At 59.9% G+C, this 113271-nt stretch carries 115 protein-coding genes (2 of these 115 running past the window's edge); 55 read left to right on the forward strand and 60 right to left on the reverse strand.

From position 1 onward, the window contains the following. The 8 genes from SJY10_RS14295 to SJY10_RS14330 all read right to left on the reverse strand — a co-directional run. Positions 1 to 671, reverse strand: the 5' portion of a protein-coding gene (locus SJY10_RS14295) for an imelysin family protein (RefSeq protein WP_386683795.1). It extends 313 nt beyond the left edge of the window; 671 of the gene's 984 nt are visible here — the first part of the coding sequence; the start codon lies at positions 669 to 671; the stop codon falls past the left edge of the window. Beyond that, positions 668 to 2266: a di-heme oxidoredictase family protein gene (locus tag SJY10_RS14300; RefSeq protein WP_386683797.1), complete on the reverse strand. Its 1599-nt coding sequence runs from the start codon at positions 2264 to 2266 to the stop codon at positions 668 to 670. Before SJY10_RS14300 ends, SJY10_RS14295 begins: the two co-directional genes overlap by 4 nt. Before the next feature lie 106 nt (positions 2267 to 2372). Then, complete coding sequence (locus SJY10_RS14305) at positions 2373 to 3635, reverse strand: imelysin family protein (RefSeq protein ID WP_386683799.1); 1263 nt, start codon at positions 3633 to 3635, stop codon at positions 2373 to 2375. Between the two features lie 13 nt (positions 3636 to 3648). Then, entirely contained in the window at positions 3649 to 4161 is a 513-nt protein-coding gene (locus SJY10_RS14310) for a hypothetical protein (RefSeq protein ID WP_386683801.1), read from the reverse strand. Beyond that, positions 4158 to 4304 (reverse strand): hemin uptake protein HemP, encoded by a 147-nt coding sequence (gene hemP / locus SJY10_RS14315; protein ID WP_386683803.1) that lies wholly within the window; start codon positions 4302 to 4304, stop codon positions 4158 to 4160. Before hemP ends, SJY10_RS14310 begins: the two co-directional genes overlap by 4 nt. A gap of 694 nt (positions 4305 to 4998) precedes the next feature. Next, positions 4999 to 5457, reverse strand: a complete 459-nt coding sequence (locus SJY10_RS14320; RefSeq protein ID WP_386683806.1) for a hypothetical protein — start codon at positions 5455 to 5457, stop codon at positions 4999 to 5001. Positions 5458 to 5677: 220 nt separating this feature from the next. Further along, positions 5678 to 6766 carry an NAD(P)/FAD-dependent oxidoreductase gene (locus tag SJY10_RS14325; RefSeq protein WP_386683808.1) on the reverse strand — a complete coding sequence of 363 codons (1089 nt, stop codon included), beginning with the start codon at positions 6764 to 6766 and terminating at the stop codon, positions 5678 to 5680. Positions 6767 to 6802: 36 nt separating this feature from the next. Beyond that, positions 6803 to 7483: a pirin family protein gene (locus SJY10_RS14330; RefSeq protein WP_386683811.1), complete on the reverse strand. Its 681-nt coding sequence runs from the start codon at positions 7481 to 7483 to the stop codon at positions 6803 to 6805. Between the two features lie 317 nt (positions 7484 to 7800). On the opposite strand from SJY10_RS14330, the gene SJY10_RS14335 reads away from it, so the two are divergent. Further along, a complete protein-coding gene (locus tag SJY10_RS14335) occupies positions 7801 to 8694 on the forward strand; it encodes a LysR family transcriptional regulator (RefSeq protein ID WP_386683814.1) in 894 nt (297 codons plus the stop codon). Positions 8695 to 9123: 429 nt separating this feature from the next. On the opposite strand, the gene SJY10_RS14340 is transcribed toward SJY10_RS14335, so the two are convergent. Continuing rightward, the gene (locus SJY10_RS14340; protein WP_386683817.1) at positions 9124 to 11391 is read right to left on the reverse strand and encodes an adenosylcobalamin-dependent ribonucleoside-diphosphate reductase; all 2268 of its coding nucleotides are present in this window, start codon (positions 11389 to 11391) and stop codon (positions 9124 to 9126) included. Between the two features lie 149 nt (positions 11392 to 11540). On the opposite strand from SJY10_RS14340, the gene SJY10_RS14345 reads away from it, so the two are divergent. Next, complete coding sequence (locus tag SJY10_RS14345; protein WP_386683820.1) at positions 11541 to 11972, forward strand: DUF1489 family protein; 432 nt, start codon at positions 11541 to 11543, stop codon at positions 11970 to 11972. 111 nt (positions 11973 to 12083) lie between these two features. Then, positions 12084 to 13643, forward strand: coding sequence for an AMP-binding protein (locus SJY10_RS14350; protein ID WP_386683823.1), 1560 nt, complete (start codon positions 12084 to 12086; stop codon positions 13641 to 13643). Positions 13644 to 13751: 108 nt separating this feature from the next. Here SJY10_RS14350 and SJY10_RS14355 read toward each other — a convergent pair whose 3' ends face one another. The 4 genes from SJY10_RS14355 to hisS all read right to left on the reverse strand — a co-directional run bounded on the left by SJY10_RS14355 (position 13752) and on the right by hisS (position 17915). Then, complete coding sequence (locus tag SJY10_RS14355; protein ID WP_386683826.1) at positions 13752 to 14525, reverse strand: GH25 family lysozyme; 774 nt, start codon at positions 14523 to 14525, stop codon at positions 13752 to 13754. 131 nt (positions 14526 to 14656) lie between these two features. Continuing rightward, a complete protein-coding gene (gene hisG / locus SJY10_RS14360; RefSeq protein ID WP_386683829.1) occupies positions 14657 to 15346 on the reverse strand; it encodes an ATP phosphoribosyltransferase in 690 nt (229 codons plus the stop codon). Continuing rightward, positions 15346 to 16431: an ATP phosphoribosyltransferase regulatory subunit gene (locus SJY10_RS14365; protein ID WP_386684702.1), complete on the reverse strand. Its 1086-nt coding sequence runs from the start codon at positions 16429 to 16431 to the stop codon at positions 15346 to 15348. The genes hisG and SJY10_RS14365 overlap by 1 nt, the downstream gene beginning before the upstream one ends. After that, positions 16425 to 17915, reverse strand: coding sequence for a histidine--tRNA ligase (gene hisS, locus SJY10_RS14370; protein ID WP_386684705.1), 1491 nt, complete (start codon positions 17913 to 17915; stop codon positions 16425 to 16427). The genes SJY10_RS14365 and hisS overlap by 7 nt, the downstream gene beginning before the upstream one ends. 218 nt (positions 17916 to 18133) lie before the next feature. Between hisS and SJY10_RS14375 the strand changes: the two genes are divergently transcribed. Beyond that, positions 18134 to 18337 carry a SlyX family protein gene (locus tag SJY10_RS14375; RefSeq protein ID WP_386683832.1) on the forward strand — a complete coding sequence of 68 codons (204 nt, stop codon included), beginning with the start codon at positions 18134 to 18136 and terminating at the stop codon, positions 18335 to 18337. A gap of 105 nt (positions 18338 to 18442) precedes the next feature. On the opposite strand, the gene SJY10_RS14380 is transcribed toward SJY10_RS14375, so the two are convergent. Then, positions 18443 to 19012 (reverse strand): hypothetical protein, encoded by a 570-nt coding sequence (locus SJY10_RS14380; RefSeq protein ID WP_386683835.1) that lies wholly within the window; start codon positions 19010 to 19012, stop codon positions 18443 to 18445. A 79-nt stretch (positions 19013 to 19091) separates the two neighbouring features. Beyond that, positions 19092 to 22592 carry a DNA polymerase III subunit alpha gene (gene dnaE / locus SJY10_RS14385; protein ID WP_386683837.1) on the reverse strand — a complete coding sequence of 1167 codons (3501 nt, stop codon included), beginning with the start codon at positions 22590 to 22592 and terminating at the stop codon, positions 19092 to 19094. 102 nt (positions 22593 to 22694) lie between these two features. Between dnaE and SJY10_RS14390 the strand changes: the two genes are divergently transcribed. The 9 genes from SJY10_RS14390 (at position 22695) to SJY10_RS14430 (ending at position 32999) form a co-directional block, all read left to right on the forward strand. Then, positions 22695 to 23039 carry an ArsR/SmtB family transcription factor gene (locus SJY10_RS14390; protein ID WP_386683839.1) on the forward strand — a complete coding sequence of 115 codons (345 nt, stop codon included), beginning with the start codon at positions 22695 to 22697 and terminating at the stop codon, positions 23037 to 23039. Next, complete coding sequence (locus SJY10_RS14395) at positions 23036 to 23515, forward strand: SRPBCC domain-containing protein (protein ID WP_386683842.1); 480 nt, start codon at positions 23036 to 23038, stop codon at positions 23513 to 23515. The genes SJY10_RS14390 and SJY10_RS14395 overlap by 4 nt, the downstream gene beginning before the upstream one ends. A gap of 212 nt (positions 23516 to 23727) precedes the next feature. After that, complete coding sequence (locus SJY10_RS14400; RefSeq protein WP_386683844.1) at positions 23728 to 25080, forward strand: xanthine dehydrogenase small subunit; 1353 nt, start codon at positions 23728 to 23730, stop codon at positions 25078 to 25080. Beyond that, complete coding sequence (xdhB, locus tag SJY10_RS14405) at positions 25077 to 27515, forward strand: xanthine dehydrogenase molybdopterin binding subunit (RefSeq protein ID WP_386683846.1); 2439 nt, start codon at positions 25077 to 25079, stop codon at positions 27513 to 27515. Before SJY10_RS14400 ends, xdhB begins: the two co-directional genes overlap by 4 nt. Then, positions 27512 to 28252 carry a xanthine dehydrogenase accessory protein XdhC gene (xdhC, locus tag SJY10_RS14410; protein WP_386683848.1) on the forward strand — a complete coding sequence of 247 codons (741 nt, stop codon included), beginning with the start codon at positions 27512 to 27514 and terminating at the stop codon, positions 28250 to 28252. The genes xdhB and xdhC overlap by 4 nt, the downstream gene beginning before the upstream one ends. Beyond that, positions 28249 to 29775, forward strand: coding sequence for an ABC transporter ATP-binding protein (locus tag SJY10_RS14415; protein WP_386683850.1), 1527 nt, complete (start codon positions 28249 to 28251; stop codon positions 29773 to 29775). Before xdhC ends, SJY10_RS14415 begins: the two co-directional genes overlap by 4 nt. A gap of 120 nt (positions 29776 to 29895) precedes the next feature. Further along, complete coding sequence (locus SJY10_RS14420; protein WP_386683852.1) at positions 29896 to 30978, forward strand: ABC transporter permease; 1083 nt, start codon at positions 29896 to 29898, stop codon at positions 30976 to 30978. After that, positions 30978 to 31892, forward strand: a complete 915-nt coding sequence (locus SJY10_RS14425) for an ABC transporter permease (protein WP_386683854.1) — start codon at positions 30978 to 30980, stop codon at positions 31890 to 31892. Before SJY10_RS14420 ends, SJY10_RS14425 begins: the two co-directional genes overlap by 1 nt. 24 nt (positions 31893 to 31916) lie before the next feature. After that, positions 31917 to 32999 (forward strand): BMP family ABC transporter substrate-binding protein, encoded by a 1083-nt coding sequence (locus SJY10_RS14430; RefSeq protein WP_386683856.1) that lies wholly within the window; start codon positions 31917 to 31919, stop codon positions 32997 to 32999. 66 nt (positions 33000 to 33065) lie between these two features. Here the strand turns inward: SJY10_RS14430 and SJY10_RS14435 are convergent, their stop codons facing one another. From SJY10_RS14435 to SJY10_RS14445, 3 genes are all read right to left on the reverse strand, one after another. After that, the gene (locus SJY10_RS14435) at positions 33066 to 33374 is read right to left on the reverse strand and encodes a hypothetical protein (RefSeq protein WP_386683858.1); all 309 of its coding nucleotides are present in this window, start codon (positions 33372 to 33374) and stop codon (positions 33066 to 33068) included. A 107-nt stretch (positions 33375 to 33481) separates the two neighbouring features. Continuing rightward, positions 33482 to 33799, reverse strand: a complete 318-nt coding sequence (locus SJY10_RS14440; RefSeq protein WP_386683860.1) for a hypothetical protein — start codon at positions 33797 to 33799, stop codon at positions 33482 to 33484. Positions 33800 to 33883: 84 nt separating this feature from the next. Beyond that, on the reverse strand, positions 33884 to 34201 hold the full coding sequence (locus SJY10_RS14445) for a hypothetical protein (RefSeq protein WP_386683862.1): 318 nt from the start codon (positions 34199 to 34201) through the stop codon (positions 33884 to 33886). A gap of 230 nt (positions 34202 to 34431) precedes the next feature. On the opposite strand from SJY10_RS14445, the gene SJY10_RS14450 reads away from it, so the two are divergent. After that, positions 34432 to 35364 (forward strand): aldo/keto reductase, encoded by a 933-nt coding sequence (locus tag SJY10_RS14450; RefSeq protein ID WP_386684708.1) that lies wholly within the window; start codon positions 34432 to 34434, stop codon positions 35362 to 35364. Positions 35365 to 35548: 184 nt separating this feature from the next. Beyond that, positions 35549 to 35878, forward strand: coding sequence for a hypothetical protein (locus SJY10_RS14455; protein WP_386683864.1), 330 nt, complete (start codon positions 35549 to 35551; stop codon positions 35876 to 35878). A 60-nt stretch (positions 35879 to 35938) separates the two neighbouring features. Here the strand turns inward: SJY10_RS14455 and SJY10_RS14460 are convergent, their stop codons facing one another. After that, the gene (locus SJY10_RS14460) at positions 35939 to 38437 is read right to left on the reverse strand and encodes an FAD-dependent oxidoreductase (protein WP_386683865.1); all 2499 of its coding nucleotides are present in this window, start codon (positions 38435 to 38437) and stop codon (positions 35939 to 35941) included. 203 nt (positions 38438 to 38640) lie between these two features. On the opposite strand from SJY10_RS14460, the gene panC reads away from it, so the two are divergent. From panC to SJY10_RS14475, 3 genes are all read left to right on the forward strand, one after another. Further along, complete coding sequence (gene panC, locus SJY10_RS14465) at positions 38641 to 39483, forward strand: pantoate--beta-alanine ligase (RefSeq protein WP_386683867.1); 843 nt, start codon at positions 38641 to 38643, stop codon at positions 39481 to 39483. Next, positions 39480 to 40292 carry a 3-methyl-2-oxobutanoate hydroxymethyltransferase gene (panB, locus tag SJY10_RS14470; protein WP_386683869.1) on the forward strand — a complete coding sequence of 271 codons (813 nt, stop codon included), beginning with the start codon at positions 39480 to 39482 and terminating at the stop codon, positions 40290 to 40292. Before panC ends, panB begins: the two co-directional genes overlap by 4 nt. Positions 40293 to 40489: 197 nt before the next feature. Then, positions 40490 to 40636: a hypothetical protein gene (locus SJY10_RS14475; RefSeq protein WP_386683872.1), complete on the forward strand. Its 147-nt coding sequence runs from the start codon at positions 40490 to 40492 to the stop codon at positions 40634 to 40636. Positions 40637 to 40730: 94 nt separating this feature from the next. Here the strand turns inward: SJY10_RS14475 and SJY10_RS14480 are convergent, their stop codons facing one another. Next, a complete protein-coding gene (locus SJY10_RS14480; protein WP_386683874.1) occupies positions 40731 to 41054 on the reverse strand; it encodes a hypothetical protein in 324 nt (107 codons plus the stop codon). Positions 41055 to 41120: 66 nt separating this feature from the next. After that, the gene (locus SJY10_RS14485; protein ID WP_386683877.1) at positions 41121 to 42107 is read right to left on the reverse strand and encodes a 2-hydroxyacid dehydrogenase; all 987 of its coding nucleotides are present in this window, start codon (positions 42105 to 42107) and stop codon (positions 41121 to 41123) included. Positions 42108 to 42215: 108 nt separating this feature from the next. Between SJY10_RS14485 and SJY10_RS14490 the strand changes: the two genes are divergently transcribed. Beyond that, positions 42216 to 42761 carry an SH3 domain-containing protein gene (locus SJY10_RS14490; protein WP_386683879.1) on the forward strand — a complete coding sequence of 182 codons (546 nt, stop codon included), beginning with the start codon at positions 42216 to 42218 and terminating at the stop codon, positions 42759 to 42761. Between the two features lie 38 nt (positions 42762 to 42799). Beyond that, positions 42800 to 43711: a cation diffusion facilitator family transporter gene (locus SJY10_RS14495; RefSeq protein WP_386683881.1), complete on the forward strand. Its 912-nt coding sequence runs from the start codon at positions 42800 to 42802 to the stop codon at positions 43709 to 43711. A 32-nt stretch (positions 43712 to 43743) separates the two neighbouring features. Here the strand turns inward: SJY10_RS14495 and SJY10_RS14500 are convergent, their stop codons facing one another. From SJY10_RS14500 to SJY10_RS14530, 7 genes are all read right to left on the reverse strand, one after another. Continuing rightward, on the reverse strand, positions 43744 to 45765 hold the full coding sequence (locus SJY10_RS14500; RefSeq protein ID WP_386683885.1) for a M3 family metallopeptidase: 2022 nt from the start codon (positions 45763 to 45765) through the stop codon (positions 43744 to 43746). A gap of 134 nt (positions 45766 to 45899) precedes the next feature. After that, complete coding sequence (locus SJY10_RS14505) at positions 45900 to 46667, reverse strand: amino acid ABC transporter permease (RefSeq protein WP_386683888.1); 768 nt, start codon at positions 46665 to 46667, stop codon at positions 45900 to 45902. 6 nt (positions 46668 to 46673) lie between these two features. Further along, on the reverse strand, positions 46674 to 47453 hold the full coding sequence (locus SJY10_RS14510) for a transporter substrate-binding domain-containing protein (RefSeq protein ID WP_386683891.1): 780 nt from the start codon (positions 47451 to 47453) through the stop codon (positions 46674 to 46676). Positions 47454 to 47483: 30 nt separating this feature from the next. Beyond that, positions 47484 to 48557, reverse strand: a complete 1074-nt coding sequence (locus tag SJY10_RS14515) for a HesA/MoeB/ThiF family protein (protein ID WP_386683893.1) — start codon at positions 48555 to 48557, stop codon at positions 47484 to 47486. Beyond that, entirely contained in the window at positions 48554 to 49042 is a 489-nt protein-coding gene (gene dut, locus SJY10_RS14520; RefSeq protein ID WP_386684711.1) for a dUTP diphosphatase, read from the reverse strand. Before dut ends, SJY10_RS14515 begins: the two co-directional genes overlap by 4 nt. Positions 49043 to 49065: 23 nt before the next feature. Beyond that, positions 49066 to 50262 (reverse strand): bifunctional phosphopantothenoylcysteine decarboxylase/phosphopantothenate--cysteine ligase CoaBC, encoded by a 1197-nt coding sequence (gene coaBC / locus SJY10_RS14525; RefSeq protein WP_386683896.1) that lies wholly within the window; start codon positions 50260 to 50262, stop codon positions 49066 to 49068. Positions 50263 to 50443: 181 nt separating this feature from the next. Then, entirely contained in the window at positions 50444 to 51322 is an 879-nt protein-coding gene (locus tag SJY10_RS14530; RefSeq protein ID WP_386683899.1) for an RNA polymerase factor sigma-32, read from the reverse strand. A gap of 92 nt (positions 51323 to 51414) precedes the next feature. Between SJY10_RS14530 and cobU the strand changes: the two genes are divergently transcribed. From cobU to SJY10_RS14545, 3 genes are read left to right on the forward strand one after another with little or no spacing between them, the layout of a single operon-like run. After that, positions 51415 to 51942: a bifunctional adenosylcobinamide kinase/adenosylcobinamide-phosphate guanylyltransferase gene (cobU, locus tag SJY10_RS14535; protein ID WP_386683902.1), complete on the forward strand. Its 528-nt coding sequence runs from the start codon at positions 51415 to 51417 to the stop codon at positions 51940 to 51942. Beyond that, positions 51939 to 52517, forward strand: a complete 579-nt coding sequence (locus tag SJY10_RS14540) for a histidine phosphatase family protein (protein WP_386683904.1) — start codon at positions 51939 to 51941, stop codon at positions 52515 to 52517. The genes cobU and SJY10_RS14540 overlap by 4 nt, the downstream gene beginning before the upstream one ends. 12 nt (positions 52518 to 52529) lie before the next feature. Beyond that, the gene (locus SJY10_RS14545; RefSeq protein ID WP_386683907.1) at positions 52530 to 53411 is read left to right on the forward strand and encodes a glutathione S-transferase; all 882 of its coding nucleotides are present in this window, start codon (positions 52530 to 52532) and stop codon (positions 53409 to 53411) included. 88 nt (positions 53412 to 53499) lie between these two features. On the opposite strand, the gene SJY10_RS14550 is transcribed toward SJY10_RS14545, so the two are convergent. The 4 genes from SJY10_RS14550 to SJY10_RS14565 all read right to left on the reverse strand — a co-directional run bounded on the left by SJY10_RS14550 (position 53500) and on the right by SJY10_RS14565 (position 57011). Further along, positions 53500 to 55014: a YifB family Mg chelatase-like AAA ATPase gene (locus tag SJY10_RS14550; protein ID WP_386683909.1), complete on the reverse strand. Its 1515-nt coding sequence runs from the start codon at positions 55012 to 55014 to the stop codon at positions 53500 to 53502. A gap of 156 nt (positions 55015 to 55170) precedes the next feature. After that, a complete protein-coding gene (locus SJY10_RS14555; RefSeq protein ID WP_386683911.1) occupies positions 55171 to 56244 on the reverse strand; it encodes a 5-(carboxyamino)imidazole ribonucleotide synthase in 1074 nt (357 codons plus the stop codon). After that, positions 56237 to 56725: a 5-(carboxyamino)imidazole ribonucleotide mutase gene (purE, locus tag SJY10_RS14560; RefSeq protein WP_386683914.1), complete on the reverse strand. Its 489-nt coding sequence runs from the start codon at positions 56723 to 56725 to the stop codon at positions 56237 to 56239. The genes SJY10_RS14555 and purE overlap by 8 nt, the downstream gene beginning before the upstream one ends. Before the next feature lie 67 nt (positions 56726 to 56792). Next, a complete protein-coding gene (locus SJY10_RS14565; protein WP_386683917.1) occupies positions 56793 to 57011 on the reverse strand; it encodes a YdcH family protein in 219 nt (72 codons plus the stop codon). Between the two features lie 211 nt (positions 57012 to 57222). Between SJY10_RS14565 and SJY10_RS14570 the strand changes: the two genes are divergently transcribed. Both SJY10_RS14570 and SJY10_RS14575 read left to right on the forward strand, forming a co-directional pair. After that, the gene (locus SJY10_RS14570) at positions 57223 to 57636 is read left to right on the forward strand and encodes an Hsp20 family protein (RefSeq protein WP_386683919.1); all 414 of its coding nucleotides are present in this window, start codon (positions 57223 to 57225) and stop codon (positions 57634 to 57636) included. Between the two features lie 3 nt (positions 57637 to 57639). Next, positions 57640 to 57864: a DUF1150 family protein gene (locus SJY10_RS14575; protein ID WP_386683921.1), complete on the forward strand. Its 225-nt coding sequence runs from the start codon at positions 57640 to 57642 to the stop codon at positions 57862 to 57864. Between the two features lie 112 nt (positions 57865 to 57976). Here SJY10_RS14575 and SJY10_RS14580 read toward each other — a convergent pair whose 3' ends face one another. Together SJY10_RS14580 and trxB are read right to left on the reverse strand one after the other, a co-directional pair. After that, positions 57977 to 59680 carry a bifunctional sulfate adenylyltransferase/adenylylsulfate kinase gene (locus SJY10_RS14580; protein WP_386683923.1) on the reverse strand — a complete coding sequence of 568 codons (1704 nt, stop codon included), beginning with the start codon at positions 59678 to 59680 and terminating at the stop codon, positions 57977 to 57979. Positions 59681 to 59899: 219 nt separating this feature from the next. Further along, positions 59900 to 60904: a thioredoxin-disulfide reductase gene (trxB, locus tag SJY10_RS14585; protein ID WP_386683925.1), complete on the reverse strand. Its 1005-nt coding sequence runs from the start codon at positions 60902 to 60904 to the stop codon at positions 59900 to 59902. A gap of 154 nt (positions 60905 to 61058) precedes the next feature. On the opposite strand from trxB, the gene SJY10_RS14590 reads away from it, so the two are divergent. Continuing rightward, entirely contained in the window at positions 61059 to 61559 is a 501-nt protein-coding gene (locus SJY10_RS14590) for an Lrp/AsnC family transcriptional regulator (RefSeq protein ID WP_386683927.1), read from the forward strand. 51 nt (positions 61560 to 61610) lie between these two features. Here the strand turns inward: SJY10_RS14590 and SJY10_RS14595 are convergent, their stop codons facing one another. The 5 genes from SJY10_RS14595 to lgt all read right to left on the reverse strand — a co-directional run bounded on the left by SJY10_RS14595 (position 61611) and on the right by lgt (position 65991). Continuing rightward, on the reverse strand, positions 61611 to 62411 hold the full coding sequence (locus SJY10_RS14595; RefSeq protein WP_386683928.1) for a Hint domain-containing protein: 801 nt from the start codon (positions 62409 to 62411) through the stop codon (positions 61611 to 61613). A 444-nt stretch (positions 62412 to 62855) separates the two neighbouring features. Continuing rightward, on the reverse strand, positions 62856 to 63038 hold the full coding sequence (locus SJY10_RS14600; protein ID WP_386683929.1) for a hypothetical protein: 183 nt from the start codon (positions 63036 to 63038) through the stop codon (positions 62856 to 62858). A gap of 270 nt (positions 63039 to 63308) precedes the next feature. Next, entirely contained in the window at positions 63309 to 64064 is a 756-nt protein-coding gene (gene pgeF / locus SJY10_RS14605; RefSeq protein WP_386683931.1) for a peptidoglycan editing factor PgeF, read from the reverse strand. After that, positions 64061 to 65068: a class I SAM-dependent methyltransferase gene (locus tag SJY10_RS14610; RefSeq protein WP_386683933.1), complete on the reverse strand. Its 1008-nt coding sequence runs from the start codon at positions 65066 to 65068 to the stop codon at positions 64061 to 64063. The genes pgeF and SJY10_RS14610 overlap by 4 nt, the downstream gene beginning before the upstream one ends. 44 nt (positions 65069 to 65112) lie before the next feature. After that, on the reverse strand, positions 65113 to 65991 hold the full coding sequence (lgt, locus tag SJY10_RS14615) for a prolipoprotein diacylglyceryl transferase (RefSeq protein ID WP_386683935.1): 879 nt from the start codon (positions 65989 to 65991) through the stop codon (positions 65113 to 65115). A gap of 118 nt (positions 65992 to 66109) precedes the next feature. Between lgt and SJY10_RS14620 the strand changes: the two genes are divergently transcribed. Beyond that, complete coding sequence (locus SJY10_RS14620) at positions 66110 to 66355, forward strand: accessory factor UbiK family protein (protein WP_386684713.1); 246 nt, start codon at positions 66110 to 66112, stop codon at positions 66353 to 66355. 125 nt (positions 66356 to 66480) lie between these two features. On the opposite strand, the gene SJY10_RS14625 is transcribed toward SJY10_RS14620, so the two are convergent. Continuing rightward, a complete protein-coding gene (locus SJY10_RS14625; RefSeq protein WP_386683937.1) occupies positions 66481 to 67227 on the reverse strand; it encodes an esterase/lipase family protein in 747 nt (248 codons plus the stop codon). Positions 67228 to 67305: 78 nt separating this feature from the next. Between SJY10_RS14625 and SJY10_RS14630 the strand changes: the two genes are divergently transcribed. Next, positions 67306 to 67752: an NUDIX domain-containing protein gene (locus SJY10_RS14630; RefSeq protein WP_386683939.1), complete on the forward strand. Its 447-nt coding sequence runs from the start codon at positions 67306 to 67308 to the stop codon at positions 67750 to 67752. A gap of 4 nt (positions 67753 to 67756) precedes the next feature. Here SJY10_RS14630 and SJY10_RS14635 read toward each other — a convergent pair whose 3' ends face one another. Continuing rightward, complete coding sequence (locus SJY10_RS14635; RefSeq protein ID WP_386683941.1) at positions 67757 to 68242, reverse strand: GNAT family N-acetyltransferase; 486 nt, start codon at positions 68240 to 68242, stop codon at positions 67757 to 67759. A 121-nt stretch (positions 68243 to 68363) separates the two neighbouring features. Here SJY10_RS14635 and SJY10_RS14640 point away from each other — a divergent pair, with 121 nt between their 5' ends. Genes SJY10_RS14640 through SJY10_RS14650 form a run of 3 tightly spaced genes read left to right on the forward strand, consistent with a single transcriptional unit; the run spans position 68364 to position 69879 of the window. Then, positions 68364 to 68759: a hypothetical protein gene (locus tag SJY10_RS14640; RefSeq protein WP_386684732.1), complete on the forward strand. Its 396-nt coding sequence runs from the start codon at positions 68364 to 68366 to the stop codon at positions 68757 to 68759. After that, positions 68665 to 68889, forward strand: a complete 225-nt coding sequence (locus SJY10_RS14645) for a methanogen output domain 1-containing protein (RefSeq protein WP_386684715.1) — start codon at positions 68665 to 68667, stop codon at positions 68887 to 68889. Before SJY10_RS14640 ends, SJY10_RS14645 begins: the two co-directional genes overlap by 95 nt. Positions 68890 to 68892: 3 nt before the next feature. Further along, positions 68893 to 69879, forward strand: coding sequence for a GGDEF domain-containing protein (locus tag SJY10_RS14650; protein WP_386683943.1), 987 nt, complete (start codon positions 68893 to 68895; stop codon positions 69877 to 69879). A gap of 229 nt (positions 69880 to 70108) precedes the next feature. On the opposite strand, the gene groL is transcribed toward SJY10_RS14650, so the two are convergent. The 3 genes from groL to SJY10_RS14665 all read right to left on the reverse strand — a co-directional run bounded on the left by groL (position 70109) and on the right by SJY10_RS14665 (position 72982). Then, entirely contained in the window at positions 70109 to 71761 is a 1653-nt protein-coding gene (gene groL, locus SJY10_RS14655) for a chaperonin GroEL (RefSeq protein ID WP_386684717.1), read from the reverse strand. Between the two features lie 77 nt (positions 71762 to 71838). Then, positions 71839 to 72123, reverse strand: a complete 285-nt coding sequence (groES, locus tag SJY10_RS14660; protein ID WP_386683945.1) for a co-chaperone GroES — start codon at positions 72121 to 72123, stop codon at positions 71839 to 71841. A 202-nt stretch (positions 72124 to 72325) separates the two neighbouring features. After that, entirely contained in the window at positions 72326 to 72982 is a 657-nt protein-coding gene (locus SJY10_RS14665; RefSeq protein WP_386683947.1) for a DUF2161 domain-containing phosphodiesterase, read from the reverse strand. 81 nt (positions 72983 to 73063) lie between these two features. On the opposite strand from SJY10_RS14665, the gene SJY10_RS14670 reads away from it, so the two are divergent. The 6 genes from SJY10_RS14670 (at position 73064) to SJY10_RS14695 (ending at position 78098) form a co-directional block, all read left to right on the forward strand. Beyond that, positions 73064 to 73981, forward strand: coding sequence for a manganese-dependent inorganic pyrophosphatase (locus tag SJY10_RS14670; RefSeq protein WP_386683949.1), 918 nt, complete (start codon positions 73064 to 73066; stop codon positions 73979 to 73981). 179 nt (positions 73982 to 74160) lie between these two features. Next, positions 74161 to 75036: a TIGR01459 family HAD-type hydrolase gene (locus tag SJY10_RS14675; RefSeq protein WP_386683951.1), complete on the forward strand. Its 876-nt coding sequence runs from the start codon at positions 74161 to 74163 to the stop codon at positions 75034 to 75036. Positions 75037 to 75143: 107 nt separating this feature from the next. Next, positions 75144 to 75587, forward strand: a complete 444-nt coding sequence (locus SJY10_RS14680; protein ID WP_386683953.1) for a MaoC family dehydratase — start codon at positions 75144 to 75146, stop codon at positions 75585 to 75587. A gap of 59 nt (positions 75588 to 75646) precedes the next feature. Next, entirely contained in the window at positions 75647 to 76585 is a 939-nt protein-coding gene (locus SJY10_RS14685) for a bifunctional riboflavin kinase/FAD synthetase (protein WP_386683955.1), read from the forward strand. After that, a complete protein-coding gene (locus SJY10_RS14690) occupies positions 76578 to 77048 on the forward strand; it encodes a YcgN family cysteine cluster protein (protein WP_386683957.1) in 471 nt (156 codons plus the stop codon). The genes SJY10_RS14685 and SJY10_RS14690 overlap by 8 nt, the downstream gene beginning before the upstream one ends. Next, the gene (locus SJY10_RS14695) at positions 77049 to 78098 is read left to right on the forward strand and encodes a threonine aldolase family protein (protein WP_386683959.1); all 1050 of its coding nucleotides are present in this window, start codon (positions 77049 to 77051) and stop codon (positions 78096 to 78098) included. Here SJY10_RS14695 and SJY10_RS14700 read toward each other — a convergent pair. Together SJY10_RS14700 and SJY10_RS14705 are read right to left on the reverse strand one after the other, a co-directional pair. After that, a complete protein-coding gene (locus SJY10_RS14700; protein ID WP_386683961.1) occupies positions 78079 to 78852 on the reverse strand; it encodes an alpha/beta fold hydrolase in 774 nt (257 codons plus the stop codon). The genes SJY10_RS14695 and SJY10_RS14700 overlap by 20 nt on opposite strands. Continuing rightward, positions 78852 to 79451, reverse strand: a complete 600-nt coding sequence (locus SJY10_RS14705) for a 2-hydroxychromene-2-carboxylate isomerase (protein ID WP_386683963.1) — start codon at positions 79449 to 79451, stop codon at positions 78852 to 78854. The genes SJY10_RS14700 and SJY10_RS14705 overlap by 1 nt, the downstream gene beginning before the upstream one ends. A gap of 99 nt (positions 79452 to 79550) precedes the next feature. On the opposite strand from SJY10_RS14705, the gene SJY10_RS14710 reads away from it, so the two are divergent. Beyond that, positions 79551 to 80567 (forward strand): ribose-phosphate pyrophosphokinase, encoded by a 1017-nt coding sequence (locus SJY10_RS14710; protein ID WP_386683965.1) that lies wholly within the window; start codon positions 79551 to 79553, stop codon positions 80565 to 80567. On the opposite strand, the gene SJY10_RS14715 is transcribed toward SJY10_RS14710, so the two are convergent. The 7 genes from SJY10_RS14715 to SJY10_RS14745 form a co-directional block, all read right to left on the reverse strand. Further along, a complete protein-coding gene (locus SJY10_RS14715; protein ID WP_386683967.1) occupies positions 80564 to 80911 on the reverse strand; it encodes an H-type lectin domain-containing protein in 348 nt (115 codons plus the stop codon). The genes SJY10_RS14710 and SJY10_RS14715 overlap by 4 nt on opposite strands. 125 nt (positions 80912 to 81036) lie before the next feature. After that, positions 81037 to 81477 carry a F0F1 ATP synthase subunit epsilon gene (locus tag SJY10_RS14720; RefSeq protein WP_386683969.1) on the reverse strand — a complete coding sequence of 147 codons (441 nt, stop codon included), beginning with the start codon at positions 81475 to 81477 and terminating at the stop codon, positions 81037 to 81039. A 9-nt stretch (positions 81478 to 81486) separates the two neighbouring features. Next, entirely contained in the window at positions 81487 to 82911 is a 1425-nt protein-coding gene (gene atpD, locus SJY10_RS14725) for a F0F1 ATP synthase subunit beta (RefSeq protein ID WP_386683971.1), read from the reverse strand. Positions 82912 to 82930: 19 nt separating this feature from the next. After that, complete coding sequence (locus tag SJY10_RS14730; RefSeq protein ID WP_386683973.1) at positions 82931 to 83809, reverse strand: F0F1 ATP synthase subunit gamma; 879 nt, start codon at positions 83807 to 83809, stop codon at positions 82931 to 82933. Between the two features lie 27 nt (positions 83810 to 83836). Then, on the reverse strand, positions 83837 to 85372 hold the full coding sequence (atpA, locus tag SJY10_RS14735) for a F0F1 ATP synthase subunit alpha (RefSeq protein WP_386683976.1): 1536 nt from the start codon (positions 85370 to 85372) through the stop codon (positions 83837 to 83839). Further along, a complete protein-coding gene (locus tag SJY10_RS14740) occupies positions 85373 to 85933 on the reverse strand; it encodes a F0F1 ATP synthase subunit delta (RefSeq protein WP_386683978.1) in 561 nt (186 codons plus the stop codon). A gap of 202 nt (positions 85934 to 86135) precedes the next feature. After that, a complete protein-coding gene (locus SJY10_RS14745) occupies positions 86136 to 86891 on the reverse strand; it encodes a class I SAM-dependent methyltransferase (RefSeq protein ID WP_386683980.1) in 756 nt (251 codons plus the stop codon). A 63-nt stretch (positions 86892 to 86954) separates the two neighbouring features. Between SJY10_RS14745 and gloB the strand changes: the two genes are divergently transcribed. From gloB to SJY10_RS14760, 3 genes are all read left to right on the forward strand, one after another. Further along, positions 86955 to 87716, forward strand: a complete 762-nt coding sequence (gene gloB, locus SJY10_RS14750; RefSeq protein ID WP_386683982.1) for a hydroxyacylglutathione hydrolase — start codon at positions 86955 to 86957, stop codon at positions 87714 to 87716. Positions 87717 to 87907: 191 nt separating this feature from the next. After that, positions 87908 to 90226, forward strand: a complete 2319-nt coding sequence (gene clpA, locus SJY10_RS14755; protein WP_386683984.1) for an ATP-dependent Clp protease ATP-binding subunit ClpA — start codon at positions 87908 to 87910, stop codon at positions 90224 to 90226. After that, positions 90223 to 91188: a M23 family metallopeptidase gene (locus SJY10_RS14760; RefSeq protein WP_386683986.1), complete on the forward strand. Its 966-nt coding sequence runs from the start codon at positions 90223 to 90225 to the stop codon at positions 91186 to 91188. The genes clpA and SJY10_RS14760 overlap by 4 nt, the downstream gene beginning before the upstream one ends. Here SJY10_RS14760 and SJY10_RS14765 read toward each other — a convergent pair. From SJY10_RS14765 to SJY10_RS14775, 3 genes are all read right to left on the reverse strand, one after another. Continuing rightward, positions 91185 to 92780 carry a peptidoglycan -binding protein gene (locus tag SJY10_RS14765; protein WP_386683988.1) on the reverse strand — a complete coding sequence of 532 codons (1596 nt, stop codon included), beginning with the start codon at positions 92778 to 92780 and terminating at the stop codon, positions 91185 to 91187. The two genes, SJY10_RS14760 and SJY10_RS14765, sit on opposite strands and share 4 nt — an antisense overlap. Positions 92781 to 92783: 3 nt before the next feature. Beyond that, positions 92784 to 93884, reverse strand: a complete 1101-nt coding sequence (locus tag SJY10_RS14770) for a biopolymer transporter ExbB (RefSeq protein ID WP_386684719.1) — start codon at positions 93882 to 93884, stop codon at positions 92784 to 92786. Positions 93885 to 94014: 130 nt separating this feature from the next. After that, positions 94015 to 94545 carry a gamma-glutamylcyclotransferase gene (locus SJY10_RS14775; RefSeq protein WP_386683990.1) on the reverse strand — a complete coding sequence of 177 codons (531 nt, stop codon included), beginning with the start codon at positions 94543 to 94545 and terminating at the stop codon, positions 94015 to 94017. A 63-nt stretch (positions 94546 to 94608) separates the two neighbouring features. Between SJY10_RS14775 and SJY10_RS14780 the strand changes: the two genes are divergently transcribed. Continuing rightward, positions 94609 to 95577 carry a DUF2125 domain-containing protein gene (locus SJY10_RS14780; RefSeq protein WP_386683992.1) on the forward strand — a complete coding sequence of 323 codons (969 nt, stop codon included), beginning with the start codon at positions 94609 to 94611 and terminating at the stop codon, positions 95575 to 95577. On the opposite strand, the gene gshB is transcribed toward SJY10_RS14780, so the two are convergent. The 3 genes from gshB to rsmI all read right to left on the reverse strand — a co-directional run bounded on the left by gshB (position 95574) and on the right by rsmI (position 97867). After that, positions 95574 to 96524: a glutathione synthase gene (gshB, locus tag SJY10_RS14785; protein WP_386683994.1), complete on the reverse strand. Its 951-nt coding sequence runs from the start codon at positions 96522 to 96524 to the stop codon at positions 95574 to 95576. The two genes, SJY10_RS14780 and gshB, sit on opposite strands and share 4 nt — an antisense overlap. Positions 96525 to 96590: 66 nt before the next feature. Beyond that, on the reverse strand, positions 96591 to 96992 hold the full coding sequence (locus SJY10_RS14790) for a YraN family protein (protein ID WP_386683996.1): 402 nt from the start codon (positions 96990 to 96992) through the stop codon (positions 96591 to 96593). Positions 96993 to 97003: 11 nt separating this feature from the next. Beyond that, complete coding sequence (rsmI, locus tag SJY10_RS14795; RefSeq protein ID WP_386683998.1) at positions 97004 to 97867, reverse strand: 16S rRNA (cytidine(1402)-2'-O)-methyltransferase; 864 nt, start codon at positions 97865 to 97867, stop codon at positions 97004 to 97006. Positions 97868 to 97984: 117 nt separating this feature from the next. On the opposite strand from rsmI, the gene SJY10_RS14800 reads away from it, so the two are divergent. The 3 genes from SJY10_RS14800 to murJ are packed head-to-tail and all read left to right on the forward strand — an operon-like array spanning position 97985 to position 103584. Next, a complete protein-coding gene (locus SJY10_RS14800) occupies positions 97985 to 99184 on the forward strand; it encodes a penicillin-binding protein activator (protein WP_386684000.1) in 1200 nt (399 codons plus the stop codon). A 17-nt stretch (positions 99185 to 99201) separates the two neighbouring features. Further along, the gene (locus SJY10_RS14805; RefSeq protein WP_386684003.1) at positions 99202 to 101973 is read left to right on the forward strand and encodes a [protein-PII] uridylyltransferase; all 2772 of its coding nucleotides are present in this window, start codon (positions 99202 to 99204) and stop codon (positions 101971 to 101973) included. A 24-nt stretch (positions 101974 to 101997) separates the two neighbouring features. Then, positions 101998 to 103584 carry a murein biosynthesis integral membrane protein MurJ gene (gene murJ / locus SJY10_RS14810; protein ID WP_386684005.1) on the forward strand — a complete coding sequence of 529 codons (1587 nt, stop codon included), beginning with the start codon at positions 101998 to 102000 and terminating at the stop codon, positions 103582 to 103584. A 45-nt stretch (positions 103585 to 103629) separates the two neighbouring features. Here murJ and SJY10_RS14815 read toward each other — a convergent pair whose 3' ends face one another. After that, entirely contained in the window at positions 103630 to 104322 is a 693-nt protein-coding gene (locus SJY10_RS14815) for a rhomboid family intramembrane serine protease (protein WP_386684007.1), read from the reverse strand. A 117-nt stretch (positions 104323 to 104439) separates the two neighbouring features. Here SJY10_RS14815 and trpS point away from each other — a divergent pair, with 117 nt between their 5' ends. The 10 genes from trpS to SJY10_RS14865 all read left to right on the forward strand — a co-directional run. Then, complete coding sequence (gene trpS / locus SJY10_RS14820; RefSeq protein ID WP_386684009.1) at positions 104440 to 105453, forward strand: tryptophan--tRNA ligase; 1014 nt, start codon at positions 104440 to 104442, stop codon at positions 105451 to 105453. A 309-nt stretch (positions 105454 to 105762) separates the two neighbouring features. Beyond that, on the forward strand, positions 105763 to 106629 hold the full coding sequence (locus SJY10_RS14825; RefSeq protein WP_386684011.1) for a branched-chain amino acid aminotransferase: 867 nt from the start codon (positions 105763 to 105765) through the stop codon (positions 106627 to 106629). Positions 106630 to 106682: 53 nt separating this feature from the next. Further along, complete coding sequence (locus SJY10_RS14830; RefSeq protein ID WP_386684013.1) at positions 106683 to 107138, forward strand: universal stress protein; 456 nt, start codon at positions 106683 to 106685, stop codon at positions 107136 to 107138. Positions 107139 to 107219: 81 nt separating this feature from the next. Next, a complete protein-coding gene (locus SJY10_RS14835) occupies positions 107220 to 107783 on the forward strand; it encodes a NifU family protein (protein ID WP_386684015.1) in 564 nt (187 codons plus the stop codon). 107 nt (positions 107784 to 107890) lie between these two features. Next, the gene (gene tsaB / locus SJY10_RS14840) at positions 107891 to 108553 is read left to right on the forward strand and encodes a tRNA (adenosine(37)-N6)-threonylcarbamoyltransferase complex dimerization subunit type 1 TsaB (RefSeq protein ID WP_386684017.1); all 663 of its coding nucleotides are present in this window, start codon (positions 107891 to 107893) and stop codon (positions 108551 to 108553) included. Continuing rightward, positions 108550 to 108966: a GNAT family N-acetyltransferase gene (locus SJY10_RS14845; protein ID WP_386684019.1), complete on the forward strand. Its 417-nt coding sequence runs from the start codon at positions 108550 to 108552 to the stop codon at positions 108964 to 108966. Before tsaB ends, SJY10_RS14845 begins: the two co-directional genes overlap by 4 nt. Positions 108967 to 109119: 153 nt before the next feature. Next, positions 109120 to 110115, forward strand: a complete 996-nt coding sequence (locus SJY10_RS14850) for a BMP family protein (RefSeq protein ID WP_386684021.1) — start codon at positions 109120 to 109122, stop codon at positions 110113 to 110115. Positions 110116 to 110289: 174 nt separating this feature from the next. Continuing rightward, positions 110290 to 111879, forward strand: a complete 1590-nt coding sequence (locus SJY10_RS14855; protein WP_386684023.1) for an ABC transporter ATP-binding protein — start codon at positions 110290 to 110292, stop codon at positions 111877 to 111879. A 3-nt stretch (positions 111880 to 111882) separates the two neighbouring features. Further along, entirely contained in the window at positions 111883 to 113004 is a 1122-nt protein-coding gene (locus SJY10_RS14860; protein ID WP_386684025.1) for an ABC transporter permease, read from the forward strand. Between the two features lie 4 nt (positions 113005 to 113008). Next, positions 113009 to 113271: the start of an ABC transporter permease gene (locus SJY10_RS14865; RefSeq protein WP_386684027.1), read on the forward strand. It continues 706 nt past the right edge of the window; 263 of the gene's 969 nt are visible here — the first part of the coding sequence; its start codon is at positions 113009 to 113011; the stop codon falls past the right edge of the window.

Here is a 113271-nt window from a genome sequence, read left to right on the forward strand (position 1 = left end):
CGGGGGCGATCAAAGGTGCCGAGCGGACGCGCCAAACGCTGTTCGACATTAAAATCAAGGCCCGCCAGAAGCGCCGTAAACAGCGCCTGTGTCGCTTCCTTCTCGCTTAGGTAAATCTGGTTGCCTGGCTCGCCCGCGCTGCGCATCGTATCGGCGTAATCGCTTTGCCAGTCCTGATTGATTCGCGCAGCGATTGCTGCCAGATCTGCCGTCAATGCCTGCGTCAAGGCGCAGCCATATTGCCCCGCCTGTTCGAACTGCGGATCATACAGCAGATATTCCAAAGCATAGATGCCCCGCGCCGCAACCGAGATTTGTGCCGTCCCTTCCGCCGTTTCGATGATCGGGTCCTGATCGGCGATCAGACGGGCCAGCGCCTTTGGCGTTGCGCTGCGTTCGTCCGGCCAGAAGGCCACGATGACAGAGGCACCGTCTTGTTCAACAGGGCCGAACTTTAGATGACTGACCGCCATCCAGGCATCAAACGCAGCATTCCACGCCGGGCGCACCGCGCCGGGGCTGCAATCGGCCGCGGCGGCATCGCGCAGGTCAGCGGCGGCTGCATCGAACGCTGCATAGCCCGGCAGGATATGACCCTCTACGACGTCATTCACGTCGGCAAAGGCAGAGGATGCCGTCAAGGCCGCTGCAAGTGTTAGAACCAGTTTCATAGCGACTCCAGATATGCGATTAAATCGTCCCGGTCTTGCGGATCCATTGCCACGACGGCATCACGCTGCGCCTGCGCCTCGCCGCCATGCCACAGCACTGCCTCTAGCAGGGAACGGGCGCGGCCATCGTGCAGAAAGTATGTATGCCCTGACACGGTTTGCGTCAGACCGATGCCCCACAATGGCGGGGTGCGCCATTCCTGCCCGTTGGCGCGCCCTTCGGGGCGGTTATCGGCCAGACCGGGGCCCATGTCGTGCAACAGCATGTCGGTATAGGGCCAGATCAGTTGGAAACTCTGCTCTGGTTGGTCATCCAGCCGTTCGGTGACATATTTCGGCGTATGGCAGGCGATGCACCCGGTGTCATAGAACACCTGCTTGCCGCGCAGCACACGCGGGTCATCCACGTCACGCCTTTCCGGCACACCCAGATTGCGGGCATAAAACGTGACCAGATCAAGCCCCTCTGCGTTGATCTCGGTCAGTTCTTCCGTGCCGGTCGTGCCGTGAACCGCGTTTTGGCAATCAGCCTGCGCGTCAGTGCAATCGCCCCACGGCGCGTCAAAGATCGGGGTGGAAATCCCGATATCGCCAGCAAAGGCAGAAGCGGATTGTTCACGGATCGAAGGCGCGCCCGCCTTCAGGCCAAAGCGGCCGAGCATCGGGCGATCCGCCTCGAAGGACCAAACCACCTGCGCCCGCCCGGAAATGCCGTCACCGTCAGCGTCATCGGGATCAGCCTGCGCCAGAATATCGGCGGCGGGGATCGCCTCTAGCAGGCCAAGGCCGATCATCTGCGGGGCCACGCGGGGCGACAGCATGGCACCGGGGGCAAGCGGCCCATAGCCAAGGTTGTCGGCGGTATAGGTTGGCACGGTCAAGGTCGCGGTCTGCCCACCCGACAGATGCACCTTTTTATCTGCATAAGTGATGCCCATGCGATATTCGGCAGGATGACCCTGCACGGAGAAGTTCTGCAATTGCCCGCCATAGACCGGATCGGGCGCAGTGCGCGGCGTATCGTCCCCGCCAAGGCTTAGCAGAAAAGCGTCCAGTTCCGACATATCCGCATCGGTCGGCGCAGGGACCGAAATGCGCAGGAACATTGACACGGCCTCCTCATCACCTTCAGGCGGGCGGCCGCGCCCGTCTTTCAGATGGCAGTTCTGGCAGCTACGTGCGTTGTACAGCGGGCCAAGCCCGTCCGACACAAGCGTCGACGACGGTGACGACACCCAAAGCTTGCGAAACAGCCCGTCGCCAACCTTAAAATCTAACTCTCTTTCGAACGGCATATTGCCAGAGGGAATAGAAAAGGCATCGCCGTTATTGCGCGCCCGCACAGTGGCTGCGCCTGCGCTATTTGCCTCGAACGGTTCTGCCCTGGTGAAATCCGTGGTTGGCGCAGTTACGCCCGCGATACGAGAAGCCTCTGCCGCGGTGCGCGGCTGGATGGCCAGATGCGGTGCATTCAGGTCGTAGGTTTCAGAGGGTGCCGGATCCGCATGGGACTGCGCCAGAGCCGTCACAGCCGGACCGCCCAGCGCCAAAACGGCAGCGCAGCCAAGTAATAGGGGTCCGTGTCGCTGGATCATATCGGCATCTTGTCTTTTAAACGGGTCGATGCGGCAAGGAACCTTGCCGCATCATGTCAGTTATCTGATGGCACCGCCGGAGCAACAGTGCAACGCAACACCTGCGTTACTGGAACACCGCGTCCGGGTTATCCAGGCTGTCAGAGCCTTCCAGCGCAATCCCGTTCAGGTCCAGCGCGGCCACCGCGCGTTCGATCGAACGGGTCTGCGTGACAAGTGCATTCACAGCGTCCATCACCAGCGCCTCGCCTTCGGTATTTTCGCGGGCCAGCATTTGATCATAGGCCATTCCGGCCTCTGCCTTGTCACGGATCACGGCCAATGCCGCGACAGAAGCTTCCAACTCGTCCTTCAGCTGCGCATCGACGGCCGGATCAGCCTCGGACACCAGATCGGACAATGACGGGCCTGTCACGGTGCTGCCGTCAATGCGGGTATAGCTGCCAAGATAGACGTTTTGGATACCAAGACCGTCGTAATAGTGGCTCATATGCGTGTTGTCGGAAAAGCAGTCATGCTCTTCTTCGGGGTCGTTCATCATGACGCCCAGCTTCATACGCTGGCCGGCCAGCTCTCCATAGGACAGCGACCCCATTCCCGTCAGCATGGCCGAGATGCCAGCGGCTTCATCCGCCAGCAGCGTCGTCCGCGCGGCACCGCCATCGGCCCAGGCCGCGGCCATTTCGTCCAGATCCGTTACCAGCAGATCTGTCGCGGCCCGCAGGTAATCGGCACGGCGGTCACAGTTGCCATTGGTGCAGTCGTCCCCGGCGGCATAGTCAGTCCAGGACCGGTCCCCGGCCCCGGCATCCGTGCCGTTCAGATCCTGCCCCCACAGCAGAAATTCCACTGCGTGATAACCAGTTGCGACATTCGCCTCCACGCCGTCTGCCTCTTGCAGGGTGTCCTGCAACAGGTCCGGGGTGATCTGGGTTGCGTCCACCTCTTCGCCCGACAAGGTGAACGACGGATTTGCCACGACATTCAGCACGGCGAATTCGTTTTCGTCCGTCGCCCCGCCATAGGCCGCATCGACGTAATCAATCAGCCCCTCGTCCAGCGGCCAGGCGTTCACCCGGCCTTCCCAATCGTCGACCATCGCATTGCCAAAGCGATAGGCTTCGGTCTGCATGTAAGGCACCCGCGCAGCAATCCATGCGGTGCGGGCCGCCTGCAGCGTATCCTCTGACGGCTGGTCCAGCAGTGCGTTGACAGCCGCTTGCAATTCCTGCGCCGTGGTCAGGCTGTCAGCATATCCTGCCGCCGCGATGTTGGCATAGGTGCCCAGCACCTCTGCCCGCTCGACCGCAAAGGCGGGCAAGGCTGTCAGCGCGGTTGTTGCCGTCATGGCGAAAAGCATGGATTTCATGAGGTCGTTTTCCTTAATTCTTGTAACGAGAGTTGTGTTGAGCATGCGTTGGAACGGGTGCCGTATTCGGCATCCGCGCCAAGCGCAGAAAGACTTGCCCCAGACGTAGCGCCAGATCGACCGCACCCCATGCTGCGTGACCTTTAATCAAGGCGCTGGCAAACAAAAGCGCTTCGTCGTGGTCCTGTCCGGCCGCAGCCGCAACAAGGTTGGCAAAGGCATTTTCATCGCCGCCGATGCAACTGCACCCCAGCCCATGCCGCATGACAGGGCGCCGGGCATTTTCCAACAGCGTGGACATCAAGGCATCAAAGTTTGCGACGGCAGGCCCCGCCGCATCCCCCATGACCAGACCGAAATCCCGGGCGATCATGCCGCGATCGGCCCCGCCCGTGCACCAGGCACGCAGATAGACAACGGCGGCCAGCTCAATCGGCGCAAGCTCGTGCAGGGCGCCAACGGGCGCACCGCCGCGCGGCGTTTGCTGCGGCACATCATGGCCGGGGAAATGCGGGCGCACGGTCATTTCGTCAAAATCAGCTTGCCGGCGCGCGTCACGCGCAACAGATAAACCTGACCTGCCAGCATGATCCAAGCCTGATCACCACCGGCCATCAGATCCTTGGCGTTGTGCGTCGGCGCATCCTGCAATTGTGTCGAAGCGGACATGGCGTCACCTTTTGACATTGTGTATTCCGGGCTGCCGCAAAGGTGGCTAGGACGATGAACGTTTTCTGACTGAAATAGTCAGATACGTCAACGGGAATAGTCGACTAAAAGAGTTTAGAAGTAAGGCGAGAGCCGCATATAATTGATAATTATACGATTTCGATAAATTTCATCATAGGCAGCGCAATTTATCGAGACAAGATTGCCGCGAACAAGCCGTCGCAAACAGCCAGACCGCTGCAGATTTATCTTGGATCAGAATCGTAAAACCTTGGATATTGGTGCATCGCTTGCCATCATAAGCACCGAGGCCGCCGAAACCCGGCGACGTTGATTTGCTTGGTGATCAGCGAGCCGTGACCGAGGTGGGGATCTTTGCATACATTGATGGCTTCAAAAAATTGTGCCGCCGACATTCAACATTATGCTGGAAAGCTGCGGCTTTCACACGCACCTAAACGCCCTGCCCCACTGCCGCGTTAGGTCGATCAGTAACGTCGCAGGCGCATATTGGGTCTGGATAGAGCAGACCACGCTGACGAAAGCGCAAGGCAGGACGAGTTTCTTAGAACGCCCCACCGCGCCCCAAATATCCGTTCTTAAATGCTTCGATCCAAACATCCAGTATGCCCCCTTGCGGCGGATGCTTACAAGCAGGCAAACTTGGACCTACAGAAGCCAGTTCGCTTCCGCCTTAAGGATACTTTCCGAAAAGGACATTAATGGTGCCGTTCACAACGGCGCGCGGTGCGGGCACAACATGCGCGTTAAACACCGTCAGCGCCTCGTCGCAATACATCGCTCCTGATCCGGCACGCCAGGATTCAACGGTCGCGACAAGCTTCAGGTCGACGACCACATCATCATGTTCTGCGTGAAGCTGCCAATTCGGGTAGCGGCCTTCGCACCAGTTGTTGCCCAGCTTTACGTCGCAATGATCCTTTAACACGATGAAGTCCACACCGGGGAACGGCACCTGAAAATCGCAGTTGGTGCCGTCGGGAAGTTCGACGTTCCACATTAACATCGGCGGAAGATCAGGGTTGTCCAACATGATCAACGGGCGATCCATCAGGATCACCGCAGCCTTGGAGGCCTGACGCGTTGAATAGATCAAAGTACCACCACTCGTAATGGCGCGGGTTTCCATCATTGTGATAGCCGTCGTCGCGGTCCGTCACGACTTCCAAGGCGGCCTAGTCGTACAGGTCCGGTGCCTCAAAGTTGCCAATGACGAATTTGGGCGTCTGTGCCATGACTGACGAACCGATACCCGGTACAGACAGGAAGCCGGCACCAAGCGCGGTTGACATAAAAAAAGATCTTCGGGAAATTTCGCTGGTTTTTTCTTATGGAAAAATTGCGTAAGGTGATCAGCCTTCAGGCCGGTTCAGCAGCTTTGCGTATTTCCTCACAAACAGGTCCGCGCCCTTCATCTTGCTGGTCAGGAAGTCGCCGGCGGTTATGAAGCCAAGGAAGGAATTGCCTTGCTTGGAGCCAAGCGGCACGAGGATGGGTGCCTTGCTGCCCCATGGTTTGTAAGGCTTGATATCCTCAATGGCTTTGCCCGCTGCTAATCTGGCCAACGTCGCCTTGAGCCAAGGCAGCTGGCGGCTGATGGCCACAATCGTCATACCGTCGCCTGCATCCGCGACATCGCCGGCAGCAAACACATTGGGCAGCGCGGATGGGCGCATCCATTGATCGACCTTGATCCGGTTTGCGGTCGTTTTCTGAACACCGGCAAGCGTTTCAAGCACCTCGGATTGCGCGCGCGATCCGATAGCCGGAAAAATCAGGTCGAAGTCGTGCTGGGCCCCATCGGAAAGTTGCACGCTGCCCGCATATGGTTCGGTCATGCTTTGCAGGTTCTCGGCCCTCTGGCCGAAAATGAGCGTGACGCCAGATTTGCGCAGTTTCGCAGCCAAAGAAGTGCCCAGCTTTGACGGCATGGTCGGGAAAATGGCGTCGTCGCTTGAAATCAGCGTTATTTTCTTGTCCGGCATGGCATGGGCGATTTCGCCCGCAAGTTCGGTGCCAACAGAACCCGCCCCGACAATCCCGATGCGCCGCGCCGTTTTAAGCTGTCGATGGATGCGTTGATTATCGGCCTTGAGGCCCGCGATATCGGTGCCTTGCGGCTTGAACGGCATGGCGTTGCCGGACCCGGTGGCAACAACGATTTGATCCGCCTCGACCCGCGTGCCGTTCTCCAACGTGACGCCATTGGCGTCTATTGCTATTGCCTTGGATTCGATGACCCTGCCGTTCGATAGCAGGCGATCATAGGGAATGAGAGCGCGTTCTAGAAGCGAAGGGTCCACAACGGCGCGGATCATGGCCGGCGCATGAACGAAGTGACAGCGCGGCTCGATCAATGTGACGTCCGCTGTGGCGTCGAGAGACTTCGCGAGTTCGGCACCGACGTAACCGCCGCCGATAATAGCAATTTTCTGTGACATGATTTTCAACTCTCTTGGGGGCTTCGCGGCATTATTTTATAATTTATGGGTGGCGTGACCGGCGGGATAGGTAATCTGCCCGAATGTCCCGGCGCGATACGCGCGGAATGCTTGCGCCAGTTCGCCGTCACTGTTCATGACAAACGGGCCGCGCATGGCGATGGGATCGGTGATCGCCTGACCGCCAAACAACAGCAGATCCAACGGTTCGGCAGCCGGGTTGGTTACCTTTAACCTGCCACCCTGGGGGGCCAAACCGATAAGGGAATGCGCATCGAACCTGGCATCCCCGACCACGGCCCCTTGCGTCGGCAGGTATCCGGCGACAGGCAGATCGGCGTGCAGTGCGATTTCGACCGTTGCAAGCGGCTCTATCCTGATATGCCAGATAAATTCACCCGCATAGGTGGGGATGGGCGAGGTTTGCCCGTCATAGCCGCCAAGGAGGATTTTAACCTCTCCACGTCCGCCCGCCAGCATGGCAACGGGCAGATCTTGGGACGCAACCGGCATGTATTGCGCAGGCTCGATCTTGTTAGCCGCTGGCAAGTTCATCCAGAACTGAAAGGAATGCAGCACCCCGCCATCACGGCGCAGGGGCGTCGCAAGCATTTCGTCATGCACGACGCCGTTGCCTGCGTTCATCCATTGCACACCGCCCGCCGTAACTGTGCTGTGGTTTCCCAGACTGTCGAAATGGGTCATTGCGCCTTCCATGACATAGGTGAAAGGTCACGATCCCCGCATGGGGATGGGCAAAGCTACCATCGGGTTCTGGCAGCTCACCGGGAGAGATTTTGCGACTTGGCAGATGATCAAGAAGCAGGAACGGTCCCACCGCATCCACAGCACGGTTCGGAAGGGCACGGGCGATGCTAAACGTGCCGACCTGATCGGGCTGCGCTGGCTCTTGGAAAGTGACGTGTGTCGTTGGACTTCTCCGGTTGTTGATCCGGTGATAGAAGAAACATAACTTGATTGATATTTATACTTTTTTAGCATCAACATAAGCACACCTTAACTTCTGGTGCCTGATGAAGCTCGATCAACTCAACGTTTTGCGCGCCGTTGTTGAAACCGGCTCGGTCAAAACGGCCGCCGAACGGCTTAACCGGACGCAGCCAGCGATCAGCCAAGCGTTGAAGGCACTGGAGTTCCAGACCGGAACCGAACTGTTTGACCGGTCGGGGTATCGGCTGGAACTCACCCCGGTCGGCAAACGGGTCTATCTGCAATCCCTGCGCGTTCTGACAGAGGCGGAGGATCTGGGTCAGTTGATCCAGCATTTCGAGAAAGGGCAGGAAGAAACGATCACGATCGCGGTGGATAGCAGCACCAACCTTAATGCGCTGACCCCCATCTTATGCAAACTGCAAACGGATTTCCCCGAAACCCGCGTGGTCTTGCGCCCCGAGGTTCTGTCTGGCACCATCGAGGCCGTAAAAACAGAAACCGCGGCAATTGCGATTTCGCCAATGTCCTCGATCATGCTCGAGGAAGAGGGGTTCGACTACATCCCCCTCGGAACATCGACGGTGCGCAATGTCACATCACCATCCCTTTGGGCTCAGATGGGTAATCCCAAGCGGCTGTCGGACTTGCGGCGCTTTCATCAGGTCATTGCAAGCGACAGCGGGCAAGCCGGGGGGCTGTTCGACCGCGAAATAGGTGTGCAGAAAGGTCAGCGCCGCTGGTACGTCAGCGACCTGCACACAAAAAAGCACCTTTTGATCGCAGGCCTTGGCTGGGGTCGCCTGCCAGAACACATGATCGCGCAAGATTTGAAGCAAGGGCAGCTGCGCGAAATAGACTTGCCACACACGCATCTTGCCTTTGACGTCACCATCTATGCGTTCCGACAGTCCAAACCAATTGTCCGCGCCGTGGCCGAATTGCTTTGGAAGGAATTCAAAGCTTATGCCACCTAGGGCATTGATGGTGTAGCGGTCGGTCCTGATTGCCGATTTCACGACGGGTTTTGGCTGCGGACCCTTTAGAAAATTGGGGTCCGGCAATATTTGTGATGGCGGGAAATGCAGCATAGCAACTTCTGACAGTCGAATGACAGCAACCCGCCGAAAGCTTCTGACAAAACGAAAACCGAATATAGTCGGAGCCGCTTTCGCTAAGTGCGCCCCCCGTCCCCTCATACGACCACGCTACCCGCAATGAAGATCGACGATCCTCCTCGCCATGCCGCCCTTACAAAGCCGACCCGGCGTCGCCACACCCAGACATGCAAACGGCCCCGGGTACGCCCCGAGGCCGTTTCGTTATCACATCAGCCAAAATGACTTTGTGAGACGGCTAAGTCATGTCGCGTGGCACGCCACAACAACCGACCTATCAGTGCCCGATCAGCCGCATTTGGAATAACCGCAGCTGCCACACGTCATGCAGCCTTCGACCATGCGCAGGTCATAGCTACCGCAGCTGCCGCACGCCTTGCCACGCGGGGCGTTGCCAAGGGCGACGACGTCGGCCTGCGGATCGCTTTTCAGGCCTTCGCCCTCACCCGACAAAAAGCCCGTTGCGATCATGTGCTTTTCGATCACGCCACCAATAGCTGCCAGAATGGACGGCACGTACTTGCCCTGCATCCAGGCACCGCCGCGCGGATCGAACACGGCCTTCAGCTCTTCGACAACGAAAGTCACATCGCCGCCGCGCCGGAACACGGCACTGATCATCCGCGTCAGCGCCACGGTCCAGGCAAAATGTTCCATGTTCTTGGAGTTGATGAAGACCTCGAACGGACGGCGATGCCCGGCCACGACCAGATCATTCACGGTGATATAGATCGCGTGCTCGCTATCGTGCCACTTCAGCTTGTAGGTCGCGCCTTCCAGCTCGGTCGGGCGGTCCAGCGGTTCGGTCATATAAACGACCTCGGCAGAACCGTTGTCCTGTTCAACGGCAACGGGCTTGTCGTCGGACACGCTCAACACGGATCCGGTGACGGCATTCGGACGATAGGTTGTGCAGCCCTTACAGCCTTGATCCCAAGCGGCCATATAGACCTCTTTGAAATCGTCAAAGCTGATATCTTCGGGGCAGTTAATCGTTTTGGAAATCGACGAATCGATCCATTTCTGCGCCGCGGCCTGCATGCGCACATGCTCCAGCGGGGCCAGTGTCTGCGCGTTTACGAAATAGTCGGGCAGCGGGGTGTCACCCTTAAGCTCGCGCCACAACTGCACGGCATAGTCCACGACCTCTTCTTCTGTCCGCGACCCGTCCTTTTGCAGCACCTTGCGAGTGTAGGCATAGGCAAACACCGGCTCGATCCCCGAAGATACGTTCCCCGCATAAAGAGAGATCGTGCCGGTCGGCGCGATCGACGTCAGCAACGCGTTGCGGATGCCATGGGTGCGGATCGCGTCGCGTACGTCCTCGTCCATGTCCTGCATAGCGCCGGATGCTAAAAACGCTTCGGCATCGAACAGCGGGAACGCGCCCTTTTCCTTAGCCAGTTCGACCGAGGCTAGATAGGCGGCGCGGGCGATTGCGTGCATCCATTCATCCGTCTGACGCGCCGCTTCTTCGGACCCGTAGCGCAGGCCGACCATCAGCAGCGCATCGGCCAGACCCGTGACGCCCAAGCCGATCCGGCGCTTGGCCTTCGCTTCCTGGCGCTGCGCTTCCAGCGGGAATTGGCTGGCGTCAACGACGTTATCCATCATCCGCACGGCCGTCGCCACCAGGTCGGTCAGGGCCGCCTGATCCAGACCGGCCTTGTCGCCAAACGGATCGCTGACCAGACGCGCCATGTTAATCGAGCCAAGCAAACAAGCGCCGTAGGGCGGCAATGGCTGCTCGCCGCAGGGGTTCGTCGCGGCAATCGTCTCGCAATAGCTCAGGTTGTTGGCCTTGTTGATCCGGTCAATGAAAATCACGCCCGGCTCTGCGACCTCATAGGTCGACTTCATGATCGCGTCCCACAGATCGCGGGCCTTGACGGTGCGGTACACGGTGCCCTTGAACACCAGATCCCAATCGCCGTCCGACTTGACCGCATCCATGAACGGATCGGTGATCAGCACCGACATGTTGAACATCCGCAAACGGGCCGCGTCATGCTTGGCGGTGATGAAATCCTCAACGTCGGGGTGATCGCAACGCATTGTTGCCATCATCGCCCCACGGCGCGAACCTGCGGACATGATCGTGCGGCACATCGCGTCCCAGACATCCATGAACGACAGCGGGCCAGAGGCATCCGCCGCCACACCATGCACGATCGCGCCCTTGGGCCGGATCGTGCTGAAGTCATAGCCGATTCCCCCACCCTGCTGCATGGTCAGCGCGGCCTCTTTCAACATATCGAAAATGCCTGCCATGCTGTCGGGCACAGTGCCCATGACAAAGCAATTGAACAGCGTCACCTGACGCGCCGTACCTGCACCGGCGGTAATCCGGCCGGCGGGCAGGTATTTAAAATCCTCCAGCGCGCCGTAAAACTTGTCTTCCCAAACCTTTGGCGATTTTTCCACCGACGCCAAAGACGTTGCAATCCGCCGCCACGTATCCTCGACCGTGATATCCTTCGGCGTGCCGTCCGCTTCTTTAAAACGGTATTTCATATCCCAAATCTGCGCGGCGATGGGGGCACTGAAACGGGTCATGATGGCAATCCTTGGGATGGGGGAATCGGGAAATACAGAGGCACTCTCTTTAGGACCAAGCCTTGCAGTTGGCAACGCCCGGACTAATTGATAATCGCTGATAACCTGCGATAAGGCGTCACACATACCACAATATCTAGGTGAAAATATTGCCCGATCACATAAATCTGGTGAAACTTTCTGTCGGGACCGAGTCCATCGACGATATGCTTGGCTGGCAACAGCAACGCGCCAGCCAATCGCGTGATGGCAAATATTACCACGTCACCCGCATGTGGCCCAAGCGCGAGGCAGAGCTGCTGAACGGCGGCAGCATCTATTGGGTGATCAAAGGTGTCATCCAGTGCCGCCAGCGCATCTTGGGTCTGCGCGAAGTGATCGGCACAGATGACATCCGCCGCTGTGGCATCATACTTGCACCCGAAATCATCCGCACCGCCGCGACTCCGAAAAAGGCGTTCCAAGGCTGGCGTTATCTGTCCCCGGCCGACGCGCCCGGTGATCTGACCGGCAGCCAGCAAGCCGAAGAATCCCTACCGCCAGAGCTGCAAAAGGCCCTTGCCGCCTTGGGCGTGCGCTAGGGCGGCAAGGACCACGCCCAAGCCCCCAAAAGGTCTATATCATGACGTAGCGTCAAAACCGGTGACAGTCACCGCGCCGCGATGCATGCTCCGCGTAAGAGGAGATAAACCATGACCATTTTTCAAAGCCCCTTCGACGACGTTGCCCTGCGCGACATCTCGATTACCGAACGCGTGTTCGAAGGCCTGCGCGACCGCCCGTCAGAGGTCGTACTGACCGACGGCCCCACGGGCCGCACCATCACCGCCGCGCAGTTCATCGATCAGGTCGAATCCCTTGCCGGCGGACTTACCGCACGCGGCTTCGGCGCAGGCCATACCCTCGCGCTGATGGCACCGAACTGCCCCGAATACTGTGTAATTTTTCACGCCGTCGCCTTCGCCGGTGGCACCATCACGACAATCAATCCGACCTATACCGCCTCTGAAATCCGCCACCAGTTGCAGGACTCCCGCGCCGAATTTCTGATCACCGTGCCAATGTTCCTCGATACCGCCCGCGAAGCACTACCCGGCACCGGCGTCACCGATATTGCGACCATTGGTAAAGCCGACGACACGCTGGAACTCAGCGACCTGATGGGGGAACCACTGTCCGCCCAGGTGCTTGTCGATCTGGATCACCACACCGTTGTGCTGCCCTATTCCTCTGGCACCACCGGCCTGCCCAAGGGTGTGATGCTGTCGCACCGCAACCTGGTTGTGAACGTCGACCAGATCATCGCGGGTGCTAACTTTGAACGCGGCGAGATAGCCGCCGCCTTCCTGCCGTTCTTCCACATCTACGGCATGACCGTATTGATGAACCTGCACCTTGCAGGCGGCGGCGGCCTTGTGACCATGCCCCGCTTTGATCTGGAACTGTTCCTGCGCATCACCCAGGATAACAAATCCAAACGCATGTGGATCGTCCCGCCCGTTGCCCTCGCTCTGGCCAAACACCCGATCGTCGATCAGTTCGACCTGTCCGCGCTGCAGCAAGTCTTCACCGGTGCCGCCCCTCTGGGTGCCGACCTGTCAAACGCCGTCGGGGCCCGTCTGAACTGCGTATCTTTGCAAGGCTACGGGATGACAGAACTGTCCCCTGTCAGCCACCTGTCCCCCATAAGCAGCGCCATCCCGGGCGCCTCCGGCCTTGCCGCGCCGAACGTGCAATGCCGCATCGTCGACATTGAAACCGGACAGGACCTGGATACCGGTGCCGAAGGCGAGCTTTGGATCAAGGGCCCCAACGTCATGCAGGGCTACCTCAACAACGACAAGGCCACTACCGAAACCATCGTCGAAGGAGGCTGGCTGCGTACCGGCGATATCGCCGTCATCGACGCAGACGGCCAGATGTTCATCGTTGACCGCTTGAAAGAACTGATCAAATACAAAGGCTTTCAGGTCGCCCCGGCAGAGTTGGAAGCCACCCTTGTCGCAATGGACGGTATCACCGACGCCGCCGTCATCGGCCTGCCCGACCCAGAGGCGGGTGAAATCCCGATGGCCTTTATCGTGCGCACCGAAAACGGCCCGGACGCCGACACCATCAAGGCGCATCTTGCGAAAACCCTGTCGTCCTACAAACAGGTCCACCGCATCGATTTCATACCCGAAATCCCGAAATCCGCCTCTGGTAAAATCCTGCGCCGCTTTCTGCGCGACAAGATCAAAGCTGAAAGCTGACCGCCAAACCCGCAGCCCCCCTCCTTCTTCTGGTCAGAAATATCCCGGGGGGCCGCGCAGCGGCGGGGGCAGCGCCCCCTCTATAGTCGCGCCAACAGCTTTAGCGTGTCATTCGATCCACTTCGCCCATTGCGCCGGGCTTCCGGCAAAGGCGTTGATATCAACAGGCCGTTCAATGCCCGGCACAATGCCCGTGCCGGTGTACTGCCAGAAGGCCCAGCCTTCACCGGGATAGCGCGCAGATGGGTGTGCCGCGACGGACCGCAGCCAGAATTGCGTACGCGGCAACTGGCCAAGGGCCGTGTCCCAATAAAAATCGGGCGTGGTGTAAACCAGCGGCCGCTTTCCATAATGCCGCTCCAGCATGTCCAGAAACACCGTCGCCTCTGCCCGCACGGTCGCGCCATCCGGCTTGCGGCTACAGGTGCGGGACTGGTGGTTCCATTCCATGTCGAGCACAGGCGGCAACGCATTCGGATCGCGCGGCACATTGCGGATAAACCACGCAGCCTGTTCCTGCGGCGAGCGGCAGAAGTAATAGAAATGATAGGCCCCTTGCCGCACCCCCGCCGCTGTTGCCCCCGTCCGGTAGGTGTGGAACATCGGATCCGCCACATCGCCGCCTTCGGTTGCCTTGATAAAGGCAAAGGAAATGCCAGCCGCGCGGGCCTGACGCCAGTCGATATCCCCTTGATACCGTGACACATCGACCCCGTGGATCGGATAGTACGATGGCAATTGACCAACATTGGCATGGGGCGCGGCGTCGGCGAACAGCGGGTAAACCGGCGCGCTTGACGTCGCAACACGATCCCGCGTCCCGCGCCCGCCACAACCGGCAAGGACAAGAGCACAGGCAACAAGACAGATGAAAGACCGCATCACGGCTCCTGCAAACAAGTTCGATTTGTGGATCGGCCTGACCAGAACCGCACGGGCCGGCGTTCAAGTCAACGGCCGGGACGTCCACATCGGCAGGTCCCGGCTGTTTTCAACGCAGGCAAGGCACCATGTCAGGTGCCCAGCAACTGCTCCAGCGTCTTGAAGGTTGCGCGCTGCTGCATGGTCCAGTCGCGGCGGGATGTGCGGAACAGGGTCGCCTGCGAGGCGTGGATCATACCGTCGCTTAGGATTTTCAGCCCGTTCGCGCGCAGCGTCTCGCCGGTGGATGTAATATCCGCAATCGCCTCGGCGGTCTCGTTCTTGACCGTACCTTCCGTCGCACCCTGGCTGTCGATCAGCGCATAATCCGCAACCCCTGCCTGCTTCAGGAATTCACGCACCAGGCGGTGATATTTGGTCGCGATCCGCAGCCGGTGACCATGGACCGCCCGAAAGGCTGCTGCTGCAGCGTCCAGATCGTCAAGCGTATCGACATCGACCCAGGCCTGCGGCACGGCGATGATCAGGTCTGCCCCGCCAAAGCCCATCAGCGCAACTTCTCGCACCGACTTTTCCCAGTTCACAAGCTTTTCGCGCACAAGGTCCGATCCGGTCACACCCAGCTGGATACGCCCTGCTGCCAGCTCGCGCGGAATTTCCCCCGCGCTCAGCAGAACCAGTTCAACGCCCTCAATTCCCTCCACAGCCCCCGCATATTCGCGGTCGCTGCCTGACTTGCGCAGGGTCACACCGCGCTGTCCAAACCATTGAAAGGTTTTCTCCATCAGCCGACCCTTGGACGGCACACCTAGCTTCAGCATCAGATATCCCCCCGCAGTTGCAGCAGCAGATCAGGCCGGATCACACCGCCCACGGCAGGTACGGCCACGCCTTCGCCCAGCCGCGCCGTCAGCGCGTCATAACGCCCGCCGGTCGCAACCGGTGGCAAGGTCGGATCGTCTGCAGCGTAAAAGCCAAAGACAAAGCCATCGTAGTATTCAAGCGAGGTGCGGCCATAGCTGCCTTCAAATTCCAGTTTGGACACGTCCACGCCGTAATCTTCCAGCGCGTCCAGACGGGCGTTCAGCCGCATCACCGCCGGACCAATTGCCGGCATATCAACAGCGATATCCCGCAGCTGGCTCAGCACATGGTCAGAGGTTTCGCGCAGCCCCGTCAGCGTATCCAGCAAGGCCAGCTCTTCGCCGCTGATCGGCGCGGTGGCCGCATCGGCCCGCAGCGCCTCGATCCGACGCGCAACTTCCAGACGGCTGCGTTTACCCATATCCGGCCCGGCTGCGGCAAAGGGATCGCTGGCGGCCAGCAATGCAGCGCGGCTTGGCGGCACCGCAGTGCGTCCGCCAAACCGGTCAAGCAAATTGCGGAACCGCCGTGGCCGCCAGATGTGCCGCGCAAGCGCATCCTTGCGCGCCTGCGACGTGCGCAGGCCAGATACGGCCGCCATCAGAATCCCGATGTCCCCCGTCGCGGCCCGCAGCGGCACGTCGCCCAGCGCATCACGGATCGCGGCAAAGACTTCGGCATCGGCTAGCGCCGGATTGACACCGTCAAAAACCTCGTAGCCTACCTGCACAAATTCATTTGCCCGGTCCGGATCGTTGTCTTGCTTGCGAAACACCTTGCCCGCATAGGTATAGCGTGCGGGATCTGCATGGGACTGCATGTGCATCTGCACCACAGGCACCGTAAAGTCGGGACGCAGCACCATTTCCCCGCGGATCGGATCGGCGGTCAGGTAGGACCGGCCGCGAATATCCTCGCCATATAGATCAAGCAAGATATCTGCCGACTGCAACACATCGGTCTGCACCACGACGGCGTCACGCGCGGCAAAGAAATCGCGCAGGCGGTCAGCTTCGGTCAGTGTGGCGGCTAAGGTCACGATTGCGATTCCTGTTGTCCGGCCAGCATCTTTTGCACTTCAGCCACAAGATCAGTCCTCGCGACCTCAATCTGGCTCGGGCGGTCTTTCCACTCCTCCAGCGTTGCGTTTTCAGCAATCTGCGCGCCAAGGATCAGGTCCTTGATCTGCACGACGCCTTTCTCAAACTCATCCCCGCCCGCGATAATCGCGATCGGGCTGTTGCGCTTGTCCGCATATTTCAGCTGGTTGCCAAAATTCTTGGGGTTGCCAAGATAAACCTCTGCCCGCACGCCCACCGTGCGCAGCTCTGCCACCATGGTCTGGTAATCCGCCATCCGTGTCTTATCCATGACGGTCACAACAACAGGCCCCACGTCCACGCTATCCAGCCGCCCTGTCGCATGCAGCGCCGCCAGCAGGCGATCAACGCCGATGGACACGCCCGTCGCAGGCACCTCTTGCCCGGTAAAGCGCTTGACCAGATCGTCATAACGCCCGCCGCCCGCAACAGAGCCGAAGTTGCGCACATTGCCCTTTTCGTCCGTCACCTCAAAGGTCAGCTCGGCCTCGTAAACAGGCCCGGTATAATAGCCCAAACCGCGCACGACGGACGGGTCGATCACGATCCGGTCGGGGCCGTAGCCTTGGGCCGACAGCAGATCGGCGATGGTCTGCAATTCCTGCACCCCAGCCTCGCCCACCCTTGATCCCGCGACAAGTTGGGACAGCCGGGACACCGTCGCAGCGCCAGTTTCGCGGCCCGCATCCATAAAGCCCATGACGACATCGGCCGCGGCATCATCCAGCCCCGCACCCTTGGTGAAATCGCCGCTTTCGTCCTTGCGCCCCGCGCCCAGCAAGGCGCGCACGCCGTCCACGCCAAGGCGGTCCAGCTTGTCAATCGCCCGCAGCACGATTCCGCGCGCGGCCTCTTTGTCGTCGCCGGCCAAACCCGCGACTTCAAGCACGCCGTTCAGGACTTTGCGGTTATTCACCCGGATCACATAGTCGCCGCGCTTGATGCCGACAGCTTCCAGCGTGTCGGACAGCATCGCGCAAATCTCGGCGTCGGCCGCGACGGACGGTGCGCCGACCGTATCCGCATCGCACTGATAAAATTGCCGAAACCGGCCTGGACCCGGCTTTTCATTGCGCCACACAGGCCCCATCGCATAGCGGCGGTACGGCGATGGCAGATCATTGTGATACTGCGCCGCGACGCGCGCCAGCGGCGCCGTCAGGTCATAGCGCAGGGCCAGCCAGTCGCTGTCTTCTTCCCAAGCAAAGACACCCTCGTTCGGGCGATCGACATCGGGCAGGAACTTGCCCAGCGCCTCGACTGTTTCCACGCCAGAGGTTTCAAGCGGATCAAAGCCATAGCGATGATAAACCTCGGCAATCTGGCGCAGCATCTGGGTGCGCTGCGTCACCTGCGCGCCGAAATAGTCGCGAAAGCCTTTGGGCGTTTCCGCCTTGGGGCGCGGGGTCTTCTTTTCCTTGGCCATGGCATCCTCGCATCCGCTGGTCATCGCTGCGCGACATAACCCGCAGGGGCCAGCGTGGCAATGGCGGTGCCATTTTCATCGCAATTGCGATATGTCTCGCATGCGAAATGTACCGCACAAAACAAGACACTGTATTTTAAACCCTTTTCCACATATCCCGCACCACGCGCTGCATCCGGCAGTGGCGCGCACCCCGCCCCTCCGCTAGAAGTTGCCTCATGACCGATATCCTCCACCTAGAAGAACAAATCGCCCATCTGACCCGCGTGGTCGATGACCTTAGCGACGTCGTCGCCCGTCAGGACCGCGCCCTGGACCTGGCGCAGCGCCGGATCGAAATGCTGATGCAGCGCGAAGCCACAAGAGAGGCGGACGCCGGCGGCACAATTCCCCTTGGTGATCAGCGCCCCCCGCACTGGTAGGCGCGCTATTCATCTGGCCAGACATACTCCGGGGGAGCCGCGCCAGCGGCGGGGGCAGCGCCCCCCCCCTTTTCGATCGTTCGATAAAATCGCTACCGGCGCACCCTAGCGTTCGGTTCCGGCGTCGGCGACGACGCCTTCATGCAACAGATATTCGACCCAGTTGTCACTGTCGGAAAATGACGGATAGGCTGTCAGGAAAACAGTACGCCGCGACAGCGCGTCGATTTTCGCACCGCATGGTTGGCCAGACGGCGCCCCGCAATATTGCCCCTTGATAACCTCGTAGGCAGTATCGGTTTCCGAATAGGGCCGGATGTTTGACGCCTGATAACGGACCCCTTCGTGTGTTTGCACATCCCCCGTCAGCACAAGTGCCGCTGTGAATTGCCGCAGGCAGCCGTCAGTAAACCCGTCAACATAATGTGCCCGCATCGCGGTGCTTGTCGGCTGTGAATCATAGACCGTGTAGCCAGAGGCGCTTGCGACCGCTGTCCCAAGGCTGGCCGGCGCGACACCGCATGTCGTATCGATCTTGCCGAACGCCAAACCGGCACCTGGCGCTGCTTGCGCGATATCCACGTTGCTGTTCAGAATCGGCGTACCGGTGGTGCCGCTTCCTTCACAACCGGCAAGGGCGACGCAGGCCGCAGCACTTAAAAACACAAACTTCATAACAGGCCCCTCCTTTGACCGGGTATGGTTATCATGCCCGGACACATGGGCCGAATAGCGGTTGCGTGATCGGGCGCTCTTACGCGTCCTCTACCTCGATCACGCCGCCAAGACTGCGCAGGGCACCGCGAATCTGCGGATTGACTGGAAAGTCCTGCCCCAGATCCAGCTCGACCTCTCCCGGCAACGACGGGTCCATCAGGCAGAAATACACCGGCCCGCGGGCACCTTTAACCTTGTCCTTCATCGCCGATTCCAGAATGGACGCGACGGACGGGATCGCATCGGCGCAGTCAAGAAACACCCGCAATCCGTTGCTGGTGGCATCCACGACGGCGGTATCGATCGGGCTGACCGACCGCCCCAGCAGCTTCAGCTGATCCGCTTCCATTGTCGCCTCGACCTGAATCACGACATGAGAGCCGGTCTCCAAATGCTCGCGGGCCAGTTCCAGCGTATCGCTGAACAAAGTCACCTCGTATTGTCCCGTCGGATCGCTCAGCTGGGCAAAGGCAAACCGATTGCCCCGCGCCGATTTGCGCTCCTGCCGCCCGGACACGGTGCCTGCCATCTTAACGATGCAAGCGGCGCGACCCGCTTTGACGATGACTTCGTCCAGCGTCAGCACGTTCTTGCGCTTGAGCGCGCCCATATAGTCGTCCAGCGGGTGGCCAGAGAGGTAGAAACCGATGGCCTTGAATTCCTCGGCCAGACGTTCAGCAGGCAACCAGTCGTCGCCGCCCGCAAGGCGCGGCTCTGGCAGGTCGTCGCCGGCCTCTCCGAACAAGGATACCTGATTGCTGTTTTTCTGGTCGTGAATTGCAGCGGAATAACTGACCAGCGCATCAAGAGAAGACATGACCCGGCGGCGGTTAGGGTCCAAAATATCAAACGCGCCCGCACGGGCCAGCATTTCCATCGGACGTTTGCCGACCTTTTTCAAATCAACCCGCCGGGCCACATCGAACAGGTTGACGAAAGGCCGGTCGCCCCGTCCTTCCACGATCAGTTTCATCGCCTCGACACCGACGTTTTTCAGCGCACCCAGCGCATAGACCAATTTGCCGTCGCGCACGTCAAAAGTTGCCATCGACCGGTTCACGCAGGGGGGAATGTATTCCAGCCCCAGACCCTTTTTCACCTCTTGGAAATAAATGCCCAGCTTGTCTGTCAGATGGATATCGCAGTTCATCACGCCAGCCATAAACTCGACCGGGTGGTTCGCCTTAAGCCAGGCTGTCTGATAGCTGACGACCGCATAGGCGGCGGCGTGGGATTTGTTGAAACCGTAGTTGGCGAATTTTTCCAAAAGGTCGAAAACCTCAGAGGCTTTCTTTTTCGTAACGCCGTTTTCCATCGCCCCTTTTTCGAACTTGGGACGTTCCTTCGCCATCTCCTCGGCGATCTTCTTACCCATGGCGCGGCGCAGCAGATCGGCACCGCCAAGCGAATAGCCCGCCATGACCTGCGCGATCTGCATCACCTGTTCCTGATAAACGATGATGCCTTGGGTTTCGGCCAGCAGATAGTCGATGGATTCGTGAACGGATTCGATCTCTCGCTGGCCATTTTTGACCTCGCAATAGACCGGGATGTTTTCCATGGGGCCGGGACGATAAAGCGCCACAAGGGCGACGATATCTTCGATACAGGTCGGCTTCATGCGCTTCAGCGCATCCATCATGCCGCTGGATTCCACCTGGAACACAGCCACAGTCTTGGCACTGGCATAAAGCTTGTAGGCAGCCTCGTCGTCCAGCGGTATCGCGCCGATGTCGTATTCGAAACCGGCGGGCGGCTGATACAGCTCTCTGCCGTCGGCAGATTTGTTCAACGGCCTGCCCGACTTGCGGATCAGCTCCACCGCGTTCTGGATCACTGTCAGGGTCTTCAGACCCAGAAAGTCGAACTTTACCAGACCGGCCTGTTCAACCCATTTCATGTTGAACTGGGTGGCGGGCATATCGGACCGTGGGTCCTGATACAGCGGTACCAGCTCGTCCAGCGGCCGATCACCGATCACCACACCCGCAGCATGAGTAGAGGCGTTGCGCAGCAGCCCTTCGACCTGCTGTGCATAGGTCAAAAGCCGGTCGACGACCTCTTCGTTTTTGGCCTCTTCGCGCAGGCGCGGCTCGTCAGCCAGGGCCTTTTCGATACTGACAGGTTTGACCCCCTCGACGGGAATCATCTTGGACAGACGGTCCACCTGACCATAGGGCATCTGCAGCACGCGCCCGACGTCGCGCACCGCAGCCTTGGACAGCAACGCACCAAAGGTGATGATCTGCCCGACCTTGTCGCGGCCATACTTCTCCTGAACATAGCGAATGACTTCCTCGCGCCGGTCCATGCAAAAGTCGATGTCGAAATCGGGCATCGACACACGTTCAGGATTCAGAAAGCGTTCAAACAGCAAAGAATATCGCAGCGGATCAAGATCGGTGATCAAAAGCGCATAGGCGACAAGCGATCCCGCACCCGAACCACGGCCCGGCCCGACGGGGATACCGTTATCCTTGGCCCATTTGATAAAGTCGGCCACGATCAGGAAATAGCCAGGGAAACCCATACCCTCGATAATGCCTAGCTCGAACTCCAACCGCTTCTCATACTCCTCGACGCTGACCGCGTGGGGGATGATCGACAGGCGAAACTTCAGCCCCTCTTGCGCCTGACGCCGCAACTCCGCGACCTCGTCATCAGCGAACTTGGGCAGAATCGGCGGGCGTTTATAGACCTTAAAGGCACAGCGCCTGGCGATCTCGATTGTATTTTCCAGGGCCTCTGGCAGGTCGGCAAACAGGGTCGCCATTTCCCGTTCGGATTTGAAATAGTGCTGCGGTGTCAGGCGGCGCCGCGGTTCAGACTGGTCGACATAGGACCCTTCGGAAATGCACAGCAAGGCGTCATGCGCCTCGTACAGACCCGTTTTCGGGAAATATACGTCGTTGGTCGCGACAATTGGCAAACTCTTGGCATAGGCCATCTCGATCAAGCCGCGCTCGGTCAAAACCTCGGCCTGCGGCAAGCCGCCGCCGTCAGGATGGCGCTGCAATTCCACATAAAGCCGGTCGCCAAACAGGGCGTGCAGCGTATCAAGTACCTGCTCTGCCCGCGGCTGCTGGCCCTGCTGCAACAGACGCCCGACAGGCCCGTCCGGCCCGCCGGTCAAACAGATCAATCCGGCGTTATGATGGCTCAGATCATCGAAATCAATTTGCGGCAACTGGCCTTCGTTATCCAGATACGCGGCAGAGTTGAGCTTCATCAAATTCAGATAGCCCTGCTCGGACTGGGCCAGTAGCACGATAGGCGCGGGATCAGGCGCACGCTTGCCCGGCTCCGGCGCGGTATAGGCGAGCGACATCTGGCAACCGATGATCGGCTGGATGCCGGCCTTGGACGCATATTCGCTGAACTCAAGCGCGGCGAACATGTTATTCGTATCTGTCACAGCGACGGCGGGCATCCCTGCCGCCTCGGCCATAACAGACAGCTTTTTAACCGGAACAGCCCCTTCCAGCAGGGAATATTCGGTATGCACGCGCAGGTGAATGAATCGGGGGGATTGGGTCATGCGCTACCCTAGATCGCCCTGCGGATGGGGGAAAGCCGCTAACGCTTAGTTACCCGGCTAAGCGCGTTGACGCGGGCGCGGCCCCGGCGCAAGTTCGCGCGTATGACAGCATCCCTGAATCACTTTTTTGCAGCCCTCTCGGACCCGACACGCCGCGCGGTCATCGAACGGCTCTCTGCCGGCCCCGCATCGGTCAGTGACCTTGCGGCACCCCACCCCATGGCGCTGCCGACATTCATGAAACACCTTGGCGTGCTGCAAAAGGCAGGCTTGGTGCACACGATCAAGAAAGGCCGTGTGCGCATGTGCCATCTGGATGCAACACCGCTGGTGACAGCGCAGGGCTGGCTCGCCTGGCAACGCCGGCTTTGGGAAACACGGCTGGATCACGTCGACCAGCTGGCACTAGAATTAGAAGGCGAATCGCAACCCGAGGACACGCCATGAGCGACGATCTCAGCCTTTCCTTCACCCGCACGCTTTCAGCTACGCCGGCACAAATCTGGCGCTGTTGGACCGAACCGGAACTGATCAAACAATGGTTTGCACCAGCGCCGGTCCAAACCACAGAAGTTGAAATCGACCCCGTCCCCGGCGGCATCTTTCGCACGGTCATGGTCGTGCCTGACCACGGCACCATCGCGGGGGATGCCGGCTGCATACTGATCGCCAGTCCCGAACGGCATTTGGTCTGGACGAATGCACTTGGTCCAAACTTTCACCCCAACAAGATCGGTGATGGCCCTATGGACTTTGCTTTCACTGCCGACATCCAGCTCGTCCCCGGATCCGGCGGCTGCACTTATACCGCAACGGTCAAGCATGCCTCGGCCCAAACTGCGCTGGCCCACAAGGATATGGGGTTTTACGACGGCTGGGGCGCGGCCACGAGCCAACTTGAAACCCTTGCCCGCAGCCTTTAGCCGTCTCACCCCACTGCCCATAAAACAGGCAGACCGTCCCCTTCTTCTGGTTCTAAATATCCCGGGGGACGGCGCAGCCGGGGGGCAGCGCCCCCTCTGCCCTTGCAAAATGAAGCACAAGCGGCTTTTGTAGGCAAAACGGGGGCCGATCTCTACGCCGCATCGACGTCGTGCCGCAACCCGATTGACCTGGTAAGGCGGCAGGTTTTCACATGGATATCACGTTTCTTCTCAACGGAGAGACTGTCACCGCCCAAGCGGCGCCAACTGTCACCCTGTTGGACTGGCTACGCACACAGCGCGGGCTGAATGGCACGAAAGAGGGTTGCAACGAGGGCGACTGCGGGGCCTGCACTGTCATGGTCACCGACGCCAGCGGCGCGCGCAGCCTGAATGCCTGCATCCTTTTTATGGGGCAGCTCGCGGGCAAGGCCGTGCGCACGGTAGAAGGTATCGCCGGCCCGGATGGCGCTTTGCATCCGGTGCAGCAGGCGATGGTGGATCATCACGGCTCACAATGCGGGTTCTGCACGCCGGGGTTCGTCGTCAGCATGGCGACGGCGCATCTGAACGGACGCAGCGATTACGACGACCAGCTAGCAGGCAACCTGTGCCGCTGCACAGGCTACGCCCCGATTGTGCGCGCTGCTAAGGCGGCGGCGGATGCGCCGGTGCCGGTCTGGATGCGCGACACTGCGCCGGACGCCAAGACACCCCATGCCCCGACAAGCGCGGATACTCTGGCCGCGTGGTATCTGGACCACCCGAACGGAACATTGATTGCAGGGGCCACGGACGTCGGCCTTTGGGTGACCAAGCAGTTTCGCGATCTGGGCGATGTGGCGTTTTTGCACGCCTGCACCGATCTGCAAACGATCGTAGTCACAGACGACGCGATCCGCTTTGGTGCGGGCGTGACTATGACGCAGGTGCTGGACGCCGTGGTTGAGGACTATCCGTCCTATGCTGCGATGATCCGGCGCTATGGCTCGGTTCAGGTGCGCAATGCAGCGACAATTGGTGGCAATATCGCCAACGGCAGCCCCATCGGGGACAATCCGCCTGCGCTGATCGCGCTGGGGGCGACCCTGCATCTGCGGCGGGGGGATACCCTGCGCGATGTCGCGCTGCAGGATTATTTCCTCGCCTATGGCAAACAGGACCGCCAGCCCGGCGAATTTGTTACCGGCGTCACCATCCCGCGCGGACGGGATGCGCACCGCGTCTATAAACTGTCGAAACGGTTCGATCAGGATATCAGCGCCGTCTGCGGCGGCTTTGACGTCACGGTTTCAGACGGCAATGTCACTGCCGCCTGCATCGCCTTTGGCGGCATGGCAGGCGTGCCAAAGCGGGCAGCGGCGGTCGAGGCCGCGCTGATCGGCCAGCCTTGGAACGCACAGACGGTTGCAGGCGCCCTGCCCGCCTTTGCCGCAGATTTTGAACCGCTCAGCGATATGCGCGCCAGCGCCGCCTACCGGCTGGAGGCCGCGCAGAACATGTTGCAGCGGTATTTTGCGGACCTATCCAATGCCAGCGTCAACGTGCGGGAGGTGTCGGCATGAGCGTCGCAAGCCCCTTGCCCCACGACAGCGCCGCCCTGCATGTGACAGGCGCGGCCCGCTACATCGACGATCTACCCACGCCGGCGGGGACGCTGCACCTTGCCTTTGGCCTGAGCAAGGTTGCGTGCGGCGCCATCACTTCGGTCGATCTGGACGCAGTACGCGCCGCGCCGGGTGTCGTCCTGGTGCTGACGGCGGATGATCTGCCTTTTGCCAATGACGTGTCACCCAGCAATCATGACGAACCTTTATTGGCTATGGGCTGGGTGCATTACGCTGGCCAGCCGGTCTTTGCCGTTGTCGCTGACAGCCACCTGAACGCCCGTAACGCAGCTAGGCTTGGCCAGATCGAGATTGCGGCCGAGACCCCGATCCTGACGGTCGAAGATGCACTGGCAGCGAACAGCCGGTTCGAGGATGGACCACGCATCTGGACAAAAGGCGACGTCGATGACGCACTGTCCCGCGCCGCGCACCGGGTCGAGGGCCGGATCGACATGGGCGGGCAAGAGCATTTCTATCTGGAAGGCCAGGCCGCCCTGGCACTGCCGCAGGAAGGCGGCGATATGACCGTCCATTCCAGCACCCAGCACCCCACGGAAATCCAGCACAAAGTGGCCGAGGCACTGGGCGTGCCGATGCATGCCGTGCGGGTCGAAGTCCGGCGCATGGGCGGCGGTTTCGGCGGCAAGGAAAGCCAGGGCAATGCACTGGCTGTCGCCTGCGCAGTCGCGGCCCGCGCGACCGGGCGGCCTTGCAAGATGCGCTATGACCGGGATGACGACATGATCGTCACCGGCAAACGCCACGACTTTCGCATTGATTATGACGCCGGCTTTGATGAAAGCGGGCGGCTGGTGGGCGTAGATTTTACCCAGTATACGCGCTGCGGCTGGGCGATGGACCTGTCCCTGCCCGTCGCCGACCGCGCCATGTTGCATAGCGACAACGCCTATCTGCTGGACGCCTGCCGCATCACGTCGCATCGGCTGAAGACCCACACGCAAAGCGCCACGGCGTTCCGCGGCTTTGGCGGCCCGCAGGGTGTGCTGGGGATTGAGCGGGTGATGGATCACGCGGCCCATGTGCTGGGAATGGACCCGGTCGCGTTGCGGCGCGTGAATTACTATGCGCCGATGGACGCCGCGACTGACGGTGCAGGCGGCCACGTTGCAGGGGGGCTGTCTGCCCCCCGGCCTGCGGCCCCCCCCGAGGATATTTCCGAAACAGAGAGCGAAGCAGACCTGACGTCGCGTGGGGCGCAGACTGTGGCCGATGACCGCGTTGCCGTGCCGACAGATGCGGTAAACACCACGCCTTATGGCATGGCGGTGACGGATTTCATTCTGGATGCCATGACCGAGAGCCTGCTGGCGACGAGTGATTACCACGTGCGCAAGGCGGCGATTGCGGATTGGAATGCCGCCAATCCCCTGCTGAAGCGCGGCATTGGGTTTAGCCCGGTGAAGTTCGGGATTTCCTTTACGCTGACGCATCTTAATCAGGCCGGGGCCCTGGTGCATGTGTATCAGGACGGCTCGGTTCATCTGAACCATGGCGGGACCGAGATGGGACAGGGATTGTTCCAGAAGGTGGCGCAAGTCGCAGCGTCGCGGTTCGGGATCGATGTCGGACAGGTCAAGATTACGGCGACAGATACAGGCAAGGTGCCGAACACCTCTGCGACGGCGGCGTCGAGCGGGGCAGATTTGAACGGAATGGCTGTCGCGAACGCCTGCGATATCATCCGCGTCCGGATTGCCGGGCATTTGGCCGATACGTATCGGACCAGCGTCGCGGATGTGCAGTTCATGCAAGGCCGCGTGCATGTGGCGGGCAAGGACATGAGCTTTGCCGAGGCGGCGATGCTGGCCTATCAGGCGCGTATTTCCTTGAGCGCTGCAGGCTTTTACAAAACACCCGATCTGGCGTGGGACCGCGTCAAAGGTCAGGGGCGGCCGTTCTTTTACTTTGCCCAAGGGGCGGCGGTGACAGAGGTCGTGATCGACACGCTGACCGGGGAAAACCGGATTTTACGCTGCGATATCCTGCACGATGCGGGGTCGTCGCTGAACCCCGCGCTGGATCTGGGACAGATCGAGGGCGGTTATGTGCAGGGGGCCGGCTGGCTGACCACGGAAGAACTGGTCTGGGATGACAAGGGGCACTTGCGGACCCATGCGCCAAGCACCTACAAGATCCCCGCCTGCGGCGACCGGCCGGATGTGTTCAACGTCGCGCTGTGGGATCAGCCCAATCCAGCGGCGACGATCTATCGTTCGAAAGCCGTGGGCGAGCCGCCGTTTATGCACGGCATTTCTGCCTTTGCCGCGCTTGGCGATGCGGTGGCGGCTTGCGGGCCTGTTTGGCCAGATTTGCAGGCCCCCGCGACGCCAGAGGCGATCTTGGCTGCTGTAAAGCGCGCACGCGGATGAGCGGGATTAAGGTCACAGTCGCGCGCACCGCCGGATCGGTGCCGCGCGAGGCGGGCACGCAGATGATGGTTTGGGCGGATCGCACCGCAGGCACCATTGGTGGCGGCGCGCTGGAGTGGGAAGCCATGGCGGCAGCCCGCCGCATGATCACGGAGGGCCGCGCAGCGCAGGTTCTGACCTTGCCGCTGGGTCCGGCGCTGGGCCAATGCTGTGGCGGATCGGTGACGCTGGAACTTGTGCAAGCGGATGCGTTGGAGGTGCCGCAAGGTGCGCCGCTTTGGATTTACGGTGCGGGACATGTCGGTCGCGCTTTGGTTGACGTCATGGCCCCCCTACCGGAGTGGAATATCACATGGGTGGACACAGATGCAGACCGCTTTCCGCAGGATGCGAAGGCATCGGTGCTTGTTGCAGCCGATCCGGCGCGGGCCGCAGCGCATGCACCAACGGATGCGCACCATCTGATCCTGACCTATAGCCATGCAATCGATCTGGAACTATGTCACGCGGTCCTGTCGCGCCCTTTTGCCAGTTGCGGGTTAATCGGGTCCGCTACGAAATGGGCGCGGTTTCGCGGGCGGCTGGCGGCCCTTGGGCATAGCCCTGCAACCATTGCGCGCATTGCCTGTCCCATTGGCGACACGCGGCTTGGAAAACATCCTCAGGCCATTGCCATCGGCGTCGCCATGGCGATGCTGGGCCGGAATGCAGCAGGGCAGATTGAGGCGGCGGGATGAGCGAGACCCTTTTAACACTCGATAGGTTGACCAAGGCCTATCCGGGCGTGGTCGCCAACAAGGACGTTTCATTTTCCATCGGTCGCGGCGAAATACACGCGCTTCTGGGGGAAAACGGGGCGGGGAAATCGACGCTGGTGAAGTCGATCTACGGCCTTGTGAAGCCTGACAGCGGCACGATGACATTGAACGGCGCACCTTTTGCACCGGGCGAGCCGGGGGATGCGCGCAAGGCGGGCGTCGCGATGGTGTTCCAGCATTTTTCGCTGTTTGATGCGATGAGCGTGGCGGAAAATATCGTGCTCGGCATGGATAATCCGCCGTCCCCCCGCGCGATTGCGGGCGAGGTGCGGCGGGTATCGCATTTGTATGGCCTGCCGCTGGATCCGGACCGGATCGTCGGCGATCTGTCAGCGGGTGAACGGCAGCGTGTCGAAATTATTCGTTGCCTTTTGCAAGAGCCCAAATTGCTGATTATGGACGAGCCGACCAGCGTGTTGACGCCGCAAGAGGTCGATATCCTGTTTCTGACCCTGCGCAAGCTGGCGGCAGAGGGAACCTCGATCCTCTATATTTCTCATAAGCTGGGGGAGATTGCGGCGCTTTGCGATAATGCCACGGTGCTGCGGCTGGGACAGGTCGTGGCGACCTGCGATCCGCGCCAGACTGCCCCGCGCGAGATGGCAGAGCTGATGGTCGGCACTGTGCTGCAATCCCCCGTGCGCACCGCGCGGCCAGAGGGACCGATCCGGCTTGCGCTGAAAGGGCTAAGCGCCCCTGCCCCGCACCGGTTTGGGACGGCGCTGAAGGATGTAACGATCACGGTGCGTGCTGGCGAAGTGCTGGGCATTGGCGGCGTGGCCGGTAACGGACAGGATGAATTGATCGCCGCGCTGTCGGGCGAGATGTGTGTCGCCCCGGGCATGGTGGAACTGGACGGCGCGCCGGTTGGCGCGGATGCGGTCAATGCACGGCGGGCGGCCGGGTTGCTGTGCGCGCCAGAGGAGCGTCTGGGACATGCAGCGGCCCCTGACATGACATTGACCGAAAACGCGCTGCTAACCGGCGTGCGCCGCAAACATTTGGAAAAACGCGGATTTTTGCGCTGGCCTGCTGCCACGACTTTTGCAAAAGAGATTATCGCAGCTTTTGATGTCCGCACACCCGGGCCGGGAAATACGGCGCGGTCGCTGTCGGGCGGAAATTTGCAGAAATTCGTGATCGGCCGAGAGATTATGCAAAGTCCGAGCGTGTTGGTGGTGAACCAGCCGACCTGGGGTGTCGATGCCTCTGCCGCGGCGGCGATCCGGCAGGCACTTCTGACGCTGGCCGACGAGGGCGCGGCAGTGATTGTCATCTCTCAGGATCTGGATGAGCTGATGGAAGTATCGGACCGGTTTTGTGCACTGACCGATGGAAGGTTGTCGCCGGCACGGCCTGCGCAGGGATTGAGCGTGGACGAAATCGGCATGATGCTGGGCGGTGCGCATGATCTGGAGGTCGCACATGTTGCCGGGCAGTGATCGCCTGCCGCGGGCATATTTGCGGCGTATGCCGATACAAAACTGCAAGGTTGCGGCGGAGGACGGCCTTGGTGCCTCCGGCGGGAGTTTATTTGGCCAGATGAAGACGGGGATGCGGCGATGATCGTTCTGGACAAGAGGCAACAGCCAAGCCGGATGTGGAGTTATGGTGCGCCGGTGCTGGCAGTTGTGCTGACGATGCTGGTCGGGGGGATCTTGTTTGCGGCTTTGGGCAAGAACCCGGTCGAAGTGATCCGGACGATTTTTCTTGATCCGCTGTTTTCCCAGAATGCCTGGTTTTATCGCCCGCAATTGCTGATCAAAGGGGCACCGCTTGTGCTGATTGCGGTGGGCTTGAGTTTCGGCTTTCGCGCGGGAATCTGGAATATTGGCGCGGAAGGGCAATATGTCATCGGCGCGCTGTGCGGCGCGGCGGTGGGGCTTGCGTTTTATCCGGCGGAATTCTGGCTGGTTTTCCCGCTGATGATTATGGCGGGTGCGATTGGCGGCGCGCTTTGGGGGTTGATACCGGGCATTTTGAAGGTGCGTTTCGGCACCAACGAGATTTTGGTGTCCTTGATGCTGGTCTATGTGGCTGAGAGTTTGCTGGCCGCCATGGCGCTGGGGCCGCTTAAGAACCCGGAAGGCATGGGGTTTCCCGGTAGCCGGAACCTGGCGCAATATCCAAGCGCCGCTAATCTGGAGCTGATATCTGGGTCCGGCCTGCATTGGGGCGTGGTGGCCGCGCTGATTGCCGTGATCTTTGCCTATGTGCTGTTGGCGCGGCATATGTTCGGGTTTCAGGTGCGGCTAGCGGGGCAAGCGCCACGGGCGGCGCGGTTTGCCGGGGTCAACCCGGCCCGCATGATCCTGATCTGCATGGGCCTATCGGGCGCGCTGGCTGGTTTGGCCGGCATGTTCGAGGTCTCTGGCCCCGCGGGCCAAGTGACGATCGATTTCAACGTCGGCTATGGTTTTACGGCAATCATTGTCGCATTTCTGGGGCGTTTACATCCCGTGGGCATTTTGCTGGCGGGGGCTGTGATGGCGCTGACCTATATTGGCGGCGGCATTGCGCAAAGCAATCTGGGACTGCCTGCCGCCGCGATCAGTCTGCTGCAGGGGATGCTGCTGTTCTTTTTGCTCGCGGTGGACGTGCTGACAAACTATCGGGTGCGGTTTTCAAAAAAGGTGGCGGCGTAATGGACCTGAGTGCAATTAATCCGGTCCTGCTGCTGGCGTCCTTGATGGTTGCGGCAACGCCGATCCTGCTGGCCGCCATTGGCGAGCTGGTGGTGGAACGCGCGGGCGTGCTGAACCTGGGCGTTGAGGGGATGATGATCACCGGTGCCATCTGCGGCTTTATCATTGCGGTCGCGACAGGCAGCCCCTGGCTTGGGTTTATCGGGGCGGCAATCGGCGGTGCGATGTTATCGCTGTTGTTCGGTGTGCTGACGCAGTTCCTGCTGTCCAATCAGGTGGCGACGGGTCTGGCGCTGACGCTGTTCGGTTTGGGCCTGTCTGCCCTGATGGGGCAAGGGTATCTGGGTATCCGCGCGCCGGCGTTTCCCGATTGGCACGTTCCCTTGCTTAGCGATATTCCCGTTATTGGACCCATCGTATTTCAACACGATCCCATGGTCTATGTCGGGTTGCTGATCGTTGCTGGCGTCTGGTATTTTCTGAATCGCACGCGGGGCGGACTGATCCTGCGGGCGGTGGGTGAAAACCATGATGCGGCCCATGCACTGGGTTATCATGTGCGCCGGACACGGATACTGGCGATCATGTTTGGCGGGGCCTGCGCGGGGCTTGGCGGCGCGTACCTGAGCCTTGTGCGGGTGCCGCAATGGACCGAAGGCATGACCGCCGGCGCGGGCTGGATCGCCCTGGCCATTGTCGTCTTTGCCAGCTGGAAACCGGGGCGGCTGGTGCTAGGCGCCTATCTTTTTGGCGGCGTGACTGTCCTGCAGCTTAATTTGCAGGCAGCGGGGGTTGCGGTACCGGTCGAATATCTTTCAATGTCGCCCTACCTTGCCACCATCGCGGTTCTGGTCATCATGTCGGCCGGACGCGCGCCTGGAAGCCTAGGCCGAATCTTTCATGCCGCAAGATAAGCGGCGACCACAGGGGATATACCAATGAAAAGAAGAACACTTCTCGCATCGGGCGTTGCAGCCGCGACGCTTGCCATGGCCGGCCTGCCCGCATTGGCGCAAGACAAGACCAAAGTCGGTTTCGTCTATGTCGGCCCCGTCGGCGATGGCGGCTGGACATACGAGCATGACAAAGGCCGCCAAGCGGTCGAGGCCGAGTTCGGCGATGCCGTCGAGACTGTGTTCGTCGAATCCGTCCCCGAAGGCCCCGACGCGGTGCGCGTGATGCAGCAGATGGCGTTGGACGGCGCTGATCTGATTTTCACGACATCCTTTGGTTACATGGACCAGACACTGGAAGTCGCATCCAAGTTCCCCGATGTGAAGTTTGAACATGCGACCGGTTTCAAGACTGCTGACAACGTCGGAATCTATTCCGCACGATTTTACGAAGGCCGCGCCGTGCAGGGTCACATTGCTGGCAACCTGACGAAGTCCAACATCATCGGCTACATCGGATCCTTCCCGATCCCCGAAGTCGTGCGCGGCATCAACGCCGCCTATCTGGCCGCCAAGGCTGTGAATCCTGACGTCGAGTTCAAGATCGTCTGGGCCTACACGTGGTTCGATCCGGCAAAAGAAGCCGAAGCCGCCAACGTGCTGATCGAGCAAGGCGCTGACGTTGTGCTGCAGCACACCGATTCGACCGCGCCGCAGGCCGCAGCCCAGGCCGCTGGCAACGTTTACACATTTGGTCAGGCGTCCGACATGGCCGAATACGGCCCCATGCCGCGCGTGTCGTCGATCATCGACAACTGGGCCCCCTACTACATCGCGCGCACCAAGGCTGTCATGGATGGCACTTGGGAATCCGACAGCACCTGGGACGGGATCGGCGCTGGCATGGTCGGCATCGGTGAAATCACCGATGCGGTCCCCGCTGATGTGAAAGCCAGCGCAGAAGCGCTGCGCGACGCGATTGCCGCTGGCGAAATCCACCCATTCACCGGTCCGGTCAACAAGCAGGACGGCTCTGTCTGGCTGGCCGAAGGTGAGACCGCTGATGACGGTACGTTGCTGGGCATGAACTTTTACGTCGAAGGTATCGAAGGCGACATTCCGCAGTAAGCGGACCAACCTTTCAACTGACGAAAGGCCCGCCGTTGGCGGGCCTTTTTGTTGCGAAAGAACAGGTTATTCAACGGGACGCGGATCAAACGCGTTGCCGCTGTTAACCAGATTTTCAATCAGCCGCGCCTTGAGCGAGGGATCAGATCGATCATTCATGATCCGCTGCGCTTGAATATAAGTGTCCAGATTGAACGATTTACCGCGTGCCAGCTGTACGCCAAGCAGATCTAGGTTCAGATCAAAGGCAGCCCGCATGGCCGGGCTTGTGTCTGCAATGCGCATTTCGCGCAGGCTTTGCGCGATCGCAGGAACGGCGGTCAGGCTGGCCATGACGGCAGCGATCATTAGACCGGGTTTTGCGTGGAACGACATAATCGCAATCCTTTGCAGAGGCTCAGATCGGCCCGGCGTTAGACGACTAAAAAGGGCCCGCCTTGTCAGGCAGGCCCTTTCGGCAAGGTAAAACCGTTTGCCAGTCGTTAGTAAGTGACGGAATAGCCGGGGCCGTAGCCTGCGGATTCGCCATTCACGATCAGATCGACGCGCTTGGCTTTGGATGCGTCATTGGACTGGTCCAGAATGATTTGCTGGATCGCCGTCAGCTCGCCCGTCGTCAGGGTGTCGCCAGCGCGGTAGTTCACGCCCAGTGCGGCGATGTTCGCTTGCGTGGCGGAAACGCCGGCAGCGGACAAATCGTTGAAGCCTTTGGTGGGCTGGAAGTCAGCGGCAGAAGCAGCGGTCACGCCGAGTGCAGAAACCAGAGCGGCGACGATCAGGGAGGATTTGAAGTTGGTCATTGTCTTGTCTTTCATATTTTCAGGGCTGCGCCCTATGTGTTGTCCGCTGGGAGGAGCGGTGGGAGGAGGATCGCGGGGATGCGATTAGTAGGTGACGGAATAGCCGGGGCCGTAGCCTGCGGATTCGCCGTTCACGATCAGATCGACGCGCTTGGCTTTGGATGCGTCATTGGACTGGTCCAGAATGATTTGCTGGATCGCCGTCAGCTCGCCCGTCGTCAGGGTGTCGCCAGCGCGGTAGTTCACGCCCAGTGCAGCGATATTGGCTTGCGTGGCGGAAACGCCGGCAGCGGACAAATCGTTGAAGCCTTTGGTGGGCTGGAAGTCAGCGGCAGAAGCAGCGGTCACGCCGAATGCAGAAACCAGAGCGGCGGCGATCAGGGAGGATTTGAAGTTGGTCATTGTCTTGTCTTTCATTTGGTGAGGGACATCGTGTCCTCTTCTGCCAAACGATATAGGGAGGGTTTTTGCGAATGTGCACACCCAACTGTAAACTTTAATGTGATATCCGCATTTACGCACACAAGACAGATTTATTTTACACAGACGGAAATCGTTTCTTGATGCGTAGTGCAATTGACACCGCGGCCAAAAAGATTGCGGACCAGGCCGCGGCGTGTCACCGTCACGTCATGAAACAGCTTTATACGCGCGACGGAACACCGGTGTCGCATCTTGCATTTGGTACCATGCAATTTGGTGGCCGCGCCGATGCGCAGGCCAGTAAAGCCATGTATAGTGGGGCGCGCGACGCTGGCATCAATCATTTCGACACCGCCGTGCGTTACAACGGCGGCGCAAGCGAACGGTTGTTGGGGCCAATGATCGCGCCCGAACGAGATTCGATTTATCTGGCGACCAAGGTTGGCTTTACGGGCGGGGCTGGCGCAGAAAATATTCTGACGCAGTTTGAAATTTGTCGTCAGCAGCTGGACGTGGACAGTGTCGATTTGCTGTACCTGCACCGCTGGGACGATGAAACGCCCCTGACTGAAACATTTGAAACCCTCGCGCAGCTGCAATCTGACCGGAAGATTCGTCATATTGGGGTCAGCAACTACGCTGCATGGCAAGTCATGAAGGCGCAGGCGGTCTGCGCAAGCCTTGGCACACGGATCGACGTAATGCAGCCGATGTATAATCTGGTCAAACGACAGGCCGAGGTCGAGATTCTGCCCATGGCAGCCGATCAGGAGATCAAGGTTTGCGCCTACTCTCCGCTTGGGGGCGGATTACTGACCGGAAAATATGCGCGCGGCGGCACAGGTCGGCTGAGCGATGATAGAATGTATGCTGCCCGTTACAGCCCGGACTGGATGCATTCTGCCGGGGCAGCATTGGCGAATTTGGCAGATGATCTGGGTACGGATGCGGCGACATTGGCTGTAGCCTGGGTTGCAGCCCATGCCACCTGTCCCTCGCCCATCATTTCGGCACGGTCCATGACGCAGCTTACGCCCTCGCTGGCGGCACAGGACTTTGAGATGACAGAAACGCTTTATACGCAGATCAGCGCATTGACCCCGGCCCCCGCCCCGGCGACGGACCGGCTGGAAGAAGCATAGTTAACATTATGGCAGCCGCCGCGATGTTGCGGTAATGAACTGGCTCAAGGTATCGTTAAAAGTCCGTCTTCGGACGCCCCCCTGACCGCCGCATTTGTCAAAGAGTAGCCTTCATGCCCGAACGGGTTAAAAATTGTCGTGCGGTGCCACTTGATGATCAAGATTGCGCAGCCATGTCCTGCACATGATCAGACCCCGTATCAATCCCGAAGGCCGCCGCCTGCACCGCCAGTTTGAACGGCTGCGCCGTGACTATCCCCGCATGGGCAGCGTGCTGTTCCGCATCAGCCGCCCCGGATGGGCGCTTGTCCGCGTGCCGGTGGGTGTGACCTTTATATTGGGCGGCCTGCTGGCGATTTTGCCGGTATTCGGCTTATGGATGATACCGGTGGGTTTGCTGCTATTGGCCGTTGATGTGCCTTGGCTACGCCGCCCGGTATCAAGCGCCATGATCCGCCTGCGCCGCCGGGCTGACAGATTTCGTCAGCGGCGGCGGGAGAGGCGCGACAACTGAGGGGGCGCTGCCCCCGGGCTGCGCCCTCCCCCGGAGTTTATCGGGCCAGATGAAAACGGATCAGCCGTCTTTACGGATCGTTGCGTTTTGCGGATCGTAGGGCGAATCCTCGACAATTGTTGCGGGCCAGAGCTGGTCGAACATCTTGACCTGTAGCTGCGTGCCAACGGCGGCGTGGTCGGGGTGGACGTAGCCCATCCCGATGGATTTGCCGAAGTGGACCGAGTAGCCGCCAGAGGTCAGGCGGCCCACGCGCATATCGCCGTGATAAAGCGCCTCCCGGCCCCAGGGGTCGGCATTATCCGGACCGTCGATCAACAGAGTCACGCAGGTCGAGCGGATGCCTTTGGCCTGCATTTCAACCTTACCGTGGAAATCCTTGGTCAGATCGACAAAGCGCGGCAGGTCCGCCTCTAGCGGGGTGGCGTCGCGGCCAAGTTCGTTGCCAAAGGCGCGGTAGGATTTTTCCTGCCGCAGCCAGTTTTGCGCGCGAGCACCGACAAGTTTCATGCCATGCGCCTTGCCTGCGTTTTCCAGCAGATCGAACAGGTAGTTCTGCATCTCGATCGGGTGGTGCAATTCCCAGCCAAGCTCGCCTGTATAAGCCACACGAATGGCGCGGACGGGGCACATGCCCAGTTCGATGTCGCGCACGGACAGCCAGGGGAAGCGTTTGTTGGACAGGGCGGTCGCGGGATCGGCGTCCTTGATGATGGATTGCAGCACGTCGCGGGATTTGGGGCCGGCGATGGCAAAGACACCCCACTGGGTCGTGACCTCTTGCGCGTTGATGCGGCCGAAGTCAGGTTCCTTGTCGGCGATGGCCTTATAAAGGTAATCCTGATCGTAAGCCGTCCAGGCACCAGCAGAGATAAGGTAGTAGTCGTCATCCCCGGTGCGGGCGATGGTGTATTCGGTCCGCGTGGTGCCGGCAGCGGTCAACGCATAGGTCAGGTTTATGCGGCCGGTCTTTGGCAGCTTGTTTGTCGTAAACCAGTCAAGAAACGCAGTGGCACCCGGACCACTTATGCGGTGTTTGGTGAAGGCGCTTGCGTCGATTAGGCCGACGCCGTTGCGGATCGCCTTGGCTTCTTCGACAGCATATTGCCACCAGCCGCCGCGGCGGAAACTGCGGGCGTCGTGGTCGAAGCTTTCCGGGGCGTTCACGGGGCCAAAGTAGTTGGGGCGTTCCCATCCGTTGACCCAGCCGAATTGCGCGCCGCGCGCCTTTTGACGGTCGAACGCGGGCGTGGTGCGCAAGGGGCGGCAGGCGGGGCGTTCTTCGTCAGGGTGGTGCAGGATATAGACGTGTTCATAGGCTTCTTCGTTCTTGCGGGCAGCCCATTCGGTCGTCATCCACGACCCGTACCGTTTGGGATCAAGGGACGCCATGTCGATATCCGACTCTCCCTTTACCATCATCTGCGCAAGGTAGTAGCCGGTGCCGCCAGCGGCGGTGATGCCGAAACTGAACCCTTCGGCCAGCCACATGTTGCGCAGACCGGGGGCCGGACCGACCAGCGGGTTGCCGTCGGGGGTATAGCAGATCGGGCCGTTGAAGTCGTTCTTCAGGCCTGACTCCTCGCACGACGGGATGCGGTGGATCATGGCAAGGTATTGCTCTTCGATCCGTTCCAGATCGAGTTCGAACAGATCGGCACGAAAGCTGTCAGGAACGCCGTATTCAAAACGCGCGGGGGCATGCTTTTCATAAACGCCAAGGATCCAGCCGCCGCGTTCTTCGCGCACATAGGACTGGGCGTCGGCGTCACGCACGACGGGGTGTTCGGGGTTGGTCTTGCGGTAGTCCTGAAGCGCGGGGTCGACGTCCATCACGATGAACTGGTGTTCGACGGGAATCGCGGGGATCTTGATGCCGAGCATTTTCGCAGTGCGCTGGGCGTGGTTGCCCGAGGCGGTGACAACATGTTCGGCGGTGATGACGATCTGTTCGTCGGAGGGGACAAGGTTGCCGCCCTTTTCCACCATTTTGGTCGCAGTGACTTGCCAGTGAGTGCCGTTCCAATGAAACGCATCCGCCTGCCAGCGGCGTTCGATCATCACACCGCGCTGTCGTGCGCCCTTGGCCATCGCCATCGTCACGTCGGCAGGGTTAATGTAGCCATCGGTATTGTGATAAAGTGCGCCTTTCAGATCAGAGGTTTCGATGAGGGGCCATTTCGCCTTGATCTCGTCCGGCGTCATAAAGACGTAAGGAACGCCGCAGGTTTCTGCGGTCGAGGCGTAGAGCTGATACTCCTCCATCCTTTCATCCGTCTGGGCCATGCGCAGGTTGCCGACAACGGCGAAGCCTGCGTTCAGGCCTGTCTCTTCCTCTAGCGTTTTGTAGAACCGGATCGAATAGTCATGGATGTGGGTGGTGGCAAAGCTCATGTTGAAATAGGGCAGCAGACCGGCGGCGTGCCAGGTCGAGCCGGAGGTCAGCTCGTCCCGTTCGAGCAACATGACATCGTCCCAGCCCGCCGCGGCCAGGTGATAGGCGATCGAGGTGCCAACGGCGCCGCCGCCGATGACCAGTGCTTTGACGTTGGTTTTCATGTTCGATTCCCCGAAGCCTGCTATGTTGCTTGGCAATCTGCTGCAAACCCGCGCCCGGCGAAAGAACCAGCCGACGCAAATCGGCATGAATACGACAAGGGCGCATAAAGCGGGCTGTCCCCGACGCAACGCTGCGCGGCTGCGCGCGTGACATGGCGGTTGCCGCGCCCTAGAACGTCAGGCAAAGGAAACAGGGAGCGACAATGCTGATCTGCAAAACCGTGGCCGAGGTGAAAACCGCCGTGGCTGACCTGCGCAGGGCAGGGACTGTGGGACTGGTGACGACAATGGGGGCGCTGCATGCGGGGCATATGGCGCTGGTCGCGGCAGCAGCCCGCAATCACGCTTCGGTCGTTGCGACTATTTTCGTCAATCCGACCCAGTTTGGCGACGCCAAGGATCTGGAAAACTATCCCCGCACCGAAGCGGCGGATCTGGCGATGCTAGAGGACGCGGGCGTTGCCATGGTATTCATGCCGACCCCCGATGTGATGTATCCGCCCGGCGACGAAACTATTGTCGAGACAACGCATCTGGCAAATATCCTGCACGGCGCGGTGCGCCCGGGACATTTTCGCGGCGTTGCCACGGTTGTGACCAAGCTGCTGAATATCGTGGGGCCTGAAGCTGCCTACTTTGGCGAAAAGGATTACCAGCAGCTGGCCGTCATTCGCCGTATGGTCGCCGATCTGTTCATTCCCGTTGCCATTCACGGCGTTCCGACAGTCAGGGAAGCTGACGGGCTGGCCATGTCATCCCGCAACATCCGCCTGATCGGCGATGAACGCTATGATGCAAGAGTTCTGAACCTGTCGCTGACCGTTGCCGAAGCGATGGTCAAGGAAGGTGCAACCATAGAAGTCATCGCGGAAACCATTCGCGGCGTTATCGCTTCCAAGCGGGGTGCAAAACTGGTGGGGCTAGATATTGTCGACGCTGAAACCTTTGCCCCTGTCACCGGCGTTCCGACCCGGAAAATCGGCATCATGATCGCGGTCCAGTTCATGACCGTGCTACTTATCGACCAAAAGGAAATCACGCCATGAGCACGCAAACCCCAATCGTTCGCCGCACGACGGTGCCGCAGATCCGTAATCGCAAGGGTGGCGATCCGATCGTTTCGTTGACATCCTATCATGCCCACACCGCGGCGATCGTTGATAAATACGCCGATTTCATTCTGGTGGGCGACAGCCTTGGCATGGTGATGCATGGCATGGAAAGCACCGTCGGCGTGCCGCTGGATCTGATGATCATGCACGGCAAAGCCGTCGTGCGCGGCACACACAAAGCGCTGATCGTCGTGGACATGCCCTTTGGCACCTACGAGGAATCGCCCAATATGGCGTTTCGCAATGCAGCCAAGATCATGAAGGAAACTGGGTGCGGCGCTGTCAAGCTAGAGGGCGGCGCGCGCATGGCAGAGACGATCCACTTTCTGGTGGAACGCGGCATTCCCGTCATGGCCCACACTGGCCTGACGCCGCAATCGTCCCACGTCATGGGCGGCTTCAAGACCCAAGGCCGGGACGAGGAAAGCTGGGACGCGCATAGCGCGGACGCCCGCGCCGTGGCCGACGCCGGTGCCTTTGCCGTTGTGCTGGAAGGCATGGTAGAGCCGCTGGCCGCGCGCATCACAAAAGAAGTCGCAATTCCGACAATCGGCATTGGTGCCTCTGCTGACTGCGACGGTCAGATTCTGGTGCTAGAGGATATGCTGGGCCTTAATCCCTGGACGCCGAAGTTCGTGAAAGTTTACGGCCAGCTTGGTCCGATGATTGAGGATTCGGTCAAACGCTATGCCGAAGACGTCAAATCCCGCGCCTTCCCCACCGAAGACGAAGTTTACCGCTAAACTCTAATCGCCCGGAAATCAGCACAGATGCGCCATCTTCCGGGCGTAACCCGCCAATAATCATGATCTGTGTTTGTATTTTTGACACGGACCGCGTCGTTTTTTTGACCGTTTGATTTTAAGGGGGGATCAATTACGCCAATTTGGTGTTATGCTCTCCAGTACCGCACGTCAGATGCGGATTTGAGGAGAGCACTATGAAACGCACCACGCTTTATGCGGTGGCTGCACTCATGGTTTTGGGCGGTTGTATTTCGCCAGAACCAGAAGCAGGTCGCGCGGATACCAATATGATGCGTTTTTCGACCATGAGCTATTCGCCCAGCTTCGAACGGTCGCAGTAAAAACGCGAAAGGCGCAGACGAGCTGCGCCTTGTCACATCAGTTTGACGATAGCCAAGGCTGCCCCGTGATCGGTGCCGCCTTTTGGCCGTGGTATCAGCCGGATACGTCTTCATCCATGATCAGCGGCTCGAAGGCCGGCAAATCAGCCGGGACCGGGCCAACGACACCAATTTCAACTGGCGGCGGCGGCATTCCGGTCGTGGATGGCAGCGGCGTCGGAGAGCTGGCCGGACCGTCCAGCGGTGTCGTGCTGACAGGTGCAGGTGGATCAACCAGAACCGGCTCCGGCACGGCAGGGATGACCAGCGGCACGGCGTTGCCAACCTGCGCTTCGTTTCCGTTGAAACTGCTTGGAACAGGTGTGGCACAGGCCCCCAGCACAGCCAGAACTGAGGCTGGCATCACGAATTTTATCATCGACATCTCTCCTTTGAACATTTGGCATGACGTGGGGCGCGGCGCGTCCAGGTCAAACCTGCGGTGTTACATTTGTCCCGGCACAACCAGATCGGGAGGCCGATGGCCATCGGCAAAGGTCTTGATGTTGATCAGAACCTTTTCTCCCATCTCGATCCGGCCTTCGGTGGTGGCAGAGCCCATATGGGGCAGCAGAATGACATTGGGCAAGGATTTCAAGCGGGGATTGATCTCGGCTCCGCGTTCGAACACGTCAAGGCCCGCGCCGGCAATTTCGCCGGACCGCAGCATGCGGGTCAGTGCGTTTTCGTCGATCACTTCGCCGCGGCTTGTATTCACGATGACGGCGTCAGGCTTCATCAGCTTCAGCCGGCGGGCGTTCATCAAATGGAACGTTGATGGGGTATGCGGGCAATTGACGCTGATCACATCCATGCGGGCGACCATCTGGTCCAGGCTTTCCCAATAGGTCGCGTCCAGCGGTGCCTCTGCCTCTGGGCGCAGGCGTTTGCGGTTATGGTAATGGATCTGCATACCAAAGGCACGGGCGCGGCGCGCAACTGCCTGCCCGATCCGGCCCATGCCCAGAATACCAAGGCGGCGGCCCGCGACGCGCCCGCCCAGCATGGCCGTCGGGGCCCAGCCCGCCCAGTCGTCCGATTGCGCAACGCGCATGCCTTCGGGGATGCGCCGCAGCACGGACAGCATCAGCGCCAACGTCATGTCCGCGGTATCATCCGTCAGAACGCCCGGCGTGTTTGACACCAGAATGCCCCGCTGACGCGCCGTGGCGACGTCGATATTATCGACCCCTGCCCCGTAGTTCGCGATCAGCTTCAGCCGCTCGCCAGCCTGCGCAAGAAGCCGCGCGTCGATCTGGTCGGTGATCGTCGGCACCAACACATCCGCATCCTGCATCGCCGCGACAAGCGCCTCGCGCGTCATTGGCGCGTCATCCTCGCGCAGCGTGACGTCGAACAATTCCGTCATCCGCGTCTCGACCACCTGCGGCAACCGTCGCGTGGCGACAACACTTAGCTTCTTGCTCGGCATCGGGGCTCCTGCAGCACTTTTCAAAACGTCGTTGTCCTGTCAGGTTGCCAGTCAGGGACGCGGGGCACAAGAACCATCGCGCCCGTCAGGCGGATCGAGGCTTTATCCATGAAAATAACACAGTTGTTGTGTCTTGCTTTTGCAACCATCATCGCGGCACCTGTCCTTGCGCAGGATACCGCTGCGCAAACCGCCGCGATCGAAACTCCAGCAATTGAAACCCCGGAAATCGGGCCAGAGGTTGGCCCGGAAACCAATTTGCCCTTGCCCCGCTATGTTAGCCTGAAGGCCAAAGAGGCGAACGTGCGCCGGGGCCCCAGCCTGACGCACCGCATCGACTGGGTTTTCCAGCGCCGCGATATGCCGCTGCAGGTTGTTGCCGAATATGGTCACTGGCGCCGCGTTATCGACCGCGACGGACAGGGCGGCTGGGTCCATTACACCATGCTATCGGGTGTGCGCACCGTCATCGTCGATCAGGACCGCCTGCCCCTGCGCGTCAAACCGACCGACACCGCTGCCGAACGCGCGGAACTGGAACTGAACGTCATCGCCCGCCTTGGTGAATGCGATGAAGACTGGTGCGAGCTGACCGCTGGCGGCTATACGGGCTGGGCGCATAAATCTGTGCTTTGGGGCGTCGACGAAGACTGACGCTTTCGCGCGCAGCTTTCATACGCTAAACGGCGCGCATGAATAGTGCCGCATCCGACAACCGCCTGAACCTGTCCGCCGGCCTTTTGTCCTGTGCTGTCGCACTGGCATTGGTGGTGGCGAAACTATGGGCGTTCGGGGAAACCGGCTCTTTGGCCATTGCGGCGACGCTGGCCAATTCCGCGATGGACCTGATGATGTCGCTGGCCGCCTTGGTAGCCATCGCCTATGCCGCCAAGCCCGCAGACGACGATCACAATTTCGGCCATACCTCGGCCGAAGATTTGGCAGCCCTAGGCCAGTCCCTGATTATCCTTGCTTCCTCTGCCGTGATTGGCACCGCAGCAGTCTGGCGGCTATGGCAAGGCGATCCTGGTCTGCCGGAAAACGAAGGAGCCGGCATCGCCATCATCCTCTTTTCCATAGTCCTGACACTCGGTCTGGTATTGTGGCAACGCCGCGTCGCGGCCCGGACGAACAATTCCGTCATCAAGGCGGACAGCCTGCACTACCTTGGCGATCTGATTCCCAATGTCGGCGCAATCCTTGCGCTTTGGGCGTCATCGGCATTGGGTCTTGCGCAGGTCGATAGTGTTGTCGCCTTGGGCGCCGCCCTGCTCTTGGCCTTTGGCGCGCTGCGTATCGGCAAGGAGGCATGGGACGCCTTGATGGACCGACAGGCCGACCCCGATATGATCGCCGGGATCGCCGCCATCGTGCAGGGTTTTGATGGCGTCCACGGCTTTCACGACTTGAAAACCCGCCGCGCTGGCAGCCGGGTCTTTGTAAACCTGCATATCGAACTGGACGGCGACCAAACCTTGCACCGCGCCCACGCCATCGGCGCAGGGCTGCGCCGGGCAATTCTGCACGCATATCCCGGTGCCGATGTCCTGATCCACAAGGACCCCGTCGGGGTGCAAAAGCATCCCGACGACCCGTCACTGTGACCTAGCGATTAAAACCTTTCATTCGAAAGGGTTCAGGCCGCCAGCCCGCGCCCTTTCAAAAGCGCCTCTACCCCGGGCATCCGCCCGCGAAACTGCTGGTATAGCGCGGCCGCATCGACCGACCCGCCAGAGGACAGCACTGTCTGTTCCAGCCGCTGCGCCAGCGCCGGATCAAACGGATCGCCCGCCTCTTCAAACGCTGCAAAGGCATCCGCGTCCATCACCTCGGACCACATGTAGCTGTAATAGCCACTGGAATAGCCGTCACCCGCAAAAACATGCGCAAAATGCGGCGTTGCATGCCGCATCCCGATCGCATGCGGCAGACCCAGATCGCTTAGGATTTCCGCTTGCCGCTGCATCGGGTCAGCCGGGGGCGGGCCTGCGTGAAATTCCAGATCGACCAAGGCACTCGCGATATACTCGACCGTTTGGAAGCCCATGTCATAGGTCGCCGCGTTCAACATGCGTTCCAGCATGTCCTGCGGCATCGGGGTGCCGGTTTCAGCGTGAACCGCAAATTCGGACAGCACCTCCGGCACCTCCAGCCAGTGCTCATACAGCTGGCTGGGCAGTTCGACAAAGTCCCGCGCCACGGACGTGCCACTGATGCTTTCATAGGTCACATCCGACAACATTTGGTGCAACGCGTGGCCGAATTCGTGAAACAGCGTCCGCGCATCATCATAAGACAGCAGCGCAGGCTTGCCCGCCGCCGGCTTGGCAAAGTTGCACACATTCACAACGATTGGCTGCACATCACCCGCCAGCTTTTGCTGGCTGCGCATCGCCATGCACCACGCGCCAGACCGCTTGGACGCGCGGGCAAAGTAATCGCCAACGAAAACCGCGATATGCTTGCCGTCCCGCGTCACGTTCCACAGCCGCACATCGGGGTGGTAAACCGGCCCGTCAAACGGTTCAAACTGCAGCCCGAATAACCGCGTCGCGCAGGCAAAGGACGCCGCAATCATACGATCAAGCTGCAGGTACGGCTTCAAGGCGGCCTCATCCAGATCATGTTCGGCCTGACGCCGCTTTTCAGAATAATAGCGCCAGTCCCAAGGCTCCAGCGGCCCTGCAATACCGTCAGCATGCAATAAGGCAGTCAGCTTCACCGCATCCGCCTCGGCAGAGGCTTTCGCCGGGGCCCAAACCTGCATCAACAGATTGCGCACCGCATCCGGGGTGCCCGCCATCTCTGTCTCCAGCTTATAATCGGCAAAGCTGTCATAACCCAGCAGCTGCGCCCGCTCGCTCCGCAGCGCCAGCGTTTCTGCAGCCAGGGCGCGGTTATCGGTCGCGCCGCCATTCATGCCCCGCGCCGTCCACGCGGCATAGGCCTTCTCGCGCAGATCCCGGCGCGGCGAAAACTGCAGGAATGGCACGATCAGCGACCGCGACAGGGTCACCACCGGCCCGCCATGATCACCGGCTTCGCCCGCCGCACGGGCCGCATCAATCACGAAACCTGGCAAGCCAACAAGATCACCCTCGGCCAGCGGCATGAACCAGTCCCGTTCGTCCGCCAGCAGATTTTGCGTGAACTGCGTTCCCAGCACCGCCAGTCGCGACTTTACATCCCGCAGCCGGTCCGCAGCTGCCCCCGTCAGCTGCGCACCCTGACGCACAAATCCGCGCCGGCTCAGCATCAGGACACGAGCCTGCTCGTCACTTAGCCCCAGATCATTCCGTCGCGCCCACAGATCCTCGATGCGCGCAAACAAAGCCGCATTTGCGGTCACTTCCGATCCGAACGCACTCAGCAGCGGGGAAAAGTCGCGCTGCAGCGCCTCGCGTGCCGGATTGCTGTCCGCTCCCGCCACGCCATAAAACACTCCCAGAACCCGGCTCAAACATGCCTCCGCCAGCTCCAGTGCCGCGATGGTATTGTCAAAGGTCGGCACCTCGGGATTGTCCGCAATCGCCGCGATATTGCCGCGCGCCTCGCTCAACGCGGCCTCGACCGCCGGCGCGAAATCAGCGTCCTTGATCGTATCGAACGGCGGCAAGGCATAGGGCGTATCCCAAGAGGTCAACAGCGGATTAGTCATGGCAAATCTCCTTTGCACGCAAGGTAAGGCCGGACCCGCAAAGGCGCCACCGCCCCCCGTTCATCTGGCAAAATAAACTCAAATCCCGCCTACGGTTAAAGCGCAGCCCGCGCCGATCAGCTTGGCCCGCTTCCTCAACCGCGGCGCTGTCCCCGCTCGAACCGGCGCAGAACGATGGACAGCGTAATCGTCATGGTCAGATACACCAGCGCCACAACGTTATAGGTCTCGAAATAACGGAAATTACCAGCCGCCAGCACCTTGCCCAGCTGGGTGATGTCCGCCACGCCCAGCACCGACACCAAAGACGAATCCTTTACCATCGCCACAAAATCATTGCCCAGCGGCGGCAGGATCGTACGGAATGCCTGCGGCCAAACGACAAAGCGGAACCTATGCCAGCGAGACAAGCCCAAGGCGCGGCCTGCCTCGATCTGGCCTTGGTCGACCGATTGCAGCCCGGCCCGGAAAACCTCGGCCAGAAAGGCAGAATAGGCCAGAAACAAGGCGATAATGGCGCGCCACAGAAGGGGGAAGTCGCGGGTCCGCGCCTCTGGCAGACCCAGTGCGTTCCACCCGGCAACCAGCGCCGGTGCCAGTACAAAGGCAACATAAAGCAACAAAACCAGGATCGGGATGCCCCGCATCACCTCGACATAGAACCGAGAGATTTGCCGCAGCACGATCGACCCCGACCCCGCCATCAGCGCCAGCGCAAGCCCCAGCGCACAGGCCATCGTATAGCTGACCAGCGTGACAAACACCGTTGTCTTGACGCCCTGCATCAGCGTGACAAGTACCCCGCGTGATGCAGGATCACCCAGCACCGCCGCGAACATCGCAGCGCCGATTAAGCCGGCCGCAACCAGCCAATAGGGAAAGTCGCGGCCGCGCGGCGTCACGTTGTCTTATTCGCCCATTTTGAAATCAAGGAACCACCGGGTATTCAGCGCATCCAGCGTGCCATCCGCTTCCATATCCGCAATCGCCAGATTAATCGGCCCGACGAGGGGCGAGCCTTTCGGAAAGATGAAGCCAAAATCTTCGGTCCCCAGCTTCTCTCCTACGATCTTCAGCGCCCCGCCCGAGGCATCGACATAGCCTTGCCCGGCTGTGCCGTCTGTCAGCACCAAATCAACATCGCCGGTGCGCAGCGCCTGCACTGTGGCGCCAAAGGTTTCCATCGTCCGGATCCGCGGGTTCGCCTCGTCCCCGTCCAACACGTCATAGACGCCAACGTAAAACGGCGTCGTACCGGGCTGGGCGGCCATCAGCAGGTCGGCATCGGCGGCAAAGCCAGCGGCATCGCTAAAACGGTCCTCATCCCCGCGGACCAGCATGACCATTTCGGATGTCATATAGGGGTCTGAAAAGTCGACAACTTCAGCCCGGTCATCGCGGATCGTGATGCCCGTCATGCCGATGTCATACTGCGCTTCTGACACAGCGGGTATCATCGCATCCCAGCTGCTGTTTTCGTAAACAACGTCAAGGTTCAGACGGCGCGCGATTTCCGCCATGGCGTCATATTCCCAGCCAACCGCCTTCCCATCCTGGATAAATTGCAACGGCGGATAGGCATTTTCCGTCGCAACGGTCACGACCTGCCCGCCCAGATCCGGCAAATGGCTTTCAGCGGCAGCAGTCGTCGCCAGCATCACAGCGGCAATGGAAGTCAAGATTTTCATGGCAGGTCCAATCCCAGATAATATCCCGGCTCAGACCTTGGCGGCTTGTGCGCCGGCCTGCAAGCCCTTGCCCTTACAGACGGCACAATCAGCCCGCACCGACGCCTGCATGATCCGCGTATCGGCATAAAGCGCATCGTAAATCAGCATACGCCCCCCCAGCCCCAGCCCAGCCCCCGTAATTGCCTTCACCGCCTCCAGTGCCATCATCGCCCCCATGACGCCGGGCAGCGGGCCGATGACCCCCGCCTCGGCGCAGCTTGGGACAAGGCCGGGTGCAGGACGTTCTGGAAAGACGCAGGCAAAACAAGGCGTGCCACGGGCAGGATCATAAAAACTGATTTGCCCTTCCCATTGGGTCATCGCAGCCGCAATCAGCGGCACGCCCAGCGCGGTGCAGGTCTGGTTGACCAGATAACGCGTATCGAAATTGTCGCAGCCGTCCATCACCAGATCATAATCCGCGATCAGATCCGCCGCGATCTCGGCGGTCAGACGGCGCTGATAGGGGCGCACCGTCACGTGGTGATTGCGGCGCGTGATCTCCTGCGCGGCGATCTGCACCTTGGGCTGGCCAACGTCAGCCTCGCCATAGATCACCTGTCGCTGCAGATTGCTGTGATCGACCACATCGTCATCAATGATGCCGATCGTGCCAACGCCGCTGGCGGCCAGATACTGCAGCGCGGGCGATCCCAGCCCGCCGGCCCCGATCACCAGCACCCTAGCGCGGGCCAAAGCCGCCTGTCCGGTGCCGCCCACTTCGCGTAGCATTATGTGGCGCGCATAGCGTTGCAGTTCGTCGTCCGACAATCCCGCCCTGGTCGGTACGTCCGCAACCGGCTCCGGACGGGCGCGCGATTTCACGGCACGCAGAACAGCGGTGTAGCCCCAGACCAGCGCAGCAAATCCAAGGATCAACAGCCACAACCGCACGTCGCCGCCCGTCGCCTCGCGCAGGGAATGCCCGGCTGGCAGCGTCAGCTGCGCCGCTATGACAGCAGTAATCAACGCAGCCAGCATAATCCACCGCGCGCGGCGCGGGGCCTCCATCGCAGCGCCAATCCTCCAGATCAGCGCAGCCAAAAACCCGACAAAAATCACGATGCGCCCCTGTCACTTGCCAGGCCGGTGGACCCGAACCCGCCGCCCCCCCGCGCCGTATCATCCAGATCGCCCAGCGCAAAACCGGCTTGCACCACAGGGGCCACAACCAGTTGCGCAATCCGCATCCCATGGGTCACGGTAAACGCCTCCTGACCCAGATTGACCACCAGCACACCAAGCGGGCCGCGATAATCGCTATCGATCGTGCCCGGCGCATTCACCAGCGCAATTCCGTGCCGCATCGCCAGACCGGAACGGGCGCGGACCTGCACCTCGAACCCTTGCGGGACCGCAAGGCGCAAGCCTGTCGGAATCAGGGCCCGCGCACCGGGGATCAGCGTCACACCCTGCGCCCGATCAGCTGCATCGAAATTCGCACATACATCCGCCCCCGCCGCCCCGGCGGTCTGATAAACCGGCAGCGGCAAGGTCTCGTCCGCCCCGGGTACAAAGGCAAGTGCGACCCGCAACCTGCATTTCATCTGGCCAGATAAACTCAAATCGCTCACGCCAGCGCCTCGGCGATGCGCTGCGCAAGGCGCTGCGCCACCGCAGCCTTGGCCATGCGCGGCCAATCTTCCGCGCCCTGCGGCGTAATCAGTGTCACAGCATTTTCCGTGCCGCCCATGATGCCTGTGCCGTCGCTGACGTCGTTCGCCACGATCCAGTCGCACCCTTTGCGCGCCCGCTTTTGTGTCGCCAGTTCGGTCACGTCCTGCGTCTCTGCAGCAAAGCCCACAACAAGTGCCGGACGCATTGCTGCATCCAAAGCGCTGACAGTGGCAAGGATGTCGGGATTTTCGGCAAATTCCAACGCGGGCAGACCGCCTGCAGTTTTCTTCATCTTTTGCGCCCCGGCATTGGCGACTCGCCAGTCGGCCACAGCCGCAGCGAAAACCGCGACCTGCGCGGGCAACGCGGCCATAACAGCGTCTTTCATCTGCTGCGCCGTTTCGACCCTTACCAATGTCACACCGACCGGCGGCGGCACGCTTGCTGGGCCGGTTACAAAAGTCACCTGCGCCCCCAGCGCCACCAGCGCCTGCGCAATGGCCGTGCCCTGCGCACCGGACGACCGGTTGGCGATATAGCGCACGGGATCAATCGGTTCGTGAGTCGGACCAGAGGTGACGATGACATGCCTGCCCTGTAGGGGGCCTCCTGACAGCTGCCGCTCAATTGCCGCGAAAATGGCCGCAGGTTCGGCCAGCCGCCCCGGCCCGTGTTCCCCGCAGGCCATATCGCCCACGTCCGGGCCAACAAAGCTGACGCCATCGCCTTGCAACACGGCCAGATTGCGCTGCGTGGCGGGGTGGTTCCACATCCGCACATTCATCGCCGGGGCCATCATGACGGGCGTATCCGTCGCCAGCAAAAGCGTGGTCGCCAGATCGCCTGCCAACCCGGTTGCAGCCTTGGCCATCAGGTCGGCCGTCGCGGGCGCAACAACGATTAGATCGGCGACACGCGACAGCTGGATATGGCCCATATCAGCCTCGTCCGTCAGATCGAATAGGTCGTCATAAATCTTTTCGCCGGCCAATGCAGAAACGCTCAAGGGGGTGACAAACTCCGCGGCGGCCTTTGTCATGACCGGCGTCACCGCGGCCCCGGCGCTGCGCAGCAGCCGAATAAGCTCAAGCGACTTATAGGCCGCGATACCACCACCGATAATCAGCAAAATACGCTTGTCGTGCAGCATGATGCGCCCCTTTGTGTTGCGCCCAGATGTAGGGGCAGCATCCCGCGATGACAACATGGCGCGTGCTGACCTGCCCCCCGCACCATGCATTCAATGAAAAATGCCAGCCCGTGGCAACGGGCTGGCATCATATGCTGCAATGGCGCAGCGGGTGCTGCGCGCCATTTCGATATGGCTGCGATCAGGCGAAAAACGCAGTCACTTCGCGGCTCTGGCTTTCCAGATTCTTGCGCATCTTTCCAAAGGCCGCGGCCTCCAACTGGCGTACACGTTCCTTGCTCAGGCCCAGCTCGCCGCCGAGGCTTTCTAGCGTGCGCGGGTCGTCACGCAACTTGCGCTCGCGCACGATAAACCGCTCGCGATCGTTCAGATCGCCCAGCGCCGTCAGCAGCCACTGCCGCAGCTGCGCGTTGTCATGCGCCAGCTCGACGTTTTCTGCAGCCTGAGAGCTGTCGTCCTCCAGCGCATCAATCCACTCGCGACCTTCATCTTCTGACGACTGGGTCGCATTCAGGCTGAAATCGGAACCTGACAGGCGGCCTTCCATCATCTCGACATCATGCAGCGGCACGCCGACCTCTGTTGCGATCAGTTGTCGCATGATGTGACCTTCCAGCTTGCGACCTTCGGCAGCCGCTTCACGTTCCAGGCGCGCCTGCACGCGGCGCAGGTTAAAGAACAACGACTTCTGCGAAGATGTAGACCCGGTGCGAACCATCGACCAGTTGCGCATCACATAGTCCTGAATACTCGCCTTGATCCACCAGACGGCATAGGTCGAAAACCTCACGCCGCGATCGGGGTCAAACTTCTCGGCCGCCTTCATGAGACCCACAGAGGCCTCTTGAATGAGGTCGTTCATCGGTGCCCCGTACCGCTTGAATTTTGCCGCCATGGAAATCGCCAGACGCATATAGGCCGTGATAAGACGGTGAAGGCTTTCCTCGCACCGTTCGTCCCGCCATGCATAGGCCAGTCGCAACTCCGTATCCGCGTCCAGCAGCTCCGCTTTCATCGCAGTCCGCGACATGGTCTGATCCGAGTATCCGTCAAATGCCATCAAGGTATCCCCCAGGGTTGCGCGAACTGCTTGTGTCTTAGGGCAAGGCAGTCTCTATGTGGGTTCAAACACGTTGCCGCAGCGAAAGTTCCATGAAGAAGTTGCAGAACCTCATTTTCATACTAGGCGGCGCGTCGTCCGGAAAATCGGCTTATGCCGAAGGGCTCGTCACTTCCACAGGCAGGCCAAGAACTTACATTGCGACAGCTCAGGCTTTCGATGCCGAAATGAAGGCGAAAATCGATGCGCATATCATCCAGCGCGGCGCAGGCTGGACGACGGTGGATGCTCCGCTTGACCCGGCCGATGCGCTACGCCAGCAAGACCCCGCCGGTATCGTGCTACTGGATTGCGTGACACTTTGGCTGACTAACATTCTGCTGGCCGACCGCAACATATCGGCCGCCTGCGATGACCTACTCGCCGCCCTTGCGGCCTGCCCGTGCCCCGTTGTCGTCGTCTCGAACGAGGTCGGCATGGGCATCGTGCCGGACAACGCGCTCTCAAGACGGTTCCGCAACGCGCAAGGGCAGATTAACCGCCGACTTGCCGCGCAGGCGGAAACCGTCGTGGCCGTCATGGCCGGCCTGCCGCTCGCCTTGAAAGGCGATCTGCCGTGACCCGCCTGTGGCTTGTACGTCATGGCCCCACCCACCAGAGGGTAATGACAGGCTGGCGCGACGTACCCGTTGATCTGTCTGATAAGGCAGCCCTGACGCGGCTTGATGCCTACCTGCCCCGGAATGCGCTGCTGGTGTCGTCCGATCTGATCCGGGCCGTGCAAACCGCCGACGCCTTGACACCCAGCCGCACCCGCCTGCCCCATTGCAACGACCTAAGAGAGATCGACTTCGGTGCCTGGGATGGTCTGCACCACACGCAAGTCAGCGCGCGCGATCCCGTTCTGTCACGCCAGTTCTGGGAAAATCCCGGGGATCTGGCCGCCCCGAACGGTGAAAGCTGGAACGACGTCACAACCCGCGTGTTCCGCGCCATTCAGACACTGATTGCAGCGCACGCCCCGGCCCACCTGATCATTGTGGCACATATGGGCGCGATCATGTCCCAGATCCCGCGCGCCACGGGCCAGACGGCCTTTCAGGCTATGGGCCATTCTATTGATCCCCTTGGCGTGACCGATATAAAGATCCGCGCAAAAGACTGGCAAATAGGCCGCATCAATCATCGCCCATAGGATAGCTTTACAGTGACCCATCAGCTGATCATCGGAAATCGCCTCTACTTCAGCTGGTCGCTTGCCGCATGGCTGATGGTCGACCGTTTCGGCCTGTCAGATTATGTCAAAACGACGGTGCTCTATCCTGCAACAGAAGACGGCGTCGGCGCGCTGATGACAGATTACGCACCAGCGCGCACCCTGCCTACCATGATCACGTCCGATGGGGCCATTCTGTCAGACAGCATGGCCATCGCCGAGGAACTCGCCAGCCTCTACCCGAACGCCGGCCTCTGGCCAGCAGCGCCCCTTGCCCGCGGCACGGCTCGCGCCCTTGCCAATGAAATGCACAGCAGCTTTCGCAGACTACGCGCAGAATGGCCCGTCAACCTGCATCGCAGCTACGCGCCTGTTCAGCCATCTGAATCAATCTCGGCAGAACTGGACCGACTAGAGGCAATCTGGGCCCACGCCCGAGCTGTCACAGGGCAAGACACACCCTGGCTGTGCGGCGACTACAGCATTGCGGACGCTATTTTTGCCCCCATGGCTATACGCTTGGCCAATTACGGCTTTGACACGCACCCCGCGACGAAAGCCTATGTGGCAGCCCATCTGGCCGATCCTGCGCTGCGCCGCTGGCGTGCGATGGGTCTGGCAGCAAACCAGACGTCAAAGGTTTTCGAACACCAGGGCCCCACACGCCCCTGGCCCGGCCCCACTCCGTTGGCAGCCGCGCGCGTCGATACCGGCACGGCAGAAAATACAGCATGCCCTTATTCCGGTGACCCCGTCACTCATCTCGCTGAAATCGGCCAACGTATTTTCGGTTTCTGCAATGCCTTTTGCCGGGATAAAACTGTTGCAGATCCAGCCGCATGGCCGGCCTTCATGACCCTTTACCGGGGCTGATCCAGCTTCATCTGGCCAGACAAACTCCCGCCGGAGGCACCGAATTTTCTTTCGAAAATTCGGAACAGGTCTTGCACAAACGGTGGCTTCAAACTTCTTTCGTCAAGGTCAGCCGAAAACTGACCGCCTCGGCGACATGGTTGCGCCGCACGCTTGCCGATCCGTCCAGATCCGCGATTGTGCGCGCTACCCGCAAAACGCGGTGATAGCCGCGGGCCGACAGCCCGAACCGCTCTGCCACGCGCAACAGCAAATCGCGGCCTTCTGTGTCCGGAGTCGCGACCTGCTCCAGCACCGCGCCTTGCGCATCAGCATTTGCCATCATCCCCGCATGGCCATCATAGCGCGCCACCTGCAGCGCGCGGGCCTGCGCGACGCGCGCCGCTATATCTGCGGATGTGTCCCCTGACCGTGGCAGGTCAAGATCGGTAAAGGCAACCGGCGGCACCTCGACCCGCAGATCGAAGCGGTCCATCAGTGGCCCGCTGATCCGCCCCATATAGTCCTCTCCGCAGACTGGCGCGCGACTGCAGGCGCGGGCAGCTTCCGCAAGATAGCCGCACTTGCATGGGTTCGCTGCTGCGACCAGCATGAAACGGCAAGGATAGCGGACATGCGCATTGGCGCGGGCCACGACGACCTCGCCGGTTTCGATCGGTTGACGCAAGGTTTCCAGAACGGTGCGCGGGAATTCGGGGAATTCATCCATGAACAACACACCATTGTGGGCCAGACTGATTTCCCCCGGTTTTGCGCCACGCCCGCCACCGACGATGGCTGCCATCGACGCGGTGTGGTGCGGCTCGCGAAACGGCCGGGTCCGGGAAATGCCACCGTCGTCCAGAAGCCCGGCAAGAGAGTGGATCATCGACGTCTCCAGCGCCTCTAGCGGGGTGAGGGCCGGGAGGATGCCAGGAATACGGGCGGCAAGCATGGATTTGCCAGAGCCGGGGCTGCCGACCAAAAGCATATGATGCCGCCCGGCTGCGGCAATTTCCAACCCGCGCTTGGCGCGTTCCTGGCCTTTCACTTCTGACAGGCAGCGCGCGCCACTGGCATGGGTCACGTCGCCAGGCACGGCAGCATCAAGCACAGCACGACCTGTCAGATGAGAGATGGCCTGCGCAAGAGAGGCAGGTGCAATGACACGGACGCTGTCAACCCAGGCTGCTTCTGCCCCGCAGGCGGCGGGACACATCAGGGACCGATCGCTGTCACCCGCCGTCACGGCCGCCGGCAGCGCGCCAATGACGGGAACCAGTGTCCCGTCAAGCGACAGTTCCCCCAGCGACACAAGATCAGAAACTTCTTCGTGGGGAACGACCTCCAGCGCTGCCAGCACAGCCAGCGCGATAGGCAAGTCAAAGTGAGATCCCTCTTTGGGCATATCGGCGGGAGAAAGATTGATGCTGATCCGCTGGCTTGGGAGCGCAATGGCCATCGCTGTCAGCGCCGCGCGGACCCGCTCGCGTGCTTCTGACACGGCCTTGTCGGGCAACCCCACGATGGAAAATCCCGGCAAGCCGGGGCTAATGGCGCATTGCACCTGCACCAGACGCGCATCGATCCCGTCGAACGCGACGGTATAGGCCATCGCGACCATGCGCGCTCCTTAAATTAACTACAGTTAACAGGTAGCGGTGTGATGGTTGCTAATTAGTTAATTCTGGCGAGCAAATGTGAGGTTTTCCGCGTTGCGAAAAACCTCAGCGCGCCGCGCGGGAGTTTATTTTGCCAGATGAAGCAGGCCGACCGTGAATTATGTCGCCGGGCCGGTGACGCGGTTGACGTGGCCCATTTTACGACCGGGGCGCGCCTGCGGTTTGCCGTAAAGGTGCAGGCTGGCGGATTCCTTTGCGATGTGCGGGATGCGGTCCACGTCGTCGCCAATCAGGTTTTCCATCGTCACGTTGCTGTGCCGTGATCCATCGCCCAGCGTCCAGCCCGCCACTGCACGAATATGCTGTTCGAACTGGTCGATGGCGCAGCCATTTTGCGTCCAGTGACCAGAATTATGCACACGCGGCGCGATTTCGTTCACAATAAGGGCTTTGGGCGTCACGAAGAGCTCGACACCAAGCACGCCGACATAATCCAGTGCATTCAGGATACGCGCAGCGATCAGGATCGCGTCCGTGCGTTGGGTGGGCGTCAAGGTCGCAGGTACTGTTGTTGTGTGCAAAATGCCGCCGTGGTGCACGTTTTGTCCGGGGTCGAAGCAGGCGACAGCGCCGTCCTGCCCGCGGGCGGCGATAACGGAAACCTCGTGGGTGAAGTCCACGAATCCTTCCAGAATTGCCGGTTGACCGTTCATATCATCCAGCGCAGGCCCGGCATCACCCTGTGCCATGATCCGCGCCTGCCCCTTGCCGTCATACCCCATACGCCGGGTTTTCAGGATCGCAGGGGTGCCGATGTTGGCGATTGCAGCGTCAAGGCTGGCTGCGTCGGTAATATCGGCAAAGGGCGCGGTCGTTAGGCCAAGCCCTTGTAGAAACGTCTTTTCGGTCAGCCGGTCCTGCGATGTCGCAAGGGCCGCGCGGGGCGGATGGATCGGGCGCAGTGCCTCGATCGTATCAAGGGCAGCGGTGGGGATGTTTTCGAATTCAAAGGTGATGACGTCGCAGGATTGCGCAAAGCGCGTCAATGCGTCGGTGTCGTCGTAATCCGCCTGCATGTGAAAATTCGCGACATGGGACGCGGGACAGTCGCCGGCAGGTTCAAAAATGCAGGTTTTGAAGCCCAGGCGCGCTGCCGCGACAGAGAGCATGCGCCCGAGCTGGCCGCCGCCCAAAATGCCAATGGTTGCGCCGGGGGCAAGTGGTTCAGTCATCGGATGGTTCCTGCGCGATAGAGGCAGACAGATCGCTGCGCCATTGATCAAGGCGTTTTGCCAAAGCGGGATCATGCAGGGCAAGGATCGCGGCGGCCATCAGACCAGCATTCGCCGCGCCCGCCGTACCGATTGCCATGGTGCCCACGGGAAAGCCCCGCGGCATCTGTAAAATGGAATAGAGACTGTCGACACCCGATAGCGCACGGGTCTGGATCGGTACGCCCAGCACGGGGACGCGGGTTTTCGATGCCATCATGCCCGGCAAATGGGCCGCGCCCCCTGCCCCCGCGATAATGACATGCAAGCCTCGATCGACGGCGGTCTTGCCGTAGTCCCAAAGGCGGTCAGGGGTGCGGTGGGCGCTGACGATCTTTTTTTCGTAATGGACACCAAGCGCATCAAGGATATCGGCGGCTTCTTTCATGGTTGGCCAGTCGGATTGGCTGCCCATAATGATGCCGATCTGCACGTCTGCCATGACGCCCCCCCTTGTCATAATGTCGTTGCCTTATACCCTGCGTAAACGCAGCGGCAAGTCTGGGTCGTCAGGCGATGATGTCGGGATTGAGACGATCCTCGAGCCGGGCAATCAGATCCTTGAGCGAAAGCTTCTTTTTCTTAAGCCGCTTCAGGGTCAGCACGTCACCGGGGTGGCGTGCCTGCAAGGCAGTGATCGCAAGGTCAAGGTCCCGATGTTCGCCGCGCAGCACAGCAAGCTCAATCGTCAGGATTTCTGCCTCGCTCATGCGGGAAGAGGAATTCATAACGGTCTTTCAATAATTGCACGGATCACCGTCCATGCGGGGTTGATGCAGTCCTATCGCTTTTCGACAAAAACGCCTAGAGGTTTCAGTCCCGTCAACACAGGCGCAACCGCCGACTTGCGACAAGGCGCAAAGGTTCCCATATTAGAAGCAGCGGTTGCCGAATGCGGGGCCGCTTTGCAGATGTCGCTTCAAGACAAGGACGTGTCGCATGACAAAACTGGCTTTGGGAACGCATCCGTTCCTGCTGGGGTTTGAGCAGCTGGAACGTTTGGTGGAACGCACCGCCAAGACGGGAAACGACGGCTATCCCCCGTATAACATTGAACAGACCTCTGACCGGTCGTATCGCATCACACTGGCTGTCGCCGGCTTCGCCGAAGACGATCTGGCCATCACGGTCGAGGATTCGACGCTGGTCGTGCGCGGCCGCCAAAACGACGATGCGGGCGAACGTGTCTTTTTGCACCGCGGTATTGCAGGGCGGCAATTCCAACGCTCTTTCGTGCTGGCCGAAGGGGTCGAGGTCGGCGCAGCGACCATCGAAAACGGCTTGCTGCACATCGATTTGAACCGAAGCGAGCCTGACCGCGTTATACAAACAATCCAGATCCGGAAAGGATAAGCCATGTTTACAAAAAACGATCTGCAGTCTTTGGGTCAAAATATCGTCTATCTTAAGCCCGTGCTGACGGCTGACCTACCAGACGACGTGCGGGCGCAGGCAGGCGATTTGAAAACACTGTTTGCGGTGCACAACACGATGGGCGAACAGGTCGCGCTGGTGGCAAGCCAGGGGATTGCAACCCATCTGGCAGCCGAACACCATATGCAACTGGTCACGCTGCACTAAGGTTTTCAGCCCCTTCCCGCGCAAGGACAGGTAAGTGCAAAACCGCGAGTGATACGATATAAAAAAGGCCGGACGCGATGGTCCGGCCTTTTGTTGTTTTTCACGCCGGGTTTTAGGCGGTGATCAGGCCCATCGACTCCAGCTTCAGAATAACCTGATGAGCGCAGTGATCGACATCTGACGATTCAGTTTCGATACGCATTTCGGGGTTTTCCGGCACATCGTAGGGATCGGAAATACCGGTAAATTCCTTGATCTTGCCTTCACGGGCCAGCTTGTAAAGCCCCTTGCGATCCCGGCGCTCGCATTCCTCGATCGAGGTGGCGACGTGTATTTCAATGAAAGCACCGAAGGATTCGATATCCTCGCGCACGGCGCGGCGGGTCGTTGCATAGGGCGCGATGGGCGCACAGATCGCGATGCCACCGTTTTTGGTAATTTCCGATGCGACATAGCCGATGCGGCGGATGTTCAGGTCGCGGTGCTCTTTGGAAAAGCCCAATTCGGACGACAGGTTCTTGCGCACGATATCACCGTCAAGCAGCGTTACCGGACGGCCACCCATCTCCATCAGCTTGACCATCAGGGCGTTGGCAATGGTAGATTTGCCAGACCCGGAAAAGCCGGTAAAGAACACGGTAAAGCCCTGCTTGTTGCGGGCAGGCTTGGTCCGGCGCAGCTCTGCCACGACCTGCGGGAAAGAAAACCACTCGGGGATTTCCAGACCTTCGGCCAGACGGCGACGCAGTTCGGTGCCGGAGATATCCAGCACGGTGCCGCCTTCGGGGACTTCGTCCGCAGGATAGTATTGCGCCTTTTCCTGCACGTAGACCATGTGCTTGAAGTCGACCATTTCGAGGCCGATCTCTTCTTCATGCTTTTTGAACAGCTCCTGCGCGTCATAGGGGCCGTAGAAATCTTTACCGGCAGAGTTTTTGCCGGGGCCGGCGTGGTCGCGGCCAACGATGAAGTGGGTGCAGCCGTGGTTGGCGCGGATCAGGCCGTGCCAGACAGCTTCGCGCGGGCCAGCCATACGCATGGCCAGGTTCAGCAACGACATGGTTGTCGTGGACTGGGGGTACTGGTCCAGGACCGCCTCGTAGCAGCGCACGCGGGTAAAGTGGTCTACGTCACCCGGCTTGGTCATGCCGACAACAGGGTGGATCAGCAGGTTAGCTTGCGCTTCTTTCGCGGCGCGGAACGTCAGTTCCTGATGCGCGCGGTGCAGTGGGTTGCGGGTCTGGAAGGCGACAACCTTGCGCCAGCCCAGTTTGCGGAACAGGGCGCGCAGCTCGTTCGGCGTGTCACGCTTTGACCGGAAGTCATAGTGCACAGGCTGCTGAATGCCCGTAACCGGACCGCCCAGATAAACCGCGCCAGCGGTGTTATGCAGGTAGTTCACCGCAGGATGGGCTGAATCGTCAGCGCCAAAGACTTTTTCGGCTTCGAGCGATTTGTTCGGCACCCATTTATCAGTGACGGTCATGGTCGCAAGGATCACACCTTCCTGGTCGCGCAGCGCGATATCAGTGCCCAATTCGATCGTGTCTGCGAACTTTTGCGACACATCTAGGGTAATGGGCATCGGCCACAGCTTGCCATCGGCAAGGCGCATGTCGGACACGACGGAGTCGTAATCGGCTTCGGGCAGAAAACCCTTAAGCGGATAGAAGCCACCGTTCATCAGCAGTTCCAGATCGCAAATCTGGCGCGAGGTCAGGTCGTGGCTGATCAGCTCGCCTGCCTCTTGCTTCAGCTTTTGCGCGCTGTCGGGCGAGACATAAAGTTCAGGGATCGGCGAGAGATTTTGAGGCATGGGTGGACCTGTGAAAATGTCGTTTCAATTCAGAAGCGTCGGAAACATGGAATCATGGCAGGATCAAGACTTGCCGCAACATTCAAGCAAACTTGGGACGCAATGGATCAATTACGCCCCAAAATTCGGGATATTGTTCCAGAAAGCCTGATGGTCGCAGAACAGTGCCGAAGGCGGTGAAACTGACCCGCCGCCTTGCGGCGGGGGCCAGCCAACGGTTTATTCGGCAGGCTCTTCTGCGCCGTAGCCAAGCGGCAGCGTGACGTCTTCACGCTCTGCTTCGCCGTGTTCGGCAAGGAAGCGTTCTGCATCCAATGCGGCCATGCACCCCATCCCGGCTGACGTTACCGCTTGGCGATAAATGTGATCGGTCAGATCGCCCGCGGCAAACACGCCGGGAATAGCGGTGCGTGTCGTGCCTGGCTCTACCTTCACGTAGCCGCCGTTATGCGTTTCCAGCTGATCCTTGACCAGTTCCGATGCGGGCGCATGGCCGATGGCAATGAACAGCCCCTTAGCGGGGATTTCGGTGACCTCTCCGGTTTCGACATGCTTTACACGTACGGCCTCTACGCCAAGCGGGTCAGTCGTGCCGACGACCTCTTCCACCGCATGGTGCCACATCGGGACGATCTTGGGGTTCTTCAGTAGGCGGTCCTGCAGGATCTTTTCCGCGCGCAGCGTATCACGGCGATGAACCAATGTGACCTTGGACGCAAAATTCGTCAGGAAAAGCGCCTCTTCTACGGCAGTATTGCCGCCGCCAACCACGACGATTTCCTGACCGCGATAGAAGAAGCCATCGCAAGTAGCGCAGGCGCTGACGCCGAAGCCTTTAAACTTTTCCTCGGACGGCAGGCCGAGCCATTTGGCCCGCGCGCCGGTTGCCAAAATAACAGCATCAGCTGTCACAACCGCACCGCTGTCGCAGGTCGCCGTAAAGGGACGCTTGGACAGATCAAGCGAGGTGACAATGTCATGCACGATGTTGGTGCCCATGGCGCGGGCGTGCGCCTCCATACGGACCATTAGGTCGGGGCCCTGCACTTCAGTATCGCCAGGCCAGTTTTCAACTTCTGTCGTGGTGGTCAGCTGGCCGCCCGGTTCGATCCCCTGGATCAGCATGGGTTCCAGCATTGCCCGGCTGGCATAGACGCCAGCAGTGTAACCGGCCGGGCCAGAGCCGACGATCAAGACCTTGGTATGTGTGTTGCGATCCGTCATGGGATGCCTCCTGATGGCTTTGGTGTGGATATAGGCGCGTGGCGGCACCATGAAAACCCACTTCGGATTGTCGGTTGTTGCGCAGGATTGTTACATTATTGCGCCCATCGCAGCAGTCGCGTATGAATTGCAAAATTTTAAGAGGATTACAGGTATGCCCGGCTCGAAACTCGATGAAATTGATCGTATGATTCTTGCCGAGCTACAAGCTGACGGGCGGATGACCAATGTCGAGCTGGCCAAGCGGGTCGGCATAAGTGCCCCGCCCTGCCTGCGCCGCGTGCGCACGCTAGAGGAGCAGGGCTACATTCGCGGTTATCATGCCGATATCGACCCGCGTGAACTAGGGTTCGAGGTTCAGGTGTTCGCGATGGTCGGGCTTGTCAGTCAGGCAGAAGCCGACCTGAGCGCATTTGAAGGCCGCTGCAAAGGCTGGCCGCTTGTGCGCGAATGTCACATGCTGAACGGCGAGGTCGATTTCATCCTGAAATGCGTCGCGCCTGATTTGCGGTCTTTCCAGCGGTTCCTGACAGAAGAGCTGACCAGCGCGCCGAACGTGGCCAGCGTCAAGACATCGCTGGTTATTCGGGGCGCAAAGGATGAACCAGGCGTTCCATTCGACGTGCTTGAAGCGCGCTTAGCGAAAGAGGCCTGATCCATCCCCCTGGCCCGCACCCACTGTGCGGGCCTTGCCTACGGGTTCTAATCAAGCGGCACTGAACAGATCCAGATCGCGCAAGGCGATGCGGGGATGCAATAAGGGACCAAAGTCAGACAGCGATGTTTTGTGCGGGAACATAGCCATCAGTGTCGCCGCTGTTTCGCCCCGCAGGTTCAACTGATGCGGCAGACCGGGATGAAGGGTTTCAACCTCTATTCCGTTGACGCTGACAGCCGCATGATCGGCAAAGCCAAGCTGATAGGCGTGCACGGGCGCAATCGGTTGCAATGCAATCACACTGCAATGGTCTACAAAGTCCCGCGCGGGCACAAAGGCAACCTCGTCCCCGGTCAAACGCCGCGTCCCCGGGGCACGGTGGGCAATACGGGCCGTAGGCCCCAGCACCAGATCCTGCGCCGGACGCGACAGGCCCATTGCCTCTGACGTGATGCGGACCATCGTGCCGATTTCGGGGCGCAATTGCGTGCTGCGCGGCACAATCTGCATCTGGCCGCGCCATAGCAGGGTCTGCAAACCATGACTAACCGTCAACACGCGGTCACCCGGCCACAGATCCTCGACCGCGCGCGGGCCGGTATCGGTTTGCAAGATTGCACCGCGGCCCAGCGCACCAAAGCAGTCTTCGAACACAGCACTTGCGGGTGCAAGGCGATGGAATTCAAATGTTTCGAGGGAAGTCGTCAGGTGGGCAACCTCGTATCTGCGCATGAGAGGCATCACGCGCTGAGGTTGCCCATCTGGACTAGCGATCCGGTCTGAGGACACCGGATTTGAATAGCGATCCGCCGCGAGGCCTGCGGCGGCAGTGGGGGTCTTGGACGTCATGTGGCACCCTTGCGGTTTGTCACATCATCTGTCGGCCCCACCGACAACATCTGAGGAGAACGTTGCTGTTGGTCCAAATGTGTCAAAAAAGGGGTGGTGCTGTCAAAGTGTTTTCGCAAACACGCTTAACTGGCTACTAATAGGTAAATTATCGGGGTGATTGTCCCCGAAGGCGGATCAGTCGCGCCTTAATTCGGGCCTCCAAAGCCGGTTTGAGCCGCGAATCACTAACTGTCTATTGCCGTGAACCAATGCAAATCCTGCATGCTCTGCCGGACTTTCGCAGCTATCTTGGAAAAGTTTGACTCGTTCATATCATGACGTCAGCCAACGACCGCACGGGGCCGCGCTGGAAACATGAAAACCCGCGCCACCAGAGGCATGAACAGCGCGGGATGTCCGGTACCAGTCAGAAAATTGCTGGCAATCAAATGTGCGGCCGTCTTAGCTGGCCAACTGAATACCGACAGGCATCGGCGGCAACGTGACTTTGACTTTGCGTTCTTCTGCATCCAGCCGCCGGGAAATCATCGCTTGGCGGCGCAATCCGCGTTCCCAAGGCATCTTGGTGCTGCAGACCTCGGCTTCGGCGATCATGTTAGTCATCCAGCGCTTTTGCTGTGTCATGGGGTGGTCCTCTGAAAATTTGGGGCTGCAGGTGCAGCTGATGGGACCAGTGTCACGCGATGCTGCGGCACAAATTAGGCCATTCACGCGGTTTTCAAATAAATTGGCCGCGCCAATCCAGCCAATTGCGGCCATATTGTTGCACGCCAGGAAACCATGGGAAAACACCGCGATTGCGCGCAAAAGCAGCACCAATCTGCGTTGATCAAAACCGACTGTTTCGAAAATGAAGGCAGGATCAGGACCGCTACTTGCCCTATTTGCGCCTGATTACAGCGAAATCGCTGCAATCAAACGACCGTAATCCGGGTCCTTGGCATGCACACTGCGCCGATAGGAAAAGAATCGCGCCGGATCACCATAGGTGCAATGCCGCGTCCACTCTGCCTGCTTCACCCCGGCGCGCCCCAATCGATGAAGGCCGTAAGCGGGCAGGTCGAAATGCAAACGATCCCCCTGCCCTGCAACAAAGAAACGCTCTGCACTAGGATCTTGCGCCATGAAACGCGCCCGAAATTCCGGACCCACTTCATAAGCGCGCTGACTAATCGTCGGCCCGATGACAGCGCGGATATTGGCAGCGCTTGCGCCCAGCGCCTCCATCCCCTTGACCGTTGCGTCGATCACACCGTCCAGCGCGCCCTGCCACCCGGCATGGCAGGCCCCTATGACACGCGCGACCGGATCGGCAAACAGGATTGGCTGGCAATCCGCCGTCAGTACTGAAAGCGCCACGCCCGGCGTCGCCGTAACAAGACCGTCAGCCTTTGGCTTGTCGACCGGTGCGGCGGTCACCGCGACCACGTCGGCGGAATGGACCTGATGAACCCCCGCCAGCGCACCGGCATCAACCCCCATCGCGCCCGCGACACGCCCGCGATTGATCGCCACAATGTCCGACTGATCGCTGCTGCCAAATCCACAGTTGAGACCGGAAAACACCCCTGACGACGCACCGCCGACGCGGGTAAAGAACCCGTGCCGCAAAGGGCTTAGCAAAGGCGCGGTGATGATATCCAGTGTCATGCGGTCAATCCCGGTGGTGGGGTGGCGCCATCGGGATAGATCCCGATCACCTTAAAATGGTCGCCCATATCGGCAGGGTGGGTCAAGCGGCGATGTGCAGCGATATGCGCCTCCAGGGCGGGGCCGGATAAACCTGCGGCCAGGGCCTGTGCCCGCTGCGTGATGCCAAGGCGTTCCAGAAACACGCCTTGCGGCGTCAGACGGGAGTGGAGGGCCGGCTTGGCCGCGGCCGCCAGCGCGGCAAAGTCCACATGCGCCGTCAGATCTGCCTGACCGGGGTCCGCCAGCGGATCCGTCATCCGGTGCGCCTGCACAGCCTGAAACGTATCACCCAGCGACGTCCAGTCGCCATAATCGATAATCAGCGCCGCCCCGCCGTGTGCGGCAATTCGGCTGCTGATCGCTGCGGTAATCGGCACCAGCGCCGGACAAACCTCGACCAGATCACCATCTTTGGTATCATCTAGACGATGCGCCAATACGGCCAAGGGCGCAGGGTCGGTCACGCCAAAGGCAAGCTGACCGTCCTTCAGCCCAACCACGACTTCGCGCCACCCTGCCCCGTCACGGCGAAACTGGCGGATCGGAAGCGCATCAAAAAACTCGTTCGCGACAAACAGCAGCGGTTGCTGCGGCAGCTGGTCCACGTGATCCAACCAGATTGCCCCCGGCACCCGTTCAGCCTGCGCCGCACGCAGCGTCGCCGAGGCTTCAATCAAATGCACCTGCGCCGCATCCACAAAGCCCGGCACACCGCGCGTGGCGCGCAGAATATCCGCCATCAACGTCCCGCGCCCCGGCCCCGCCTCGGCCAAGACAAAGGGGCTTGGTGATCCTTGGTCCAGCCAGGCTTGGGCCAGACACAAGCCAATCATTTCCCCGAACATCTGACTGACCTCGGGCGAGGTGATGAAGTCACCCCCGGCACCGAACGGATCGCGGGTGGCGTAATACCCATGCGCCGGGTCCAGCAAACAGGCGGCCATGTAATCGGCCAGCGTCATGGGACCACTTTGCGCGATACGCGCACGCAATTGCGCAGCCAGGCTCACGTGCGGCGCGACAGCACGATCAGGCTGACCCCGAACACAAACATCGGCAGCGACAGGCATTGCCCCATTGTCAGCCCCCAATCGCCAAGATCAAGCGCCCAGCCAAGCGGGTTGTCCGTTCCGCGAAATTGCGCGTCGGGCTGGCGCACGAATTCCAGCATGAACCGCACAAACGCATAGCCGGCACAAAAGACGCCCGTGATCAGCCAAGGAAACTTCAGCGCACCCCTGAGATAAACCAGAAACAGCAAAAGTGCCCCCAGCACCAAACCTTCCAGCGCGGATTCGTAAAGCTGGCTTGGATGCCTTGCGCATAAACCGACAACACCCGGACAATCCTGCGCAGCTGCCGACGGAAAAACAACGCCCCACGGCAGGTCGGTTGGCCGCCCCCACAATTCGTCGTTGATGAAATTGGCGATCCGCACCAGAAAAATCGCGGGCGTCGCCGCCAGCGCCGTCACATCTGCCATCGACCCAAGGGAAACCGCATTGCGGCGGGCAAACAAAATAACGGCCAGCACAACCCCGACAAAGCCGCCGTGAAACGACATGCCCCCGGTCCAAATCGCCGGAATTTCCAGCGGATGCGTCAGATAATATCCCGGTTGGTAGAAAAAGCAGTAGCCCAGCCGCCCGCCCGCGATCACACCGATCACGATATAGGTCAGATAATCCTCAAGCCGGGCCGGCGCGACTGGCGGCTCGCCTCGCCAAAGGGCGGGCCGCTTCAGGGCCGCCGAAATCATGCGATACCCTATCGCGATCCCCACGATATAGGACACCGCATACCAGCGCAGCGCAAAGGTCGCGCCAAATAGCGTGACCGAGAAAATTTCGGGCGAAATATCGGGAAAGGGAATGGCAGCTAACATGGCGCTATTCCTGTGGTGCGGCATCGGCGAAGTCAACCGCCCGCTTGCAGCCCGGCCATCACAACACCATATAGGAAAGGACACGGGGTTTTACCCCGCAACCGGATGGAGAGACCCGATGCAACCCAAGGGCAAGATTTTCGACGACCTCAGCAGCCTGATGACCAATGCCATGGGCGTTGCCCAAGGCGCAAAGGACGAAGCTAACAACGCCATGAAATCCATGCTGGATCGCTGGCTGGCAGACCGCGACTTGGTCACGCGCGAAGAATTTGACGCTGTGCGCACAATGGCGCAAAAAGCGCGCGAGGAAAACGCCGCCCTGTCTGCGCGCATTGAAGCCCTCGAAGCAAAGCAAGGCTAAAGCAAATTTCTGCAAAAGGGCCCAGCAATCAGCGTTTGGCCCTTTGCGCAGCCCCGCAGCTCCCCCGTTCATCTGGCCGGAAAAACTCCCGCCGGAGGCATCAGGTTTTCGACGAAAACCTGACATCACTCCTCGCCAAAGATTACTCCGGTCAGGCTCAGCCCGCGATCAAAGCGGCCGCTTTGCAAGAATGCCAGCACCTGCGCCATGACCAGCGGGTTGTTCATCATAAAGGTATGCGTCACCGGCAACACGATATGGTCCTGCATACCCGCAAGCTGTGTGCTTTCTACACTGACCTTGCCGTCGTCACCGCCATCGATCACAGCCGAATATACCGGGTTCAAGCTACGCGACCCTGCGATTATACCCAGCTCGTATCCTTCTGCGTCTGGCAGCGCATTTGGAAAGCTGTCAGGCGCGGTGCCAAGCTGCAGTCCCGCCGGTCCGTTGATCCACTGGAACGGCTCCCATGTGCCAAAAACGTCAACCAGATCCGACCCTTCGTTTGGGGGGGCCAGCATGACGACCCGGCCCAGATTGTCGGGGTGGTGATTGACCAGATAGGCCCGGATCAGGATGCCGCCCATGGAATGTGTCACCACATGAACGCGCCGGTCGCCGCAGGATGCAATATCCTGGCCTACGTTTTCAGCGACCAGTTTTTGTATCGGGTCCTCTGTCGATGGATAACCGCGATTAACAACATAAAAGCCCTTACCCTCCAAGTAGATCTGCATCGGCGTCAGACTGACCTCGCTGCGCGCCAATCCATGCAGCAACACAACACATTCGCGCGACTGGGCCACGACAGGCCCGCCGCGCGAACAGGCGGCCAGCATCACAAGCAAGATCAGGGTGATATACTTCATCACCCTTAGATAGCACCCTTCCCTCAAAACCCCAGCCCAGAGCTTGCACAATTCTGCGCCGCAGCGCAGGCTGGCCGCATGTCACGCCCGCCCCGTATCGCTGTTCGCGCCATTATCCTGCACCAAGGCCGCCTGTTGCTGGTCAATGCCTACGCTGGGCGTGCCGACCTTTGGTGTGCGCCCGGCGGCGGGGTAGAGGCCCATGCCAGCCTGCACGACAACCTGATCCGCGAAGTGTTCGAAGAAACCGGCCTGACAATCGCCGTAGGCCCGCCCGCGCTCGTCAATGAATTCCACGATGTCGAGCGTGATTTCCATCAGGTCGATATTTACTTCCACGCAAGCATCCTGCGGGGGACCTTGAACCCTGACTGGACCGATCCCGAAGGGATCGTTACGGACCGTCGCTGGGTCAACAAAGAAGAGGCGCGGGACCTGCGCATCAAACCTGACGCGCTGATCCATGCGGCGTGGGGTGATCCGGGCATCATGCTTTATGACCCGCTAGAGCCGATTATTCGCTAGGACTTCACGAACCGCCGAAAGCAGCGGGATAAGCCAGCCTTTGCCGCGGGGCTTTGCCCCCTGCCCCGGCCAACAACATATGGTCAACCGGATAGGGCGATGTCAGTGCGGCAGCTGCACCGGCATCAAACCCGGCCCTGGCATAAAAGGCGGGCGCGCCCAGTACGGCGATGACAGTCTGCGTCTGGTCTGCCCATGCCGCAAGCTGCGACACAAGTCGTCGCCCGTGCCCCCGTCCTTGCCACGCAGGCGAAATTGCAACCGGCGCAAGGCACAGCCAACCGGCCGGGGCCTTGAATGCAGATAGTGCGTAATAACCGATGATTTCATCCTCCAAGGGGATCACCTGCTCCCCCCGCATGACGCCATCACGTCGCAGCGCGCGCACTAGGGCGACCTCTTTTTCGCCATCGAAAGCTGCGCGCAGCAAAGCGTCGATTGCAGGAATATCATTCTGGCTGGCGGGGCGGATAAAGCCGGGAAACTGCATGCCGCCATCATGAAGCGCTTTTTGTGCAATGCCCAGCCCGTCAAGGTCAGCTTCTCAGATTAATCTCTATTTAATGTTTGCCACCCTAAACTTTGCACAGTTGAAATATGGGATGGCCTGGATGTTCGAACAGAAAATCAATCTGGCCACGGCACGGTCGGCACAATCCCTCAATCAACCGGATTTTTTCGCGAACGTCCTTGGCGATCTTGCCGAATTACTTGAAACGATTGTCGGGCTGCAAGACGCAGAAGGATTCATCAGCACCGTCGGCGGACACATTGGTAAGGACATATCCGGCCTTTACCCCACTGACCAACCAAGCGGCAAACCGGCGCAAATGGCGCAGATCCTGTTAGACTTGAAAACGCGGATCGGCGGCAGCTTTGGACATCGTGTCGGCGGACGACAACCAGATTGTCATGCACGCCGGGCGCTGCCCCTTTGGCGACAAGGTCATAGGGCGTCCATCACTTTGCATGATGACGACAAACGTCTTTGGCCGCGTTGTCGCTGACCGCAACGGTTATGCCCATGTCAAAATCGACAAAGCCATCGCCCGTGGTGACAGCCATTGTCATGTGGTCGTGGCGCTGCAGATCGATGAAAGCACCCCGACGTCCGGGGCTGAATTCTTTCCCGACTGACTTATGAAACGTCGCCTGCTTGAAACGATGCTGTCCTTCAGCTCTGAACCGTGCATCGTTCTGGACCGGAAGCTGCAGATTGTCGCGGCAAACAATTTGGCCCGGACATCTTTGTCCGTGCAGGCCGGGGATGTGTTTCAGGATTGGGCCGCGCAGACGGCGCAGGAAACCTGCAAGTTGACTCAATGCTTTGGCAGCACTGCACAGGTCAGGTTTGCCCTGAAAACCCAAGCTGGCAAAAGCTTGACCGCCTGTGGATGGCGCCTGGGCGGCGCGTTCCAAACCTACGATCTGATCGCCGTCAAATTGGTCGAAACCCTGCGCATCAAATCAGGCTTTGCAACGATGACGGCCTCCCATCGCAGCAATCTGCAACGGGCAAAAAGGCTACACTTGCAAAAACTGCAACTTGAACAGGAAAACCAGTTGCTGGCAGTGCAGGTGGAAACAGACCCTTTGACGGGCTTGCTCAATACCCGCGGCCTGCACCGGGCCTTGCAGGATGCGATAGACCAAAAGACGAAATTTGCGCTGTTCTATATCGACATGAACAACCTGAAAGCCATCAATGACACCTTGGGGCACGAAGCGGGCGATCAGGCCATCCGGACGCTCGCACAGGCTATCAGGGACAATTCGCGCAATCATGATGTCGCCGCACGCATCGGCGGCGATGAATTTGCATTGCTGACCCTGAATGTTGATTCATTAAATATCCTGCGCAACATCGGGGAGGCGATTGCGACCACACTCGCGCAGCATAGCGTCACACTTTCAGGCGACCGCATACAGCATTTGTCAGCCGCTATGGGTATTGCGCGCCATCCCGAAAATGGTGCCACCATACAGGCGCTGGAAACCGCGGCGGACCAGGCGATGTATGCAAGCAAACGTATGGCGTTGACGACTGTCATTGCCGGCGATGCGCGCAGCAAGTCAACCGCCGATGCATTGCAAGCCGCTGCCGCGCGCCATCCCTTCAGCCCCTAGTTCTGCTATTTCAACAGCCTTGGAATTGTTTTGCAATTACAGTGCAGATTGCACGCAGGCACATAAGCCGCGCCATTTATGGAATACGGGCCCGCAGCTAGACTGCGGGCCCGTATTTTATCAGCTTTGCATTTGCAAAACGGATGGTTGGCGATGTGTGGGGCCCGTCATTCGCAAGCGCTTCAGGAACCCCACTGTCATCATTCAGGCCGACCGGCCCGAAGGATGATTACATCATGCCGCCCATGCCGCCCATTCCGCCCATGCCGCCCATGTCGCCGCCAGCGTTGCCGCCGTCTTTGGACGGACGGTCAGCGACCATGGCTTCGGTGGTGATCAGCAGACCGGCAACCGATGCTGCGTCCTGCAGAGCGGTGCGCACAACTTTCGCGGGGTCGATGACGCCGAACTTGAACATGTCGCCATATTCTTCGGTCTGAGCGTTGAAACCGAAAGTGACGTCAGTGCTTTCGCGAACCTTGCCGGCCACAACGGAACCATCAACGCCAGAGTTTTCGGCGATCTGGCGCAGCGGTGCTTCCAGTGCCTTGCGGATGATCGCAATACCAACGTTCTGGTCAGAGTTCGCACCTTCCAAACCCTGAAGCGCCTTGCCGGCCTGTACCAGAGCAACACCGCCACCAACAACGACGCCTTCTTGTACAGCAGCACGGGTTGCGTTCAGTGCGTCATCGACGCGATCCTTACGCTCTTTCACTTCAACTTCGGACATGCCGCCGACGCGGATCACAGCAACACCGCCAGCCAGTTTGGCGACGCGCTCTTGCAACTTCTCTTTGTCGTAATCGGAAGAGGTCTCTTCGATCTGACCGCGGATTTGGTTGACCCGTGCTTCGATCTCGGCCTTTTCGCCAGCACCGTCGATGATGGTGGTGGTGTCCTTCGTGATCGTCACGCGCTTGGCAGAACCCAGCATGTCGATGGTCACGTTTTCCAGCTTCATGCCCAGATCTTCAGAAATGACCTGACCACCGGTCAGGATCGCGATGTCCTGCAGCATGGCCTTGCGACGATCACCAAAGCCCGGTGCCTTGACAGCAGCAATCTTCAGGCCGCCGCGCAGCTTGTTGACGACCAGTGTTGCCAAAGCTTCGCCTTCGACGTCTTCCGAGATGATCAGCAGCGGCTTCTGCGACTGGATGACGGATTCCAGCAGGGGAACCATCGGCTGCAGTGAGGACAGCTTCTTCTCGTGCAGCAGGATGATGACGTCATCCAGCTCTGCTGTCATCTTTTCGGTGTTGGTGGTGAAGTAGGGCGACAGGTAACCGCGGTCGAACTGCATACCCTCGACAACGTCGGTCTCGGTCTCGAGGCCTTTGTTTTCTTCGACGGTGATGACACCTTCGTTGCCGACCTTCTGCATCGCGTCGGCGATCTGACGACCGATTTCAGCTTCGCCGTTGGCGGAAATGGTGCCGACCTGTGCGACTTCGTCGCTGTCGGTCACGTCACGTGCAGCGGCCTTGATGGCCTCAACGACTTTGGCTGTTGCCAGGTCGATACCGCGCTTCAGGTCCATCGGGTTCATGCCGGCGGCGACGGACTTCATGCCTTCGCGGACGATGGCCTGCGCCAGAACAGTCGCTGTTGTCGTGCCGTCACCGGCTTCGTCGTTGGTACGCGACGCGACTTCCTTGACCATCTGTGCGCCCATGTTCTCGAACTTGTCTTCCAGTTCGATTTCTTTAGCGACAGAAACACCGTCCTTGGTGATGCGCGGTGCGCCAAAGGACTTGTCCAGAACAACGTTGCGGCCTTTGGGGCCCAGTGTCACTTTGACGGCGTCTGCAAGGATGTTCACACCCTTAAGCATGCGATTGCGGGCGTCGGTGCCGAATTTGACGTCTTTAGCTGCCATTTTCATGTGCTCCTAAAAAATATGTAGTGGATTGGAAAAGCGATTGCCAAGGCGACCCTGCGCCAAGGCATCCGGCATTACATGATGCCGAGGATGTCGCTTTCCTTCATGATCAGCAGGTCTTCGCCATCAAGCTTGACCTCGGTGCCGGACCACTTGCCGAACAGGACGCGATCGCCGACCTTCACAGCCATCTCGATCAGCTCGCCGTTGTCCTTGCGGGCGCCGGTGCCGACGGAAACGATCTCGCCTTCAGCAGGCTTTTCCTTAGCGGAATCAGGGATGATCAGACCGCCCTTGGTCTTGTCTTCGCCTTCGATGCGACGGACCAGCACGCGGTCGTGCAGAGGTTTAAATGCCATCTTGTGAACCTTCCTTGAAGCGTTTCAATTTCGTTAGCACTCACCTTAGTCGAGTGCCAGCGAACGCTAGTTAGGCACCTACATCGCACCTGTCAACCGGGTTGATCGCAATCTGTTACGGCATGACGCGGCATGCTTAATTCCGCGTAGACAACACCGGCACTGCTTCACGAAAACGGCACCGCAAACCACCTTGAAAGGTTTAGCTGTCATCCCAATCCGCAAGCCCCTTGCGACCCGCAGGCGTCAGGTCATAGACGCCCCGCCGCACACGCACGAACCAGCCATAATGATCGTTTGCCATGATTCGCGTCGCATCGGGCACCTCGGCCCAATCTTTGATCCGCGCGCCTGTGGATTCGCCATGCACTGCCAGAAAGCGTGCGCAAGCCACAGCATCTTGCCGGTAGCCGGTCACCAGCCCGTGGCGCGTCGCACCGCCCGCATTAGGATCCCCCTTCAGCCGAGCGAACTTTTTCTTAATAGCCTTGGCCTTTTTCGGCGACTTGCGCGGGGTGAACGGCGCAGGCTCGGCCATTACCTCGACGAATCCGTCGCGCAGACGCACCGTCATGACACCCAAACGCAATCGCCGCGCCAGCCCGACGTTCGCCAACAGGGCCTTGCGTTGCCCGCCAGCGGGCACCGCCAGATACACCTGATCCGTCACCGCCTGCCGCGCGATACCCTGATGGAACAGCGCCAAAGAGAACCCAGTTTTCAGTTCGACCACGACGATATCATCGCCCTTCATCGCCACAACATCAGCCGCGCCGACCTCGCCCTTCACATCAAAGCCCTGACGGGTCAAATGCGCCTTGATCGCGGGATAAAGATCTGCTTCGCGTGGTTTGGTCATTGTCTTCCCGACTTGCGTGACAGCACGCGTCATCCCCCCTATAAGGCGGCAAAATCATTCATCAGCATAGGCGAAATGACAATGACCACCCTGATCTTCGGCCACAAATCCCCCGACACCGATTCCACGGGGTCCCCCCTGATCTGGGAATGGTTCTTGAAGGACGCAGGCGTCGATGCCAAGGCCGTCCTGCTGGGCCAACCCAATACAGAAGCCGCATTCGTCGCCAAGCGCTGGGGCTTCGATCTGCCAGAGATTGTGCGCGATGTGACCGACGGCCAGGCCTGCGTCATTGTCGATACCAACAATCCGGCTGAATTGCCCGAAAATATCAACGGTGCCGACGTACAGGCAATCATTGACCACCACCTGCTGGTTGGCGGCATCAAAACCAAAGGCCCGATCGACATCACGATCCGTCCGCTGGCCTGTACCGCCACCATCATGCATCAGCTGATGGGCGACAAAGCGATCAAAATGCCCGACGGCATCAAGGGCCTGATGCTGTCCTGCATCCTGTCCGACACCCTCGCCTTCCGTTCGCCGACAACGACCCCGGTTGACCAGAAACTTGCCGAAGACCTCGCCGCCGATCTGGGCATCGACATCGCATCCTATGCCGATGAAATGTTCGCCGCAAAATCCGACGTCAGCGCCTTTACCGATGCCGATCTGCTGCGCATGGACTCCAAGGAATACGAAATCGACGGCACCAAATTCCGCGTCTCCGTGCTGGAAACCACCTCGCCTGCCGCCGTGCTGGACCGCAAGGATGCGCTCGTCGCCGCCATGCCTGCCGTCGCAGCCGAAGACGGCGTCGATCAGGTCCTGCTTTTCGTCGTCGATATCATCCGTGAAGAAGCCACCATGCTGCTGCCGAACGATTTGACAAAACAGGTCGCCAAGGCATCCTTCGATGCCGACACCTCTGGCGACACCGTCGTCCTGCCCGGCGTGATGAGCCGTAAAAAGCAGATCATCCCCAACCTCAAAAAATAAGCGGCGGCCTGCAGCCTATCCGGGCTTTCTTTTAAATACTTCGGCCGAAGGCATCATCAGCTGCCTTCGGCTCTCCCAATTTGATCGGCGCGCCAGGCCGCCCTTCATCTGGCCAGAAAAACTCTCGCCGGAGGCTCCGACGCTTCCCCCGGCATCACCCTCCCCATGAAAGCCAAGCCATGACTCAGATCGTCCACAGCTTCCTCGACATAGCCAGCGAATACGACGCAGCCTTCGTTGACCTCTGGGGCTGCATGCACAACGGCGTCAGGGCCTTCCCGGATGCTGTCAAGGCGATGCAGGACTATCGAAAGGCCGGCGGCCGCGTGATCCTGGTCACCAATGCCCCCCGCCCCTGGACATCTGTTCAGAAACAGATTCAGGGCATGGGCATCCCGGACGACAGCTGGGACGCGATCGCGACATCTGGCGACAGCGCCCGGGCGGCCATGTTCCAGGGGGCTGTCGGCCAAAAGGTCTGGTTCATGGGCGAAGACCACGATCAAAGCTTTTTCAAGCCAATGGACATGCTTGCCGATCCGGTCGACATCAGCCAAGTCCCGCTGGACGAAGCTGACGGCATCGTTTGCTGTGGCCCGGCCGACCCACATGCCGATCCCTCCGTTTACCGCCCGCAATTTCTGGCGGCCAAGCAGCGCGGTTTGAAATTGCTTTGTGCAAATCCAGATATCGTGGTTGATCGCGGCGAAAGCCGGGAATGGTGCGCTGGCGCTTTGGCAAAACTTTACACCGAAATGGGCGGCGAAAGCCTGTATTTTGGCAAGCCGCATCCACCGATCTATGACCTTGCCCGTCGCCGTCTGTCCCAGCTCGATGGCGGCGCGGATCTGACGCGCATCATTTGTATCGGTGACGGCATCCACACTGATATCCTCGGCGCCCAACAAGAAGAGCTTGATTCGCTGTTCATCACCGGCGGTCTGGCCGCCGCGGAAACACAGACGACGGATATGCACCCTGCTGAGCCGGCGCTGCAATCCTATCTTGAAACCCAGCAAGTCAACCCGACCTATGCCATCGGCTTTCTGCGGTAGCCGCCCGCCATTTGACTAAGGGCGCAATTGACATTTCGCAGCCGCCGCGTAATTTAGTTACAAATGATCCGCAATAGTGGATCTTTTGTAACTTTAAGGATTGCGCCATGCTCGACAATTCGCCCCGCGGCACGATCGTGATTGAAAACCTCGAAATCGGCATGATGCGGTCCCTGCGCAAGATCGTCACCGACGAGGACATAGAGATGTTTGCGCAGGTCAGCACCGACCGCAATCCAGTCCACCTTGACGATGCCTACGCCCAAGACACCATCTTTGAAGGCCGCATCGCCCATGGCATGCTGACGGCGGGCCTTGTCTCTGCGGTGATCGGTGAACAGTTGCCGGGACATGGCACGGTGTATCTTGGTCAATCCCTGCGCTTTCTGGCACCCGTCCGCCCCGGCGACATGGTCACGGCCGAAGTTGAAGTCACCGCAATCGACTACACCAAGCGCAAGGTCACGTTGGACACACGCTGCCTTGTTGACGGCAAAAAAGTGCTGACAGGCGAAGCCATCGTGCTGGCACCGTCGGGCAAGTTCGACTGAAGCCAGCCCTTCCTTGCGCGCACCTTGCGCCGGGTGCCGCACCGCGCTACGCAACCCTCATGCGCATCATTCGTGACACACTCTATCTTGATCCTGCCGACCGCGGTGCCGCTGCTGCCATTGGCAATTTTGACGGCGTCCATCTGGGCCATCGCGCCGTGATCGACGCAGCCCGCTGTGCTGCGGCGCAACTTGGCGCGCCGCTTGGCCTAATGACATTCGAACCGCATCCGCGCCAGTTCTTTGCGCCAGACGCCCCGCCGTTTCGCCTGATGAACGCAGAGGCGCGCGCGAACGAGCTGGCCAAGCAAGGCGTCGAAAAGTTGTACGAGGTGCCGTTCAATGCCGCCCTTGTCGCGTTGACCCCGCGTGAATTTGCGCAAACCGTAATCCATGACCGCCTTGGCCTTGCCCATGTCGTGATCGGGGCCGACTTCTGCTTTGGCAAGGACCGCGCCGGCAATGCGGCTGACCTGCAGCGCTATGGCGCGGAAATGGGCTTTGGTGTCACTGTCGCACCGATGGTTGCCACTAAAGGCGGGCGCGTCAGTTCGACTGCGATCCGCACCGCCCTGACTGATGGCAAGCCGCGCGACGCCGCCGCTATGCTGGGCCACTGGCACCGCATCGTGGGCGAAGTCATTCGCGGCGATCAGCGTGGTCGGGAATTGGGCTATCCCACTGCAAATATGTCCATCACAGGTTTGCACCCGCCAAAATTCGGCGTCTATGCCGTGCGCGTCGATATCGCCAAAGGTCCCCACGCAGGCCGCTATGACGGGGCCGCCAGTATCGGGGTCCGCCCGATGTTTAATGGTGAAGTCCCCAATTGCGAGACGTTTATCTTTGATTTTAAAGGCGACCTTTACGGCCAGCACATTAGCGTGGCTCTTGTCGATTACCTGCGGCCAGAGCTGAAGTTTGACGGCCTGCCCGCCCTTATCGACCAGATGGACGCCGACTGCGTCAAAGCCCGACAGATCCTGTCCAATGTCTGACGCCATTGACCGCAGCGGATTACGCCCGAACTTTTGGAAAACCGTGCCCATGGCCAAGCTGTCGCGCCCCGAATGGGAGGCGCTATGCGATGGCTGCGGGAAATGCTGCCTGAACAAGCTCGAAGACGAAGACACCGGCGAAGTTGCCTTGACTCGTGTCGCCTGCCGCTTGTTGGATAATGAATCCTGCCTTTGCGCCCGCTATGAAGTGCGGCACAAATTCGTGCCGGAATGTATCGTGCTGACACCCAAAACCATCGCGGACAACATGTATTGGCTGCCGCAAACCTGCGCCTATCGCCTCGTGGCGGAAGGACGCGATTTGTATCCTTGGCATCCCCTGCTGTCGGGCGATCCGGACAGCCCCCATGCTGCTGGCGTCACCATGCGCGGACAAACCCTATCCGAAGTCGATGTGAACGACGACGAATGGGAAGACCACATTATCGAGGAGCCGACCTAGATGATCTTTACTTCTGACAACGCAGGCCCGGCCCACCCTTCTGTGATTCAGGCATTAATGGACGCCAATACCGGCTATGCCAGCGGTTACGGGGCCGATGCGGCAATGACCCGCGTACGCAAGATGATCCGCGACATATTCGAGGCACCAGAGGCTACAGTGCATCTGGTCGCTACGGGCACTGCTGCAAATGCGCTGACCCTCGCGACGCTGTCCAACCCGTGGGAAACCATTTTCTGCAGCCCCATGGCGCATATCCACGAAGATGAATGCAACGCGCCAGAGTTTTATACCGGTGGCACCAAGCTGACCCTGGTGCCCGCGACAGATGCCAAGATGACCCCGGACGCCCTGCGCGCGTCGATCTTGGGCGAGGAAACCCGCGGCGTGCATGGCCCGCAGCGTGGACCTGTGTCTATCACGCAGGCCACTGAAAAGGGGACGGTCTATACCGTTCCCGAAATACAGGCGCTGACCACTGTTGCGCGTGAATACGGGCTCAAGACCCACCTTGATGGCGCGCGCTTTACCAATGCGCTGGTGTCACTTGGCTGTTCACCCGCCGACATGACTTGGAAGGCGGGCATCGACGCCGTCAGCTTTGGCGGTACCAAAAATGGCCTTCTGGGTGTCGAGGCTTGCATCTTTTTCGACCCCGCAGCGTCGTGGGAATTCGAGCTGCGACGCAAGCGCGGCGCGCATCTGTTTTCCAAGCACCGCTACCTCTCTGCCCAGATGGAGGCTTATCTGACGGACGATCTATGGCTGACCATGGCATCACAGGCCAATGCCGCCTGCGCCCGCCTGATCGCGGGGCTGCAAGGCGCAAAAGACGTCACGATTCAGTATCAGTCGCAGTCGAACCTTGTGTTCTTTGACGCCCCCCGCGCGGTGCATCAGCGCATGCTGGGGGCCGGTGCCCAATACTATGTCACATCGGGTGATCCGGAAAGCGGCCCCGGGGATGAAGTCCTGACCGGGCGGCTGGTATGTGACTGGTCATGCGATCACGCGGCGATTGACTGGTTCGTTACGCTTCTGACGCAATAATTTGCGCAACCTGCGCCACGTGGGTCAGGGGGACCATGTGGCCTGCCTTTGGCACCACATGATCCCGCGCTTGTGGCACAGCCGCGCAAATTCCGGCATGGATGGCGGGAACAATCGGCACCGAAAGTTCACCGCGGATCAGGCAAACCGGCATCTGCAGTTGCGACAACCGTCCGGCGGCATCGTGAATATCATCCTGAATTGACGGCGTGCCCGCCATGATTAGGGGCATCCGCCGCGCAAATCCGGCCTGTGTATGCGGCGGCATGGCGTCCCAAGACCCGCCGCCCCAATCACTGTGAAACAGCCGCGCCGCCTCTTGCAGGTCCCCGGCGGTGTAGGCCGCATAGATCGGGGTGAACCGGGCAATGTGATCGGCCTGTGCGGCCGCATCTGTCGCAAGGGCAAAATAGACCGGCTCGATGAGGGTCAGGCGCTTGACGCGGTCCGGATGATCTAGCGCCAATCGCAGCGCGACCGTCGCCCCGAACGAATGACCAATGACATGCGTTGGTCCATCGCACAGGCCCAGCGCGGCGGCGGCATTGGCGCTTTGGTAATCCCCCTGCCCGTCCCAATCAGCCGATTTACCATGGCCTAGCAAATCCATCAGAACAGACCCACCCGGCAGCGTTTGCGCCAGCGGCACAAGCGCCTCTGACCGGGCAAGGGTGCAGTGCAGCAGCAAGTTTTCCGCAGCCCCGCCCAGGCGGAGCACATTGATATCGCGCCCGCCCCGCACTTCGATTGCCATCAAATGCGGCCAGCCAGATGGGCATCCAGATCGGCCAGACGATCCTCGCCCCAGAACCGCTCGTCGGTGTCAGTGATAAAGAACGGCGCACCGAATACGCCCAGGCGCACGGCGTCTTCGGTGTTGCTGTGATAGGCCTCTGCCCCTGCAAGCAGCCCTTTGTCCGCAAGCGCAGCGTCAAAGCCGGCTGCGGTCAGGCAGTCGCGGATCACATCATCCTCTGCGATGTTGCGATCTTCCAGCCAACAGGCCCGGGTGATGCCGGCCACCAAGGCGCCAAGGTCCCCGCCGCCAGCAGCCTGCGCCGCGATGATGGCGTAAGAGCTTGGCGCTGGATTGGTCGGAAAAAACGCCGGCTTTGCCTTCATATCAAGGCCGGTCATGGCCGACCGTCGACGCATGTCCTGCAAGCGATAAGCCTGACGGTTCGGGTGACGTTCCGCCGGCGGCTGCCCCCCAGTGCGGGAAAAGACGTTCATCAGATCGATCGGCCGATAGGTGATCGTCGCCCCATGTGCCTGCGCAATATCTGCCGGACGCGTCCCACAAAGATAGGTATAAGGGCTGATCGTTGCGAAGTAGTAATCGATATGGGCCATTTTCGTCAGCCTTTCCAGCGAGAGTGTTTTCCGAACCGTAGCGGTGTGCTAGGCGGTGTCAACGCGGGCGATTCCGCGATGTGGCGATAAGGACCCCCCATGGCGAACCTGCACGAACCCAAGCTGATCTCTGGCAATGCAAACCGTCCCTTGGCAGAGGCTGTTGCGGCCCGCATGTCGATGCACCGTGGCATGGACGTCGCTTTGGTCGATGCGCGGGTCGAACGGTTCAATGACGGAGAGATCTTTGTCGAGGTCTTCGAAAACGTGCGCGGCGAAGATATGTATATCATCCAGCCCACATCGAACCCCACGAATGACAATCTGATGGAGCTGCTGATTATCGCTGACGCGCTACGCCGGTCGTCCGCCGCCCGCATTACCGCCGTCATGCCCTATTTCGGCTATGCTCGTCAGGACCGCCGCAGCAAGGCCCGCACACCCATTACCGCCAAACTGGTTGCCAACATTCTGGTCGAAGCGGGTGTGGAACGCATCCTGACACTGGACCTGCACGCGACCCAGATTCAGGGCTTTTTCGATATCCCCGTCGACAACCTTTATGCCAGCCCCGTCTGGGCGCTGGATGTGATGCACAACTTCAAAGGCCAGATGGATGATATCATGGTCGTGTCCCCCGATGTCGGCGGCGTCGCACGCGCCCGAGATCTGGCGCAGCGCATCGGTGCCCCCTTATCCATCGTCGACAAGCGCCGCGGCAAACCCGGAGAGGTCGCGGAAATGACCGTCATCGGTGACGTCAAGGATCGCGTTTGCCTGATCGTTGACGACCTTGTCGATACCGCAGGCACCCTATGCAAGGCCGCCGAAGTCCTAATGGAAAACGGTGCTCGCGAGGTGCATTCTTATATCACGCATGGCGTGCTGTCCGGTCCCGCGATTGAACGCGTTAGCAGGTCGGTCATGAAAAACCTTGTGATTACCGACACGATCATGCCGAAGCCGGAAACTATCGCCTGCCCTAATATCCGCATTGTGAAAACCGCGCCGATCTTTGCGCAGGCCATTCTGAACACATGGAACGGCACTTCAGTGTCGTCCCTGTTCAACCACAAGACGCTTCAACCAATCTATGAAGGCGTCTACGGCCGCTAAAGGTCCCAGACCTCGTCGCTAGGAATCGCCCCGACACTGACCCACGAAACACGGACACGCGCCACGCGCGTGTCGCCCCAAGTCCGAAATACGATGTCAAAGCCATCGCGGGTGATGTTTTCAGACGAAACATCCGCCCGCGCATTGGCGCTGTTGGAAATATCCCACATCGCCAGCGACACCTGCACAACCGGCGCGGAATCATAGCGTTCCGTAAACTGCACCGCATGCCGGGTCAGGCGCGGCCCTTCGCCGGTCCACATTTCGCCATCGTCTTCGAAATCCGAAAACAGCACCAGCTCGCCCTGATCGATGCCGACTGTATGGCTTGCGAATTTACGCATCCGAAATTCACTCCAAAAAACGATTGTTTATCAATTTTGCCTCAGTCTTCGATATGAATGCCTGAATACAGCAAAAAGGCCCCGACAAGCGGGGCCTTTTTCTAGTTGTTACCGAATTGCAGCGTTTAGCCGAAGTTCGACTGCTTTGGGTCCAGTCCGATATGGGTGCCAATGGCCACCATGTCAGCAATCAGCTTTGCTGCGTCGTCGACAGGACCGGGTTCGTTTTTGAACACGTCCTTGGCCTTCGTCATCTCTGCCTGCGCATCAGCCATCAGCCCGTTATAGACTTCCTGCGTCATTTCGCTGCGCGGCAGTGCACTTTCGGCCAGAACCGACACCGACGTTGCCGTGATTTCAGCGAAACCGCCAAGCACCACAAATTCGTCGGTACCGCCGCTGCGCACGATGCGCAGAACGCCCGGACGCAGGGTGGTGATGGTAGGCGCGTGGCCTGCCATCGCCGTCAGGTCGCCGTCGGCACCGGGGATTTGCACCTCGGAGGCCTCGACCGAGGCCAGACGGCGCTCGGGCGAGACGAGATCGAATTGCAGATTATCTGCCATGATCGCTCCTTACGCCGCGTCTGCGGCCATTTTCTCGGCTTTGGCGATCACTTCGCTGATGCCACCAACCATGTAGAAGGCACCTTCCGGCAGGTGATCGTATTCACCGGCCACAACCGCCTTAAAGGACGCAATGGTGTCTTCCAGGGCAACCTGAACGCCAGGAGAACCGGTAAACACTTCTGCCACGTCGAACGGCTGGGACAGGAAACGCTCCAGCTTACGGGCGCGGGTCACGGTCATCTTGTCCTCTTCGGACAACTCGTCCATGCCAAGGATGGCGATGATGTCCTGCAGGGACTTGTAACGCTGCAGCATCTGCTGAACGTCGCTGGCGACCTTGTAGTGCTCTTCGCCCACGATGCCCGGGTCGAGCAGACGCGAGGTGGAGTCCAGCGGGTCAACAGCCGGGTAGATACCCTTTTCCGAGATCGCACGGTTCAGAACCGTGGTCGCGTCAAGGTGCGCAAAGGACGTTGCCGGTGCCGGGTCGGTCAAGTCGTCGGCGGGCACGTAGATGGCCTGCACGGAGGTGATCGAGCCGTTCTTGGTCGAGGTGATGCGTTCCTGCATCGCACCCATGTCGGTTGCCAGCGTCGGCTGGTAGCCCACAGCAGAGGGGATACGGCCCAGAAGTGCGGACACTTCGGAACCAGCCTGCGTGAAACGGAAGATGTTGTCCACGAAGAACAGAACGTCGGTGCCGGACTGGTCGCGGAATGCTTCTGCCATCGTCAGACCGGACAGCGCAACGCGCATACGGGCACCCGGCGGCTCGTTCATCTGTCCGTAGACAAGGGCCACTTTGGACTTTGTCAGGTCTTCCATGTTGATGACCTTGGACTCGATGAATTCGTAGTACAGGTCGTTACCCTCACGGGTCCGCTCACCCACACCAGCGAAAACGGAATAGCCCGAGTGCACTTTTGCGATGTTGTTGATCAGTTCCTGAATAAGAACCGTCTTGCCCACGCCGGCACCGCCGAACAGGCCGATCTTGCCGCCCTTGGCATAGGGCGCCAGCAGGTCGATGACCTTGATACCGGTGACCAGAACTTCGGACGCGGTCGACTGCGCTTCGAAGGACGGTGCATCGCCGTGGATGGAACGGCGCTCGGTCTCGCCGATGTCGCCACGCTCGTCGATGGGCGCGCCCACAACGTTCATGATGCGGCCCAGGGTCGCGTCGCCGACGGGCACGGTGATCGTGGTGTCCATGTCGGTGACTTCCTGACCGCGGACCAGACCTTCGGTCGCGTCCATTGCGATGCAGCGCACAGTGTTTTCACCAAGATGCTGGGCGACTTCCATCGTCAGCAGCTTGCCGTTGTTGTCGGTGGTCAGGGCGTTCAGAATTTCGGGCAGGTGATCCCCGAACTGGACGTCCACGACGGCACCAATCACCTGCGTGATTTTGCCTTTTGCGTTTGCCATAAGTGTTTCTCCAGTCTTCTTAGAGCGCTTCAGCGCCCGAAATGATTTCGATCAGCTCGTTCGTGATCTTCGCCTGACGCGAGCGGTTAAACTCGATTGTCAGGTCTTCGATCATGTCGCCGGCGTTGCGCGTTGCGTTGTCCATGGCGGACATCCGTGCGCCCTGCTCGGACGCTGCGTTTTCCAGCAAGGCTGCAAAGATCTGCGTCGCGACACCGCGCGGCAGCAAGTCGGCCAGAATGGCCTCTTCGCCGGGCTCGTAGTCGTAAAGCGTGCTTGCAGTTGCGGCATCCGGCGCGGCTTCGAACTTGGCCGGAATGATTTGCTGCGCTGTCGGGTGCTGCGACACAACGTTTTCGAACCGCGCAAAGAACAGCGTGGCAACGTCGAATTCGGCCGCGTCAAAGCGGTTCAGCACATCCTTTGCCACGCGCTGTGCGTCGGCATAGGACATCCGCTTGACGTCGGACATGTCGATATGACCGACAAAGTGGTCGCCCAGCTCGCGACGCAATGAATCGCGCCCCTTTTTGCCGACGGTCAAAATCTTGACCGTCTTGCCATCAGCGATCAGCTTTTTCGCGTGTACCCGGGCCAGCTTGGCGATGTTGGCGTTGAAGCCACCGCACAGGCCGCGCTCTGCGGTCATGACGACCAGCAGGTGCGTTTGGGTCGACCCTGTGCCAGCCAGCAGCTTTGGTGCAGAGGGCGAACCCTCTGCCGCTTGGCTCAGGCCTGCCATGACCGCGTTGAACCGCTCCGTATAGGGGCGCGCGGCCTCGGCTGCGTCCTGTGCCCGCCGCAGTTTTGCGGCGGCCACCATCTGCATGGCCTTGGTGATCTTGCGGGTCGATTTGACCGACGCGATCCGATTTTTAAGGTCCTTGAGACTAGGCAAAACCTAAACTCCTCTCTCGGGCAAAGGTTACGCAAAATCCTTGGCGAAGGCTTCGATGGCTGCCTTCAGCTTGGCTTCTGCATCGCCTTTGATCTTGGGATCTTCGTTCGTGATCATGTCCAGAACATCGCGGCCGTCGGTGCGCATGTGCTTGAGCAGACCAGCCTCGAAACGACCGACGTCCTTGGTATCGATCTTGTCCAGGAAGCCTTTCGTACCCGCATAGATCACGGTGACGATTTCGGCGTTGGTCAGCGGCGAATACTGCGGCTGCTTCATCAGTTCTGTCAGGCGGGCACCGCGGTTCAGCAGACGCTGGGTTGCGGCATCCAGATCGGAACCGAACTGCGCAAAGGCCGCCATTTCGCGGTACTGTGCCAGTTCCAGCTTGACCGGACCTGCGACGGATTTCATCGAGTTGGTCTGCGCGGCAGAACCCACACGAGACACCGACAGACCGGTGTTTACGGCAGGGCGGATACCCTGGAAGAACAATTCGGTTTCCAGGAAGATCTGACCGTCGGTGATCGAGATCACGTTTGTCGGAATAAACGCGGACACGTCGCCGCCCTGGGTTTCGATGATCGGCAGAGCCGTCAGCGAACCGGAACCGTTGTCTTCGTTCAGCTTTGCCGAACGCTCCAGCAGACGGGAGTGCAGATAGAACACGTCGCCGGGATATGCTTCACGGCCTGGCGGACGGCGCAGCAGCAGCGACATCTGGCGATAGGACACAGCCTGCTTGGACAGGTCATCATAGATGATCAGGGCATGCTTGCCGTTGTCACGGAAGTATTCGGCCATCGCAGTGGCAGAGTAAGGTGCCAGATACTGCATCGGTGCCGGATCGGACGCGGTTGCAGCAACAACGGTGGTGTATTCGATCGCGCCAGTCTCTTCGAGCTTTTTCACCAGCTGGGCAACAGTCGAACGCTTCTGACCGATTGCAACATAGATGCAGTACAGCTTCTGGCTGTCATCGGTGGCTGCGTCGTTATACGACTTCTGGTTCAGAATGGTGTCCAGAGCGACAGCGGTCTTACCGGTCTGACGGTCACCAATGATCAGCTCGCGCTGGCCACGGCCAATCGGGATCATGGCGTCGATGGACTTCAGGCCTGTCGGCATCGGCTCGTGAACCGATTTACGGGGGATGATGCCCGGTGCCTTAACGTCCGCAACGCGGCGTTCGGATGCAGTGATCGGACCCTTGCCGTCCAGCGGGTTGCCCAGACCGTCAACGACGCGGCCCAGCAGTTCCAGACCGGCAGGCACGTCCACGATGGACTTGGTGCGCTTGACGGTGTCGCCTTCCTTGATGTCACGGTCGGAACCGAAGATCACGACGCCGACGTTGTCGGTTTCGAGGTTCAGAGCCATACCGCGAATACCACCGGGGAATTCGACCATTTCACCGGCTTGCACGGCATCAAGGCCATAGACGCGGGCGATACCGTCACCGACGGACAGCACACGGCCGACTTCGGCGACTTCGGCATCCTGACCGAAGTTTTTGATCTGGTCCTTTAGGATCGCAGAGATTTCAGACGCTTGGATCGCCATTTATCCGACCTCTTTCATGTTGTTCTGGAGTGCGTTGAGTTTGGACGCGATCGACGTGTCGATCATGCGCGAACCGACCTTGACGATCAGGCCGCCAAGAATGGAGGCGTCCACAGTTTCCTTGATGCTGACCGACTTGCCAACCTGTTCGCTCAGGGCATTGGCAAGGTTGTCGCTTTGGGTTTTGGTCATGGCCTTGGCGCTGGTCACCTCTGCGGTGACTTCGCCGCGGTCGTCAGCCAGCAGGTCGCGCAGCGTGGCGACGATACCCGGCAGGACGAACAGGCGGCGCTTATCCGCCAGCAGGCCCAGCAGATTCGCCATCGTCTCCGACAGCGCCATCTTTTGCGCGATAGCCTTAACAGCGGACGCTTGCTCTTCGCGACCATATAGCGGCGAGGAAATCAGATCGCGGAAATCCGCGCTGTCGGACAAAGCCGCGTCAAGCGCGTCGACGTCTTGTTCCATCGCCTTGAGATTGTTGCCGTCTTTAGCGATGTCAAACACCGCCGACGCATAGCGCCCGGCGATACCCTGAGTGATCGAAGCTGGTTCGGACACGTCCACCCTTCCGATATAAGGCCCCCGTGACCCCAAAAGGGTCCGGAGGCGTTCACGTCTCCTCGAAGTAACCGAGGCATTAAAATCACGGTCGATCTAGCAGAGGAGTTTGCATCCCGCAACATGTTAAGGCGATGTTTAACATCTGACGCAGCCGCGATTTGACGTCTTTTTTCGCAAATAGGCGATCTGTCGCAGCGCGTCATCGCAGCGCGGGGCGGCATAACGCAGGAGCCGCCTCTGGAAAGGGGGCAAGGGCCGTTTCACGCCGCCGCACGCGCAAGCCGGGTCCGGTGATGGCGGGCGATTGTTTATAAGCCTCGACGATCAGAACGCCACCGCCTGCCAGCATTGGGATCGCGTGGCCAGCGCGTTCCAGAAGGCCAGCCATGCGCCGCCAGACCGGGTGGTGCGATGGGGGTTGGTACAGCGTCGCGCGCACGGTGCCGATATCGAAGCCGTGGCCGCGCAGCTGGCTTTCCAACTGGCTAGGCGAATAGGGCCGGCCAAAGCCGAATGGCGTCCGATCGGACCGCGACCAAAGCCCGGCGCGGTTGGGAACGATGAATATGACCCGCCCGCCGGGGCCCAGCACACGGTGACATTCGCTAAGCACGGCCGGCGCGTGATCCGATGTTTCCAGCCCGTGCATCACGACCAGCTTGTCCACGAAACCGGTAGGTAGCGGCCACAGCGTATCTTCGCACAGGACGGATACATTCGGCTGCCCCGCCGGCCAGGGCATCACGCCTTGCGGGCCAGGCATCAAGCCGATGACCCGCCGCGCCTGCCCCAAATAGGGCCGCAGCAAAGGCACGGCAAAACCGAACCCTGCGACAGTCTGGCCCTTTGCCTCTGGCCACATCCGCACCAGTTCATCGCGTATCACCTTCTGCGCCGCCCGGCCAAGGGCGCTGCGGTAATAGAAGTTACGCAGTTGAAGTACGTCCAGATGCATTACAATGTGCAAAGTCCCAAGGCGGTCTTATGCGTCACCCTACCAAAGAAAAGCGAATTTGCCATGCCCGTTGAACTGATCACCGTCCCGTGCCTGAATGACAACTACGCATTCCTGATCCACGACGCGGCCAGCGGGCAAACCGCACTGGTTGACGCGCCAGAGTCAGCGCCCATTCAGACCGCCCTAGATGCGCGCGGCTGGACCCTGACTGATATCCTGATTACCCACCATCACGATGACCATGTGCAAGCCCTGCCTGCCCTGCGTGGCACCGCCCGCGTCATCGGTGCAAAGGCGGATGCCCACCGCCTGCCGGATTTGGACCTGGCTGTTGCAGGCGGCGACTCTTTTACCGTCTGCGGGCTGCAAACCGACGTGATCGAAGTTTACGGCCATACCATCGGACATATCGCCTTTCACATGGCTGCCGAAAACCTGCTGTTCACCGCTGACAGCCTGATGGCCATGGGCTGCGGGCGCCTTTTCGAAGGCACACCGGCGCAGATGTGGGACAGCCTGCAGCGCCTGCGCGCCCTGCCCGCCGATACCGTTGTCTGTTCCGGTCACGAATACACGACGGTAAACGCAGCATTTGCCTTGTCACTTGAACCGGACAATTCTGCTATTATCTCTCGTGCAGCGGCGACACGGACTGCGCGGGAAAACGGCCTCGCGACTGTTCCATCGCCATTGTCGCTGGAACGTGAAACGAACCCGTTTCTGCGTGCCGACGATCCGGTTCTGGCAAAGGCCATTGATATGGCCGGCGCGCAACCTGCCGATATTTTCACCGAAATCCGCGCCCGCAGGGACCGGTTTTGAATCATTCGGGCAGATTTGCGTAAATTTGCCCCATAGACCGCCCCGTTCACGCCATGTCAGTCTTTTTGTGAACACATCAGAGAAGAAAAAACTTGAAGGTTGGGCCGAAAAGCCAAACCTTGAACATTAAGGCCACGGTCCATCACGGGTGCCAGCCCGCAGGACCTTCCGAACAGCAAGGAGCACCTGAAGTGCCATCTTTTTCAACGACGCTTGAGCAGTCCATTCACGGCGCGCTGGCCTTGGCCAACGCCCGCCGCCACGAACTTGCCACGCTGGAGCATTTGCTGCTGGCGCTGATCGACGAACCGGACGCTGCCCGCGTCATGCAGGCGTGTTCCGTCAATCTGGACGAGTTGCGTAAAGACCTTGAAGATTTTATCAGCGACGATCTGTCGACGCTGGAAACCGATGTCGACGGATCCGAAGCGGTGCCAACGGCCGCCTTTCAACGTGTGATCCAGCGTGCTGCGATCCATGTGCAGTCATCCGGCCGCACCGAAGTCACAGGCGCGAATGTGCTTGTTGCGATCTTTGCCGAACGCGAAAGCAACGCCGCCTACTTCCTGCAGGAACAGGACATGACGCGCTATGACGCCGTCAACTTTATCGCGCATGGCGTTGCCAAGGACCCGGCCTTTGGCGAAAGCCGCCCCATCAGCGGCAGCCCGCAGCCCGATGACGACGAAAGCGTCACCGACGGCGACAAAAAGGAATCCGCACTGGCGAAATATTGCGTCGATCTGAACGAAAAGGCTGGCAAGGGCGACCTTGATCCACTGATCGGCCGCGCTCACGAAGTCGAACGCTGTATTCAGGTCCTGTGCCGTCGTCGCAAAAACAACCCGCTTCTGGTGGGCGACCCCGGCGTTGGCAAAACCGCCATTGCCGAAGGTTTGGCGTACAAAATCGTGTCGAAAGAAGTGCCCGAAGTTCTGTCCAAGGCAACTATCTACAGCCTTGATATGGGTGCTCTGCTGGCCGGTACGCGCTATCGCGGTGATTTCGAAGAACGCCTGAAGGCCGTGATGACCGAAATGGAAAACCACAAGGACGCGGTTTTGTTCATCGACGAAATCCATACCATCATTGGCGCCGGTGCCACATCCGGCGGTGCGATGGATGCGTCCAATCTGCTGAAACCCGCGCTGCAAGGCGGCAAGCTGCGCTGCATGGGATCGACCACATACAAAGAATTCCGCCAGCACTTTGAAAAGGACCGCGCACTGTCGCGCAGGTTCCAGAAAATCGACGTCAACGAACCCTCGGTAGAAGATGCCGTCAAAATTCTTAAGGGACTCAAGCCCTATTTCGAAGAGCATCACAGCGTCAAATATACCGCCGACGCCATCAAGGCGGCTGTGGAACTGTCCGCGCGTTACATCAATGACCGCAAATTGCCGGACAAGGCGATCGACGTCATTGACGAGGCAGGTGCATCGCAGCAATTGCTGCCCGATTCCAAGCGTCGCAAGACCCTTGGCATCAAAGAGATCGAGGCTGTCGTCGCCAAAATTGCCCGCATCCCGCCCAAAAACGTCAGTAAGGACGATGCAGAGGTGCTGAAGGATCTTGAAGGTTCGCTCAAGCGCGTGGTGTTCGGCCAGGACAAGGCGATCGAGGCCCTGTCGTCCGCCATTAAACTGTCCCGTGCGGGTCTGCGCGAGCCGGAAAAGCCGATTGGCAACTACCTGTTCGCAGGCCCGACCGGTGTGGGCAAGACAGAAGTTGCAAAGCAACTGGCCGATACGCTGGGTGTTGAATTGATCCGCTTTGACATGTCCGAATACATGGAAAAGCACGCTGTTTCGCGGCTGATCGGTGCGCCTCCGGGCTATGTCGGCTTTGATCAGGGCGGTATGCTGACCGACGGCGTTGATCAGAACCCGCATTGTGTCTTGTTGCTGGACGAGATGGAGAAGGCGCACCCTGACGTCTATAACATCCTGCTGCAGGTGATGGACCACGGGAAACTGACCGACCATAACGGCCGGACAACCGACTTCCGCAATGTGATCCTGATCATGACCTCGAACGCTGGTGCCTCTGAAATTGGCAAGAACGCCATGGGCTTTGGCCGCGAATCCCGCGAGGGAGAGGACATGGCCGCAATCGAACGGATCTTTACGCCGGAATTCCGCAACCGACTGGATGCGATCATCAGCTTCGGTGCCCTACCGCAAGAGGTGATCATGAAAGTGGTCGAAAAGTTCGTGCTTCAGCTTGAGGCGCAATTGATCGACCGCAACGTCCACATCGAACTGACGCCCGCCGCTGCCGAATGGCTTGGCAAGAAAGGCTATGATGTCAAAATGGGTGCGCGCCCACTGGGCCGCGTCATTCAGGAACACATCAAAAAGCCGCTGGCCGAAGAGTTGTTGTTTGGCAAACTGACCAAAGGCGGTCTGGTCAAGGTCGGCGTCAAGGGCAAGGAACTGGAACTGAAATTCGAAGCACCTGAACAGGGCCGTATTTCCGGCAAGAAGCCACCACTGCTTACGGCTGAATGATTCGTCTGATCACGATGACGACCCTATCCCTCGCAACCACATCGGTTGCGGGGGATATTCTTTTGATCCCGCCGATCGACTGCGATTTGACACAGACCTGCTATATCCAGCAGACCGTGGACCACGACCCCGGCCCCGGTGCGCAGGATTTCCAGTGCGGCAGCCTGAGTTATGACGGGCATGAGGGAACCGACTTTGCGCTGCCAACTCTTGCGATGCAGGCGGCGGGCGTCGATGTCTTTGCCGCTGCCTCGGGCACAGTGCGCGGCGTTTGCGATGATATGGCTGACATATTGCAAGGCTCCCCCGGCGCGCCGGATGTGTCGTCCCGCGAATGTGGCAATGGCATTGTCGTCAGCCACGGTGACGGCTGGGAAACGCAGTATTGCCATTTGAAACAGGGCTCTGTCACGGTGCAAACCGGGCAGATCGTCACCACGGGGCAGGTGCTGGGCCAAGTCGGGCTATCAGGTGCAACCCAGTTCCCCCATGTGCATTTATCGGTGCGCAAGGATGGTGACGTCGTCGATCCCTTTGCGCCGGATGCGCCGAACGTCTGCGGTGAAACGTCGGAAAAGGCGCTTTGGACGGCAGACGTCCCCTTCCCCGCTGGCGGATTAATTGTGGCGGGTTTCAGCGATGCCGTTCCAAATTATGCGTCGATTAAGGCAGGAACAGCCGGCCAGACCGGGATGGCCAAAACAGCTCCCGCGCTTGTCGTCTGGGGGCTAGCCTTTGGCGGGCGGTCAGGCGACCGAATGACACTAACCATCCGCGGCCCGAAGGGAGTAGTGTTTCAGGATACCCAAATCCTGGAACGCACACAGGCCCAACTGTTCCGCGCTGGCGGAAAGCGCACGCCGCCCGGCGGATGGCCCGCTGGCGATTATACCGGTACAATCGAATTGCGCCGGGGCGATGATCTGCTGGATGTGCTAGGCACGCAGGTTACATTGAATTAACGCTCTGTCAGCTTCAGCTCGATCCGCCGGTTCTGCGCCCGTGCCGCGGCAGTATTGGCGGGGTTCAGCGGCTGGAATTCTGCGAAACCGTTCGCAGACATCCGGTTCGGCGCAATTCCCAGCGTTTCCATATAACGCACGACCGACAAGGCACGCGCCTGCGACAATTCCCAGTTATCCGCAAAGATCCCGTTGCCCGACAGCGGCACATTATCCGTGTGCCCGTCCACGCGAATGATCCAGTCAATCGTGTCCGGAATATTGTCCGCGATCTGCCGCAGCAATCCGGCGACCTTTCCAATTTCCTCGCGCCCACGGTCCGACAATGTCGCATCACCGGTGCCGAACAGCACCTCGGAAGAGAATACAAATCGGTCGCCTGCAATCTGGACGCCGTCCAACCCTTCGACTAGCCCGCGCAGCTGCCCAAAGAAATCGGAACGGAATCGCTCTAAGTCCTGATTTGCGGCCTCAAGCCGCTGGCGTTCGCTTTCCTCCAGCGCGCGGCGGCGGCGTTCCTCTGCGGCCACACGCGCCAACGCGGTATTCAACTGCGCCCCTAGCTGTTCGATCTGCACCTGCGCATCCGATTCGTCACTTGCGCTGATGTCCAATAGCGACTGTAGCGTGCCAACCTGCTGACGCAGGGCTGCAACCTGTTCATTCAGCAAGGCAGTCTGACGCTGCGCCTCAAGGCTTTGGGCCTGCTCTGCCGTCAGTGCTGCTTGCGCTGCGGCAAGCAAGGCGGCCTGACGCTCTGCCTCGCTTAACGCCGCAGTCCGTCCCCCATCAACCGCATCCAGATCGGCCTGCAAAGCATCACGAGCGGCGTTGGCAGCGGCCAGCAATGTCAGCGTTTCCTCAGCTTCGCGACGCTGCGATTCCAGCGACAGTGTCAGAGCCGTCAATTCTGTATCTGCCCCTTCAAGCCGCTTGCGCAGGGCATCCACTGCTGCGGCATCGGCGAGTTGCGCCGCCTCCAGATCGCTGATTTGGCGGGTCTGATCGGCGGTCTGCGCCTCTAATGCGCCTGTCTGCGCCTGCAGGTCCGCCACCATCGCCTGCAAGGCTTCACGCCGCGCGGCTGCCAATCGTGCGGCTTCCGCCTGCGCATCAACCTCAGAGCGGGCAGCGGCCAGGGCCAATTCCTGCTGCTGCTGTTGCGTCATCAATTCCGTGTTCGTCGCCTCTAGTCCGGCGACCTGCGCCGACAGATCGGCACGTTGCGCCAGCAGGCCAGCGACCTGCGCCTCGAAACCGGTCACGCGGTTTTGCGCAGCCTGCAAGTCCGCGGCGACCTGATCCCGTTCTTCCAGCAGCAAGGCGATGCGGCTGGATTGCGCATCATTGTCCGCCGCCAGCGCGGTATTGGCCGTTTCCGCAATGCCAAGTGCACTGGTCAGGCTGGCCACCTGCCCTGCCAGATCGTCCAACTGACTTGCCTGACCGCTGATCGTTTCACGCAGAACAAACTGAATGACCATGAAAATCGTCAACACGAACATCAGCACCAGCAAAAGTCCGGTCATCGCATCCACGAAACCCGGCCATATGTTTGCGTTCATCCGCTGATTGCGCCGTGACAAGGCCATAGCTTAAAGGTCCCGCCGTGACTGTTTCACCGCGCGGGTCAGTGCAGCCAAATCGCTACGCAAATCAGCCAGCGTTTCCTGCCGTCCGGCTGCAACGTCTTCGGCCAGGCGCAACATTTGCGTGTCAATTGATCGCAGACGCATCCGGCTTTCAGCGTCCAGACCATCCACGCCGCCATCCTGCATCTGGGCAATTAACCGCTCTTGCCCCTCGGCGATCCGCGTCAGCAGGGCGACATCGGTGCCATTGCCGCGCTGCGTATCTACCAGTCGTTCAATCGTGCGGGTCAGCTGTGTCAGGTGATCATCCGCTTGGCCCCGCGTCCGCTCTGCCTGCTCGAACATACCGCGCATCGTATCCAGCTGTGCGCCCATATGCTCGGCAAAGGCCTGCATCATCGCACTATCCTCGCCGCCCGCCCCGTCGTCACCGCTGGCAAAGCCAAGCCGCGTGATCGTAGAGAGCCACTCTTCCAACTCGCGGTAAAAACGGTTCTGCCCATGTCCGGCGAACAGTTCCAGCAAGCCGACGATCAGCGATCCAGCCAGACCCAGCAAGGATGAAGAGAACGCCGTACCCATGCCGCCCAATTGGCTTTCCAACCCCTGCTGCAACCGGCCAAAGATATCGGCACCGCTTTCGCCATCAGCGGGATTCAGCGACCGGATTGTATCGACCAGCGCAGGCACGGTGGTCGCCAAACCATAAAATGTCCCTAAAAGACCAAGGAAAATTAACGTACTGCCCAAATAACGGGTCATCTCTCGATCTTCGTCGATGCGCTGCGCGACGGAGTCCTGGATCGACGTTGCGGCTGTCGACGAAATCTGCATTCGCGTGCCGCGCGATCGCAGCAACGTGGCAAGCGGTGCCAACAGGGACGGCGCAATCGTCATTCGGTGCCCGACGCGATTGGTGGCGAACCCCTCGATCCACTCAACCGATTTCATCAACTGCCAAACCTGCGCAAAGGTCGAAGCAACCCCAAGGACGAAAACAACCAGTATAAGGCCGTTCAGATAAGGGTTGGACAGAAAGATCAGCCGCATTTCGGCAAAGCCCAGATACAGCCCCGCCCCCACCAGGCCCAAGGCGATCAGCATCGATGTAATCTGGCGCACGGGCTGCGAAAATTGCGGTGGCACGTCCGGTCTGTTGGAATCCGTCACGTCAGGCTGTCCTGTCTTGTCAATTGACCGCAGCCTAAGGGGCCTGCGGACCAAACGTAAATGGTTAATCCGCGCCGCCCAGCGCCTGCACCCGCGCCGTCAACCAACGCATGTCAGGGTCGATAATCCCCATATCATCCAGATGCGCCGACGTCCGAAACAGATACTCTGGGTTGGGGCCACGTCCGCCCGTACTGCGCGCGATCATCTGCGCCTGCGTTTCCAGATCCAGCTGCACATATTGTTCATGATCCGGATCAATCACATAGGCCACGGCATCAAGCGGTCCGTCTTCGGTCTGCAGGGTCACCATGCGTTCCACGTAAGCGGAAGATACCAATTCGCGTTCACGCAGCATTTGCAGGACGTCGTCAGCCTCTGCCTCATCTGCCTGCAATACCATTCCGGTGCACTGCCCGCCCGGCACCGCATCCAGCGCCAAGACCAGCCCCGGCAATTCTGGCGTGCCGCGATGGTGAATCGACAACATGCAAAAGCTGCGGTGATAGTCATGCAATACTGCACGCCGCGCCGCAGCCGGTGTGAAACCGGGGTTCCACAGCAGCGATCCATACCCGAAAACCCACAAGCTCATGTGACTGGTCCTTTTCCTTGCGCACCTATAAACGCAGGGCCAGCCGAATACGAGGGGTCTGTCATGAAGCAGCTGTTGTTCATCGTCCTGGCGCTCTCTGCGATTTACGCGGGCGTCTGGTTCTTCGCTGCGCGCGGCCTGGACCGCGGATTGCAAGCCGGATTGGACGCAGCAACGACGCAAGGCTGGGCGATTAAAACGGAAAGTCTGAAAACCGGCGGCTTTCCCTCTCGGTTCGACGTGACCGCCCGAAACCTTTCGGTGACATCCCCTGACGGCGGTCTGACCTGGCAAACCCCTTGGGTGCAGACAGCCGCCCTGTCCTACCGGCCGAACAAGGTCATTGCGACATTTGCACCGCAGCACACCCTGCAAATTGGCCGTCAGAGCCTTGCGGTAACTGCGGACAGTTTGCGGGCCAATGTCGATGTTGCTGCCAATACGGCCCTGAGCTTTGACAGCATGACGGCTGAAGGTCAGAATCTGACGTTAACCTCTGACACTGGCTGGTCCGTGCAAACGGCACGCACTTTGGTCGCACTTCGCAACCTTGCGCCCCAGGCAAACACCTACGAGACTTATATCAATCTGACAGACGCGGCCATACAGCCAGCCCTGCAGATCTATCCCAAGGGTTCGGCGCAGGTAGTGATGGATGCGACGCTGACCCTTGACCGCCCGATTGACCGCTTGGCGTTCATGCCAGCCCGCCCCCTGATCACCAACGCGATGCTTAATAGCATAGAGGCAACGTGGGGCGATATCCGCTTGACCGGCAGCGGATCAGTCACTGTTGACACCGCCGGCCACCCCACCGGCCGAATTGATCTAAAAGCGCAGGGCTGGCTGACCGCCGTGGATCTGCTTGCCAATCTTGGCGTGATCGCGCCGGGATCGGTTCAAACGGTCAAGACATTCGTTGGCATGCTTGCCACCGACGGAACAGTCACCTTGCCGCTAACCTTTGCAAACGGGGCAATGGCGCTTGGGCCGGTCCCGCTGGGACCAGCCCCGATATTGCGCCTTCCCTAAAGCGCAGCCGCACGGCGGGCTTCGATCGCAAGCCAAATCTTTTCTGCGATATTGGTCCCGTCAAACCGCTCCAGCTCTTGAATACCGGTCGGAGAAGTGACGTTGATTTCTGTCAGCCAGTCACCAATGACATCAATACCCACGAAAACCTGACCTTTTTCACGCAGCAGTGGCCCGATCCGGGCGCAGATTTCGCGGTCACGATCTGTCAACGCGACCTTTTCGGGCCGCCCGCCAACGTGCATGTTTGATCTGGTTTCCCCCGCCGCCGGCACACGGTTGATTGCACCGACAGGCTCCCCATCAACAAGTATGACCCGCTTGTCGCCCTTGGACACAGCGGGCAAAAACTTTTGCATAATCAACGGCTCGCGATTAATCCCTGCAAATAGTTCATGCAGCGACGCAAGATTGCCGTCACCCTGCGCCAGCTTGAAAACACCGGCCCCGCCATTGCCATACAATGGTTTTAGTATGACATCACCATGCGTTGCACGAAAGCTGCGCAACGTGTCGAGATCACGCGCAACCATAGTGGGCGGCGTTAAATCAGGAAACTGCAATACCAACAGCTTTTCCGGGTAATTTCGCACCCAGAAAGGGTCATTCACCACCAGCGTTGTCTTGCGGATCATGTCCAGCAAGTGCGTCGTCGTAATATAACCCATGTCAAAAGGTGGATCCTGACGCAGCCAGACGACGTCAAATGTTGCCAAATCAACTTCGACCTCTTGCGCCAGGGTGTAGTGATTACCCTTTTCGCGGCGTACCGTTAGGGGCCAGCCACGCGCGGTAATCCGGCCTTCATTGAACGCCAATTTGTCGGGCGTGTAGTAAAACAGGTCATGGCCCCGGGCCTGCGCCTCTTCGGCGATGCGAAATGTGCTGTCTGCATCAATATTGATTGGACCAATCGGGTCCATCTGGATCGCAACTTTCAATGTCATGGCTTGGCCCTTTGGATCAGATTTCCACCCGATATGGCGCCGCATTACCTGTTGCGCAATGGCGGGTCACCATCCGCCAAAAGCATTTGCAATGACCTGAACCTGTCCAGATTGATCAACGGTCGCAACGTCGAAACGCATGGGCGTCAGTGATCCGCGTGGTTCACGCCCGACAAACTCCGATGCTGCCATGCAGATACGATCCATCTGGCGCCGGGTTACACGCTCTGCCGCCCGTCCATGCGTCCGACTTTTCTTAACTTCGATGAACACGACCGAATCGCCGTCACGCATGATCAAATCGATTTCGCCACCTTGCCCACGCCAGCGACGCGCCGCCTCTGCGCATCCGCGCTGTACGTAACTACGCGCGACCACATCCTCTGCAGCCAAACCCGCCAAGTAATTGGCCCGGCTGCGGTGCTGCATGCCATTGCTTGCCCGCTTGTCTAGATCTGTGCATGTCATGGTTTACATCCCTAACTATCCTTATTCTCAAGCCCCAGCGCCGTTTGGTAAACCTGCCGCCGCGGCAGCCCCAACGCGCCGGCGACAGCAGTGGCCGCGTCCTTTACTCGCATCGACTTCATGGCGTCCCGCAATGCCGTTTCCACATCCACCTCTTCAATCGTTTCAGCACCGGCACGGCCAATCAGGACGACAATCTCTCCTTTCACGGTGCGGCCTTCATATGCGCGCGCAAGCGATCCCAAGGTTCCCTTTGATACTTCCTCGAACTTTTTGGTCAGTTCCCGGCACACTACCGCAGACCGACCTTCTCCCAATATCTCGCAGGCTTGAGCTAACATTCCATGAACGCGTTTGGGCGATTCATAAAATACAAGTGTGAATGGCAAATCCCGCAGTTCCGCAAGCTGGGTGGCCCGTTGCGCCTGCGCGGCCGATAAAAAGCCGACAAAGGCAAACCGGTCCGTCGGCAATCCGGCGACCGCCAGCGCCGTCAGCACGGCAGAGGCGCCGGGCGCAGCGGTCACAGGCAAACCCGCCGCTTGCACGGCAAGCGCCAGTTCATACCCGGGGTCCGCGATCAACGGTGTACCCGCCTCGGATACGCAGGCCACAGACTTGCCCTGTGCAATGGCCTCGACGAACCGATTGACTGACCCTTCTCCGCTATGGTCGTGAAATGCAATGACCGGCCGCTTGCCAAGAGGGACCCCGTGAATTTCCAGCAGCTTGCGTGCTGTGCGCGTATCTTCAGCGGCGATCACATCGCAACTTGCCAAAATATCCAGTGCCCGCAGCGTAATGTCCCGAGCCGATCCAATCGGAGTGGCAACAAGATACAGTCCGGCAGCCAATGGTTTAATCTCGTGATTCATGCCTAGACCCCTGCGTGCGCTGCTTTATGATACCCGAGCCTTGAACCATGGGGCGGAACAGGCGTGAGGACAACGCCAGTCGCACCCTGAGGCCCGAAAAACAAGAGGATGCCGCCGATGACTGCCATGCTGCCCCAAGCGACGACCCCGAATCTGCGCCGATGGGTCGCCCGCGCCACCGCGCTGTTTGCGTTTTTATGGATGGCGGCCTGCGTCGCGGTTCCCATGAACGATGCGACCGATACGGGCGTCGCCATTGATCCGAGCGCCCCGGTCCAGGTTGCCCTGCTTGTCCCTGGCGGTTCTGGCGATTCGAACGATGCTGCGCTGGCTCGCAACCTCGAAAACGCCGCGCGCATGGCGATGGCAGATCTTAACGGCGTCGAAATTGATCTGCGCGTATACAACAGCGGCGCAAATCCGGCCCAGGCGGCCAGTGTTGCGACGCAGGCCGTGGATGAAGGGGCAAAGATCATCATCGGCCCGCTTTACGGTGAAACCGTCAACCCGGTTGGCAATGCTGTCGCAGCCCGCAATATCAACGTGCTGGCCCTGTCGAACAACCCCACGGTTGCGGGCGGAAACGTCTTCGTGCTTGGTGCGACCTTCGATAACACAGCAAAACGCCTTGTCAGCTACGCCCGCCAGACCGGAGTCGAACGTTTCGGGATCGTCCATGCCAACGACCTTGGCGGTCAACTGGGCCGTGATGCCATTGTTGCAGCCGTGCAGGAAAACGGCGCACAGGTCGCCGGCGTCGGCAGCTATCCCTTGTCCCAGCAAGGTATCGTGACTGCAACGCCGCAGATTGCCGAAACACTGAAAGCCGCCGGCGCACAGGCCGTGTTCCTGACTGCGGGTGCGAATGCCGACCTGCCCCTGATTGCCACATCCCTGCCAGAGGCCGGAATCAACCCGGATGTGACACGCTATATCGGCCTGACAAACTGGGCCGCCGCGCCACAGGCGCTGGCGTTGCCGGGTGTTCAGGGCGGCCTGTTCACTGTACCCGACCGCGGCATGGTCGCGAACTTCGAATCGCGCTACCGCGCGACCTACAACAGCGATCCGCACCCGCTTGCCGGCCTTGCCTATGACGGCATCGCCGCTATCGGTGCGCTGGTTGCCACCGGCAACCGGAATGCGCTGACCAAATCCGCCCTGACAACACGCCAAGGGTTTCAGGGCACCAACGGCATCTTCCGTTTGCTGCCAAACGGCTTGAACGAACGCGGCCTTGCGGTCGCGACTGTCCGCGGCAATCAAATGGTCATCCTGCAGAACGCGCCGCGCAGTTTTAGCCGGTCGGGCAGCTAATTGGACGAGCAAGTTAATTGAATAGCCTACAAAACGACGCAGCGCCGGAGGATCTGATCCTTCCGGCGCTGCAAATCTTTGACGCCCCCGCTATGCAGGCGGCGCTGGACGCGGCCAGTCAGACCGCAGCAGATGACAAGGCGCTGCGCGCGGCTGCCGTCGGTCTGCTGAAAAATGCACAGGCCGCTGGCCGTGCAGCCATCAAAGACGCCTTCGAGGTGCAGCCCTTTCGCGCCGGCCCCACGACCCGCGCCTATAGCTGGCTGACCGACCAGATCTTGATCACGGTTCTGGACCTTGCCCGCAACCGCCTGCATCCCCTATCGAACCCCACCGACGGCGAACGCCTGTCTGTCATCGCTGTGGGTGGCTATGGCCGCGGCGAAATGGCACCTCATTCCGACGTCGACCTGTTGTTCCTGACCCCCTACAAAATGACCCCATGGGCCGAAAGCGTGATTGAATCCACGCTCTACATGCTTTGGGATCTGAAGATGAAAGTCGGCCACGCCAGCCGCACCATCAAGGATTGCCTGCGCCTTGCAGAAGAAGACTACACTATTCGCACCTCGCTGGTTGAATACCGCTATCTGACCGGCGATGCCGCCCTGGCCGAACAACTGGGCAAAAGGCTGTGGACCGAGCTTTTCAAATCCACGGCCCCCGACTTTATCGACGCCAAGCTAGAGGAACGCGCCCAGCGCCACCGCAAGCAAGGCGGCCAGCGCTACATGGTCGAACCCAACGTGAAAGAGGGAAAAGGCGGGCTGCGCGACCTGCAATCGCTGTACTGGATCGGCAAATATATCCACGGCGTGCGCGATGCGTCCGAACTGGTGCGCCACAAGGTTTTCACCCAAGAAGAATACGAAGCATTCCGCGCCGCGCATGAATTCCTGTGGGCTGTGCGCTGCCACTTGCACCTGATCGCCAACCGCGCGCAGGACCAGCTGACCTTTGACATGCAGGTCGCCGTGGCCGATGCAATGGGCTATGCCGATGGCGGCGGACGGCGCGGCGTTGAACACTTTATGCAGGCCTACTTCCGCCATGCAACGATGGTCGGCGACTTGACCCGGATCTTTCTTGTGGCGCAAGAACGCAGCCACGCCAAATCCGCGCCGATGCTGGAACGCCTGCTGAAACGCAAACCCAAGACTAAGCCCCCTTATGCCATCAAACAGAACCGCCTGACCGTATCAGGTCCGAAATCCTTTCTTGCCGATCCGCTGAACCTTTTGCGCATCTTCGAGGAGTCCATGCGCACCGGTACCTTGATGCATCCCGATGCCATGCGCCTGATTGCGGGAAACTTGCACCTGATCGACGATCAGATGCGCAGCGATCCGGATGCCAATAAGCTGTTTCTTGGCCTGCTGCTGAAACACGGCAACCCCGAACGGTCCCTGCGGCGCATGAACGAACTTGGCGTGCTGGCCGCATTCCTGCCCGACTTTGCCCCGATCGTCGCGATGATGCAGTTCAACATGTATCACCACTACACCGTGGACGAACACACGATCCAATGCATCAGCCACCTCTCTCAGATCGAGCGAGGCGAGCTGATCGAAGCGCTCCCTCTCGCCTCTGGGATCCTCAAGGATGGTGTGAACCGCAAGGTGCTTTATGTCGCCCTGCTGTTGCATGACATCGGTAAGGGCCGGCCAGAGGATCATTCCATCCTAGGCGCGCAGATTGCGCGCCGCGTCTGCCCGCGCCTTGGCCTGTCGAAAAAGGAAACCGAAACTGTCGAATGGCTGATCCGCTATCACCTGCTGATGTCCGACACTGCGCAAAAGCGCGATATTTCCGAACCGCGTACCATTCGCGGTTTTGCAAAGGCTGTGAAATCCGTTGAACGGCTGGACTTGCTGACCGTGCTGACCGTCTGCGACATTCGCGGTGTCGGCCCCGGTACGTGGAACAACTGGAAAGCCGTGCTGCTACGCAACCTGCACGCGGCCACCCGCTCTGCCCTTGATAACGGGCTGGAAGATGTGAACCGCGAAACCCGCGAAACCGTTGCCAAACGGTCACTCCGCGATACGCTGGCCGGATGGGACCCCGCGGACATCAAAAAGGAAATGGGTCGCCACTATGGCCCCTATTGGCAGGGGCTGCCCCCCGCGACCCACGTCATCTTTGCCGACCTTCTGCGGAATATTCCAGACGATGAAATCCGCATCGACCTCATGCCCGACACTGACCGCGACGCGACCCGCGCTTGTTTTGCCATGGTCGATCATCCCGGCCTGTTTTCCCGCATGACCGGCGCACTGGCCTTGGTCGGCGCAAACATTGTGGATGCACGCACCTATACCTCCAAGGACGGCTACGCGACTGCCGTCTTCTGGATACAGGATGCTGACGGTCACCCGTTCGAGGAAACCCGTCTGCCCCGCCTGCGCAACATGATCCACAAGACGCTGATGGGCGAAGTCGTGCCGCGCGATGCCTTGGCCGACCGCGACAAACTGCCCAAGCGCATGCGCGCCTTCCGCGTGCCGACAAATATTACCTTCGACAACGAAGGGTCGGAAATCTATACCATCATCGAAGTCGATACCCGTGACCGGGCTGGTCTGCTGTTCGACCTGACACGCACACTGGCCAATGCCCATGTCTACATCGCCTCTGCCGTGATCGCGACCTACGGGGAACAGGCCGTCGATACCTTTTATGTAAAAGACCTGACCGGCCTGAAATTCCACAGCGAAAGCAAACGGCAGAGCCTTGAAAAGCGCCTGAGAGAAGCCATTGACCGCGGCACGGAACGGGCGCACACGTGACGCCGCAATCTTAGGGGCCAAACCATGAAACCGATCCGCCTGATGTCCGGCTTTTTCACCGTTGGCATCTGGACGCTGCTTAGCCGTGTCATGGGCTTTGCACGCGATATCATGATCGCAGGCTACCTTGGCACCGGCCCCGTGGCCGAGGCATTTCTCGTCGCCTTCTCTCTGCCCAACCTCTTTCGCCGCTTCTTCGCCGAAGGTGCATTCAACATGGCCTTTATCCCCATGTTCTCGAAAAAAGTAGAAGGCGGCGACGGCGCAGAGGAGTTTGCCCAGGATGCCTTTGTCGGCATGGCCGTCATTCTGACATTCTTCACTATCCTTGGCATCGTTTTTATGCCCCTGCTGGTGACAGCCATGGCATCGGGCTTTCGCGGCGACGAACGCTTTGATCTGGCGGTGGAATATGGCCGCTACGCTTTTCCTTATATCCTATTCATATCTCTCGCCGCACTGTTGTCCGGCGTGCTTAATGCAACGGGCCGCTTCATGGCGGCCGCCGCTGCGCCGGTGTTGCTGAACATCATCTTCATTCTGGCCATCATCGTTGCCGCCGCGCTTGGCCGCCCGCTCAGCGATACCCTCGGCGTCAGCCTCGATCAGGCCCTTGGCCTGCGCGTCGGCGATTCCCTTGCCCTGTCGGTGCCCTTCGCAGGCTTTGTGCAAATGGCAGTCGTCTGGTGGGCTGCCGCCCGCGCCGGCTATCCACTGCGGCTCAAGCGCCCCCGCATAACGCCGGAACTCAAACGCCTCGCCATCATCGCCGCACCGGCCGCGCTGGCAGGGGGCGTGGTGCAGATCAACCTGCTGGTTGGCCGCCAGGTTGCCAGTTTCTTCGAAGGCGCCGTCGCTTGGCTAAACTACGCAGACCGCCTGTACCAACTGCCCCTTGGCGTTGTCGGCATCGCCATCGGCGTCGTGTTGCTGCCCGACCTGTCCCGCCGTCTGCGCGGCGGTGACACAGCCGGCGGGCGCGATGCCTTTAACCGCGCCTCCGAACTCAGCCTCGCCCTGACGGTGCCTGCCGCCGTCGCTCTGATCGTCATCCCAATGCCGCTGACATCCGTACTGTTCCAACGGGGTGCCTTTACAGTCGATGATACCGCGGCCACCGCCCTGACTGTAGCGGTCTACGGCCTTGGCCTACCGGCCTTCGTGCTGCAAAAGACATTGCAACCACTGTTCTTCGCCCGCGAAGACACCCGCAGCCCATTCAAATACGCACTCGCGGCGATGGTTCTGAACCTTGTTTTGGCGATTGGCCTGGCACCCTTCATCGGCTTCATCGCCGCCGCCCTTGGCACGACCATGACCGGCTGGGCCATGGTCGTTATGCTCTGGCGCGGGTCTCGTGATATGGGCGAAGCCGCCACGCTCGACGACCGTTTCAAAACACGCATCTGGCGCATCATCATTGCATCGGGCGGCATGGGCGTGACCCTGTGGATCAGCCAGATTATCCTTGGCCCGTGTTTCGGCATGGCGGGCCTGCGCTACATTGCACTCAGCGCCCTCGTCGCAATGGGCATCATCAGCTACTTTGCCATCGGTCAAGCCATCGGGGCCTTCAAACTCCACGAATTCCGCCGCGCCCTGCGCCGCTGATCCCTTTCATCTGGCCAAGTAAACTCCCGCCGGAGGCACCGAAGCTTACCGCTGGCGCAGCCGGTACAGCAAGGCAGCCCAGCCGCCCGGTGCCAGTACGATTGACGCTGCAAAACCAGCAACGAAGCCCGCCAATTCAGCAATCCACATCGGGCTGGACCCGAAAATCAGGCCAAAGACCAGCTGCAGTCCCAACAGAAACCCGATCAGCCGGAAGGCCGCGATCTGGTTTTCACCGGCCTGCCCAAGCCGTAGCCACAGGATATAGGTGAAGGCCCCGATCAGACCGTAAACTGCAGGCCAAACCCCATAAAGCGGCACCGGCCCGGTCACGAAAACACCGTAAGCCAGGGCACCCACCAGCGTACCAACAACAAAAACTGCCAAAGTGGCTGCGCCGGAAAACACATCTCCCACGAACTTGCCCAATGCCAGCAGCAAGGCGACGCCGAATAGCGCGTCGGTAAAACTGCCATGAACAAAGGCATAGGTCAAAAACCGCTTCAACAGCTCTGGGCTGGTATCGCCGCGGGTCCAGACATAGTCCCAGACCGCCGGGGAAAACGCATAATTATTCAGCGCCGCAATCCGCCAGCCGATCGCGCCGGGTCCGCCCACCACCCCCGTGGCACCCGCGCTTAGTGTCAGCTCGATCGCGGCGACAATGACCACCAGTACAATGACGACCGGCGGGATGGTGTTAAATGGACTTTCAAAAGGAGCGGGATCGTGGCTCATAACAATTAAGACCTTGGAAATGGCGGACAGCAGAGGTGGCCACCTGTTGTTGAAGTTCGCGTGCGGCTCTGGCATGGGTATGCCACCCTGCCCCCTGTGACCACCCCGGATGATCCTATGACCAAAGCGACCTTTACCCCCCGCGTCTTTTCAGGCATCAAACCGTCTGGCGGCCTGACCCTTGGCAACTACCTTGGTGCAATCAAGCGCTTTGTCGGTATGCAAGGCGAGATGGAGACGATGTATTGCGTCGTCGATCTGCATGCGATCACGGTCTGGCAGGACCCGGCAGAATTAAGCCACGCCACCCGCGAAGTCGCTGCGGGCTACCTCGCTGCCGGTCTGGACCCCGCCCAATCGATCCTGTTCAACCAGTCGCGGGTAAGCCAGCACGCAGAACTTGGCTGGATCTTTAACTGCGTTGCCCGCGTCGGCTGGATGAACCGCATGACCCAGTTCAAGGACAAGGCCGGATCGGGTGCGGAAAAGGTATCGCTTGGCCTTTACGCCTACCCTTCCCTGATGGCCGCCGACATTTTGCTGTATCATGCAACGCATGTGCCCGTGGGCGAGGATCAGAAACAACACGTCGAACTGACACGCGACATCGCGAACAAGTTTAACCACGACTTCAAGGTCGATTTCTTTCCCGAAACGATTCCCGTGATAGACGGCCCTGCCACGCGCGTCATGAACCTGCGTGACGGCACTAAAAAGATGTCAAAATCCGGCGAGTCCGACATGGAGCGCATCAACATGCGCGACAACGCGGACACGATCGCTAAGAAGTTCAAGAAGGCCAAGACTGACCCGGAGCCGCTGCCAGACACCCTCGATGGTCTGAAAGACCGACCCGAGGCGCGCAATCTGGTCGATATCTACGCCGCCCTGTCCGATACGACGTCAGAGGCTGTGATAGGCGAATATGCCGGCGCTGGCTGGGGCCGCTTCAAACCCGCGCTGGCTGATTTGGCCGTCGATAAACTTGCCCCGATTTCGGATGAAATGACGCGCCTGATGGACGATCCGGCCGAAATTGACCGCATCCTTGCAGACGGGGCCGAACGCGCCCGCGCCATCGCCTCGCCGATTTTGGCTAAAACCTATGATATCGTTGGCTTGCTACGCTGAGTTTGGCGCTGGCCGATTTTTCGCCGAAGAATTGGAAAAGCGAAGCTGCCTTTGGCAGCTGCCTCCGGCGGGGATATTTTCGACCAGAAGAAGGGCGGACATCGCTGCGGCCTGACGCTGCGCCTGTGTCATAAAACTGTGTCCCATTGCGGCCAAGGTCACCTTGCAGTTCCCCGGCTGCATTCCCAATGGGCCGCACCCTGTCCCGAAAGCGGCCTTGGGGCGGCGCATTCCCCAGCGGATGCGCCGCCTTTACCCCGAGGGTCCTGTTGCATACTGTGCCGCCAACGTTTCCCGAAAGGCGCAGTCATGGCAACCGGCACCCAAATTACCACCTATTTCGAAGGTCGCTGGCACGACAGTGACCTGGCTGTCATGCGCGCGGCGGACCATGGGTCATGGCTTGGCACGACAGTGTTTGACGGCGCACGCTATGCCCATGGCGTAGTGCCTGATCTGGCCGCCCATTGCGCCCGCGTGAATCGATCCGCCGAGGCCCTGATGATCACGCCCACCGTCGCTGCCGATGACATGGTGCAAATCGTTCGCGAAGGTCTGGCGCGTTATGACCGCGGCACAGCCGTCTATATCCGTCCGATGTACTGGGCGCTTGATGGCGGCGATCTGGGGATCGTTCCCCGCGAAAATTCTACCGGTTTTGCCATCAGCCTAGAGGCAATTCCGATGGCTCCTGCCGGGGCCAGCACCACGCTCACCACGACCCGGTTCCGCCGCCCCGTGATGGAAGACAATGTCGTCAATGCCAAAGCCGGCTGCCTTTACCCCAATAACGCCCGCATGTTGGCAGAAGCGCGGGCCAAGGGCTTTGGCAACGCGCTTGTCGCCGATGCCATGGGCAATGTTGCCGAAACCGCCAGTGCCAATGTGTTCATGGTGCGCGGCGGGGTTGTCTTTACGCCTATCCCCAACGGCACGTTTCTGGCCGGGATCACCCGTGCGCGGCACATCAAGAATCTGCGTTCTGAAGGTGTCGATGTGCGCGAAACGGTTCTGACCTTTGACGATTTCCGCAGCGCCGACGAAGTCTTTCTGTCTGGCAATATGATGAAGGTCACCCCCGTCAGCGCCTTTGACGATGTGCGGTACAACAGCGGCCCTGTCACCGACCGTGTGCGGCAGATGTATTGGGACTGGGCTGCGTCCGAAACACTGTAACCGTTGCCAGCGCGCCGCTGATCCTGCACGATGCGCGAAACAAGGGGGACACCATGCGCAAGTTTCTGGTCGTGCTGGATGACAGCCGCGAATGTCTGAATGCCATGCGTTACGCAGCGATGCGCGCATCCAAGACAGGCGCGGGCGTGACTGTGTTGTCGATTATCCCGCCGGACGAATTCAATCACTGGATCGGCGTCGGAGAAATTTTTCGCGAAGAAGCCCGCGAGCGGATCGAAGTCCATTTCGAGGTTTTCGCCAAATGGATGCGTGACCGGCAAAACGTGAACCCGGAGCTTGTCATTCGCGAAGGCGAACCCGTACCAGAAATTCTGGCCCAGATTACCGAAGATCCCGCCATTGGTGTGCTTGTCCTTGGGGCCAGCACCGACAACAAGGGCCCCGGTCCATTAATCAACGCGCTGTCGCGGCAGGCCGGCACCCTACCGATCCCCATCACGATCGTCCCGGGCGATCTGTCCAAGGAAAAGCTGGAAGCCATCACCTGAAATAGGTTAGAATGATTCCAAACCTTGACGAAAGTGCCGACAGGGCGCATATCTGATACCTGACAAAAAAGGACGGTTTTCATGTTTATCCAGACCGAATCAACACCAAACCCTGCGACGCTCAAGTTCCTGCCGGGTCAGACCGTGCTGGATATGGGCACTGCCGATTTCCCGACCCCTGACGCTGCAGGCTCGAGTCCGTTAGCGCAGCGCCTTTTCGCCGTAGACGGTGTCGAAGGCGTGTTCTTTGGCATGGATTTCGTGACGATCACCAAGGCTGACGCCGTCGATTGGGACCATATCAAGCCGGCTCTGCTGGGTGCGATCATGGAACACTACCAGTCCGGCCAGCCGGTCATGGGTGCGGACCATACACCTGCGTCAGGTCATGCGGCGCACGACGGCGAGGATGGCGCGATTGTGGAGCAGATCAAGGAATTGCTTGATACCCGCGTGCGGCCCGCCGTGGCTCAGGACGGGGGCGACATTACGTTCCACGGCTTTGAACGCGGTGTTGTGTATTTGCACATGCAAGGGGCCTGTGCCGGATGCCCGTCATCCACGCTGACCCTGAAAATGGGTATCGAAAACCTGTTGCGCCATTACATCCCCGAAGTCACCGAAGTCCGCCCCGTCGCGGCCTAAGCCGTCGCGGTCGGTTAGAATGCGCAAAGGCCCGGTGCATCGCGCCGGGCCTTTGCATATACTTTTAAGCCCACCCGTTCACGATCCGATAAGCGCAGGACCCGCGTATGACCGACGATCCCACTGTCATCGCCTTTGACACTTCTGGCCCGCGCTGCGCGGGGGCTTTGCTGATTGGCGACCGCATCATCACCCGCACCGACGACATGGCCCGCGGTCAGGCAGAACACCTGATGCCCATGCTGGAGGAGATGCTGGCGAAAGAAGGCCTTGTCTGGGCCGATATCGACGTCATCGGCGTTGGCACCGGGCCGGGCAATTTCACTGGCATCCGCATGTCTGTCGCCGCGGCCCGCGGCCTTGCACTTGGGCTGAACAAGCCTGCTGTTGGTGTCAGCGTGCTAGAGGCGCAGGCCTTCGGCACCTCTGGCCCGATCCTGTCTACAGCCGCCGCACCGCGCGACATGGTCTATGCCCAACGCTTTACCGACGGCTGGCCCGAATCAGAACCGGTTTTCACCGATCTGACCGGTGCCCTTGCGGTTGCCGGCCCGGATGACGTGACCGTACTTGGTGATATGGCACCGATTCTATTGGCCGCCCACGGCCTGCCGACCGGTCCGCAAGCTGTCAGCGTGATAGAGGGCATCGCCCTGCTGGCGGCCGATCCGATCTACCGCATGGATCACCCCGAACGCCCCGCGCCGCTGTATTTGCGCCCTGCCGATGCCGCACCTGCGCGGGATGCGCCGCCGACCATCATTCCATGACGCTGGATGATCTGGCCGCCACGCATGCATTGGCTTTTGACATTGACCGTCCGTGGTCTGCCCATGAATTTGCCAGTTTGCGCGCCCAGCGCGGCACACTACTGTGCGGTGACGCAAAGTCCTTTGTTTTAGGCCGCGTCATTATGGACGAGGCCGAAATACTGACCGTTGCCACCGCGCCGGATCACCGCCGCCAGGGTCTTGCCCGCAACGCCATCGCAGCATTTTGCAACCTTGCGCAGTGCAGCGGTGCCGCTACCGTGTTTCTGGAAGTCGCCGCCGATAATGCCGCGGCCATCGCGCTTTATACTGCGCTTGGCTTTGGCCAAGTCGGTCAGCGGCGCGCATATTACGACCGCGAAAACGGTGAGGCCGTTGATGCTTTGGTCCTGCGCCGGACGTTGACACCCTAAAATAGCGCCTGAAATTTGATCTTATGGCAAAAGATGCAGCATGTTCCGCAAAGAAACGGTTGACCACCGCCGCGCCGCATTGCCTTATCTGGTGATGAACCACGAATGGACCAAACCGTTCGGAAACAACACCGTCCTCTGGGAGACTATGTAATGACGCTTTTCACAAAATTCCTCGGTGCATCCGCTGCGCTGGCGCTGTCCGCCGGTGCTGCCATGGCCGACCCGGCCATCATCTTTGACCTTGGCGGCAAGTTCGACAAATCCTTTAACGAATCCGCTTTTAACGGCGCGACCCGCTGGGCCGAAGAAACCGGCGGCACTTTCGCCGAGGTCGAGCTGCAGTCCGACGCCCAGCGCGAACAGGCACTGCGCCGCTTTGCTGAATCCGGCGCAAACCCCATCGTCATGGCCGGCTTTTCCTTCATGACGCCGCTGGGTGACATCGCTGGCGACTACCCCGACACCAAGTTCGTGATCATCGATGCCGTTGTCGACGCGCCGAACGTCAAATCTGTCGTCTTTAACGAAGAGCAGGGTTCCTACCTGGTGGGCATGCTCGCCGCTATGGCGTCCAAGACCGGCACCGTGTCCTTCGTCGGCGGCATGGACATCCCGCTGATCCGCAAATTTGCCTGCGGCTACGCCGAAGGCGCAAAGGCTGTGAACCCTGACGTGACTGTCATCGCCAACATGACCGGCACCACCCCTGCCGCATGGAACGACCCGGTCAAAGGCACCGAGCTGACCCTTGCGCAGAAGTCCCAGGGCTCTGACGTTGTATTCCAGGCGGCTGGCGGCACCGGTGTCGGCGTCCTGCAAGCAGCAGCAGACAACGAAATGCTGGGCATCGGCGTTGACGCAAACCAGAACTACATGCACCCCGGTCAGGTCCTGACCTCGATGCTCAAGCGCGTTGACGTCGCTGTCTATGACGCCTTCACCGCCGGCACCGAAGTCGAGCCCGGCATCGCGTCCCTTGGCGTCAGCGAAGACGGCGTCGGCTATGCCATGGACGAAAACAACGAAGCGCTGGTGACACCCGAAATGATGGCCGCTGTTGAAGAAGCCAAAACCGGCATCGCTGACGGCTCCATCATGGTGCACGACTATATGTCCGACGAATCCTGCCCGGCGCTGACGTTCTAAGCACCCATCAGGCCACACCAATCGGGGCCGCGCTGATCCATCGGCGCGGCCCTTATCCATCGGGGGACCAGGCATGACAAACATGATCCAGACTTTTTTCGACGCTTGGGGTGCAACACCTGCAGCGCGAGCCGTGCAAATCGTATACCCTGCCGCCGTAAAAGGGATCACAGCATGACCGCCCCCGCCATCGAACTCAAAGGCATCTCCAAGGCCTTTGGCCCGGTCCAGGCCAACAAGGATATCAGTATTCGCGTCATGCCCGGCACGATCCACGGCATTATTGGCGAAAACGGTGCTGGCAAGTCCACGCTGATGAGCATCCTTTACGGCTTCTACAAAGCCGACGCGGGAGAGATTTTTATTTCCGGCAAAAAGGTCGACATCCGCGATAGCCAGACAGCCATCGCCTCTGGCATCGGCATGGTTTTCCAGCACTTCAAACTGGTCGAAACCTTTACCGTCCTTGAAAATATTGTCCTTGGGGCCGAAGACAGCGGCCTGCTGCGCCCGTCCCTTGCCCGCGCGCGGCGCGAGCTTAAGGCGCTGGCCGATGAATACGAATTGAACGTCGAACCCGACGCGCTGGTGCAGGATATTGGCGTCGGCATGCAGCAGCGAGTGGAAATCCTGAAAGCACTGTACCGCAAGGCTGACATCCTGATCTTGGACGAGCCGACCGGCGTGCTGACACCGGCAGAAGCTGATCACCTGTTCCGCATCCTTGAAAACCTGCGCCGCGAAGGCAAAACCATCATCCTGATCACGCATAAACTGCGCGAAATCATGGAAACCACCGACACCGTCAGCGTCATGCGCCGCGGTCAGATGACTGCCACGGTCAAGACATCCGAAACCAGCCCGCAAGAGCTGGCAGAGCTGATGGTTGGCCGCAAAGTCCTGCTGCAAGTGGATAAAAAGCCCAGTGTGCCCGGTGCCGTCATTCTGGACGTGCAGAATTTGCACGTCACCGACGACAAAGGCGTTCACCGCCTTAAAGGGATCAACCTGCAGGTCCGCGCGGGCGAAATCCTTGGCATTGCGGGCGTTGCTGGCAATGGCCAGTCCGAGCTTCTGGAAGTGTTGGGCGGCTATGAAAAGGCGACCGGCACGATCCTTATGAACGGCACGCCAATCGACCTGACCGGCACCAAATCCGACGGCCAAAGCCGCCGCGCACGCGGCATTGCCCACGTGCCAGAGGACCGCCAGCGCGAAGGTCTGATCATGGACTACGCCGCATGGGAAAATTCGGCCTTTGGCTATCACCACGACGCGAAATACCGATCTGGCCCGTTCATGAACAACGCGGTCATGCTGAAGGACACCGAAGAGAAGATGGCCCGTTTCGACGTGCGCCCGCCCGATCCAAAACTAGCGGCCAAGAACTTCTCTGGCGGCAACCAGCAGAAAATCGTCCTTGCCCGTGAAATCGAACGCAATCCGGACCTTTTGCTGATCGGCCAGCCGACCCGCGGCGTCGATATCGGTGCGATCGAATTTATCCACCAGCAAATCGTCGCCCTGCGCGACCAAGGAAAAGCAATTCTGCTGGTCAGCGTCGAGCTGGAAGAAATCCTTGCCCTGTCCGACCGCATTGCCGTCATGTTCGACGGCCACGTCATGGGCGAACGCGACCCGGCAAAGACAAACGAAAAAGAACTTGGGATGCTAATGGCTGGCATGACCGGCGATCCCGCCGATGTCACCGTCGCCCAGATCGAAGAAAACCTGGCGCACGCCGGCACAGGGGAAAAGGTTTAAATCATGGATGCGATGCCAAAATGGGCCGATGTGGTCCTGATCCCCGTTATCTCTTTGGTGCTGGCTGCACTGCTGTCCGCCCTTGTCATCCTCGCCATCGGTGAAAACCCGTGGGAGGCGCTGAAGCTGATGGTCGACGGTGCTATCGGATCCACCTATGGCTGGGGCTATACCCTTTATTACGCAACGAATTTCATCTTTACCGGCCTCGCCGTCGCCATCGCCTTTCACGCCCGCATGTTTAACATCGGCGGCGAAGGTCAGGCGGCTTTGGGCGGTCTTGGTGTTGCGCTTGCCTGTCTTTACATCCCATGGCCGCATTGGTCGCTGGCCCTGCTCGGCGGCACACTGGGCGCTGCCCTGTTCGGTGCCGCTTGGGCTGTCATCCCCGCATATCTTCAGGCCAAGCGCGGCAGCCACATCGTCATCACAACGATCATGTTCAACTTCATTGCCGCTGCCTTGCTGAACTATCTGCTGGTCGGCGCGCTAAAGCCTGCTGGCAGCATGGAGCCATCGACGGGCAAGTTCCCGGACCCGACGCACCTGCCGTCGTTCCAGGATATGTTCTCGACCGCTGACACTGTGATGTTCCGCGGCGCGCCTGCCAACATCACCTTTTTTGTGGCCATCGCCGCCTGCATCGCGGTCTGGGCGCTGATCTGGCGTACGCGTCTGGGCTATGAAATCCGCGCCTTTGGCCATTCGGAATCGGCCGCCAGATACGCAGGCATCAGCCCGACCAAGATCATCATGATTTCTATGACCATCTCTGGCGCATTGGCTGGCATGATGGCGATCAATAACGTGATGGGCGAAGCCGAACGCCTTGTTCTGAACGCCGTAGAAGGCGCAGGCTTCATCGGGATCGCCGTCGCCCTGATGGGCCGCAGCCATCCCTTTGGCGTTTTCCTTGCCGCGATCCTGTTCGGGTTCCTGTATCAGGGCGGCGCGGAACTTGCACTGTGGACAAGCATCCCGCGTGAATTGATCGTCGTGATCCAAGCCCTCGTGATCCTGTTCACAGGGGCCCTCGACAACATGGTCCGCATGCCGCTGGAAAGCTTCTTTCTGTCGCGGCGCCGTGCGGCCCAGCGTAAATCCAAACTGACCGCGGCGGAGTGACACCATGGACCTGATGACGCTTCTGCAACTGCTTGATTCCACCGTCCGCCTTGCCACGCCCCTGCTGCTGGCCTGTATCGCGGGCCTGTATTCCGAACGCGCGGGCATTTTTGACATCGGGCTGGAAGGCAAAATGCTTGCCGCCGCCTTTTTGTCTGCGGCCATCGCCTTTACCACCGGCAATGTCTGGCTTGGGCTGCTGGCAGGCATAGGTGCTTCTATGCTGCTGTCTGCGATCCACGGCGTCGCCTCGATCACCTTTCGCGG

This window comes from Loktanella sp. R86503 (assembly GCF_042466455.1).
Classification (GTDB): Bacteria; Pseudomonadota; Alphaproteobacteria; order Rhodobacterales; family Rhodobacteraceae; genus Loktanella.

Bases quoted from the DNA above. Each gene is read 5' to 3' on its own strand.
- SJY10_RS14300 (WP_386683797.1), bottom strand. From the start codon at position 2,266: ATGATCCAGCGACACGGACCCCTATTACTTGGCTGCGCTGCCGTTTTG.
- SJY10_RS14305 (WP_386683799.1), bottom strand. From the start codon at position 3,635: ATGAAATCCATGCTTTTCGCCATGACGGCAACAACCGCGCTGACAGCC.
- SJY10_RS14310 (WP_386683801.1), bottom strand. From the start codon at position 4,161: ATGACCGTGCGCCCGCATTTCCCCGGCCATGATGTGCCGCAGCAAACG.
- hemP (WP_386683803.1), bottom strand. From the start codon at position 4,304: ATGTCCGCTTCGACACAATTGCAGGATGCGCCGACGCACAACGCCAAG.
- SJY10_RS14320 (WP_386683806.1), bottom strand. From the start codon at position 5,457: ATGATGGAAACCCGCGCCATTACGAGTGGTGGTACTTTGATCTATTCA.
- SJY10_RS14325 (WP_386683808.1), bottom strand. From the start codon at position 6,766: ATGTCACAGAAAATTGCTATTATCGGCGGCGGTTACGTCGGTGCCGAA.
- SJY10_RS14330 (WP_386683811.1), bottom strand. From the start codon at position 7,483: ATGGAAGGCGCAATGACCCATTTCGACAGTCTGGGAAACCACAGCACA.
- SJY10_RS14335 (WP_386683814.1), top strand. From the start codon at position 7,801: ATGAAGCTCGATCAACTCAACGTTTTGCGCGCCGTTGTTGAAACCGGC.
- SJY10_RS14340 (WP_386683817.1), bottom strand. From the start codon at position 11,391: ATGACCCGTTTCAGTGCCCCCATCGCCGCGCAGATTTGGGATATGAAA.
- SJY10_RS14350 (WP_386683823.1), top strand. From the start codon at position 12,084: ATGACCATTTTTCAAAGCCCCTTCGACGACGTTGCCCTGCGCGACATC.
- SJY10_RS14355 (WP_386683826.1), bottom strand. From the start codon at position 14,525: ATGCGGTCTTTCATCTGTCTTGTTGCCTGTGCTCTTGTCCTTGCCGGT.
- hisG (WP_386683829.1), bottom strand. From the start codon at position 15,346: ATGCTGAAGCTAGGTGTGCCGTCCAAGGGTCGGCTGATGGAGAAAACC.
- hisS (WP_386684705.1), bottom strand. From the start codon at position 17,915: ATGGCCAAGGAAAAGAAGACCCCGCGCCCCAAGGCGGAAACGCCCAAA.
- SJY10_RS14375 (WP_386683832.1), top strand. From the start codon at position 18,134: ATGACCGATATCCTCCACCTAGAAGAACAAATCGCCCATCTGACCCGC.
- SJY10_RS14380 (WP_386683835.1), bottom strand. From the start codon at position 19,012: ATGAAGTTTGTGTTTTTAAGTGCTGCGGCCTGCGTCGCCCTTGCCGGT.
- dnaE (WP_386683837.1), bottom strand. From the start codon at position 22,592: ATGACCCAATCCCCCCGATTCATTCACCTGCGCGTGCATACCGAATAT.
- SJY10_RS14390 (WP_386683839.1), top strand. From the start codon at position 22,695: ATGACAGCATCCCTGAATCACTTTTTTGCAGCCCTCTCGGACCCGACA.
- SJY10_RS14395 (WP_386683842.1), top strand. From the start codon at position 23,036: ATGAGCGACGATCTCAGCCTTTCCTTCACCCGCACGCTTTCAGCTACG.
- SJY10_RS14400 (WP_386683844.1), top strand. From the start codon at position 23,728: ATGGATATCACGTTTCTTCTCAACGGAGAGACTGTCACCGCCCAAGCG.
- xdhB (WP_386683846.1), top strand. From the start codon at position 25,077: ATGAGCGTCGCAAGCCCCTTGCCCCACGACAGCGCCGCCCTGCATGTG.
- xdhC (WP_386683848.1), top strand. From the start codon at position 27,512: ATGAGCGGGATTAAGGTCACAGTCGCGCGCACCGCCGGATCGGTGCCG.
- SJY10_RS14415 (WP_386683850.1), top strand. From the start codon at position 28,249: ATGAGCGAGACCCTTTTAACACTCGATAGGTTGACCAAGGCCTATCCG.
- SJY10_RS14420 (WP_386683852.1), top strand. From the start codon at position 29,896: ATGATCGTTCTGGACAAGAGGCAACAGCCAAGCCGGATGTGGAGTTAT.
- SJY10_RS14425 (WP_386683854.1), top strand. From the start codon at position 30,978: ATGGACCTGAGTGCAATTAATCCGGTCCTGCTGCTGGCGTCCTTGATG.
- SJY10_RS14430 (WP_386683856.1), top strand. From the start codon at position 31,917: ATGAAAAGAAGAACACTTCTCGCATCGGGCGTTGCAGCCGCGACGCTT.
- SJY10_RS14435 (WP_386683858.1), bottom strand. From the start codon at position 33,374: ATGTCGTTCCACGCAAAACCCGGTCTAATGATCGCTGCCGTCATGGCC.
- SJY10_RS14440 (WP_386683860.1), bottom strand. From the start codon at position 33,799: ATGACCAACTTCAAATCCTCCCTGATCGTCGCCGCTCTGGTTTCTGCA.
- SJY10_RS14445 (WP_386683862.1), bottom strand. From the start codon at position 34,201: ATGACCAACTTCAAATCCTCCCTGATCGCCGCCGCTCTGGTTTCTGCA.
- SJY10_RS14450 (WP_386684708.1), top strand. From the start codon at position 34,432: ATGAAACAGCTTTATACGCGCGACGGAACACCGGTGTCGCATCTTGCA.
- SJY10_RS14455 (WP_386683864.1), top strand. From the start codon at position 35,549: ATGATCAGACCCCGTATCAATCCCGAAGGCCGCCGCCTGCACCGCCAG.
- SJY10_RS14460 (WP_386683865.1), bottom strand. From the start codon at position 38,437: ATGAAAACCAACGTCAAAGCACTGGTCATCGGCGGCGGCGCCGTTGGC.
- panC (WP_386683867.1), top strand. From the start codon at position 38,641: ATGCTGATCTGCAAAACCGTGGCCGAGGTGAAAACCGCCGTGGCTGAC.
- panB (WP_386683869.1), top strand. From the start codon at position 39,480: ATGAGCACGCAAACCCCAATCGTTCGCCGCACGACGGTGCCGCAGATC.
- SJY10_RS14475 (WP_386683872.1), top strand. From the start codon at position 40,490: ATGAAACGCACCACGCTTTATGCGGTGGCTGCACTCATGGTTTTGGGC.
- SJY10_RS14480 (WP_386683874.1), bottom strand. From the start codon at position 41,054: ATGATAAAATTCGTGATGCCAGCCTCAGTTCTGGCTGTGCTGGGGGCC.
- SJY10_RS14485 (WP_386683877.1), bottom strand. From the start codon at position 42,107: ATGCCGAGCAAGAAGCTAAGTGTTGTCGCCACGCGACGGTTGCCGCAG.
- SJY10_RS14490 (WP_386683879.1), top strand. From the start codon at position 42,216: ATGAAAATAACACAGTTGTTGTGTCTTGCTTTTGCAACCATCATCGCG.
- SJY10_RS14495 (WP_386683881.1), top strand. From the start codon at position 42,800: ATGAATAGTGCCGCATCCGACAACCGCCTGAACCTGTCCGCCGGCCTT.
- SJY10_RS14500 (WP_386683885.1), bottom strand. From the start codon at position 45,765: ATGACTAATCCGCTGTTGACCTCTTGGGATACGCCCTATGCCTTGCCG.
- SJY10_RS14510 (WP_386683891.1), bottom strand. From the start codon at position 47,453: ATGAAAATCTTGACTTCCATTGCCGCTGTGATGCTGGCGACGACTGCT.
- dut (WP_386684711.1), bottom strand. From the start codon at position 49,042: ATGAAATGCAGGTTGCGGGTCGCACTTGCCTTTGTACCCGGGGCGGAC.
- coaBC (WP_386683896.1), bottom strand. From the start codon at position 50,262: ATGCTGCACGACAAGCGTATTTTGCTGATTATCGGTGGTGGTATCGCG.
- SJY10_RS14530 (WP_386683899.1), bottom strand. From the start codon at position 51,322: ATGGCATTTGACGGATACTCGGATCAGACCATGTCGCGGACTGCGATG.
- cobU (WP_386683902.1), top strand. From the start codon at position 51,415: ATGAAGAAGTTGCAGAACCTCATTTTCATACTAGGCGGCGCGTCGTCC.
- SJY10_RS14550 (WP_386683909.1), bottom strand. From the start codon at position 55,014: ATGGTCGCGATGGCCTATACCGTCGCGTTCGACGGGATCGATGCGCGT.
- SJY10_RS14555 (WP_386683911.1), bottom strand. From the start codon at position 56,244: ATGACTGAACCACTTGCCCCCGGCGCAACCATTGGCATTTTGGGCGGC.
- purE (WP_386683914.1), bottom strand. From the start codon at position 56,725: ATGGCAGACGTGCAGATCGGCATCATTATGGGCAGCCAATCCGACTGG.
- SJY10_RS14565 (WP_386683917.1), bottom strand. From the start codon at position 57,011: ATGAATTCCTCTTCCCGCATGAGCGAGGCAGAAATCCTGACGATTGAG.
- SJY10_RS14570 (WP_386683919.1), top strand. From the start codon at position 57,223: ATGACAAAACTGGCTTTGGGAACGCATCCGTTCCTGCTGGGGTTTGAG.
- SJY10_RS14575 (WP_386683921.1), top strand. From the start codon at position 57,640: ATGTTTACAAAAAACGATCTGCAGTCTTTGGGTCAAAATATCGTCTAT.
- SJY10_RS14580 (WP_386683923.1), bottom strand. From the start codon at position 59,680: ATGCCTCAAAATCTCTCGCCGATCCCTGAACTTTATGTCTCGCCCGAC.
- trxB (WP_386683925.1), bottom strand. From the start codon at position 60,904: ATGACGGATCGCAACACACATACCAAGGTCTTGATCGTCGGCTCTGGC.
- SJY10_RS14590 (WP_386683927.1), top strand. From the start codon at position 61,059: ATGCCCGGCTCGAAACTCGATGAAATTGATCGTATGATTCTTGCCGAG.
- SJY10_RS14595 (WP_386683928.1), bottom strand. From the start codon at position 62,411: ATGACGTCCAAGACCCCCACTGCCGCCGCAGGCCTCGCGGCGGATCGC.
- SJY10_RS14600 (WP_386683929.1), bottom strand. From the start codon at position 63,038: ATGACACAGCAAAAGCGCTGGATGACTAACATGATCGCCGAAGCCGAG.
- pgeF (WP_386683931.1), bottom strand. From the start codon at position 64,064: ATGACACTGGATATCATCACCGCGCCTTTGCTAAGCCCTTTGCGGCAC.
- SJY10_RS14610 (WP_386683933.1), bottom strand. From the start codon at position 65,068: ATGACGCTGGCCGATTACATGGCCGCCTGTTTGCTGGACCCGGCGCAT.
- lgt (WP_386683935.1), bottom strand. From the start codon at position 65,991: ATGTTAGCTGCCATTCCCTTTCCCGATATTTCGCCCGAAATTTTCTCG.
- SJY10_RS14620 (WP_386684713.1), top strand. From the start codon at position 66,110: ATGCAACCCAAGGGCAAGATTTTCGACGACCTCAGCAGCCTGATGACC.
- SJY10_RS14625 (WP_386683937.1), bottom strand. From the start codon at position 67,227: ATGAAGTATATCACCCTGATCTTGCTTGTGATGCTGGCCGCCTGTTCG.
- SJY10_RS14630 (WP_386683939.1), top strand. From the start codon at position 67,306: ATGTCACGCCCGCCCCGTATCGCTGTTCGCGCCATTATCCTGCACCAA.
- SJY10_RS14635 (WP_386683941.1), bottom strand. From the start codon at position 68,242: ATGCAGTTTCCCGGCTTTATCCGCCCCGCCAGCCAGAATGATATTCCT.
- SJY10_RS14640 (WP_386684732.1), top strand. From the start codon at position 68,364: ATGTTCGAACAGAAAATCAATCTGGCCACGGCACGGTCGGCACAATCC.
- SJY10_RS14645 (WP_386684715.1), top strand. From the start codon at position 68,665: ATGCACGCCGGGCGCTGCCCCTTTGGCGACAAGGTCATAGGGCGTCCA.
- SJY10_RS14650 (WP_386683943.1), top strand. From the start codon at position 68,893: ATGAAACGTCGCCTGCTTGAAACGATGCTGTCCTTCAGCTCTGAACCG.
- groL (WP_386684717.1), bottom strand. From the start codon at position 71,761: ATGGCAGCTAAAGACGTCAAATTCGGCACCGACGCCCGCAATCGCATG.
- groES (WP_386683945.1), bottom strand. From the start codon at position 72,123: ATGGCATTTAAACCTCTGCACGACCGCGTGCTGGTCCGTCGCATCGAA.
- SJY10_RS14665 (WP_386683947.1), bottom strand. From the start codon at position 72,982: ATGACCAAACCACGCGAAGCAGATCTTTATCCCGCGATCAAGGCGCAT.
- SJY10_RS14670 (WP_386683949.1), top strand. From the start codon at position 73,064: ATGACCACCCTGATCTTCGGCCACAAATCCCCCGACACCGATTCCACG.
- SJY10_RS14675 (WP_386683951.1), top strand. From the start codon at position 74,161: ATGACTCAGATCGTCCACAGCTTCCTCGACATAGCCAGCGAATACGAC.
- SJY10_RS14680 (WP_386683953.1), top strand. From the start codon at position 75,144: ATGCTCGACAATTCGCCCCGCGGCACGATCGTGATTGAAAACCTCGAA.
- SJY10_RS14685 (WP_386683955.1), top strand. From the start codon at position 75,647: ATGCGCATCATTCGTGACACACTCTATCTTGATCCTGCCGACCGCGGT.
- SJY10_RS14690 (WP_386683957.1), top strand. From the start codon at position 76,578: ATGTCTGACGCCATTGACCGCAGCGGATTACGCCCGAACTTTTGGAAA.
- SJY10_RS14695 (WP_386683959.1), top strand. From the start codon at position 77,049: ATGATCTTTACTTCTGACAACGCAGGCCCGGCCCACCCTTCTGTGATT.
- SJY10_RS14700 (WP_386683961.1), bottom strand. From the start codon at position 78,852: ATGGCAATCGAAGTGCGGGGCGGGCGCGATATCAATGTGCTCCGCCTG.
- SJY10_RS14705 (WP_386683963.1), bottom strand. From the start codon at position 79,451: ATGGCCCATATCGATTACTACTTCGCAACGATCAGCCCTTATACCTAT.
- SJY10_RS14710 (WP_386683965.1), top strand. From the start codon at position 79,551: ATGGCGAACCTGCACGAACCCAAGCTGATCTCTGGCAATGCAAACCGT.
- SJY10_RS14715 (WP_386683967.1), bottom strand. From the start codon at position 80,911: ATGCGTAAATTCGCAAGCCATACAGTCGGCATCGATCAGGGCGAGCTG.
- SJY10_RS14720 (WP_386683969.1), bottom strand. From the start codon at position 81,477: ATGGCAGATAATCTGCAATTCGATCTCGTCTCGCCCGAGCGCCGTCTG.
- atpD (WP_386683971.1), bottom strand. From the start codon at position 82,911: ATGGCAAACGCAAAAGGCAAAATCACGCAGGTGATTGGTGCCGTCGTG.
- atpA (WP_386683976.1), bottom strand. From the start codon at position 85,372: ATGGCGATCCAAGCGTCTGAAATCTCTGCGATCCTAAAGGACCAGATC.
- SJY10_RS14745 (WP_386683980.1), bottom strand. From the start codon at position 86,891: ATGCATCTGGACGTACTTCAACTGCGTAACTTCTATTACCGCAGCGCC.
- gloB (WP_386683982.1), top strand. From the start codon at position 86,955: ATGCCCGTTGAACTGATCACCGTCCCGTGCCTGAATGACAACTACGCA.
- SJY10_RS14760 (WP_386683986.1), top strand. From the start codon at position 90,223: ATGATTCGTCTGATCACGATGACGACCCTATCCCTCGCAACCACATCG.
- SJY10_RS14765 (WP_386683988.1), bottom strand. From the start codon at position 92,780: ATGGCCTTGTCACGGCGCAATCAGCGGATGAACGCAAACATATGGCCG.
- SJY10_RS14770 (WP_386684719.1), bottom strand. From the start codon at position 93,884: ATGCTGATCGCCTTGGGCCTGGTGGGGGCGGGGCTGTATCTGGGCTTT.
- SJY10_RS14775 (WP_386683990.1), bottom strand. From the start codon at position 94,545: ATGAGCTTGTGGGTTTTCGGGTATGGATCGCTGCTGTGGAACCCCGGT.
- SJY10_RS14780 (WP_386683992.1), top strand. From the start codon at position 94,609: ATGAAGCAGCTGTTGTTCATCGTCCTGGCGCTCTCTGCGATTTACGCG.
- gshB (WP_386683994.1), bottom strand. From the start codon at position 96,524: ATGACATTGAAAGTTGCGATCCAGATGGACCCGATTGGTCCAATCAAT.
- SJY10_RS14790 (WP_386683996.1), bottom strand. From the start codon at position 96,992: ATGACATGCACAGATCTAGACAAGCGGGCAAGCAATGGCATGCAGCAC.
- rsmI (WP_386683998.1), bottom strand. From the start codon at position 97,867: ATGAATCACGAGATTAAACCATTGGCTGCCGGACTGTATCTTGTTGCC.
- SJY10_RS14800 (WP_386684000.1), top strand. From the start codon at position 97,985: ATGACTGCCATGCTGCCCCAAGCGACGACCCCGAATCTGCGCCGATGG.
- murJ (WP_386684005.1), top strand. From the start codon at position 101,998: ATGAAACCGATCCGCCTGATGTCCGGCTTTTTCACCGTTGGCATCTGG.
- SJY10_RS14815 (WP_386684007.1), bottom strand. From the start codon at position 104,322: ATGAGCCACGATCCCGCTCCTTTTGAAAGTCCATTTAACACCATCCCG.
- trpS (WP_386684009.1), top strand. From the start codon at position 104,440: ATGACCAAAGCGACCTTTACCCCCCGCGTCTTTTCAGGCATCAAACCG.
- SJY10_RS14825 (WP_386684011.1), top strand. From the start codon at position 105,763: ATGGCAACCGGCACCCAAATTACCACCTATTTCGAAGGTCGCTGGCAC.
- SJY10_RS14830 (WP_386684013.1), top strand. From the start codon at position 106,683: ATGCGCAAGTTTCTGGTCGTGCTGGATGACAGCCGCGAATGTCTGAAT.
- SJY10_RS14835 (WP_386684015.1), top strand. From the start codon at position 107,220: ATGTTTATCCAGACCGAATCAACACCAAACCCTGCGACGCTCAAGTTC.
- tsaB (WP_386684017.1), top strand. From the start codon at position 107,891: ATGACCGACGATCCCACTGTCATCGCCTTTGACACTTCTGGCCCGCGC.
- SJY10_RS14845 (WP_386684019.1), top strand. From the start codon at position 108,550: ATGACGCTGGATGATCTGGCCGCCACGCATGCATTGGCTTTTGACATT.
- SJY10_RS14850 (WP_386684021.1), top strand. From the start codon at position 109,120: ATGACGCTTTTCACAAAATTCCTCGGTGCATCCGCTGCGCTGGCGCTG.
- SJY10_RS14855 (WP_386684023.1), top strand. From the start codon at position 110,290: ATGACCGCCCCCGCCATCGAACTCAAAGGCATCTCCAAGGCCTTTGGC.
- SJY10_RS14860 (WP_386684025.1), top strand. From the start codon at position 111,883: ATGGATGCGATGCCAAAATGGGCCGATGTGGTCCTGATCCCCGTTATC.